The sequence below is a fragment of the Methylobacterium sp. UNC300MFChir4.1 genome, from assembly GCF_900110155.1.
Taxonomy (GTDB): Bacteria; Pseudomonadota; Alphaproteobacteria; order Rhizobiales; family Beijerinckiaceae; genus Methylobacterium.
The window spans coordinates 223,581-333,909 of record NZ_FOCS01000003.1 but is presented as its reverse complement, the minus strand read 5'-3'; the positions used below and the strand labels follow the sequence as shown (position 1 = coordinate 333,909).

The window sequence follows — 110,329 nt, the reverse complement described above, 5'->3', positions numbered from 1 at the left end:
CGCCCTCGTCGAGGACGCAACGCGGGTCGTCGGTGACGAGCCCGATCAGCTGCTTGCGGCCGGAGGCGACCCCGTCGGGCCGGGCGAGCGAGCGCTTACCGACGAAATCCGTCTTCGCCTTGGCGATCATGCCGGCCAGCCCGACATCGTCCGGGGTGATCGTCCCGTCCGTCTCCTGGCCGACGATGATGTAGCCCTTCTCGGCCCGGAGCACGTGCATCGTCTCGGTCCCGGGTCGCGAGGTCCTCGCGCAGCTCCAGCCGAAGATCTTGCTCACGCCCGCTAAGGTAATACGACCCATGTGGTTACGATCTCTGCGATCTACTGCATCTTCCAGTCGTCACTTGTTGCCCCGAGCCTAGCAAGCCTTTTATCAATGACAAAGAAAAGCTACCGGCGGCCCCCTCACGGGCTTTCCTTTCTGCGACGCTTTCTGGCGGGAAGACGACACCTCCGGGATTTTACCGTCATGAATTCACAATGCGCTGCAGCATTGGCACCGATTTAAACAGCGATGAGAACATATTGTGCAGGAACGGCCGCGTTCCTTTGCAGGCGCATCGTTCGCGGCGCCGCCGCTTGTTCTTAAGCTCCCGCGATCATCGACTCGGTCACGCCGACGGCACGGTTCGCGCCCGGGCACGACGTCGCCGGATCGACGGCGATCCGAGAGGCTGACGATCGTTCTGCCGCAACGGTGAGCGGCACATCTGCGTCGAGGCCGAGTCCCGTTCCCGTGCGTCCGCACCGGATGACCCAGTACGCCTGACTCGGCGGCCCCGATGGGCTACGAGGCGTCCGGCCGAAGCAATGGACGCGTGGATGCGGTTAGAGATCGAGCGGAAGTTCCTCGTGGCAGGCGTGGGCTGGCGCGACGCGGCCACATCCATTCGGCACCTGAAGGACGGCCTGGTCGGTCATTTCGCGCGCGGAAAGGTCCGGGTGCGGCTCGACGGCGAGCGTGCCTGGCTGACGGTCAAGGGCGCCCGCGAAGGCATCGCCCGCGCGGAGTTCGAGTACGAGATCCCGCATGCCGACGGCGCCGCCATGGTCGATCAGGTGTGCACCGGCAACGTGATCGAGAAGATCCGCTACTGCGTGCCGCACGACGGGCTGACCTGGGAGGTCGACGTCTTCCAGGGTTCGCTGGCCGGGATGGTCCTGGCCGAGGTCGAGCTCGCGCGGGCCGATCAGTCCTTCAGCAAGCCCGCTTGGCTCGGCGAGGAGGTGACCGGCGACCTGCGGTTCCGCCAGTCCACACTGCTCCATCTCTGCTGCGAGGCCGGCCGGCCGATCACGATGGACGACGTGCTGCGGCTGCCGGTGGCCGCTTAGCGACGCGGCCGCGCTCAGCCTGTGCTGCGCAGGGCGCGGTCGAACAGGGCGCCCATCGCCGCCCAGCCGCGCTCCGCGGCCGCGCGATCGTGGACGGGGAAGTCCGGCATCATCCAGCCGTGCGCGGCGGGATAGGTCTCCGCCGCATACCGAACACCGGCTCGCGACAGCGCCGTCTCCAGCCTCTCGGCCATCGCGGACGGATAGCTTCCGTCGTTCTCGGCGGCCGCGATATACATCTCGGCCCTCAGCGCTGGTGCCAGATGATGCGGGCTCGCGGGTTCCTCGGTCGCGAGATTGCCGCCGTGGAAGCTGGCGACGGCGGCGAACCGGTCCGGATACGTGCCGGCCGCCGTGATGGCCATGCGGCCGCCCATGCAGAAGCCTACCGCCCCGACCGCGCGCCCCGCGACGTCGTCGCGCGTGTCGAGATAGGCGAGGAGCGCCGCTGTATCGGTCGCGGCCTTGAGATTGTCCGTCGTCGCCATCAGCGGGCCGAGGATCGCTCGGAAATCGCCTTTGAACACGTCAGCGGGGACGAAGGGGCCATAGGGCCCGTAGCGGTAGAAGAGGTCCGGTAACAGAACGAGATAGCCGCCGGTCGCGAGCCGCCGCGCCATGTCGACGAGGGCCGGTCGGATACCGCCGGCATCCATGTACAGGATCACGGCCGGCTAGGGCCCCGCGCCGTCCGGCGCGACGACGTGCGTCCCGCATACGCCGTCCTCGGTCCGGATCGCGACGTGCTCGTTGACCATGCTCGGTTCCTCGACGGGGCGCCCGCACGTTCTGCGCCCGCCTTCGGAAAATCGCCAGGCCGTCGACCGCACCCCACGTCTCGGGCCGCCGATCGCCAGGAGCGAGGAGAAGGCCCGTGACCTGATCCGGTCCGGTGGTGCTGCGGCGACGGTCCACGCCTGCGACCGTGCTATCCCGGTCGCTCCGCCGCGAAGCCAGATGTCTGACGCGTTCCCGGCGCGGTCCGGTTTCGGTTTGCGGGCCGGACGGTATACGGGTCGCCGCGGCGGCCCGCGCGGTGACGGCCCCGTCGCCCGCGCCGGTCTCCGGTCTCCGGTCTCCCGATTTCACGATCCGCGGGGGCGCCGGCCTCCTTCGAGAAGGCTGCTCATGGACCAAGCGAAACCCCGGCGCGACACGACGATCGCGCGGGCGGGTGCGGGGCGGACGGGCTACGTCACGGTCCGGGGCGCGCGGGAGCACAACCTGCGCGACATCGACGTGGAGATGCCGCGCGACGCGCTCGTCGTGTTCACGGGCGTCTCCGGATCCGGCAAGTCCTCGCTGGCCTTCGGCACCCTCTACGCGGAGGCGCAGCGCCGCTACTTCGAATCGGTCGCGCCCTACGCGCGGCGGATGATCGACCAGGTCGGCGTCCCCGACGTCGACGCGATCGAGGGCCTCCCGCCCGCTGTCGCGCTCCAGCAGCAGCGCGGCACCCCGAGCGCGCGTTCCTCGGTCGGCAGCGTCACGACCCTGTCGAGCCTCGTGCGCCTGATGTACTCGCGCGTCGGCACCTACCCGCCCGGCCAGCCGATGCTCTACGCCGAGGACTTCTCGCCCAACACGCCGCAGGGCGCCTGCCCGTCCTGCGGCGGCCTCGGGCGGGTCTACCAGGCGACGGAAGCCTCGATGGTGCCGGACCCGTCCCTGACGATCCGCGAGCGGGCCGTCGCGGCCTGGCCGCAGGCCTGGGGCGGCCAGAACCTGCGGGACATCCTTGTCAGCCGGGGCGTCGACGTCGACACGCCCTGGAAAGCGCTGCCCCGGACGCTCCGGGACTGGATCCTGTTCACGGACGAGCAGCCGCAGGAGCCGGTCTATGCCGGCCTCACCCCGGAGCAGACGCGGCTCGCCCGCCGCCGCGGCCTGGAGCCGAGTTACATGGGCACCTTCACCAGCGCCCGCCGCCACGTGCTCGGCACCTTCACCAACTCGCAGAGCGCGCTGATGCGCCGCCGCGCCGCGCGCTACCTCGTGAGCGAGGATTGCCCGGCCTGCCACGGCAAGCGGCTGAAGCCCGAGGCGCTCTCGGTCACGTTCGCCGGGCTAGATATCGGCGCGCTCTCACGCATGCCGCTCTCGGCGCTCGCCGAGGCCCTGAGGCCGGCGGCCGAGGACCGGCAGCCCGAGGCCGACGCCGCACCCGCCACCCTCGACCGCGCGGTGGGCCGGAAGGACCGCGCCGAGCGTGCCGCGTCCGGTGGCTCGGCCCATGCGGGCGCGCCGGACGTGCGCGTCACGCCGAACCTGTCGATCGAGAAGCGCCTCGCCGCCCAGCGCCTGGCCTCGGACCTCATCGCGCGCATCGGGACGCTCGCGGATCTGGGCCTGGGCTACCTCTCGCTGGACCGTGTCACCACGACCCTGTCGTCGGGTGAGCTGCAGCGCCTCCGCCTCGCGACCCAGCTGCGCTCACAGCTGTTCGGCGTCGTCTACGTGCTCGACGAGCCCACGGCCGGTCTGCACCCCGCCGACGGGGACGCCATGCACGACGCGCTGGCCGAGCTGCGCGCCGCGGGCAATTCGCTCTTCGTCGTCGAGCACGACATCGGCACCATGCGCCGCGCCGACTGGCTGGTCGACGTCGGGCCGGAAGCGGGCGAGAACGGCGGCACGATCCTCTACAGCGGGCCGCCGGAGGGCCTGCGTGACGTCGCGGCGTCCCGGACGCGGCTCTACCTGTTCGGGCTGGTGGAGGCGCCCCCGCGGCCGTCGCGGGAGCCCGCGGGGTGGCTGCGCCTCGAAGGCATCGTTCGCAACAACCTGAAGGGCGTCTCGGTCCCCTTCCCGATCGGGTGTCTCACCGCCGTGACCGGCGTCTCGGGCTCCGGGAAGTCGAGCTTGGTCAGTCAGGCCCTGCTCGAGCTGGTCGGCGAGCGTCTCGGCCGGCCGGTGAAGACCGAGGACGAGCCGGACGATCCCCTGGACGAGGTGCCGGGCCCGTCGGAGGGCCGCATAGCCGGCGGCATGGACGGGATCGGGCGCCTGGTGCAGGTCGACCAGAAGCCCATCGGGCGCACGCCGCGCTCGAACCTCGCCACCTACACAGGACTGTTCGACGCCGTCCGCAAGCTGTTCGCCGCGACCCCGGAGGCTCGGCGGCGCCGCTACGATGCGGGCCGCTTCTCCTTCAACGTGGCCAAGGGGCGCTGCCCGGCCTGCGAGGGCGAGGGCTTCGTCAGCGTCGAGCTGCTCTTCATGCCGAGCGTCTACGCCCCCTGCCCGACCTGCCACGGCGCCCGCTACGCGCCGGAGACGCTGGCGGTGACGTGGAACGGGCTGAGCATCGCGGACGTGCTCGCGCTGACCGTCGACCGGGCCTGCGCGGCCTTCGCGGACGAGCCGTCCGTGCTGCGGCCGCTCACCGTGCTGCGCGATCTCGGCCTCGGCTACCTGCGGCTCGGCCAGCCGGCGACCGAACTCTCCGGTGGAGAGGCCCAGCGCATCAAGCTCGCCACCGAGCTGCAGCGCGGGCAGCGCGGCGGCACGCTCTACGTCCTCGACGAGCCGACGACCGGCCTGCACCCGACCGACGTCGACCGCCTCGTGGTCCAGCTCAACGGTCTGGTCGACGCGGGCAACACCGTCGTCATGGTCGAGCACGACATGCGCGTCGTCGCCCGGGCCGACCACGTGATCGACATGGGCCCCGGCGGCGGCGACCAGGGCGGCACCGTCGTGGCCGCCGGCCGGCCCGAGATCGTCGCCGCGGCCGCGGCCGGCCGCACGGCGCCCTATCTGCGCGAGGAACTCGCGACGGTCCGCACGCGGCCGCCGGGCTGAGGTCACCCACCGCGGCCGGCACAGGGCTCGGAGGACGAAGGCGTGCCGCGCGCACGCGTCACGCGCTGGGTTGCCGGCAGTGGTCCGACGGTCTGGCCGGTCGATCGTGTTCCGCGTCTTGCGCGCCGGAGAACGCGCTGCGGTGCAGTATCGATTAAAGTGAGGTTTGCGGGATCAGTACTGAGCCGCCGGAGTTTCAACCGTTACTGCTAAATTCTCCGGAGGATCGCCATGGGCCTCACCGCGTTCGCCGTGTTCGTCATTCCGTGGGTCCTGCTCGCGGTGTTCCTCACGCGGTCCCCTTCAACGCTTCGCCTGGGGACCGCTTCCGCGCCGTGGCGGTCCATCCCGACCCACAAGGAGATGGCCCGCGCCGACCGTCACGCGCTGCACCCGCATGGGCAGCGGGCGGGCGAGACGGACGGAGTCTCGAGCCGGGACCAGCGCGGTCGGACCGATCCGCCCGCGGGCGGTGCGCTGGGCACGAGCGTGGAGCCCACGGAGCCCGACGACAAGCTCAGCTAACAGATCCGCGCCGGGCATTCCGGCCGGACGTCACCGGCCGATCCAGCGCCGTCGGCGTGCCGCGCGGCGGACGGTTGGTCAGGCCCTGACCCGTATTGCGCCGCCGCGGACCCGACTTTCAGGGTGGCCCCCGTGCGGGCCACGGCACCCCGCCGAGCCCGGAGAAGCGCCGGTCACGCGCCCACGGTCGCGTGCGGCCTGCAGTAGCTGTCGCGCACTGCGGGAATGTCGTCGTAGCCGTCGACGGTGCAGAAATACGTGCACACCAACCAAGCGGCCAGGGCGAGGCAGAGAACTCCGTTGTAGACCCACAGGCCGATCACCCGCCGGCTCGGCAGGTTCGGCAATCCAACGACGGAGCCCGGTACCCAGTCGACCGCGAACACGATCGTGCAGAAGGCCCCCAGCACGCCGGCCATCATCACGGCGAGAGCGGTGGATGTCATGTCCCCTCCCGATCCCGCTCTCCGCCGGACATGCAGGGCGTTACGCTGACGCGACCGGCGCGGGCACGACACCTTGGGGCGGACACGCGCAGCCGAGCTCCTGTCACAGCTCCCTCCTGACCCTCCGATCCGTGCCACACCAGCTAACCGGGACGGCGCCCCCACGTCGAGATCGGAAAACGCACCGCACCTTCGTAAGACGCGCCGAAGGCAAGAAGGGTTGGCGGAGTACGCTGCCGAGCGGTTCGGTCATAGTCCTCGAAGGTTCTGTGGGCGCACTGGGGTTCGAACCTCGGACCCGCTGCGTTAAGAGGACGACGCTCCGGGCGCCGAGACGCGCATGTCCTGCTTACCGGCGTCGCCGACAGCTTGAGTGCGTTCCCGAAATTGATGGACCCGCCGATTGTCCAACGCGGGGCACCGCTGAAGTCGCTCTGCGTGCTTGCCGGAAGTCGCCTCGCCGAACAGACCGCTGCCGCCGCGAACTCGCGGTCAGAAAAGATCGCCTCGGGGTGTTCGACGACCTCCCTGTCTTCGGCCTGCGCACCGGCGCGGGCGGCTCGCGGCAGCGGATCGTCCAATGCCGCAACGCGATCGGTCAGACCGAGCGGGACACCCTCGGCCGGGTCTTGCTGCTCTGGTCGACCGATGCCTAACGAGCGGCGAGCGAGCGGCCGGTTCTGGCCAAGTCGGTTAGGATCCACGCGCCGAGGAGCGACGCGCCAAGGCGTGGGCCGTCGTGACGTCCGGGTCGAACACTGAGCAGCCACTTGGAAGCTGCGCGAGCCGCTTCACGCTGTGAGCCGGGCGACAGTCGCCGAGCGCCTCGGGGTGATCTTGAAGAGGAACGAGCCGGACGCGGCGAAAAGGGCGCGGGCCACGCTCTCAGCCATCTATGCGTGGCTGAGCGGGAACAGCAGGGCCGAGCCCAACCCCGTAGTCGGCACGATCGAGACGGCTCAGAGGAGAAGCGCTGCCGGGTTGCTCTCGCCCGACGAGATCAAGGCTCTGTTGAAGGCTTGTCGGGATGACGACTTCGGCCGCATCGTCCGCTCGCGAACGCGGAACGGTCAGCGCCGCGAGGAGGTGGCGGGCATGACGCGGGCCCAACTCGATCTCGTGAGCTGCATCTGGCGACTACCGGGCCAGCGGACCAAGAATAGTCTGCCGCTCGACGTGCCACTGTCCCGCGCCTCGACCTGCTCGCAAAGGTCCAGCCCAGTGCTGGCTGGCCGCTCCTGTTCGGTGGGGGCGCCGCCAGGTTCTCGGGATTCTTGAACGCGAAGGCCGCGACAAACGAGCGGTCTGGCGTCACGGAGTGGCGGTTGAACGATCTACGGCGGACAGTGTCCACCGGCATGAACGAGCGGGTCGTGCTGCCTCACGGTGTCGATGTCTACAATCACACCCTCTATAACGTTGAAAGGACGGTGGCGCTCGATCAGGAGTCGAATTTCTCTCGGCCACACAATCGTTGCGGACCGCTCAGTCGGTTATTTCGAAGCTCCATTGGCAAATGAGCGTAGCACTGTTTCCGAAGCTGGAGGCTATCACGCCTTGATTTAGAGTTTTTGTCACGTAGAGCCAAACATTCGATGGCAATTGGAAAATAATGAAATAATTTTCCTACGCGATGATTTGGGATTCAGTCGAAAACGGAGAGCTGAGACCGAAAATTACTTTTTTTGATCTGAATTTTCTGCCAACAAATCTTCAGTGAAATTCCGCGTATCCGTATGGGTGATATTTGCCGTATTTGCAGTCGAAGATAAATTCAGATGCAAATGATTCGCGGCTGGGCCCCTGGGGTTTCAGTGGCTGAACTGGGAGCCGACAGATGGATGCCAAGAAGCTCGCGATCATTGTCAACTGTTATAATTACGAGAAATATATAGTCGAAGCGATCGAAAGTGTGAGTTTACAACTCCCTGATGACTGTGAACTGGTCGTCGTGGACGATGGATCGACAGATAATTCGTGGACTTTGATTCAGGGCACTGGGGTAAAATGTCTACGTAAGGAAAACGGTGGTCCTGTAAGTGCCTGCGTACTCGGCTTAGATAATACGACGGCGAGGCACGTTCTGTTCTTGGATGCTGACGATAAGCTTTCTTCAGGGTCTTTACGGAAAATTGTCGGTGTATTAGATGACAAATACTCTAAGCTTCAGTTTCCCTTGTCAATAATCGATGAAAAAGGGTACGAGCAAGGTAGAATTTTCCCTGATCTGAGCGCTCAAAAAACCAAAAATTCCTACATTCAAGACATATCTGAAACAGGAGCATATGTTTCGCCTCCAACCTCGGGGAATATTTTTCGAAGAGATGTGTGCGATCTTCTTCGGGAGGCATCCTATGACACGGTGGACGGTGTAATCCTTATCGCGGCCCCGTTCATGGGCGAAATCTACACGTTCAATGAGGCGCTGGGCTACTATAGGGTTCACGATAAAAATATGTCCTCGACCGGGCGCTTGCCTTCAGTCGAGCGGCTTCAATACAGTCAAGAACGATTTTCCAATCGTTTGGAACATTTAAAGCACATACTTTCCGCCAGAAAAATTGACCATGACATTATTGGGAGTCGCAGAAATTATATATACTTGAGAGACCAGATATACATCAATATTGTCTCTGGGGAAAAGCTCACGTTGAAACAGGTAGTCGAGCTGGCGGAATATTTTCCGAAATGGTACGGTTCGGTGAGGAGATTGATGACCTTGAGCGCGGCGATCTCCATGATCTTCTTACCTAATCGTGTAGCAAAACTGATACTTCGTGTCAGGTTGAATGGTAGAACACTGCTCGCCAGAACCGCAAAATCTATCCTCAGTTACGCCCGTGGCGCCATCATCAGGCCGGGGCGCAAGGCTCTCCATGAGTGAAACTGAGCTAAGGTTTCGGCCTTCGAGCGTCCTGTCGATATCGACTGTGCATGGGTCTTCGACGTCGCAACCCAGGCGTCAAGGTTGCCGCGGCGGATGCCGGACCAGCGCACACTGAGCTGTCGCGGCGGTGGCCCATTGCCTGCCCGGCAGATCCGGCGGCGCGTGGTCGCGCTCAAGCCTGACTCCCGGCACAGGCGCTCTTGACGCCGATGGTCAGGATTATCATCGGCAGTCGCACCGCGCCGAAGGTTCCGCCCGCACCCCCCGGCTGACAGGAGCCGCGCCGCCCGCGCGCAGACTAAGCTCCCGACCCTGAGCCGACCTCAGCCCCGCCGGCATTCGTCGCGCGGGACTTCGCCGAATCCGTTCTGAGATATGTCGCACTGCGGACGGACCACATCCGGATTGACCCCTGCGCTGGGGCGCATGAGTGGCGTGCGAACCAACCCGTCGACTTGTTGATAACTATTCTTCCCAGCAGAGGAGCATGAAAGGCCATCAAATCAGTTTCCGTGCCAGATCAGTCTGACCTCCTGTCGCGGAGAGAGCACAACGGATCAAAAAGCGCTGTCTCGAGTCCGGCGATCACCGATTAGGCGACGCTGCATCCTCGCCTCCGAGGGCCTACAGGCGTCACGCTGACGGCAAGTACCCGCCCGCGCAAGATTGCGGATGACGGGTCGATGCGGATGGTTGGGAACGCGGCGATGTCGGGCGGTCAGGGCGGGAGCGGCGCAGATCCGGTCAACGGCACCGGCGGTCAGCCCGGGGCGGACGAGGTGGCGAACGGCACCGGCGCGGCCGGTGGAAACGGCGGCGCTTCTGCCCAGGGGAGCGGCGGAGGTGCGGGCGGTGCCGCGGGCTCGGTCGGAGGCGCCGGCGGCAACGGGGGAGCGGCGGCTGGTGGAACTGTCACCAACACGTCGGGAACGGGTGGCGCCTACTCGACCAACACGGGCTCCAGCTTTTTCGGGGGGGCTGGCGGGGCTGGCCTCGCCGGTCCGAATCCCGGCGACGGCGGCGGCGGCGGCGGCGGCGGCAGCCACGGCCAGTACCTCTCCAACACCGGGAATGGCGTAGGCTTCACCTTTTCGCGGACAGGCGGCATCGGTGGAGCGGGCGGTGCCGGCAACGGGACGGGCGGAGGTGGCGGCGGCGGCAGCGGTGGTTACGGCTTCGTTGAGCCCGGCCCCGGATCCTTCATCGCCAGCGCTCAGATCACCGGCGGGAACGGCGGTGCCGGCGGTGCCGGCGGCGGTCCCGGCGCTTTCGGCGGTTCCGGCGGTGAGGGCGGCATCGGACTTTTCCTCTACGGGAGCACGGGCACCAACACCGGCCAGATCACGGGCGGAAACGGTGGCCTGGGCGGGGCCGCGAACGGCGGGACGGCGGGCGTCGCGGGCCAGGGGGGAGCCGGTCTGTCCGGCGCGAACATCGCCATCACCAACACCGGCACGATCTCGGGCGGCTTCACCGGCGGCAGCACAACCGTCCGGGCCGTCGCTATCAACGTCACGGGCGGCACCAACAGCCTGACCCCCAGCACGGGAACGCTGAACGGCGGCCTCGGGATCGCCGGCGGCGCCACGACATTGCGCGTCCTCGGCAACGCTCCCAACAATCTCGGGCCCGTAGCCAACGCCGGCACGTTCGACATCTCGGGGACGACGGCCGGTGCCTCGATCACCACGCTCTCGGGCACCGGCGGGACGACGCTCGGTGCGCAGGCCCTGACCATCACCAACGGTTCGACCAGCTACAGCGGCGCGATCTCCGGTACTGGCGGCGTGGCGGTCACCGGTGGCACGCAGACGCTGACAGGGGTCAGCACCTACTCCGGCGGCACCGCGATCGGTTCGAACGGCGGCGCGGTGTCGAGTACCCTTCAGCTCGGCGGTCCGACCTCGGCCGGCACGGGGACGATCACCTTCGGCACGATGTCGGGCACGGCGACAGCGCGCCTCGGGCTCAATGTGGCGGCTCAGCCGACCAATGGTGGCACCTTCGCCAACACCATCTCCAATTTCGGTTCGGGCAACGAGATCGCGCTCGCCGGCCTGACCAACTCCAGCGTCAGCTACAACAGTGCGAACAGCTCGATCACCATCACCGGCACCCGCTCCGGTGGCGGGCAGGTGAGCGAGAACTTCGTGCTGTCGGCCCCCCGCACGACCAGCTTCGCGGCGGTGTCGGACGGCCAGGGCGGCACGATCGTGCGCGCCGCTACGGCCCCGAACCCGACGAACCCCTCTCAGCCGGCCAACCCTGCACCCTGCTACGTGACCGGGACGCGGATCCGTGTCCTGCGCGATCGGGTCATCTCGGACGTGCCGGTGGAGCGACTCGCGGTGGGTGATCTCGCAATCACGGCTGCCGGTACGCCGCGCCCGATCCGTTGGATCGGCACCCGCACGTACCGGGGATCGATGGTTCCCCCGGCCGAGCGCCCCGTCCGCATCCGGGCCGACGCACTGAGCGAGGGCGTGCCCGCCCGCGACCTGCTTGTCTCTCCAGATCACTGCCAGTGGCTGGACGGGCTGCTCGCGGCCGCGGGACATCTGGTCAACGGCTCGAGCATCACGCGTGGCGAGGCGGTGGCGGATCTCACATACTGGCACGTCGAGTTGGACACCCACGACCTGCTGCTCGCGGAGAATGCTCCGGCGGAGAGCTTCCTGGCGGCGCCCGGCGTGCGCGGGGGCTTCGATGGCGTGCAGGCCCTCGACGTCGGCACCGGGCGCATGCCCTACGCTCCGCGCGCCGAACTCGGCCCCGACTTGGCCGCGCTGCGCGGGCGCTTAGCCCTCCGCGCTGTCTCGTTGGACGGTGTTGCAGAGCCGGGCCCGGTGCGAGCGTGGCTGGACCGATGCGGCGTGACGGGCGATGAGCTGCTGCACGTCGGGGGCTGGGCGCGCGACGAGGCGCATCCGGACACCCCGCTGTGCCTGGACGTGTTGGTGGACGGTGCCGTCGTCGCGTTCGCGGTGGCGGCCGAGTTCCGGTCGGACCTGGCCGCGGCCGGCTACGGCGACGGGCGATGCGGCTTCGACCTCGGTGTGCATGTACGCCTCGCTCCGCACGTGCATCATCGTGTCGAAGTGCGTCGGTCGGCCGATGGCCTCCTGATGTGCGCCAAGCGGATGGATGCGGCAGGGTCTTGGATTGCGCTGTTGGCAGCGTAGCGTCGATCGGGACATCCAGCGCCGACCCTCAGCCCCGCCGCGCGGGGCTTTTTCGGCGGCTTGCCCGCGACCGAGTCGATGTGGGCGAGGCGCATCGTGCGACGGTCACGATCGTGAACCAGTCCCCTTCATTTGCGCGCTCATCTTCGAAGTCGACCGTTAGAATTCAATGCTCGAAGCGTTGCGATGGCATGGTGAGCCGAAGCCCTCGGCCGTGAAGCGAGCTTCCGCGGACCTAGCTCGCCCGTCGAGGTTTTGCGGACAGAGAGCGCTTCAACGCTGCGATGAAGATTGTCGGCCGGTCTGCCTTGTCACCGCGCGCTCCACGGGATCGAGATCCTATGAGCCCGCAGTAGGCTAGGTCTTGGTGGGCGCACTAGGGTTCGAACCTAGGACCCGCTGATTAAGAGTCAGCTGCTCTACCAACTGAGCTATGCGCCCGATCGCTTCTGCGACCGCCCGGTGGCCACCAAGTCCGTCCGGGGTGGCGGGCTGATACCAACGCGGCCGGGGCCTGTCCACCCCCGGCCGCCGCTTTTTCTCATTCCGCCGCCGCATGCTGTGCATGCACGCGCACGGAATGGGCCGACAGCTTGTTCAGCGCCGACAGATACGCCTTCGCCGACGCCACGAGCGTGTCCGGATCGGCGCCGCGCGCGGTGACGCTGCGCTCGCCGTCCCGCAGCCGCACCGAGACCTCCGCCTGCGCGTCCGTCCCGCCGGTCACGGCATGGACCTGATAGAGTTCCAGCTGCGCCTGATGCGGGACCAGCGCCGAGATCGCGTTGAACACCGCGTCCACCGGCCCGTTGCCGTCCGCCTCCTCGATCCGCGTTCCGGTCTCGTCGGCGATCCGCAGAGTCGCGCGCTGCGGTCCGCGGGTGCCGGCGATGACCGACAGCGAGACCAGCCGGATGCGGTCGTGGGCCGTGGCGAGGTTCTCGTCGACGAGCGCCTCGATATCCTCGTCGTAGACGTGCTTCTTCCGGTCGGCCAAGGCCTTGAACCGGTCGAAGGCGTCCTGGAACTGGTTGTCCGACAGGTGCAGGCCGAGATCCTCCAGCTTGGAGCGGAACGCCGCCCGGCCGGAGTGCTTGCCCATCACCAGGGAGGTCTTGGTCAGCCCCACGGAGGCCGGCGTCATGATCTCGTAGGTCTCGGCGTTCTTCAGCATGCCGTCCTGGTGAATGCCGCTCTCGTGCGCGAAGGCGTTGCGGCCGACGATCGCCTTGTTGAACTGCACCGGGAAGTTGGTGGCGTGGCTCACGAGCTTGGAGGCGCGGGTCAGCATCGTCGACTCGACGCCGGTCTCGTAGGGCAGCACGTCGGCGCGGGTGCGCAGCGCCATCACGATCTCCTCGAGCGCCGCGTTGCCGGCCCGCTCGCCGATGCCGTTGATCGTGCACTCGACCTGCCGGGCGCCGCCCTCGATGCCGGCCAGGGAATTGGCGATCGCGAGGCCCAGGTCGTTGTGGCAATGGACCGAGAACACGGCCTTGTCGGCGTTCGGCACGCGCGCGCGGACGTTCGCGAACATGTCGCGGTACTCCGACGGCGTGGCGTAGCCGACCGTATCGGGGAGGTTGATCGTCGTGGCGCCGGCCTTGATCGCCGCCTCGACGCAGCGGCACAGGTAGTCGAGCGGCGTGCGGGTCGCGTCCATGGCCGACCACTCCACGTCCTCGACGAGGTCGCGGGCCTGGGCCACGGTCTTGAGGATGATCTCGACGACCTCGTCCTGGCTCTTGCGCATCTGGTGCGCGAGATGGATCGGCGAGGTGGACACGAAGGTGTGGATCCGCGCGCGCTTGGCATGGCGCACGGCCTCGCCGGCCCGGGCGATGTCGGCGGGGATCGCGCGGGCGAGGCCCGCGATGGTCGCGCGCTTGGTCCTCCGGGCGATCTCCGAGACCGCCTCGAAATCGCCGTTCGACGCGATGGGGAACCCGGCCTCGATGATGTCGACGCCCATCGTGTCGAGCAACTCGGCGACCGCGAGCTTCTCGTCGAAGGTCATGGTGGCGCCGGGGCACTGCTCGCCGTCGCGGAGCGTCGTGTCGAAGATCAGGATCCGGTCGCGGGCGGAAGCGGTGCTGGTCGTAGTCATGGCATTACCCTGTCGCGGGCCGCCCGGCACGTGATGGCGCGGCGCGGCGTGGTGCCCTCGCGGGCGGATTCGCGAATGAAAGAACTCCCCTGAAGGCCCAGGCGCGCGCCCGGACGGCCCTCAGGGGCGGGTAAGCAGAAGCGGGAGAAGGAGCCCGGAGCGGCGCGCACGGGACCGAAGCGCCGTAGCGGCGGCGCGGGCGGTCTCGGTCGCTGAGCCGGCTCTGGCCAAGGCTCGTCTCTCCTGTCGGCGACCCGCGCGGGACCTTCTCACGGCGCGGTGCCGCCCGTAGGTATCCCCGGATCGACCGGAACACAAGCGAGACCGACGTGTCCGGAGGCGCCGGCCGGGACGGGCGCGGCCGGCGCCTCCGCGAGGATCGCTGCCGCGAGATCGTCGTAGAACAGCATCTGCCCCGCGGCCCAGACCTCGAACTCAGCCAGCAGCGTCGGGTCGAAGGCGGTCAGGTAGCCGCCGGCGATCCGGATCCATCCCGCGGCCTCGGCCTCGCCGAGCAGGTTGCCGACATGGGCCCGCGACACGTCCAGCCGCTCGGCGAGGCTGCGCAGGCTGAGCGACACCGCCGCCGGCGCGCCGGGCACCGTGGCGGCATATTGGGCCCCGACCAGGGCCGTGAGCAGCGGGTAGCCGCAGTCCCGTCCGGCGAAATGGAGCACCCGCGGGAACGGCGCGATGAGCGTGCCGTGCCGCAGCACGTGGGCGGCCGAAAGGCGCACCAACTCCCCGAGCCGGTCGGGGCCGTCGAGCATCCCGGCGTGGCCCGGGTCGCGACGGGTCACCGCATCCATGGCGGCGACGAACAGGCGCCCGCTCCGCGCGATCTCGGTCACCAGGGCCGGCGCCGCCTGCAGGCATTTCACGCGCCCGTCGCCCCGATCCGCCACCGCGGTGACGAATCGCCCGGCCTTCAGGGCCGACACGAAGCCGGCCGTCTGCCTCGGGCTCGATCCCACCATCGCCTGGAGGACCGTCAGGGTGGGACGCGGGCCCCCGTGATGGCGCCACGCGTAGTCGTTGTGGATCAGCATGAACGAGACCACGTAGCGCCCGATCTGATTGAGCAGCTTGTGGCTCGGCCAAACAATCTGCGCCGGTTCGATCATGCCCTGGCAGTAACCGGCGACCGCCAGGCGGAAATCGCGCTCGGATCGAAGCAGAGCGATCCGCGCCCGGAAATGATCGTCCAACATCCGCGCCCCGAATCAGCCGGATCCGGCCGAAGGGATGCCGCGCGCCCGGCCTTCGGTCCAGGATTTCCTGCAAAGTTTGGACTCGGTGGTGAAGAACGCGCCGGGATACGACTCGCAGTGCTTGTCTCAGCGCTGCCGGAGCGAGCGGTCCGCCGGGCCTGGCCGGCGTCAGATGCGAAGGGGACCGTCCACCGTGTGCGATCTGCATCGACCCTCTCTCTCCCGGCGCGGCCTGCTGGCCGCGGCCGCGGCCGGTACCGTGATGGGGGCTTCCGCCGGGATCCGGCGGGCCGAGGCGGCCCCCGACGGCGCGCGATCGAACGCCATCACGCCCGAGGCGGCCCTCACGCGGCTGCGCGACGGCAACGGCCGCTACGTCGCCAACACGTCGACGAACCGGGACTTTTCGGCCGGTCGCGCCGCGCGGGCCGCGGCGCAGTATCCGATCGCGTGTATCGTCGGCTGCGCCGATGCCCGGGTCGCCCCGGATTTCATCTTCGACCAGGGACCGGGCGATCTGTTCGTCGTCCGCGTCGCCGGCAACTTCGTCACCACCGACGGTCTCGCCAGCCTCGAATACGGCGTGTCGGTCCTGGGCGCGCCGCTGATCCTCGTCCTCGGCCATTCCGATTGCGGGGCCGTGAAGGCGACGATCGACCTCATGAAGACCAACGCGTCGCTCCCCGGTCATCTCCCCGTGCTGATCGAGGCGATTCGCCCGGCGGTGGATCTGGCCGAAAAGGCGCGTGCGCAGGATCCCCTCGCAGAGGCCATCGCTCAGAATGTCCGGCACAGCGTCCGGCGCCTCGAGCAGGCCGGCCCCATCATCGCGGAGGCCGTCGCCGCCGAGCGGGTGAAGGTCGTGGGCGGCTTCTACGACATCGGCACCGGCCGGGTCGTGATCCTCTGACCGCGGTGCCCGATCCGTCCCGGCCTGCGGGCCGGCGCTTTGCCGAAGCTTGCCAATGACGGTGCAGCCTCGATAAAGCCCGCCGGCACGTCGAGACCGAACCCGCGAGACCGTCATGGCCAGCTACAAGCTCCTGCTCCTCCCCGGCGACGGGATCGGCCCGGAGGTCGCCGGCGGCATGCAGGTGGTGCTCGACACCCTCAAGGAGACCGGTCTCGCGACCTTCGAGACCGAGACCGACCTCGTCGGCGGCAGCGCCCTCGACGCGCACGGCGTCCCGCTCGCGGACGCGACCCTGCAGCGCGCGAGGGACGCGGACGCCATCCTGCTCGGCGCGGTCGGCGGACCGAAATGGGCCGGTGTCGCCTACGAGAACCGCCCCGAAGCCGGCCTGCTGCGCCTGCGCAAGGAACTCGACCTCTTCGCCAACCTGCGCCCGGCGATCTGCTACCCGGCGCTGGCCGAGGCCTCGGCGCTGAAGCGCGAGCTGGTCGAGGGACTCGACATCATGATCGTGCGGGAGCTCACCGGCGGCGTCTATTTCGGCGAGCCGAAGGAGATCACCACGCTGGAGGACGGCTCCAAGCGGGCGGTCGACACCCAGGTCTACACGACGGCCGAGATCGAGCGGATCGCCCACGTGGCCTTCGACCTCGCCGGCAAGCGCTCGGGCCGGGTCGCCTCGGCCGAGAAGCACAACGTGATGAAGTCCGGCGTCCTCTGGAAGGAGGTCGTCACCAAGGTGCACGCCGCGCACTACGCCGACCTGCAGCTCGAGCACATCCTGGCCGACAACTGCGCCATGCAGCTGGTGCGCCGGCCGAAGCAGTTCGACGTCCTGGTGACCGACAACCTGTTCGGCGACGTGCTCTCCGACATCGCCGCCATGCTCACCGGCTCGCTGGGCATGCTGCCGTCGGCCTCCCTCGGCGCGGTCGACGCGAGCGGCCTGCGGCGGGCGCTCTACGAGCCGGTCCACGGCTCGGCCCCCGACATCGCCGGCCAGGACAAGGCCAACCCGATCGCCATGATCGGCTCGCTCGCCATGTGCCTGCGCTACTCCTTCGGCCTCGGCGACGCCGCCGACGCCCTCGACGGCGCCATCACCGACGCCCTCGCGGGCGGCGCGCGCACCGCCGACATCGCCGGCGAGGGCACGAACCCGATGGGCACGCGCGCCATGGCCAGCGCGGTGGCGGACGCGCTCCGCACCCGGGTCGGCTGAGACACGTCTTCCGCGCGTCGCAGCACCGGGGTCGGTCCCCAGCCGCGTGTTTCGACGCATGGCGGTCGGGCGCGACCTTCGCTATGACGCGCCCATCGAGGATTGGGAGCGTCATGAAGGCCGGAGACGGGGCGTCTGAGCGCGCGAGCGCGGATTTCGGCTTCGAGCGCGTGGCGCTCGACGAGAAGCAGGGGCGCGTCGACAGCGTCTTCCACTCGGTCGCCCGCCGCTACGACATCATGAACGACCTGATGTCGGCGGGCCTGCACCGGGCCTGGAAGGCGCAGCTCGTCTCGATGCTGCGGCCGCCGCAGAACCGCGCCTTCGCGCATCTCGACGTCGCCGGCGGCACCGGCGACGTGGCCTTCCGGGTGCTGGCCGCGGGCGGTTCGCGCACCCGAGTCACCGTCCTCGACATCAACGAGTCGATGCTGCGGGTCGGCGCCGAGCGGGCGCGGGAGCGCAAGGTCGACGAGGCCGGCGACCGGATCGCCTTCGTGACCGGCAACGCCGAGGCGCTGCCGCTGCCGGACGCGTCCTTCGACGCCTACACGATCGCCTTCGGCATCCGGAACGTGCCGCGGATCGAGACGGCGCTGGCCGAGGCGCGGCGGGTGCTGAAGCCCGGTGGGCGCTTCCTCTGCCTGGAATTCTCGGCCGTCGACATCCCGCTGCTCGACCGCATCTACGACGCCTACTCGTTCAACGTGATCCCGCGCATCGGCGCCCGGGTGGCCGGGGACGCCGAGTCCTACCGCTACCTCGTGGAGTCGATCCGGAAGTTCCCGACCCGCGGCGCCTTCGCGGGCATGATCGAGCGCGCGGGCTTCCGGCACGTCACCGACCGGGCGCTGACGGGCGGGATCGTGGCGATCCATTCGGGCTGGAAGGTCTCTTGACCGCCGCCGCGCGCGACGGGAGCCAGCACCGGTGATCAGCGCCGCCGTCAACTTGTTTCGCGGCGCGCGGGTCGGCTTCGTGCTGGCCCGCGAGGGCGCCCTCGCCCTCGTCGACCCCTCTGAGCTGCCCCCGCACCTGCGCCTCGCCCTGCGGATCGGCCGCTCCCTCGAGCGGCCCGGCCTCGACGACGGGGCGGCCCGGCTCTCTGCTGCGATGACGCGCCTCGGCCCGTCCTACGTGAAATTCGGCCAGTTCCTGGCGACGCGGCCCGACATCGTCGGCATGCGCGCGGCCTTCGACTTGGAGAAACTGCAGGACCGGGTGCCGCCCTTCCCGCAGGCGGTCGCGCTTCGCACCGTCGAGGCCGCCCTCGGCAAGCCCGTGAGCGCCCTGTTCGTGTCGTTCAGCGAGCCGATCGCCGCCGCCTCGATCGCGCAGGTCCACAAGGCGATCGTGCAGGATCCCGACGGCACGCAGCGCGCCCTCGCCGTGAAGGTGATGCGGCCTGGCGTCCGCGAGCGCTTCATGCGCGACCTAGAGGTCATGCGCTTCATGGCGCGGGTGGTGAACGCCCTGTCGCCGCAGGCGGAGCGGCTGCGCCCGCGCGAGGTGGTGGAGATCCTCGCGCGCTCGGTGCTGATGGAGATGGATTTCCGCCTGGAGGCGGCGGCCGCCTCCGAGCTCGCCGAGAACACCAAGGACGATCCGGACTTCCGTGTGCCGAGGCCGGAATGGGAGCTGACCGCCCGCGAGGTGTTGTCGGCCGAGTGGATCGAGGGGACCCGCCTGCACAGCGCCGAAGAGCTCGCCGCCCGGGGGCACGATCCGCAGACAATCGGCCGGACCGTCATCCAGAGCTTCCTGCGGCACGCGATCCGCGACGGCTTCTTCCACGCGGACATGCACCAGGGAAACCTGCTGGTCGATGCCGAGGGCCGGCTGGTCGCGGTCGATTTCGGCATCATGGGCCGCCTCGGCCCGAACGAGCGCCGGTTTCTCGCAGAGATCCTGCTGGGCTTCATCCTGCGCGATTACCGCCGGGTGGCGAAGGTCCATTTCGAGGCGGGCTACGTGCCGGCCCACCACTCCGTGGAGGATTTCGCGCAGGCGATCCGCGCCATCGGCGAGCCGATCCACCAGCGCCGGGCCGACGAGATCTCGATGGCCAAGGTCCTGACCCTGCTGTTCGACGTCACGGCCCTGTTCGACATGAGCACCCGCACCGAGCTGGTGATGCTCCAGAAGACCATGGTGGTGGTGGAGGGCGTCGCCCGCTCCCTCGACCCGCGCCTCGATATGTGGACCACGGCCGAGCCGGTCGTGCGCGCCTGGATCGCCCGCAACATGGGGCCGGTCGGCCGGGCGCAGAGCGGCCTGGACGCCCTCAAGGTCGTGTCCGACGTCGTCGGCGACATCCCGGACCTTGCCATGCGGTTGAAGCGCGTGCTGGTCCGCCTCGACGAGGCCGGCACCGGCGATGCCCGCCGGCTGGAGCGCTTCGCCCGCAACGAACGCTACCGCGCGATCTGGTCGACGCTGGCCCTGTGGGGCATCGCCGTCGGCGCGCTGATGCTGGCGTTCCGGGGTCTCTGACGCGGCACCAAACCCGATCCGGGACCGGGACCGCGCGTCGTCCGCGGGCGCTCAGCCGGGCTCGGGTCCCTGGGCGAGCGCGTCCTCCGCTGTGGGGACCAGGGCACGCAGCTCGCGGGCCAGCTCCTTGAGCCCGGTCGAGCCCTTGGCGAGCACCCTGTCGGCCTGACCGGCCAGACGGCGCCGGTCCTCGGCCGTGATGTCCTTGGCGGTGAGCACCACCACCGGCACGTCGCGGCTGTCAGGCCGGGCCCGCAGCGCCCGCAGGAACGCGAATCCGTCCATCTCGGGCATCATCAGGTCGAGCAGGATGAGGGATGGGCGCTCCGTCTCCAGGGCTGCCAGAGCGCGCAGGCCGTTCTCGGCCTCGCGGACCGGGAAGCCCTCGCGCGCGAGATAGGCGCAGACGTGCTCGCGGACGTCGGCCTCGTCCTCGACGACGAGGATCGCGCCGTCACCCGAGGCGAGGCGGAAGCGGTCGACGATCTGGCGCAGGCTTCCCCAGTCGATCGGCTTCTGCACGTAGTCGGTGGCGCCGAGGGAGAAGGCGAGGTTCTGCTCGTCCAGGACCGTCACCATCACGATCGGCGTCGCGCCGATCTCGCGATCGGCCCGGATGGCCCGCAGCACCGCCCATCCGTCCATCTGCGGCATGGTGACGTCGAGGAGCACGGCCCGCGGATGCAGGCTGCGAGCGAGATCGAGCCCGCGCCGCCCGTCCTCGGCGACCGTCACCGAGAAGCCCTCGCGCTCCAAGAAGCGCGCCAGCAGATCGCGGGTGGCGGCGTCGTCGTCGACCACCAGGATCGTCCCGCGGTCGCCGTCTCCCGATGCGGCCGGGTCCGCGTCCTCGGCCGCGGCGGCCTCGAAACGGTCCGGCAGCGTCAGCGTGAAGGCGGTGCCCTGCCCCTCGCGGCTGTCCACGGTGATCGAGCCGCCCAGCATCTCGGCGAAGGCCCGGGTGATCGCGAGGCCGAGCCCGGTGCCGCCGAACCGGCGCGTCGTGGAGGCGTCGGCCTGGGTGAACCGCTCGAACAGCTTGCCGACCTGCTCCCGCGTCATGCCGATGCCGGTGTCGGTCACGCAGAAGCGCAGCGCACCGTCCGCCCGGGCGACCGCCAGGGTGATCCGGCCATCCTCGGTGAACTTCGCGGCGTTGCTCAGGAGATTGATCAGGCACTGCCGCAGCTTGGTCACGTCGGTATGCGCGCTGCCCAGGCCCGGTTCCAGCTCCAGCGCCAGGGTGTTGCCCTTCTTGGCGACAAGACCCTCGACCGTGACCGCGACCTCCTGCACCACGGCGGCGACCTCGAAATCCTCCGCGTAGATCTCGACCCGGTCGGCCTCGATCTTTGAGATGTCGAGCACGTCGTTGATCAGGCCGAGGAGGTGGCGGGCGTTGGTCTCGATCTTCTTCATGTCGGTGACGAGATCGGCCTCGCCGATATCCTCCAGCTCCTCCTGCACCATCTCGGAATAGCCGATCACCGCAGAGAGCGGGGTGCGCAGTTCGTGGCTCATATTGGCGAGGAACTGGCTCTTGGCCGCGTTGGCGGCCTCGGCCGCCGCGCGCGCCGCCTCGATCGCGGCCTCGGCCTCCTTGCGCTCGGTGATGTCCGTGTGGGTCCCGACCCACTCCCGCAGGGTGCCGTCGGGTTCGAGGATCGGGACGGCGCGCACGCTCATGTGCCGGTAGGTCCCGGAGGCGGCGCGGATCCGGTGCTCGGTGGCGTAGGGTTCCAGGCTGGTGACAGCGCGGGTCCACGCGGCGCGGGTATGCGCACGGTCCTCCGGGTGGACCGCGTCGAGGAAGCCGAGCCCCGCGTAGGCGGCCTCGTCCTGGCCGGTGAAGCGGGTCCAGGCCGTCTGGCGGCGATGGAGGCTCCCTTCCGGGTTGGCGGTCCAGACGATGGCGGCGCTCGCCTCGATCAGCGAGCGGAAGCGCTCCTCGCTCCGGCGCAGCCGGGCCTCCGCGAGGTGGCGGATGGTCTCGTCGACCACCACGAGGCCGACGCCCTCGACGCTCTGGTCGGCCGCCGCGCTCTCCTCGCCCCGGAGCGGATAGAAGCTCATCGAGAAATGCCGCACGCCGCCCGGCGCCGAGGGGGTCGGCACCGCCACCGGGACGTTCGGCGAGACCAGGCCTTCCGTCAGGGCCGCGGCCAGCTTCGGGGCCAGCTCCTCCCGCAGCGTCGGGAGCATGGCCCAGATCGGCGCGCCGAGATCGGCCCCGAAGCCGCGCTCGCTCATGGTGGCGAGCGCCCGGTTCATGTGCCGGATCTTCAGGTCACGGTCGAGGAAGCCGAGCCCCACCGGCGCGTTGGCCAGCACCCCGTCGAGGAGGCGGGACATCCGCAGGGATTCCTGCCGTCGCACCAGGGCGAGGCGCGCCAGCAGCACGATCGCTCCGAGGGCCGCCGCCGCGGAGAGGAGGAACAGCAGGAGTCCGCGCCACGCTTCGCGCGCCTGGATGGTCGCGAGCTGCTCCAGGGTCGCGGCCTGCCGGGCCGCCGACTCGGCGCGGATCGCGTCCATCAGCTGCTTGCCCTCGCCGGTGCGGACGAGGTCGATGGCGGCGTCGAAGCCCCGGTTCCGCCGCGCCTCCACCACCCGGGCGGCGAAGTCGCGCTTCTGCGCGATCAGCCCGGCGAGCGACGGGCCGCCGGCTCGGACCGACTCCTGCGCGGCGGCGCCGAGGCCGGTCAGCTCCGTGTCGATCTTGGTGAGGGCGGTCGTGTAGGGACGGAGGTAATCCTCGCTGCCGACCAGCACGAAGCCGCGCTCCCCGGTCTCCAGGTCCTTGACCTCGGAGATCAGGCGCTCGATCCCGGCGATCGTCGCGTTCGCCCGGGCGGTCGCGGCCCGGTCGGTCTCGCCGGTCACGTAATTGGCCGTGCCGCTGCCCAGGGCGACGATCAGCAGGATGAAGGCGACGGGCGAGCCGAGGAGCCAGCCCAGCGGGCCGGCGCCGCGCCAATTGCGCCGGCGCAGGCCGAAGATCGATCCGGCGCGCGACGGGGCGCTCACGTTTCCACCAGCCCGGTGGTGGCGCCCGACGCCTCGGAATCCGGCCGGCCGTGCGGCTGGCCGAGATATTCCCGCGACCGCATCTCGATGAGGCGCGAGACGGTCCGGTCGAACTCGAAGGCCTCGCGGCCGGTCCGGGCGGTGTAGAGGTCCTGCGCTTCGGCGGCCGCGGAGGCCACGAGCTTCACGTGCCGGTCGTAGAGCGTGTCGACCAGCGTGATGAAGCGCTTGGCCTCGTTCCGCTCCGCCTCGCCCATCACCGGGATCCCGTCGAGGATCACCGTGTGGTAGGCGCGGGCGAGTGCCATGTAGTCGGAGGCGCCGAGGGGCTGGCGACAGAGATCGTCGAAGCCGAACCGGGCCACGCCGGTCGCCTGCTCGGGAACCGCCACGGCCCGGCCGTGGACCGTGACCGTCGCCGGGAGGCCGCGAGCCTTGCCGGTCAGGGCCTTGAAGGCGGCGTCGAGGGCCGCGCGCGCCGCCGCGTCGGCGGGGACATGGTAGACCGCCGCGCCGCCGAGCTTCTCGAGCCGGAAATCCGTCCGGGAGTCGAGGCGGACGACGGTCACGCGTTCCTGGAGGTTCGCCACGAAGGGCAGGAACAGCGCCCGGTTGAGGCCGCCCTCGTAGAGTCGGTCGGGCTCGACGTTCGAGGTCGCGACGACGGTGACGCCGCGCCGGAACAGATGGTTGAACAGGCGACCCAGGATCATCGCGTCGGCGATGTCGGTGACAGTGAACTCGTCGAAGCACAGCAGGGTCGCCTCGTCGGCCAGCTGGTCGGCCACCGGTCCGATCGGGTCGTCGCCCTTGACGGTGCCGGCCTTCAGCGCCTGACGGTAGGCGTGGATCCGCTCGTGCGCGTCGGCCAGGAAGCCGTGGAAATGGACGCGCCGCTTCGGCTCCGGCGCCGCCTCGTGGAAGAGGTCCATCAGCATGGTCTTCCCGCGCCCGACTGAGCCCCAGATGTACAGGCCCTTGATCGCCTCGGCCTCGTCCTTGCGACGGAACAGCCACCCCAGGGCGCTCGTCTTGCTGGCCCGCTTGCGGCGCTGGAGGTCGACGACCAGCCGGTCGAGGGCGCGCACGAGGTGCGCCTGGGCGGGATCGCGCTCGATGGCGCCGGTGGCGACCAGCGCCTCGTAGCGCTCGTGGACCGGGCCGGGCGAGACCGCACCGGCGAGCGCCGCCGGCGACGGGGCGATGGGCTTGCCGGATCTGTCGTTCACGCCGCCGGTTCCTCGCTGCTGATCGCGGTACCGGTTCGGCACCCCCTGCACCCGCGTCGGCGGTCAACGACCCGGGGCCTGTTCCAGTGCCGCGCAAGCTCGGCCTGAATCAAGCCCGCGGCCGAACAGCCGCGGGCAAGCGTCCCATTGAGGCGTCCCATCGAGGCGTCCCATCGAAGCCTCCCATCGGTCCCACGCATGGCAGGCCCGCGGCCGGCCGGCCCCGCACTCTGCTGCATTGCACAATGAATACGGGGATGCGACATCCCGGCGGTCTCTTGGGAGGAGCGTCCGGATCACCCCGCGCGGCAGCGCGCACGAACCGGAGCTTCATCATGGCGGTACAAGCCCTCGATGGGCCGACCCACACCATCCGGCGTCTCTGGCCGGCGGACCGCGCTGCGGTCCTCGACTATTTCCTGAGGCTGGATCCGGAGACCCGGGCGAGCCGCTTCATGGGCAATGTCAGCGAGGCCGGAGTCCGGGCCTACGCCGCGCAGGCGCTGACCGCGGAGGGCGTGATGTACGGCGCCTTCGTGGGCGGCGTGCTGCGCGGTCTCGCCGAGTTGCGGCCGATGGGGCCGGGCGCGTCCCGCTACGCCCTGGGGCCGCACGCTGAGGCGGCCTTCGCGGTCGAGCAGACCTTCCGCCGCAAGGGGATCGGGGCCGCCCTGTTCGCCCGGATCGCCCGCGCGGCGCGGCATCGCGGCGTCAAGGATCTCCACGTCCGCTGCCTGTCGGGAAACGGGCCCATGCTGCGGCTCGCGGCCAAGCACGGGGCGGCCCTCCAGCACGAGGGGCGCGAGACCGAGGGCGCCCTGCACCTCGCGCGTCCGACGCCGTTCTCGCTCTGGTACGAGGGGATCGCGGAGGCGTTCGACTTCACCCTGGCGGCGGGCTTCCCGGAGCGGGTGCAGGCCGGGCGCTGAAGGCAGGCTCAGCCGGCGATGTCGCCGACGAGGGCGAAGGTCAGGAGATCCACGGACGTCGCCCCGCCGCGCAGGAGCGCGCGGGCGGCGGCGTTGCCGGTGGCGCCGGTGGTCATGACGTCGTCCACGAGGAGGACCCGGCGCCCGCGGACGCGGTGCTGCTCGGCGGAAGCGACCCGGAAGGCGCCGCTCAGGTTCTCGGCCCGCGCCGCGCGGCTCAGGCCGACCTGGGATCGCGTGGCCCGCACGCGCACCAGGGCCGTGGCGACGCACGGCCGCCCCGCCGCATCCGCGATCGCCCGCGCCAGCAGGGCGGACTGGTTGAAGCGCCGCCGCCACAGGCGTCCGCGATGGAGCGGTACCGGCACGAGGCACTCGGCCTCGGCGATCAGGGTCCGGCCGCTCGCGGCCATCATCCGGGCCATCACGCCGGCGAGATCGAGCCGGTCCTCGTATTTCAGGCGATGGACGAGCCGCCGCGCCACGGAATCGTAGAGGGCGACCGCCCGGGCGCGGCCGAAGACCGGCGGTTCCGCGATGGCCCGGGGCGACACCAGCGGGCCGACCCCGAGGTCGACCGCGAAGGGCGTACCGTAGCGCTGGCACACCGGTTCCTCGATCAGGCGCAGGCTCGACCAGCAGGACGGACAGAGGGCGCCCGGGTCGGCGGTGGCGCCGCCGCAGCCCGCGCAGGTGGGCGGGTAGATCAGGGAGACGACCCCGCGCGGCAGACCGCGCAGGGCCGTGGCGACGGCCTGGAAGGCCGTCATGCGCGCGACGCGCTCCCGCAGACCCGGCTTACTGGGCCGAGACGGGGCGCGCCTGCGGCGCCATCTGCTGCCGCTCGACCTGACGGTCGCGAGCGTTGGCGCGGTGGCGGCCGATGGCGCAGCCGGCCGCGGCGCCGACGAGGCCGTGATGGCCGGCGTAGTGACCCGCGATGCCGCCGACGATGGCGCCCTTGATGCAGCCCTTCGCCTCGGCGCCGCCCGCGGCGGCCAGGGTGGTGAGGGCCACGGCGGCCCCGACGAGCATGCGCTTCATGATGTGTGCTCCCTGAGGAATCTCGGCCGTTGGGCCGGTTGCAGCAGGAACAGCGACGCTCCCGAGTCGTTCCAGCATCCTAGCGCAGCTCACGAGACCGTGCGCGGCGACGGTGGCGCGACGCGACCGCAGATGCCATCTGCCCCCCGATGGATGCTCCCGCCGCCCTGTTCGACACGCGCCTCGCCCGCCGCCGCCTCGCCCGTGCCGGGCGCCTCGGCTACCCGGGCTTCCTCCTCGACCGCCTCGCCGAGGATCTCGACGACCGGCTCGGCGCCGTCCTGCGCAGCTTCGTCTCTGTTCTCGACCTCACCACGCCGCGTCCCGTGGCGACCCGGCTGCTCGCCGCCCGCTATCCGGCGGCGCGGCATGTCCGCCTCGCGGCCCTGCCGGAGCCGGACGGCGACCTGATCGTCGGAGATCCCGAAGCGCTGCCGCTGGCGACCGGGAGCCTGGACCTCGCGGTGTCGCTGCTGGCCCTCCACGCCGTGAACGACCTCCCCGGCACGCTGATCCAGCTGCGCCGCGCCCTGCGGCCGGACGGGCTGTTCGTCGGCTGCCTGCTCGGCGGCGCGACGCTGACGGAGCTGCGCCAGAGCTTCGCCCAGGCCGAGAGCGAGGTCGAGGGTGGGGTCAGCCCCCGCGTGGCGCCCTTCGCGGCGGTGCGCGAGGCCGGCGGCCTGCTGCAGCGGGCGGGCTTCGCGCTGCCGGTGGCCGATACCGACACGCTGACGGTCCGCTACGCCGACCCGTTCGGCCTGATGCGCGACCTGCGGGCCATGGGCATGACCAACGTGCTCACCGAGCGGCGGCGGACGCCGCTGCGGCGGGCGACGTTGCTGCGCATGGCCGAGATCTACGCCGAGCGGTTCTCGGACCCGGACGGTCGCGTGCGGGCGACCTTCGAGGTGCTGTGGCTCTCGGGCTGGGCGCCGCACGAGACCCAGCAGAAGCCCCTGCGGCCCGGGACCGCGAAGACGCGCCTCGCCGACGCGCTCGGGACCGTCGAGTTGAAGCCCGAGGGAGGGAACACGCCATGAAGCTGCCCGGACCGGACCACCCGATCACCGTCGAGCCCGAGTCCCGCCGCGTCCGCGTCGTCGTGGCGGGCGCCGCGGTCGCCGAGACCCGGAACGCCCTGCGGCTGCAGGAGGCTCAGTACCCACCGGTCTTCTACGTGCCGCGAAGCGACATCCGCGCCGATTGTTTCGTCGCCTCGGCGCGGACGAGCCACTGCCCGTACAAGGGCGACGCCCACTATTTCGACCTCGTCGTCGACGGCGATCGGCGCCCCGACGCGGTCTGGAGCTACGGCGACCCGTACCCGGCCGTCGCGGCAATCCGCGACCACGTGGCTTTCTACCCGGACCGGGTCGACGCCATCGTGCTGGAGGACTGAGCCGGCCGCGCGTCCGGTTCAGTCGCGCACGAGGCTCCAGAACCCGTGCTTGCGGCCGTGCGCCCGCCGCAGAGCAGCGCGGTAGGCCTGCGGATCCGGATCGACGTCGCCGGTCGCGATGCGCCCCGCCAGGGCGTCGAGCTCCGCGAGGTAGCGCGCGCCGTGCGGGTAGGCGGCGCTGCGGCCGGTCTCGAGGATCGAGTCGAGGAGCCGGCGATACAGGATCGTCGCGGCCCGGGGGTGATCCTGCGCCAGCGCCTCGGCGACCGGCGCCAGCACCGCGTACTGGTCGCCCTGCCAGGTCTCAGGCCGCGCGACGACCAGCGCGGCCGCACGGCGCAGATCCGGCCAGGCCGCCAGGAAGGCGAGCGCCCGGTGCGGCTGCGGGAAGGCCTCGGCGTGGTCGAGGGCGCGCCGGAGCGCCTCCTCGTCCTCGAAATCCGGAAGCTTGGCGAGGAAGGTGCGCAGCATCGGCGCGTCGAGTTCGCGCTCGAACCGCCCCCAGCGCAGGGCCTGCGCCTCATCGCCCCGGCCGAGCGCGTCGAGGATCTCGATCTCCAGCGCCTGCCGTTCCCGTTCGGGTCCGCGCAGGTCGAAGCCGGCGATCAGGTCGGCCCGGGTGGCGATTCGCAGACCCGGATCCTGCATGCGCCGGATCCAGTCCAGCGCCTCGGCGGCGCGCCCCGCGCCGAGGAGCCGCCGGGCAATCGCGACGCGGTTCTCTCGCCCCGGCAAGGTCGCCCGCTCCAGGGCGATGAAGGTGTCGGTGTCGCCGCGCCGGTCGGCGACGGCCTGGCGCAGGCGCAGGATCTGGATCCGGGCCGCCTGCCGGTGATGGGTCGCGTCGCGGCGGGGATCCCCACCCTGCGGCAGCGCCGCGTCGGCGGCGGCGAGCCGGTCGTCGATCTCCGCGAGGGATGGCTCGGGCAGCGCCGGGATCATCTCGCCCAGGACGGTTCCGAGGGGGCCGAACGGATCCGCCGCGAACGGCTCGACGAGGCGCGCCGCTACCCGGGCGGCGTCCTCCGGCGGCAGGGCGCCGGCGATCTCCACGAAGGCCGCTGAGGCGCGGTCGAACACGCCCTGCACGGCGCCGGTGCTGTCGTCCACGCGGTTCAGGACCGCGTCGGCGCCGTCGAGAAAGCGCCGGAGCCGGTCGAGCGCGGCCCCCGGATCGAGGGGCCGCAACTCGTTGAGGATCACCGTCACGGTCGTGTTGAGGTCGGCCGCGAAGGTCCGGCGCTTCTGCCAGTCGATGTAGCCCTGGGCGCCCTCGAGGGCCGTCAGCCGCCGGTCGACGATCGCCGCGACGGCCTCGGGGCCCTGGAGCGAGGCGAGCGCGGCGCTCACTAGCTTCTTGAAGGCCGGGTTGCGCCCGGTCTCGCCGAGGATCAGCGCGATCAGCCGGTCCGGGCCGAGCGCCGCCAGCGTCTCCGGCGACGGGGTCGTCCGCCGCGCGCCCTTCGGCAGGGCGGGCGCCCTGCGACCGGCCGGCGCCGCGGCCGGGGTCACGCGCCGCGCACGCGCCACGAGATTTCCCGCCGTTGCGGACGATCGCGCATGTCCGTCCCGTCCGCCGCGGCTACTCCACGACCCGGGCGCGGGGCCGGTCGCTGCCCTGCGCGGTCTCGTCGTGCCAGCCGCCGGCCTGATCCTGGTAGCGGATCCCCTCGGTCGACCCGGGGACCTGTTGCTCCGCCGCCGCGGCCTGCGCCGCCTGCAGCGCCTCCTCGCGGCTCGGGAACGTCTCGGAGAACACGTCGCCGACCTTGTAGGCGAAGCCACCGTCGTGCTCGACGATGCGATAGGTTACCTCGGACATCACGCCTCCTGTACGCGCCCTCATCGTTGACCGCGAACCCGCCGGACGCGCCTGGGTTCCAGGCGACGGGGACTCGGCCTCCGATCCGCCGGAAAGTGGCCCTAACCCGGCTCGGTCCCGGCACGCAGACGACGACGATGCAGCTTCGCCCGATCCTCGCCCTCGCCCTTCTCCTGGTCGCCCGACCCGCGAGCGCCGAGGAGGGCTTCCTCGACAAGCTGTTCGGCGGCTCCGGGCGCGGGGCGCCGCCGAACCCCTTCGCGTCGAACTATCCCTCGGCGCCGCCGACCGCGGAGGAGGCGCGCGCCGCCCGGGAGCGGCGCTCGGTCCGCGGCGAGCGCGGTTCGCCGGCCGGTCCCCTGCCCCCGGGGCGTATCCCGGAGGAGTGAGGCGCCTCAGGCGTCCCCGACGACGCCGGCCTCGTCCTGCGCCTGCAGCACGTCCGGGCGCGGCATCGAGATGATGTTGTAGCCGGCATCGACGAAGTGGACCTCGCCGGTGACGCCGCCCGAGAGCGGCGACAGCAGGTAGAGGGCCGAACCGCCGACATCCTCCAGGCTGACCGTGCGCCGCAGGGGCGCGTGCGCCCGCTGGTGGTTGAACATCAGTCGCGCGTCGGCGATCCCGGCCCCGGCCAGCGTCCGCATCGGACCGGCGGAGAGCGCGTTGACCCGGATCCCGTCCGGGCCCAGGTCGCTCGCTAGGTAGCGCACCGAGGCCTCGAGCGCCGCCTTGGCGACGCCCATGACGTTGTAGTTCGGCATGACCCGGGTCGCGCCGCCGTAAGTCAGGGTCAGCAGCGAGCCGCCCTGGTTCATCCGCTTGGCCGCGCGCTGCGCGATCTCGGTGAACGAGAAGCACGAGATCGTCATCGTGCGCACGAAATTCTCGCGCGTCGTCACGTCGACGTAGCGGCCCTTGAGCTGCGCCTTGTCGGAGAAGCCGATGGCGTGGACCACGAAGTCGAGGCCGCCATCGAATCGGGCGTCCAGGGCCTCGAAGGTCGCGTCGACCGAGGCCAGATCCTCGACGTCGCAGGGCAGGACGATGTCCGAATCGAGCTTGGCGGCGAGGGGCGCCACCCGGCGGCCCAGGGCCTCGCCCTGGTACGTGAAGGCCAGTCGCGCGCCCTGGGCGTGCAGCGCCTTGGCGATCCCCCAGGCGATCGAGTGATCGTTCGCGACGCCCATGATCAGGCCGCGCTTGCCCGCCATCAAACCCGTCATGCCGACTCACATCCTGACCGACCACGCCGGACCCGCGAAGCGGGTCCCGACCGCGGTCGCGACCAGCGAACCGCGGCAGGCTGCCTTAACGCGGCTCGCGCCGCGATCCAAACGCGACACCGGCAGACGGCGGGCAAAAAAAAGCCCCGCCGGCGGGCGGGGCGTTTGTGGCGTCGTAGGCCGGGCTCAGAAATGCCCGTCCGTGTGGGAATCGGCTTCTTCCAGCGCGGCCTGCTTCGCGTAGATCGCCGCGACACCGGCGATCATGAGGCCGCCCAATGTTCCGAAGATGAAAGTCCCCATCGCCACCACCAGATCTCAACAGCGGGTAAACGCCGGCCTGTGGCCGGCGGTTCCGCGCCGGGCGATCAGGCGTCGACGTGCTTCAGGACCAGGGTGGCGTTGGTGCCGCCGAAGCCGAAGGAATTGGTCAGCACGTGGCCGAGCTGCGCGTCGTCCCGGCGCTGTTGCAGGATCGGCATGTCGGCGAAGGCCGGGTCGAGCGTGTCGATGTGCGCGCTCTCGCAGATGAAGCCGTTGTTCATCATCAGCAAGCTGTAGATCGCCTCCTGCACGCCGGTGGCGCCCAGGGAATGGCCTGTCAGCGACTTGGTGGCCGAGATCGGCGGGCAATCCTCGCCGCGGCCGAACACCTCGCGGATCGCCTCGATCTCCTTGTCGTCGCCGACCGGGGTCGAGGTGGCGTGCGGGTTGATGTAGTCGATCCGCGCGCCCTTCAGCCCGTCCAGCGCCTGGCGCATGCAGCGCACGGCGCCCTCGCCCGACGGCGCGACCATGTCGTGACCGTCCGAGGTGGCGCCGTAGCCCGCGACCTCGCCGTAGATCCGGGCGCCGCGCGCCTTGGCGTGCTCCAGCTCCTCGAGGACCAGCACGCCGGCGCCGCCCGCGATGACGAAACCGTCGCGGTTGGCGTCGTAGGCGCGGGAGGCACGGGACGGCGTGTCGTTGTACTTCGACGACATGGCGCCCATGGCGTCGAACAGCACCGAGAGCGTCCAGTCGAGATCCTCGCAGCCGCCCGCGAAGATGATGTCCTGCCGGCCGCCCTGGATGATCTCGGCGGCGTTGCCGATGCAGTGATTCGACGTCGCGCAGGCGGAGGAGATCGAGTAGTTCACGCCGCGGATCTTGAACCACGTCGCGAGCGTCGCCGAGGCGGTCGACGACATCGCCTTCGGCACGGCGAACGGGCCGATGCGCTTGGGACCCTTGTCCCGCGCGATGCCGGCGGCCTCGACGATCACGCGGGTCGAGGGACCGCCCGAGCCCATGATGATGCCGGTGCGCTCGTTCGAGATGTCGCCCTGATCCAGGCCGGCATCCTGGATCGCCTGATCCATGGCGACGTGATTCCAGGCGGTCCCGCCGCCGTGGAAGCGCATCGCGCGCCGGTCCACCACGCCCTCGGGATCGAGGGTGGGCGCGCCGGAGACCTGGCTGCGGAAGCCGTGCTCAGCGTAGCTGGCGTCGCGCGCGATGCCCGAGCGGGCCTCGCGCAGGGAGGCGAGCACCTCCTGCGTGTTGTTGCCGATGGACGAGACGATGCCCATCCCGGTGATGACGACACGGCGCATGATGGTGACACTACCTCCGTCGCGGTCCCGGTCGCCCGGGCCGCGTCACGGTCAGCTAAGGTGACGCGGACACAATCTCAACCGCCGAGACCGTCCGGCGTTGCGGCCAAGCCGCGAACCGGACGTGCGGCGGCTGCGGCTCAGCTCTGGAACAGGCCGACCCGCATGTCCTGGACCTGATAGACGCGCTCGCCGTCGGCCTCGAGCCAGCCGTCGCCGATGCCGAGCACGAGCTTGCCCTGACGGACCCGCTTCACGTCGACATTGTAGACGACCTTCTTGATCGTCGGCAGCACCTGGCCGGCGAGCTTCACCTCGCCGACGCCCAGGGCGCGGCCGCGGCCCGGCGAGCCGAGCCAGCCGAGATGGAAGCCCAGCATCTGCCAGAGGGCGTCGAGGCCGAGGCAGCCCGGCATCACCGGGTCGCCCTGGAAATGGCAGGGGAAGAACCAGAGGTCCGGCCGGATGTCGAGCTCGGCCGTCACGTGCCCCTTGCCGTGGGCGCCGCCCTCGGTCCCGATGGACGTGATCCGGTCGAACATCAGCATCGGCGGCAGCGGCAACTGCGCATTGCCGGATCCGAAGAGTTCGCCGCGCCCGCAGGCCAGAAGATCCTCGTAGGAATAGTGCGACCGGCGGTTCGCACCATGCGCTTGTGTCTCGGCGTCTGGCGGCATTGCGTTGGCTGTTTCCTCGGATGTGCGCGATCTTCGCGTCGCGGGCGACTATACTCGGCCCATCGGCTGGCGCGCGGGTTAGCACGGGGCGCCGCGCCTTCAAAGCCTGCAGCCGCGGGTATGCGGCAACGCTCGGGTTGCGACTGTCCGACCACTTCAATATACTGAGGAGACATCCGTTCCTTCAGGCCCCTCGTCGAGCGTTCAGTCCAGCGATGTCCGAACCGGTGCCATTCCAGGCCGTCTTCAACGGCCGGGTCCCCGCCCCCCAGTTGGAGGCCAACGGGACTCCGCGCCGCGGCTGTCCGCTGTCCGACCTGCGCGACCGTCTGCGTCGGGCCGGCCTGCGCCCGACGCGGCAGCGCCTGTCCCTGGGCTGGCTGCTCTTCGGCCGCGGCGACCGCCACCTGACGGCGGAGATGCTGTACGACGAGGCGATGCGCGCCAAGGTGCCGGTCTCGCTGGCGACCGTCTACAACACGCTGCACCAGTTCACCGAGGCCGGGCTCCTGCGCCAGCTCGCGCTCGACGGGTCGAAGGCCTATTTCGACACGAACCCGACCGAGCACCACCATTTCTACCTGGAGGACGAGAGCCAGGTGATCGACATGCCGGATTGCGGCATCACGGTCGATTCGCTGCCCGAGGCGCCCGAGGGCATGGAGATCGCCGGGGTCGAGGTGATCGTGCGCCTGCGCCGCAGCCGTCCGGCGGGCCGCCGCCAGGGCTGAGGCCCGGGTCCAACGCAGTACGCGAGCGACGCGAGGCCCGGCATCGTCCGGGCCTTGGCTTTTTCGGGCTGCCGGCGTGCCGGGAGCTAGCGCGCCGCCCGGAATGACGGACGGGCGCCGTCGGGGCGCCCGGACCGCTATTCCACGACCTCGTTCGGGTAGACGCCCCACAGGCGATTCTGGCGAATGTAGCCGTCGACGTCCCGCTTGTTGGGAAGCGCGACGATCATGCGGCACCACGTGCCGGTGCAGCTCTTGACGCTGCCGATCACGCCGGTCTGGAGCTTGGCCTCGTCGTCGGCGCCGTCGTCGGCCTTGGCCCGCAGCGACACGGCCGCCTTCTCGACACCCTTGTCGGGGCCGGCATTCACGATGGCGGTGCGGCGCCCGGACAGCAGCGAGTGCAGCACCCAGCCCTCGGTGCCCTCCGAATCGCGGATCCTGCGCCAGGTTTCGAACTCGCCCACGATCTCGACCGGCAGGCCGGCCCGCTGGAACACCCAGAGCGTCCTGTGATCCTTCGAGGGGCCTTCGCGGAGGTTGACGCGATCGGTCTTCAGGCTCGCGTAGCGCGGCAGCGGCAGCTTGGTCACCGGCCCGACCCCGGCCTCGGGGCCGGTCGGCGGCGCCGCGCGGGCACCGGTCGCGAGGCCGCCGGCCAGCACCGCCGCGACGGCGAGGCTGAGGCATGACACGCGCATGGTCGTCTCCCTATCCAGACGTGGCGTTGCTGGGCGCCGGACATGTCGAAAGCGGGGCCGGTTCGACACGCGGACCGGCCCGCATCCGATTGTGTTCCGGCCCACCTCTGGTAGAGAGGCCGATGGGTCGGAACGGGCTCCGGAACCGGCGCCCCGTGACCGATCCTGTCTGGCCGAGTTCGGTTAACGGACGCTTGCGGGACGCGGTCCGGGCGGGAGCCACCGGGCGCGAGCCGCGATCAAGGCCGCTGGGCTGACGGGGAGAGAGACGTGTCGAAGCGCAAGCCGCTGGTGGTCGTGACGCGGCGCCTGCCGGATGCCGTCGAGACGCGGATGCGCGAGCTGTTCGACGTCCGGCTCAATTCCGAGGACGCGCCGATGGCGCCGGACGCGATGGCGTCGGCCCTGCGCGAGGCCGACGTGCTCGTCCCCACCGTGACCGACGAGATCGATGCCGGGCTGATCGCCCAGGCCGGCCCGAACCTCCGCCTGATCGCCAATTTCGGCAACGGCGTCGATCACATCGACGTGGCGGCGGCACTGGAGCGCGGCATCACGGTCACCAACACGCCCGGCGTGCTGACCGAGGACACCGCCGACATGACGATGGCGCTGATCCTCGCGGTCGCCCGCCGGGTCACCGAGGGCGCGCGGATCATCCCGGACGACGAGTGGACCACGGGCTGGTCGCCGACCTGGATGCTCGGCCGGCGCATCACCGGCAAGCGCCTCGGCATCGTCGGCATGGGCCGGATCGGCCAGGCGCTGGCCAAGCGCGCCCGCGCCTTCGGACTGCAGGTGCACTACCACAACCGCCGCAGGGTGCCGGCCGCCATCGAGAGCGCGCTGGACGCGACCTACTGGGAATCCCTCGACCAGATGCTGGCGCGCGTCGACATCGTGTCGGTGAACTGCCCGCACACGCCCGCGACCTACCATCTGCTCTCGGCCCGGCGCCTCAAGCTGCTCAAGCCCGAGGCGATCGTGGTCAACACGGCCCGCGGCGAGGTGATCGACGAGAACGCCCTGGCGCGCCTGATCGAGGGCGGGGAGGTCTCGGCGGCCGGCCTCGACGTGTTCGAGCAGGAGCCCGCCGTCAGCCCGCGCCTCGTCAAGCTCGCCCGCCAGGGCAAGGTCGTCCTCCTGCCCCACATGGGCTCGGCGACCTACGAGAGCCGCACCGACATGGGCGAGAAGGTCATCATCAACATCAAGACCTTCATGGACGGACACCGGCCGCCGGACCGCATCCTGCCGAGCATGCTCTGAGCGGCGATCTCTGAGCCGCGGACGGCGGCGCCTCACAGCGCGTCGCCGGCCACCGCCTGAGGCTTGGACATGCCCTGCACGCCCTGGAAGAGCCGCTCGCTGGTCAGCTTGAGGAAGTAGAACCCGAATTCGGGGTTCTGGTAGTAGAGCTGCTTCACGTCCGAGTAGGACACGCACAGCGCGTGTCCCGCCTCGACGCAGACCAGCGAGGCGGTGCGGGCGTTGCCGGGCGACAGGAGCCCGAGCTCGCCGACGATCCCGCCTTGGCGCACCTCGAGGTCGACCTCCGGGATCCGGAACACGCCGCTCTCGATGTAGTACATCTCGGTGGCGAGATCCCCCTTGCGGAACACCACCTCGCCGATGCCGAACGGGCGTCGGGAGCCGAAGGGTCGGAGCCATTCCAGGGACAGGTCGTTCTCGGCGGCCGTCTCCACGTCCCGGACGAGGCGCAGCATCTGCCAGAGCCGGTACGCGTTGAACGGCATCTGGATCAATTCGGTCAGCACCACCGGCATGCTGCCGATCATGATGCCGTAGGTGATCACGGCGCAGCTCGCGCAGAGCGAGATGATCCGCAGCGGGATCATCGTGCTCATGGCCGTCGCCGTGATGGTCAGCGCCGTCCCGAGATAGCCGATGCCCTCGACCCAATCCATCGCCGCCCCCTGTCGCGTTTCGGCCGGGGGATGCCTGTCTTGTCCGGCTGCGGCAAGCGTTCCGGCAGGTTCCGCGCCGCGCGCGCTTCAGCCTGTGCCCGCCCGGATACGCTCGCCGGCGCCCGTCTGTAAGACGGCGGACACGGCCTCGGCGGCCCGGACGCCCTCCGCGTAGGCGCCCCCGACCGTGCCCCACTGCTCCCGGGACAGCGCCTCGCCGGCGAACCAGACGGTGTCGGCGACGGCGGCGCGGAGGGCCTGTCGCGCCGGGGCGTGGCCCGGCGGGACCACGGCCCACGAGCCGCGCGACCACCGGTCGTGGCGCCACGCGCTCACCGCGGGGATCGTCAGGTCGCGCAGCCGCGCCTGGCCGAAATGCTCGCCCAGGACCGCGCGGACATGGCGGCGCACGCCGTCCGCGCCGGATCCCGCGGCGTCGATCGCCGCGGCCTCGTGCAGGTCGAGTTCGTAGTAGTGGAACGGCGTGTCGTCGATGCGGGTGAGGAGGCCCGGCGGGGCGCGCCGCCCGCCGTGGATCGCCGCCAGCCGGTCGCGGCCGCGGAACGGACTCGATGGCCAGTGAAGAACCGCGTGCTCGTAGATGCCGGTGGTGAAGCCGTCGATGGCGGCGCGGACCGCGTTCGGCAGCGGCGGCGTGAAGGTCGGCCCGTCCCGGAGCACCATCATCGGCACCGTCACGATCACCGCGCGGGCGGCGTAGACGGTCCCATCCGCGCCGGTCGCGCGGACGCGGCCGCCCGACCAGTCGATCCGGGTCACCGGCGTCGCGAGCGCCACCGGCAGGCCGTCCGCCAGGCGGGCGACGTAACTGCCGTAGCCGTCGGCCAGGAAGTAGTTGTCGCCGTACTCCATGCTGGGGAAGTCGTGGAGCGAGACCGCCTCCAGCGGTCGGCCCGAGACGAGGCCGTGGACCTGCGCGACCCGGTCGCCCCAGGCACCGAGCCCGGGCGGCAGCGCGCTGGCGGCCGGCCGGTCGGGGCCGGGCTGCGCGGCGCCACGGGTCATGGCGCGGTCCGCGCGGTCGAAGGCGCGCGCGTTGGCCCGGACGTCGTCGGTGCGGCCCGGCCGGCCCCCGACCCAGACGTGGCTCTCCTGCGCGGCCCGGCGGAGCCGCTCGCCGCGCGCCCGGCCGAGCGCCACCAGGGGGTTGATCGGCCCGGCATGGAGCCAGTGGGCCCCGAGATCGAGGGCGTGGCCGCGCAGGGTCACCGTCAGGGCGCGGCCGCCGACGCGCTCCCGCGCCTCTAGCACCGCGACGGACACGCCCTGGGCCGCGAGCGTCCGGGCCGCGCCGATGCCGGCGGCGCCCGCGCCGATCACCAGCACCTCGGGCTTCTCGGGTAGAGGCGCGAGGCGCGGCCTGTAGGTGGGCCGGACGACCGGGTCGCTCCACCGGTGATCGGGCGCCCGCGGCGCCGAGACCTGTCCTGTCGTGTCCTGCACGCGTGCTCCCCGCACCCTGCCGCCCCTGCGACGGAGCCCGATCTTGCACCGGTCGCCGCACCGCTCCACAACGCGCCAGCGCCGCTTCCGGCGCAGGCCGGAATTCTCGCCCGATGCTCGTCGAGTCCGCCGCGGCGGCTTTGCGCCAGACTTTCTCGCCGCCGCTGCGTGCGATCCTGTGGAAGTCCCTCGGCCTGACGGTCGGGCTCCTGCTCCTGATCTGGCTCGGCCTGACCCGGCTGATCCAGGCCTTCCAGGCGAGCCACCACATTTCCGCCCAGTACCCGATCCTCGACAGCCTCGCCTACTACCTCGCGGGTTTCGGTCTGGTCGTGGCCCTCGCCTACCTGATGCCGGCGGTCTCGATCCTGGTGGCGGGCTTCTTCCTCGACGACGCGGCCGAGATCGTCGAGCGCACCGATTTCCCGAACGAGCCGCCCGGACGCGCCATGCCGTTCGGGACCGCCATGCTCTACGCCCTGCGCTTCGCCGGTGTGACGCTGCTGGTGAACCTCGCGGCCCTGGTGATCTTCTTCGTCCCTGTCATCGGGATCGCGGCCTTCTTCGCCGCCAACGCCTACCTGCTGTCCCGCGAGTACTTCGAGATGGCGGCGGCCCGGTTCCGCCCCCTTCCCGAGGCCGCCGAGATGCGCCGCGCCTTCTCGGTCCGGACGCTCGGCGCCGGTTGCCTGCTGGCCGGCCTGATGATCGTCCCGGTTCTCAACCTGCTGACGCCCCTCTTCGGCATCGCCCTGATGGTCCACCTGCACAAGCGCCTCAGCCGGCGCCTGCTGGTGGCCGGGCCGGCGCGTTAGGCCGGCGCGCCGATGCGGCCAATGCACACGCTGGCGGGCCGGGCCGCCGGCCGCTACCCTCACCGTGACCCGGCCGGATGTCCGGGGCGGAGAGCCGATCGATGAAGGCGCACGACGCGGGCTCGGACGTCCCTCCGCCGCCCGGCAAGGCCCCGTTCCTGCTGGTCGGCCTCGCCGGACTCGGCCTGCTCGCCTGGGGTGCCTACGGTCACTGGCAGCGCGACGTGGAGGCGACCGCGACGCTGGAGCGGATCAAGACCCTCGTGCCGCAGGTGCGCACCGTGGCCGCCGAGCGGGCCGATGGCCCCCTCGATCTCGTGCTTCCCGGCGAGATCCAGGCCTTCACCACGGCGGCGATCGCCGCGCGCGCCACCGGCTACATCGCGGAGCGCCGGGTCGATATCGGATCCCGGGTCAAGGCGGGCGACCTCCTTCTGCGCATCGCCGCACCGGATCTCGACCAGCAGCTCGCGCAGGCCGAGGCGCAGGTCGGCCAGCTGAAGGCGCAGCTGCTCCAGGCGCAGGCGCAGGTCGAGCAGGCCCGCGCGAACGTGAACCTCGCCAACCTCACCAACAACCGCACCAGCACCCTGGCCGTGCAGGGCTGGGCCTCGCGGCAGAACGCCGACAACACCAAGGCGGGCGTGTTGAGCCAGGCCGCCGCGCTCGCCGCCGCCGAGGCGGGCGTGAAGGTCGCCACCGCCAACATCAAGGCGCAGGAGGCCGTGGTCGACCGCCTGAAAGCGCTCACCGCCTTCGAGCGTGTCGTGGCGCCGTTCGACGGGGTCGTGACCGTGCGCAACGTCGATGTCGGCGACCTCGTCCGTGCCGACAACGGGGGCACGCCGCTGCTGACCATGGATCAGGACAGCCTGCTGCGCATCACCGTCAACGTGCCGCAGAAGGATGCCGTCGGCGTCAAACCCGGGGTGCGGGCCGAGATCACCGTGCCGCAGATGCCGGGGCGGCGCTTCGAAGGCTACGTGGAGCGCAGCTCCGTCGCGCTGAACGCGGCGTCGCGCACGCTGACCACCCAGGTGGACGTCCCCAACGCCGACCGGGCGCTGCGGGCCGGGCTGTACGCCTACGTCACCCTCAAGATTCCCCGAGCGGAGCCCGGGGTGTCGATCCCCGCCGAGGCGACGGTGTTCGACGGCAACGACCTCAGGGTCGCCACCCTCAGCGACGACGACCGGGTGACGTGGCGGACGATACGCGTCCGGCGCGATCTCGGGCGCACGCTGGAGCTCGACTCGGGGCTGCCCGCCGACAGCCGGATCATCTACAGCCCCGCCCCGGATCTGCGGGACGGCCAGTCGGTCGAGCCCCTGAAGTCACCGCCTCCGCCCGGGCCGCTCCGCTCGGCGCAGCGGTGAACGCGGGAAACACTCGACCGCGGGAATCATTCGGGCGCGCCGGCCGCGGACCGCGTCGCGACGGCGGGCCGGCGCGCGGATACGGCCTCTGAGCTGTCGGAAACCGGTCGGTATATCGGTGCCGAGCTGGCGACATGAGCATCGCGCCGGTCGGATCCGTTGCTCAAATGCGCGCCACTCGTAATGAAAGGTTGCGTTCAATCGACGGGATCCGCTCGCCGGCACAAGCGCGGTGCCGAAGATTTCACCGATCGTGCGGTCGACTGTGCACGATTCGCCGATTGCTCCGTGACGGTCGCGCGCAGCTGATCCGTGATCTGAGACAAGCCAGCTAATTGCCTCTTAACAAGTGACATTTATCGCTGGCCGGACGTGTGACCCAGCGACCTGTGCGATGCGAGATCCCGAGACACCGACGGCGTGCGCGGACCGAGCCGGGCACACCCGCGCGGCCGCCACGCGGACGGGCCGTATCACGTCGATCCGCGCCGCGGTCAGCGTCGCCTTCCTCTGTGTCGGTCTTCTCCTGGGCGCGCTCGCGCTCTCGGCTGGCTTGGCGATCACGCAGGTCGGGACGCTCGTCACACGGACCTACGACGAATCCCTGACCTCGATCAGCTTCGCCCGCGCGGTGGCGGCCGACTTCGCGAAGATGCGCGCTGCCCTCGTCCGGCGGATGCAGACCGGCGACGCTGCCGAGGTGGCGAAGCGGGATGCGGACATCACCGACCTCTCGGCGATCCTGGCCGAGGATCTCACCATCGCGGCCGAGCGGGCCCAGTCCGAGCGGGCGGCGCGGACGGCCGAGGCCGTCCAGACCAGCGTGGCGTCCTGGGAGAGCCTGCGCCGCGCTTTCGATCCCGTGACAGTTCGGCCGGATCAGAAGGCGGCTCTCGAACGGCAGGCCGACGCAATCGAAGGCCAGATCGATCTCCTGATCAACATCATGGCCGGCGACGGCTTCACCTTCCGGCAGGCTGCGCGGCAGCGCGTGCGGGACGTCGTTCGGTGGCACGCCATCGCGGCGGCCCTCGTGATCATCGCCTGCGGGCTGATCGCCTGGCTGCTCACCCGCCACATCGGCGGATCGGTCGGCGCGGCGGCCGAGGCGGCCGAACGGATCGCGGGCGGCCAGCGCGACGATCGGATCCCCACCGGCGGCCGCGACCGGTTGGGCCGGCTGCTGAACGCCGTCGCGGCGATGCGGTCGACCATCCGGGCTCTCACGCTCCGCGAGGGCAGCCAGCGCCGGGGCACCGAGACGCAGGTGACGGACGCGCTGCAGACAGCACGGGAAGGCGTCGTCGTGGTCGATGCCGACGGCCGGATCACCCTGGCCAACGCGCAGGCCCTGCGCTTCTTCGACGGGCTCGACGCTGCCATCGAGGCCGGTCTGTCGCTGACGAAGGTTGCGCACGAGCCGCAGGACTACCGCTCGGATGTCCCGGAGGATCGCTTCGGAGCCCTGGCCCGGGACGGCGATGTCCGGTTGGCCGACGGCCGCTGGCTGCGGGTGAGCCGCACCGCGACCCGGCAGGGCGGCTTCATCGCGGTGTGCAGCGATATCAGCCTGCTCAAGGAGCAGGCGCATTTCCTGACCCGGACCAACCTGCGCCTCGATGCGGCCCTCGACACCATGTCCCAGGGGCTCTGCCTGTACGACGCGCAGCATCGGTTGATGGTGGTCAACCGGCGCTACGGCGAGATCTACGGCCTGCCGCCCGGCACGGTCGTACCCGGCATGACGGCCCTCGAGGTCCTGAGCGCCAGTCTCGCGGCCGGCAACCATCCCGGCTGCGATCTCGAAGCGCTGCTGCGCCAGCAGCGGGACGCCTTCAGCAACGGCGTTTGGCAGACGCATTTCCAGGAGCTGAGCAACGGCCGCATCGTCGCCATCGACCGGCGCGAGGCCGCCGATGGCGGCTTCGTGGCCACCTACGAGGACGTCACGGAGCGCCGCCGGGCCGAGGCTCGCATCGCCTTCCTGGCGCATCACGACCTGCTGACCGGCCTGCCCAACCGGGTGGCGGTGGGGCAGCAGATCGACGTGGCCGTGGCGCAGGCCGGGCGCGACCAGGGCTTCGCGGTCTTCGCCATCGACCTCGACGACTTCCGGCCGGTCAACGAGACCCTGGGCCACGGGATCGGCGACGAGCTGCTCGTCGCGGTCGCGAATCGGCTCACCGCCTGCGTGCGCGAGATCGACTGCGTCGCGCGCCTCGGAGCCGACGAGTTCATCGTGGTCCAGCGCGGCGTCGACCGGCCCGAGGACGCCGCCATCCTCGCCCGGCGCATCATCGAGGTCGTCGGCGCGCCCTACAGCCTGACCCACCACACGATCTGCGTCGGGCTCACCATCGGCATCACCCTCGCGCCGAGCGACGGGTCCGACGCGGACAAGCTCCTGAAGAACGCCGAAGTCGCCCTCGACCGGGGCAAGGCCGAGGCGCGCGGAGCGTTCCGCTTCTTCGAACCGGCCATGGATGCCCGCCTCATGGCCCGGCGGATCATGGAGCGCGACCTGCGTGACGCCCTCGCCCGGGAGGCGTTCGAGGTCTACTACCAGCCGATCTACAGCCTCGAGACGGACCGGATCTGCGGCTTCGAGGCGCTGCTGCGCTGGAACCACGCGGTCCGCGGCTCCGTCTCGCCGGCCGAATTCATCCCGATCGCCGAGGAGCTCGGGCTGATCGTGCCGCTCGGCGAGTGGGTGCTGCGCCGCGCCTGCGAGGAGGCCGCCCGCTGGCCGGACGAGCTCAAGGTCGCCGTCAACGTCTCGGCCGTGCAGTTCACCTCGGCGAGTCTCGTCACCGCCGTGCGCGAGGCGCTGCGGCGGACCGGGTTGCCGGGCCGGCGCCTGGAGCTGGAGATCACCGAGACGGTCCTGGTGGCCAATCCCGGTGCGACGACGGCGATCCTGCATAGCCTGCGCGCGCTGGGCGTGCGCGTGGCGATGGACGATTTCGGCACCGGCTACTCGTCGCTCAGCTACCTGCGCTCCTTCCCGTTCGACAAGATCAAGATCGACCAGTCCTTCGTGCGCGACCTGTGCGTGAAGGACGGGACCGATTTCATCGTTCGGGCGGTGATCGGCCTCGGTGCCAGCCTCGGCATGACGACGACCGCCGAGGGCGTCGAGACGGAGGCGCAACTCGCGCAACTGCGCGCCGAGGGCTGCGACGAGGTCCAGGGCTACCTGTTCAGCCGCGCCGTCCCCGTCTCGGAGGTCGCCTCGGTCATCCGCCGCTGGAACGGCACGCTCCGGGCGATCGCCTGACCATCGTGGCGTCCGGCGGTGCGCGCCGCCCCCGCGAGGGGACAGCGCGCGTCGTGGGCTGATCGGATGACCGGTCGGAGATCCGCCCTACTCGGCCGCGTCGAGGCGCGGGCGCTCGATGTGGCTGCGCTCGGCCTTGACCAGCTCGGCCGTGCGGAACGCCACCTCCAGCGCCTGCTCCGCGTTGAGACGCGGGTCGCAGTAGGTGTGGTAGCGGTCCTGCAGGTCGTCTGCCGTCAGGGCCCGGGCGCCGCCCGTGCACTCGGTCACGTCCTTGCCGGTCATCTCCAGGTGGATGCCGCCCGCGAAGGTGCCCTCGGCGCGGTGGACGCCGAAGAAGCCCTCGATCTCCTGCATCACCCGCTCGAACGGCCGGGTCTTGTAGCGGCCGGCCGGGATCGTGTTGCCGTGCATCGGATCGCAGATCCACACGACCGAGCGCCCTTCCCGCTCGACCGCCCGGATCAGCGCCGGCAGGTGGTCGCCGACCTTGTCGGCGCCGAAGCGGCAGATCAGGCTGAGGCGCCCCGGCTCGTTCTCCGGGTTAAGAAGGTCGATGAGCCGGATCAGGCCCTCCGCCTTCATGGACGGGCCGCACTTGAGGCCGATCGGGTTCTTGATGCCGCGGGCGTACTCGACGTGGGCGTGGTCCGGCTGCCGGGTCCGGTCGCCGATCCACAGCATGTGGCCGGAGGTCGCGTACCAGTCGCCGGTCGTCGAATCGACGCGGGTCAGCGCCTCCTCGTAGCCGAGCAGCAGGGCCTCGTGACTGGTGTAGAAGTCGGTGGTCCGCACCTCCGGATGGGTCTCCGGATTGATTCCGATCGCCCGCATGAAGTCGAGCGCGTCGGTCATGCGGCCGGCGACGTCCTGGTAACGCGAGGATTGCGGCGAATCCTTCACGAAGCCCAGCATCCAGCGATGCGCATTCTCGAGGTTCGCGTAACCGCCGGTTGCGAAGGCGCGCAGCAGATTCAGCGTCGCGGCCGATTGCCGGTACGCCTCGAGCTGGCGGCGCGGATCCGGCACCCGCGACTCCTCGGTGAAGCCGATGCCGTTGATGATGTCGCCCCGGTAGCTCGGCAGGCTCACGCCCTCGAGGGTCTCGGTCGGCGACGAGCGCGGCTTGGCGAACTGCCCGGCGATGCGCCCGACCTTCACCACGGGCGAACCGCCCGCGAAGGTCAGCACCATCGCCATCTGCAGGAACACCCGAAAGAAGTCGCGGATGTTGTCGGCAGAGTGCTCGTCGAAGCTCTCGGCGCAGTCGCCGCCCTGGAGCAGGAAGGCCTGGCCCGCGGCGACGCGCCCGAGCGCGGCCTTCAGCTTGCGGGCCTCACCGGCAAAGACCAGCGGCGGAAAGCTCGCGATCTGCGACTCGACGGCACCGAGGCTGGCGGCGTCCGGATAGGTGGGGACCTGCTCGATCGGCAGATGTCTCCAGCTCTTCGGTGTCCAACGCTCGCCCATGGTCTCTCTCCGCGCACCTCTTCGTGCGATCGCGCCTACGCGCGAAGCGCGGCTTATAGAGAGGTTCCTCTACACTTGCGAGTGCCGTGAACCGGGGGGCAGGCGCGTCCCGGATTCAGGTCTCGGGTCAGGCCTCGCCGTCCTCGACCTCGATCCCGTGGTCGGCCAGAATCCAGAAGATCGCCTCCAGATCCTCGGCCGAGACGTCCCGGGGCGGCAGCGCCTCCTCCAGGTCGTCGTAGGTCAGGTTGCGGCTGCGCTGCGCCTCAGCTTTGGCGAGGAGGCGGTCGATCGCATGCCGGATGTCCGGGGAAAGGGCCTCGTGGCTCGGCGGCCGGTGGAAGGCCGGCCGCAGGGCGTCCTCCAGCAGGCCGTCGATGATCGCCTGCCGCCGCGCGTGCGCGTCGTCCTCGCGTCGTCCCTTGCCGGTGCCCTGCTTGCCCATGACCCTGATATGGCTCGGTCGCGCACCGCGTCGAGCCCCGGCCGCGGCGCAGGTCTCAGCCGACGCCGACCGGGTGCTTGGTGACCTCCGGGACGCGCATGGTCACCAGCTCCTCGGCGGCTGTCGGGTGGACCGCGATGGTCCGGTCGAAATCGGCCTTCGTGGCGCCCATGGTCACGGCGATGCCCACCGCCTGGATCACCTCCCCGGCATCGTGGCCGAAGATGTGGACGCCGACCACGCGGTCGCTGGCGCAGTCGACCAGCACCTTCATGAAGATCCGCTCCTCGCGGCCGGACAGGGTCGCCTTCATCGGGCGGAAGCGCGCCTTGTAGACGTCGATCTTGCCGTAGATCGCCCGGGCGGCCGCCTCGTTGTGGCCGACGACGCCGATCTCGGGGGTCGAGAACACCGCGGTCGGGATCAGGCGATGGTCGACGCAGGCCGGCTTGCCGCCGTAGACCGTGTCGGCGAAGGCGTGACCCTCGCGGATCGCCACCGGCGTCAGGTTGGCGCGGTTGGTCACGTCGCCCACCGCGTAGATCGACGGCACCTTGGTCTGCGAGTAGGCGTCGACCGGGATCGCACCGGCGGCGTCGGTCTCTATGCCGACCCGGTCGAGGCCGAGGCCCTCGACGTTCGGCCGCCGCCCCGTGGCGACGAGCACCTCGTCCACCAGGATCTCGCCGCCGTCGTCGAGCTGCGCGCAGAGGTCGCCGTCCCGGCGCTCGATGCGCCGCAGCGTGCGCCCGAGCCGCAGGTCCATGCGCTGGGCGTAGGCTTCGGCCAGAGCGTCGCGGATCTCGTCGTCGAACCCGCGCAGCAACCTGTCGCCCCGGTGCAGCAGCGTCGTGCGGCTGCCGAGCGCCGCGAAGACGCCGGCGAACTCCACCGCGATGTAGCCGCCGCCGATCACCAGGATCCGGTCCGGCAGGCGCTCCAGCTCGAACACCTCGTTGGAGGTGATCGCCAGGTCGATGCCCGACACCGCCGGCTCCTTCACGGGGTGCGCGCCGACCGCCACCAGGATCCGCTCGGCCCGGATGGTGCGGCCGGACGCGACGAGGCGGACCGTGTGGGGATCCTCGATCACCGCCCGCTCGGGTACGATCTCGACGCCGGCGCGGATCAGGTTGGTGTCGTAGATGCCTTCGAGCCGGGTCACCTCCGCGTCGCGCCGCGCCTTGAGCGTGCCCCAGTCGAAGCGGGGCTTCTCCACCGTCCACCCGAAGCCCGCGGCATCCTCGAATTCGTCGGCGAAGCGGCCGGCATAGACCATCAGCTTCTTCGGGACGCAGCCGCGGATCACGCAGGTTCCGCCCACCCGGTACTCCTCGGCCAGCATCACCCGCGCGCCGTACCCGGCCGCGATCCGCGCCGCGCGGACACCCCCGGACCCGCCGCCGATGACGAAGAGGTCGACGTCGAACGCGCTCATGCCGGACCGTCCCGCTCGGATCTCACGATCGCGCCGCCCCGAGGGGCCGCGCGCATCCAGGTGATGGCAGCGCCGAGCCCCGCCGTCCACCACGCGGCCCAGCCGTTGTGCTCGACGAAGGCGATCGAAGCCGCGCAGGCCACGAGGCCGAGCGCCGCCGCGCGGTCCGGTCGCGGCAGCCGCGCGATCCGGGCGAGCATCAGCATTGCGGTCAGCGCCGCGAGGATCGCGCCGGGCAGGCCGAGCTCGGCCCAGACCTGCAGGAAGCTGTTGTGCGGGTGCCCGACCCCGAGGAGGACGCGCATCTCCGGCTGCACCGTCTGCGCGACGGCCGTCTCGGCGAAGCGCGCGCTGGTGCCGACGCCCGCGCCGCGCCAGGGATCGGCCGCCACCGCGGCCCCGAAGCTGCGCGCGATCGCCACTCGGGCCCGGGACGAGGACTGGACGAGGCGCTCGTGGGCGGCCTCCGGCATGGCGCGGGCGAGAAGGTCGCCCTCGACCGGGGCGAGGATCAGCGCGAGGCCGAGACCGAGTCCGGCGAGGCCTATGCCGACCCGTCTGGGCAGCGAAAGCGCGAGGGTCGCCATCGCGGCGCCCGCCAGGAGGCCGAGCTGGGCGGCGCCGCTGATCGAGCGGACCACGCCGAGGCTCGCGAAGGCGAGGGTCGCGGCGGCGAGGCCGCGGGCGCGGTCCTTCCAGAGGACGAGGGCCAGCGGGCCGGCCACGAGGTCGAGGGTCAGGGCCGGCCGGTTGTGCACGAAGGCCGCGACCCGGCGCCCGAGGGCCCGCTCCAGGGCCAGATCCGAGGCGAGATCCACGGCGATCAGGAGTCCCGCCAGCGCGATCGCGATCGCGCCGAGCCGCGGCGCGAAGGCCGGGATCCGGCCGGGCGCGAGGCAGGCCAGGAGGTAGGCGGCAAGCAGCGTCGGGAGGAACTCGCCCAGCACCCGCAGGGAGGCCGCCGGGAACGGGCTCCAGGCCAGCGAGACCAGCGCCCAGGCCAGGAAGGCGAGCGCCGCCCCGGCGAGCGGCGTCCGCAGCGGGGACAGCAGCGCGCGGCGCAGGGCGGACGCGTCCTCCGCCCATCGTCCGACCAGGAAGGCGAGCGCCGCCAGCCCGACGACCAGCGGGCTCGACCGGTTGGCCAGCACCATGGCGAGCGGCATGGCCGCGAGGAGCGCGCCGCCCGCCGCGTACATGCGGCCGGCCGCTCTCATGGACGACCTCTCACGGCGATCCGCCCCCGGGAGCGGCTGCCCTCACTGCATCTGGTGTCCGCGCTTGCCCATCTCGGCACGGACGCGGACCATGACGTATTCGGAGACGTCCTGCGTCCAGTCCTGCATCTCCTGCACCATCTCGTCGAGGAGCTGCGGCTGCGCCTCGACGTAGTGCTTGCCGGCGGGCGAGCGAAAGAAGGTCGCGATCTCCTTCAACTCGGTTTCCGAGAACTTCGACGCGTAGGTGCGCGCCGCGATGTCGATCATGCGCTGCTTCTGCAGCTCCATCTCCGGCTGCAGCGAGGCCAGGACCTCCTCGAGGTCCTTGGACAGCTCGGGACGGGTGACCGCCTGCTTGCGGATCTGGTCGGCGAAGGCCGGCAGCACCGAGTCGAACGACCGGGCGATGCCGGAGCTGAGCATCACCTCGCGGGCCAGGGCGAGGTGGGCCGGCGTGTAGGTGGCCGCGGCCGGGCTGTTGGCCGCGGGGGCGCCGGCGGCCGGCTGCGCCGCCGGCTTGGCCTGCGCGGCCTTCTGCGGCTGCGCGACCGCCGCGTGGGGGAGCGCCGGGAGCGCGAGGCCGAGCGCGAGGCTGAGCGCGAGGCCTGGCACGGCGGTGAGGCGACGGGACATGCTGGACTTTCTTGCGAGGATGGCCGGCGATGGAGGGCGGCGCCTCAGGTGAGGCTGCCGAGAACGGTGACCTCGGCCTGCCCGTCCCGCGCCGCCGCCAGGATCGCGGCGTCGGCGATGCCGAGGAACAGACCGTGCTCGACGACGCCCGGCACGGCCCAGAGGGCGGCGCCGAGGGCCTCCGGATCAGGAATCGCTCCGAGGCGCGCGTCGAGGATGTAATGGCCTCCGTCGGTGACCAGGGGCTTGCCATCCGTCAGGGCGCGCAACCGGACCTCGCCGGAGCAGCCGGTCCCGGCGATTGCGGCCTCGACGGCCCGGTGCGTGGCCTTGAGGCCGAAGGGATTGACCTCGATCGGGAGCGGGAAGGCGCCCAGCCGCGCCACGTGCTTGGCCGCGTCGGCGATCACCACCATGCGATGGCTCGCGCAGGCGACGATCTTCTCGCGCAGGAGTGCCGCGCCGCCGCCCTTGATCAGGCGCAGCCGGTCGTCGACCTCGTCGGCGCCGTCGATGGTCAGGTCGAGCTCGGGCTGCTCGTCCAGGGTCGCGAGGCGGATGCCCAGGCCCTCGGCCTGCGCGCGCGTGGCCTCGGAGGTCGGGACGCCGACGATGTCGAGGCCGGCGCGGACGCGCTCGCCGAGGAGCGCCACGAAGGCCGCCGCCGTAGAGCCCGTGCCGAGGCCGAGCCGCATGCCCGGTTCGACGAGGTCGAGGGCGCGGGCCGCCGCGGCCCGCCTCAGGTCCGGCCCACTCACCGGGACACGGCCCGGTCGGCGAGGGGGAGCGAGGGAGCGCGGGTCATGGGCAGCCGGTCTTTCCGTGGGCGTCGGGCGGCCCCTAGCACGGGACCGGGCCGACCGGAACGCCTCGCCCGCACGGCCGCGTCACGGACGGCCGCCCTGTGTCGGGGTGGCGCTGGCGCCCGCGCGACCCGGGGCCGGACCGGTCAGCGGCGCGTCGGACGCGCCCTCGGCGCCCGGCTTGCCCTGCTGGGTGCAGACGACCTGCTCCTTCTTCACCAGCACGAAACAGATGCTCATCTCGCCGGTGCGGTAGTTCACCCGGAAGACGCCGGCCTCGCGGGTATGCCGGCTCGCCACCAGCCCGTATTCCGACGGGGTCTGCGGCCCGGCGCCCTCTCCCGATCCGAAGCAGACCGTCTGGCCGATGCCGCCCGCCGATTCCTGGAGGCCGTACTGGCAGGAGGTCACCTCGCCGGTCACCTTGTCGACTCGGTACATCCGATTCAGGTCGGTCTGCGGGGCGGGCACGAACTCGAAGGAGGTCGCCGCCGCCGGCAGGGCTTGCAGCGCGGCGCAGGCGGCCAGGAGGGGCAGGAAGAGTTTCATCGCGGGTCCCGGGGCTGGTACGCGCTGCGTTTCGCTGCGCTTTCGGGCGAGTCTGGGGCGCCCGGTGAGACGATCCGCGCATCCGGCGTGCCGGGCCGGTCGGCTTGCCCCGGGTGCCCGGCCCCGATAGCGACGCCGTTCGAGATCCCGCCAAGCACGGAACCGCCCAGGCATGTCTACCGAATCGACGCGCAAGCCCCCGATCGCCGTGTTCGACCTGGACGGGACGCTCGCTGAGACCGCGGGCGACCTTATCGGCACCCTCAACGTGCTGATGAAGCGCGAGGGATTGGCCGAGCTGCCCCTCTCGCAGGCGCGCGGGCTGATCGGCGCCGGCGCCCGGGCGCTGATCCGGCGGGGTTTCGAGGCCGAGGGCCGGCCACTCTCGCCGGAGGACCACGACCGGCTGTTCGACGCCTTCATCGCCCATTACGGGGCGCACCTCGCCGACACGTCCCACCTCTTCCCGGGCGTGGTCGAGGCGCTCGACGCCCTCGAGGCGGCGGGTTTCCGGCTCGCGGTCTGCACCAACAAGTACGAGGGGCAGTCGGTCGAGCTGCTGCGCCTCCTCGGCATCGGCCACCGCTTCGCGGCGATCTGCGGTCGGGACACCTTCCCGCAGTCGAAGCCCGACCCCCGCCACCTGACCGGCACCATCGCCCGCGCCGACGGCGATCCGGCCCGCGCGGTGATGGTGGGCGATTCCCGCACCGACATCGACACCGCCAAGGCCGCCGGGATCCCGGTGGTGGCGGTCACCTTCGGCTACACCGACCGCCCGGTCGCCGAGCTCGGGCCCGACCGGGTGATCGAGCACTTCTCGGAGCTGGTCGAGGCGGTCAGCGCGCTCGTGCCGGCGGCCTGACCTCTCAGCGCAGCCACGCCTTCAGGCGCCGCGCCGCCTCGCGGCACTCGGTCTCCGAGCCCGCGAAGGAGAAGCGGACGTGGTGGTTGCCCACGTCCGGATCGAAATCGAGGCCCGGCGTCGCCGCGACGTGCGCCTCGTCGAGCATGCGCCGGCAGAAGTCCGAAGCGTCGTTGGTGAGGTTCGAGACGTCCGCGTAGAGGTAGAAGGCGCCGTCGGCCGGGTGGACGCGGCCGAGGCCGAGGGCCGGCAGCGCGTCCAGGAGGATCGCGCGGTTGCGTGCGTAGCCGTCGCGAACGGCGTCGAGTTCGTCCGTCGCGTCGAAGGCTGCCAGGGCGCCGACCTGCGACAGGTACGGTGCCGAGATGTAGAGGTTCTGGGCCAGCCGCTCGATCGGGCGGACCAGCGCCTCCGGCACGACCATCCAGCCGACGCGCCAGCCGGTCATGCAGTGGTACTTCGAGAACGAGTTGATCACGACCGCGTCGGGGTCGAAGCGCAGGGCCGTGACGGTGGGCTCGCCGTAGCTGAGGCCGTGATAGATCTCGTCGGAGATCAGCGGCAGGCCGAGGCCGCGCGCCGCCGCGCAGAGATCCTGCAGGGCGCCCTCCGTGATGACTGTGCCGGAGGGGTTCGCCGGGCTCATCACCAGTGCCCCGGAGACTGGCGCGCGGGCGTGGGTCTCGCGCAGCAGGGCGGCGGTCGGCGCGAAGCGGTCATCGGCGCGCAGCACCATCGGCGCCGGCACGAGGTCGAGGGCGGCCAGGATGCTGCGATAGGCGGGATAGCCGGGCTGCGGGACGGCGACCCGGGCGCCGGAGTCGAACAGGCTCATGAAGGCGAGGATGAAGCCGGCCGAGGATCCGGTGGTGATCACCACGCGCTCCGGGCTCACCGCGACGCCGTGCCGCTCCGCGTAGTCCCGGGCGATGCGGGCGCGCAGGGACGGCAGGCCCAGGGCCTCGGTGTAGGGCACGCGGCCGGTCGCGAGCGCCCCCTGCGCGGCCGCGATGACCGCCCGGGGCGCCGGTGCCGACGGCTGGCCGACCTCCATCCGCACCACGTCGCTGCCGGCCCGCGCCTTGGCGGCGGCGGCGGCCATGACATCCATCGCGAGGAACGGCTGGACGGCGGCGGCGCGCCGGGAGATCGGGATCATGGGGTCTGCTCTGAGCCGGACGACGCTGGAGCCTCCGGGGGTTAGACGCTCCCCCTTCCCGCCTCAAGCCGGCGGCGCACGCCGCCCTCGCCGCGGGAATTGACCGGACGCCGCGAAAACGCCTAACCCAGCCCCTACCGCTCGCGCCACGCGCGGGCCGCCCCGCCGCGCAAGCGAGGATCTATGCCCTTCATCCGCCCCCTGCCCGCGCTGGTCCTGGCGCTCGGCCTCGTCGCCGTCCCGGCCCTCGCGCAGACCGCGACGCCCCCCGCCGCGCCGTTCACCGACGCGCAGCGCGCCGGCATCGAGGCGATCGTCAAGGACTACCTGATCAAGCATCCCGAGGTGCTCCAGGAGGCCCTCGCCGAGGCCGAGAAGCAGCAGGCCGAGACGCAGCGCCTGGCCCAGGCCGCCGCCCTCAAGGAGTCGCGCGAGGCTCTCCACAACGGTCCCCACGACGTCGTTGCCGGCAACCCGTCGGGCGACGTCACGCTGGTCGAGTTCTTCGATTACAATTGCGGCTACTGCCGCAAGGCCCTGGGCGACATCCAGGCGCTGATCAAATCCGACCCGAAGCTGCGGGTGGTCATCAAGGACTTCCCGGTCCTCGGCCCGGAATCGCTGGAGGCCAGCCAGGTCGCCGTCGCGGTGCGCCAGCAGCTGAAGGGCGACAAGCTGTTCGAGTTTCATCAGAAGCTTCTGGAGACCAAGGGCCGGGTGAACGGCGCCCGCGCGATCCAGGTCGCCAAGGACATGGGCGTCGACACGGCCAAGCTGCAGAAGGACATGGCCTCCCCCGAGGTGAAGGCCGCGCTCAGCGAGAACCGCGGCCTCGGCGACCGCCTGGGCCTGTCGGGCACGCCGGCTTTCATCATCGGCGACGAGGTGATCCCGGGCGCCGTCGGCGTCGAGCCGATGCGCAAGACCATCGCCGACGTGCGCCAGTGCGGCCACGCCTCCTGCTGAGCTGACGGATCGGGCCGAGGAACCCCGAAGGCGGTCCGCGCAGCCTTGTCGCGCCGGGGCGCCTTCGTCTAAGAGCCGCCAGCCGCAGGGCCGCGGTGGGGTCCAGGGCCGAGCCCGGATGGACGCACCGACGTGCCGCGAGACGAAGTAGGCCGGATGCCAAAGAACGACGCCATCGATCCCGAGCTCGTGCGCGAGCTCGCCAACCTCGTGACCGAGACCGGCCTGTCCGAGATCGAGGTCGAGAAGGGCGACCTGCGCATCCGCGTGGCGCGGCGGCTGGAGCCTGTGAGCGTGCAGGTCGCGGCGCCCGCGCCGCTCGCGGCCGTCGCCCCGCCTCCGGTTTCCGCGCCCGCCGCGTCGTCTCCCCTCGCCCCGGCCGAGCCGGCCCGCGCGCAGCCCGGCACCGTGCCCTCGCCGATGGTCGGGACCGCCTATCTCCGCCCCTCGCCCGACGCCAAGGCCTTCGTGGATGTCGGCTCGACGGTCGCGGTCGGCGACAAGCTGCTGCTGATCGAGGCGATGAAGACCTTCAACGAGATCGTGGCGCCCCGCGCCGGCACGATCAGCGCCATCTTCGTCGAGGACGGTCAGCCGGTCGAGTTCGGCGAGGCCCTGCTCGTCATCACCTAGGACGTCCGCCGGGCGCCCGCCGCCCAGTCCCGGACGACGCCGCAACACGAGAGGATAGAGCATCCTGCGCGGTCCGGGATCGCCAGGACGCCCTAACGGGTCCGATGTTCGACAAGATCCTGATCGCGAACCGCGGCGAGATCGCCCTGCGCATCCTGCGGGCGGCGAAGGAGCTCGGGATCGCTACCGTGGCGGTCCACTCCACCGCCGACGCGGACGCGATGCACGTGCGCCTCGCCGACGAGAGCGTCTGCATCGGGCCACCGGCCGCCCGCGACAGCTACCTCAACATCCCGTCGATCATCGCGGCCTGCGAGATCACCGGGGCCGATGCCGTGCATCCCGGCTACGGCTTCCTGTCGGAGAATGCCCGCTTCGCCGAGGTTCTGGCCCATCACCAGATCGGCTTCATCGGACCCAAGGCGCAGCACATCCGCACCATGGGCGACAAGATCGAGGCCAAGCGCACGGCGCTGAAGCTCGGCATCCCCTGCGTGCCGGGTTCCGAGGGCGGCGTCGACGACATCGACACGGCCAAGCGCGTGGCTGCCGGGATCGGCTACCCCGTGCTCGTCAAGGCGGCGGCCGGCGGCGGCGGCCGCGGCATGAAGGTGGCGCGCTCCGAGGCCGAGCTGGAGCAGGCGATCGGCATGGCCAAGTCCGAGGCCAAGGCCGCCTTCGGCGACGACGCGGTCTATCTCGAGAAATACCTGGAGAAGCCCCGGCACATCGAGGTGCAGGTGCTCGGCGACGGCCGCGGCGGCGCCGTGCACCTCGCCGAGCGCGACTGCTCCCTCCAGCGCCGACACCAGAAGGTCTGGGAGGAAGGCGGCTCGCCGGCCCTCAACGAGTCGATGCGCGCCGAGATCGGCGGCATCTGCGCCAACGCCATGAAGGAGCTCGGCTACCTCGGCGCCGGGACGATCGAGTTCCTCTACGAGGACGGGCGGTTCTACTTCATCGAGATGAACACCCGCATCCAGGTCGAGCATCCGGTGACCGAGATGATCACCGGGATCGACCTCGTCATCGAGCAGATCCAGGTCGCCTCGGGCGGCCCGCTCTCGGTGAGCCAGGCGGACATCAAGGTCGAGGGCCACGCCATCGAGTGCCGGATCAACGCCGAGCACCCGGAGACCTTCCGGCCGTCGCCCGGTGAGATCACCCACTACCACACCCCCGGCGGCCTCGGCGTCCGCGTCGATTCGGCCGCGTTCCAGGGCTATCGGATCCCGCCGAACTACGATTCGCTGATCGGCAAGCTGATCGTCCACGGCCGGACCCGCAACGAGTGCCTCATGCGGCTGCGGCGCGCCCTGGACGAGTTCGTCATCGACGGGATCGACACGACGCTGCCGCTGTTCCGGACGCTGGTCCGCAACCCGGACGTGCAGAACGGCCTTTACGACATTCACTGGCTGGAGCATTTCCTGGAAGACGGCGGCATGAAAGCCTGACCGGACCTGGGCGGGGCTGCGGCGCGCGCGGGATCTGGTCTTCGCGCCGTCCGCGCGCGACATTCACGGCATGCACGACACCGCCCGCGTGGACATCACCCCTGAGATCCTGCTGAAGGCCTACGCGGCGGGCATCTTCCCGATGGCGGAGGATGCCGACGACCCCACGCTCTACTGGGTCGAACCCAAGGCGCGCGGCGTTCTGCCCCTCGACACGTTCCGCGTTCCCCGGCGCCTCGCCCGGACGGTGCGGTCCGACCAGTTCGTGGTCCGCTGCGACACCGATTTCGACGGGGTGATCGACGGCTGCGCGGCGCCCCGGCGGGACAGCGAGCGCACCTGGATCAACGGGCGGATCCGCGAGCTCTACGGCGCCCTGTTCGACATCGGCCACGTCCACACGGTCGAGGTCTACGCGGGCGCGGACGGCCGGCTCGTCGGCGGCCTGTACGGCGTCTCGCTGGGGGCGGCCTTCTTCGGCGAGAGCATGTTCCACGAGGTCCGCGACGCCTCGAAGGTCGCCCTCGTCCACCTGATGGCCCGCCTGCGCGCCGGGCGCTACCGGCTCGCCGATACCCAGTTCGTCACCGACCACCTGTCGCAGTTCGGTGCCGAGGAAGTGCCGCGCCACGTCTACAAGCGCCGCCTCGCCGAGGCTCTCGATCAGGTCGCCGACTGGAACGTCTGGCCCGGCGACGGTTCGGTTCCGGGTACGCGGGTCCTCGAGGCGCTCGAAGCTCCGGATCGCCGTTAGTGCAGTGACGCGGGCCGGTGGCCGCTAGCGCCGACGCCGGTGGCGGTAGCCGGTCGAGAACGAGGCGTATTGACGGCCGCGCACGGACCGGTAGCGTCGACGCCGGCTGGTGCTGGCCTCGACCGTCTCCTCCACCTGCGGGATCGGCTCGGCCATGGCCGCCGCGGGCGTCGCCGCCATGGCGACCGCCGTATCGGCCGAGGCGTAGCCCCCGGCGACGTTCTTGGCCGCCGGTCCGAACATCGCGAGACACTGGTTGTAGGCGAGGTCGTTCTTGAGACGCTCGCATTCACCGATGGTGCGCGGTGTCCCCTGCGCCAGGGCCGGCAGGGGCGCGAGCAGCACGACGAGAGCGGCCAGCGGCTTTAGGCAGAGAGTCGGGCGGTGCACGGAGGGGGTCTCGAGCGGCGACGGCAGGCTTGTGATCCCCGAGTGCGGCGAAATCGAGGGTTGGCCTCAGCGATCGGGCCGCTCCATCCACCGGATCAGCGGCATCAGCGGGAAGATCCACGCGATGCCGAGGATCGAATAGATCACCGCCTGCACCGCCGCCGGCGTCTCCGAGATGCGGCTATCGGCCAGGGTCATCGCCAGCGGCCCGTAGAGGCAGACGAAGACCAAGATGGCGAGGGTGCCGATCAGGGTCCGGGTGCGGCGGCGCATTGCTGTGTTCCTGGACCGTGACTTCGAATAGTACTCCTGGTCCCGCGGGCGGCGCCGCGGGCTCGGACGGGCGACGGCTACCGTCCTAGAACCCGGTTGGCAACGCGCCCGCTGACGCGGGCTGCGGCGCCGGCGCCGTTGATGGGCGACCGGACATCCCCTAACCCGGACACCGCGGGGAGCATCCCGGTCTCCGCGGAAGGGACGTGCATGGACATGAGCGGCGCGGGCGACCGGCGGTCGGGGGCGGTGCGAGCCTGGCTCTACGTGGTCGCGGCCCTGGTGGTCGCCATGGTGGCGGTCGGCGGCGCGACGCGGCTGACCGGGTCCGGCCTGTCGATCACCGAGTGGCGCCCCGTCACGGGCGCGATCCCGCCACTCACCGAGGCCGACTGGGCGGCCGAGTTCGCCAAGTACAGGGACACGCCGCAATACAACATCCTCAACCAGGGGATGGGGTTGTCGGCCTTCAAGGTGCTGTATGGCTGGGAATGGGGCCATCGCCTGCTCGGCCGCGTGATCGGCCTCGTGTTCTTCCTGCCGCTGATCGTGTTCTGGTGGCAGGGCCGGATCAGCCGGCGGCTCGGCCTCGGCCTGCTCGTTCTCGGCGCGCTCGGCGGCCTCCAGGGCGCCATCGGCTGGATCATGGTCGCCTCGGGCCTCCAGCCCGGCATGACGGCCGTGGCGCCGCTCAAGCTCGCCCTGCACCTCACCACCGCGAGCCTGATCCTGGCCGGGCTGGTCTGGCTGGCCGCGGGCCAGCGCCCCGGCGTCCTGGCGCCGGCCCCGGCGCGCCTGCGGGCGACCGCCCTGCTGCTGCCGATCCTCGTCCTAGTGCAGATCTTCCTCGGTGGCCTCGTTGCCGGCTCGCATGCCGGCCTCGTCTACAACACATGGCCGACCATGGACGGCCATCTCGTCCCGCCGCTGGACAGCCTGTTCGCGATCCGGCCGTGGATCGAGAATTTCATCGACAACCACGCCTTGGTTCAGTTCGACCACCGAGTGACGGCCTACCTCGTCTTCGTCGTGGCGGTGCTGCACGCCGTCGACGCCCGGCTCACCGGCCCGAAGAGCGCGGCTGGGCGGGCCACGGGGGTCGTCATCCTCGTCCTCGCCCAGATGGCGCTTGGGATCGCGACGCTGCTCCTCGCCGTGCCGCTCTGGGCGGCGCTCGCGCATCAGGTGCTCGCCATGGCGGTGCTCACGATGGCCACCGTCCATGCCCGCCTCGGCCGGGGATCCGGCCTGGTCGAGCCCGCAGCCGCCGAGCCGCCGCTGGGCTTCGAGGGGCTCGCCGCCGGCCGCATCTAGGCTCTCGTGCGGTGCAGCGGCCTTGCTGCGCCGCACGAGACTTTTACCGCTTTCAGTGGAACCTTGGGATAACTCCCCATCAGCAATCTGCACATGGAACGACTAAGACTTCTCAAGCTTTAAGCTGCACGCGTGGCAGGAGGCTTCAAGATGTCTCTCGCGGAGGATGGTCGACCGCTCTCCCTGACCTGGCACTACACGCCGCGGGAGATCATGGCGGATGGCGTGATCCATGGTCTCGGCGTGGTGTTCGGCCTCGCCGGTGCCGTGGCCCTGGTGGCGACCGCGGTCACGGCGCATCTCGGGTTCGGCGAGCGTGCGGCCGTTGTCGTGTACGCCACGGCCCTCGTCCTGATGCTCGGCGTCTCGGCCGTCTACAATCTCTACCCTGTGAGCCCGCGCAAATGGCTCCTGCGCCGCGCCGATCACGCGCTGATCTACCTGATGATCGCCGGGACCTACACGCCGCTGGTGGCCCTCGTCGGGTCGGGCCCGCGGGCGTACGCGCTCCTGGCGATGATCTGGGTCGTGGCCCTCATCGGGATCGCCGTGAAGCTGTTTCTGCCGGGCCGGTTCGACCGCCTCTCGATCGGGCTCTACCTGTTGCTCGGCTGGAGCGGGTTGTTCGCCTACGAATCAGTGATCGCGGCGCTTCAGCCCACCGCCCTGTGGCTCTTGGGAATGGGCGGAGCGCTCTATTCGATCGGCGTCGTGTTCCACATCTGGCGGACCCTGCCCTTCCAGAACGCGATCTGGCACGGCTTCGTCCTCGCCGCCACGGCCTGCCACTACGGGACGATTTGGGCCAGCCTGAACGGCTCGCCGATGACGTAGCGTTGGGATCGATTGCGATCGTGCGCGTAAAATTCCGGTTACCGTCCTGATGGAAAGGTCGAGACGCGGCGACCTGCTTTAAGTTTCCTGCGACCACGGGTGCACCACAACCTAGGGACTGATATTCCCGGGAGCTGGACCGTGGTCCCGAAGACGAACGACTCTGGCATCGCTCACCGTTACCGGATCCTGCACGTGTTCCGCGCGCCGGTGGGCGGCTTGTTCCGGCACGTGATGGATCTCGCTCGCCTCCAGGCGGCCGCGGGGCACCATGTTGGTCTCGTCTGTGATTCCAGCACCGGCGGCGACCGCGCTGCGGGCGCCCTGGCGGACCTGGTGCCCTGCCTGGACCTCGGCCTTGTCCGGCTGCCGATGCGCCGCAATCCGCATCCGTCGGACTGGTCCTGCCTCCGGGCCGTGGCGCAGAGGGCCGCGGAGGTCGGCGCGGAGGTCCTGCACGGACACGGCGCCAAGGGCGGGGCCTATGCCCGGCTCGCCGCGGCGGGTCCGGCGATCCGCGCCTACACGCCGCACGGCGGCAGCTACAATTACCGGCCGGGCAGCCCGCTGCACCGCCTCTACATGGGTGCCGAGGCGGTGCTCGCCCGCCGCACCGACGCGTTCCTGTTCGAGAGCGAGTACGTCGCCGGCCGCCATCGGAGCTTCGTCGGCGGTCCCGAGCGGGTGACGCGGATCGTGCACAACGGCATCGCCGAAGCAGAGTTTGCGCCGCTGGACCGCGTCGCCGAGCCTTTCGACCTGCTCTACGTCGGCGAGCTGCGGGAGGCCAAGGGCCTGCCCTACCTGCTCGAGGCCCTCGTCCGGCTGCGGGCCGAGGGCAGGACGCTGCGCCTGCTCCTCGTCGGGTCGGGACCGGATGCCGAGATCCTTCGCGGCACCGTGGCGCGGCTCGGCCTCGCCGACGCGGTGGCGTTCGAGCCGCCGCAGGCGATCCGCTCCGTGCTCGCTCGCGGGCGGATCCTCGTCGTCCCGTCGCTCGCGGAGTCGCTGCCCTACGTCGTGCTAGAAGCTGCCGCGGCGGCGCAGCCCCTGGTCGCCACTCGGGTCGGCGGAATCCCGGAGATCTTCGGCGCGGCCGCGCGCGACCTCGTGCCGTCGCGCGACCCGGCGGCGCTCGTGGAGGGGATCCGACGGGTCCTCGACGCCGCGCCGGAGGCCCTGGCCGAGCGGACGCAGAGTCTGAGCGCCTCGATCCGGCAGCGCTTCTCCCTGGAACGGATGGGCAGCGAGGTGATCTCCGGCTACGCCGCGGCCTTCGAGGCCCGCGCGGAGCGCCGCGATCCCGCACCGCGCGCGATCGCCGGGGCCCGGACCGCCTGACGACGAGACCAGCAGCAAGAGGAACGGGGGCCTGTGCGCCGCGGTGGAAAAGGCGGCGGCGCCCGCGCTCTTAAATGTTCCCACAACGCCCCGTGCCAGGGTTTCGCCGAGGCAGCGACCGCAAGGCTCGGGGGGAGCCGATCGATGAGCGCGTTCGACATTCGCGATCTTCTCGAGGCCGCCGTCCCGATGGAGGCGTCCTCGACCCCGGCCGCGGGCAGCGTGCCCCTCGCCGAGACCGCCGTCCCCGGCCCGACGGCGATCTCGCCCGTCGTGGTGGCTGGTCTGGTGCGCGGGCTGGAATGCGCGCTCATTTTCGGCTTGGGCGCATTGCTGCACGTGCTGATGCTCCGCGGCCGCGTCCCGTTCGGGCTGACCTACGCGGGCGCGATCGGTATGATCGCGGTGATCACCGTGACGCTGATCCAGGCGTCCGGCGGCTACCGGGTCGCTGCCTTCCGGAGCTTCTTCAAGACCGCCGTCCGGCTGATCGCGGCGTGGTCGATGACATTCTTGATGGTCGCCGCCGGCCTCGTGCTGGCCAAGGTCGCCGACCACTACTCGCGCCTCTGGCTCGCGACCTTCTTCGGCACCGGCCTCGCGATGCTGCTGGTCGGCCGCTTCGTCCTGTTCCGCATCATCGATGCCCAGACCCGGGCAGGACGGTTCGACCGGCGCACCGCGATCGTGGGCGGCGGGCAGCCCGCGGAGGACCTGATCGCCGCCCTGGAGACGCAGAGCGAGAGCGGCATCCGCATCGTCGGGGTGTTCGACGACCGCAACGCCGATCGCTCCTCGGACGTGGTGGCGGGGCACCCGAAGCTCGGCAACGTCGACGACCTCGTCGCCTACGCGCGGCACGCACGGCTCGACCTGATCGTCTTCACGATCCCGATCACCGCGGAGGCCCGGATCCTCCAGATGCTCGCCAAGCTCTGGGTCCTGCCGATCGACATCCGCCTCTCGGCGCACGCCGCAAAGCTGCGCCTGCGCCCGCGCAGCTACTCGTATCTGGGCTCCGTCCCGGTGCTGGACGTGTTCGACCGTCCGATCGCCGACTGGGACGTCGTGGTGAAGGCGCTGTTCGACCGTTGCGTCGGCCTGATGATGCTGCTGGCGCTATCGCCGCTCATGCTGGTCATCGCCCTCGCGGTCCGGCTGACCTCGCGCGGGCCGGTGCTGTTCCGGCAGAAGCGCCACGGGTTCAACAACGAGCTGATCGAGGTCTACAAGTTCCGCTCGATGTACGTGGATCAGTGCGACGCCGGCGCGGCCAAGATGGTGACACGGGGCGATCCCCGGGTCACGCCGGTCGGGCGCTTCATCCGGAAGACCTCGCTCGACGAGCTGCCGCAGCTGTTCAACGTGCTCAAGGGCGACCTGTCGCTGGTCGGCCCGCGCCCGCACGCGTTGCAGGCCAAAGCCGCCAACACGCTCTACGACCAAGTGGTCGACGGCTACTTCGCGCGCCACAAGGTGAAGCCCGGCATCACCGGATGGGCGCAGGTCAACGGCTGGCGCGGCGAGACCGACACCTCAGAGAAGCTGCAGAGGCGCGTCGAGCACGACCTCTACTACATTGAGAACTGGTCGGTGCTGCTCGACCTGCAGATCCTGCTGACCACGCCGTTCGCGCTGTTCAAGACCGAGAACGCCTACTGAGCGGAAGGGCCGGCACCGGAGCGGTGCCGGCCGGAAGCCCGCTACGGCAGCGCGCCGGCCTTCTCCTTGGCCTTCAGGATCGTGTCGCGGCAGCCCTGGGCGTCGCCGGCCTTGTCCTGCTGGCGCGCCTGGGCGACCAGCTTCTTGGCCTCCTCCACGCCCGAGGCGGTGGGCTTCACGGCGGCGTCCGACTTGGTGAGCGCCGGCGGCGTGTCGAGCGCCTTGGGCGAGTTCGAGGACGTGGTGCCGCCGGGCGGCGTCGTGCCGGTCACCGAGGCCGCGCCGGCGCTGTCCAGCCGCCGCTGCAGCGTGTCGACCTCGTCGGCGCACGGGGTCGCCAGGGCCGGCGTGGCGGCCGCCAGGGCCAGGGCTGCGACGGCGAAACGCATGATCATCGGGACGAGGCTCCACGGTGTCGGGATGCGGCCGGCGCCGACCCCTCATGCATGAGCGGACGGTGATGCGCCGGTGCGGCTACCGGGGAGACGCCGGGCGAACGGGCCCGTTCCCGAGACAGGAGGCCGCATGCGGTAGCGCGGAAACGCGACGGGCGCCCCGCGCGGCCCTCTGGCCGCGGGAGGCGCCCGCCTCTCGACGCCGCTGACGGATCAGTACTTCCGGATGATCGGCTCCGGCGACATCGGCACCGGATCGGCGCCGAAGGCGTAGCGGATGCCGGCGTAGACCGAGAAGGGCTGCGCCAGGGTCGTGGTCCGCGGATCGCTGATCCGCAGGTTGCCCGCCACCGCGCCCGGCTCGGCGTAGGTGCCGAACGTGGTGTAGCGGTTGTTGGTCAGGTTGGTGATGAGGCCGAAGACCTCGAGGTTCTTCGTCACCTGATACTTCGTCTGGAAGTTCAGAACGTAGTAGGGCGGCAGCTTGCGGTTCAGGTTCGACTCGTCGCCGCGGAAGTAGGACGAGGAGAAGGCCTGGAGGTAGAGGCCGAACTGCCAGTTGGGCGTGACGAAGTAGTCGAACCCGGCCTTGATCTGGTGGGTCGGCACCAGCGGCACGACATTGCCCTTGCGGACCTGGATCGCGCCGTCATCCGCGAGCGGGTTGTTGGGCGACGACAGGGTGCCGTTGAACTGGAAGGTCGCGTCGACCAGCGCGTAGTTGGCGTAGACCCGCAGGTAATCGGCCGTGTACTCGCCGCCGACCTCGATGCCCTGCCGCTGCGTCGACGGCACGTTGACGAAGTAGGCGCGGGCGGTGTTGCCGGGGGTGGCCAGCGACAGGATGTCGTTGGCGAGATCGGTGCGGAAGGCGCCGATCTTGTAGGTGATGATGCCGCCGTCATAGGTGTTCGGCAGCTGGCCGCGGAAGCCGACCTCGTAGGTCCGTCCGGTGACCTGCTTGAGCGGCGGGTCGGCCACCAGCGAGTTCGGCAGCAGGCACGGCCGGTCCGGGTTGGCGCAGGCCAGCTCCAGCGGGGTCGGTGCGCGGTTCGACTCCGAGTAGCTGCCGTAGAGGTTCAGCGCGTCGAAGAACCGGTAGGTCAGGCCGGCGACCGGGTTGATCTTGTTGAAGTAGTGCGTGCCGGTCACGTCCGGCGAGAAGCCGGTCAGGTCCTCGCTCTGGATGCGCGCGAAGTTGAGCCGGGCGCCGGCGGTCAGCGACAGCCGGTCGGTCACGTCCAGCGTGTCGAGGGTGTAGAGGCCCATGTAGAGGTTGGAGCCGTTGACCGAGCTCGGCGCGATGCCGAGCGCGCCGGCGGTCCGCAGCTGCGGCGTGCCGAGGCCCGGGACGTTGCCGTAGAACGGGTTGCTCGGGTTGGTTGTGATCGACAGATCCGGGTTGATGACGCCGAGCGTGCTGGACGACTTGAAGCCGTAATTGGCCGCGTCGATGCTGCCGCCGACCACGAAGGTGTTGGACAGGCCGAAGATCCGGTCGCGGTTGGCGGCCTGGAGCGAGCCGCCGAAGCCGGTGGCTTCCGTCCGGGTCGTGTCCAGCGTGCCGTACGGGATGCCCGCCCGGAACGGGATGCGCTGGTTCTGCTGGCCCAGGATCAGGAACTGGTTGCGGAAGGCGAGCTGCGACTGTCCGGCCGCCGGGCTGAACCCGTCATCCTCGAAGCAGAGGTTGCCGCGGAAGCTGGAGCGCGTGCTGCAGTTCTCGAAGTTGCCGTCGTTGCCGTCGACGTAGGTCTGGCTGAAGCGGCGGAAATAGGCGTTGCCGGCGAGATCCCAGGTCGGCGAGATGTCGACCCGGCCGGTCAGCTGGAGCGTGCCGACCTCGGTGGTGGTGGTCTGCGGGAAGGTGAAGATCGCCCGCGGGTCGCGGTGGGTGAAGTCCACCGGCGTGGCCGCGGCCGCGCCGAAGAAGCTGCGGGCGGCGAGCCCGATCAGGTGGAACTCCGCATCCTGCGAGCGGTAGCCGATGTCACCGTAGAGGCGGCCGATCGTGCTCGGGCTCTCGTAGCGCCAGCCGCGGTCGTTCAGGCCGTCGCCGGTGAAGTAGACGCTCCACGGGCCGGAGACCTTGCCGTACTCGAGATAGCCGGCGGTGCGCGCGTCCGAGCCGCCCCAGGCCGAGATCTCGGTGCCCTGCCAGGTGAAGCCGTTCTTCATCTGGATGTTGACCGCGCCGCCGAGCGCGTTGAGGCCGAAGACCGGGTTGCCGGTGACCACGTCGATGCGCTGGATCGCCTGCGGCGGGATCAGGTCGAAGTTGACGATGTCGCCGAAGGCCTCGTTGATGCGCACGCCGTTCTGGTAGACGGCGAGGCCCTGCGGCACGCCCTGCACGGGCGAGGCCGTGAAGCCGCGGTAGGTGATGTCGACGCGGTTGTTGTTGCCCTGCGAGTCCGAGACGTTGATGCCGGGCGTGCGGCGGGCCAGCGTCGTGGTCAGGTTGTCGCTGGCGCGATCGATCGTGATATCGCTCGCCGTGACCGATTCGACGGTGCTGGGGATCTTGTAGAGCGGCTGCTCGGAGCCGCGCAGCCGTACGCCGGTGCTCGGTCCCAGGGAGCCGGCCGGCGGCACCGGTCCGGGACCGTTGAAGATCTGCGCCTGGCTCGAATTTCCGCCGCCGGCCCCGACCGGCGACGTCGAGACGACGCTGATCTCGCCGAGCGTCACCGATTGCTGAGCCTGCACCGCCGCCGGAACGACAGTCCCGGCGAGAACCGACGCCGACGCGACCAGGCTGCTCCGAAGCGCCCGAAGTGACATCCCCAACCCCCTCAAACCCAAACACGTGCTCGTGACTGCCGAGCTTGGGTCTTTCTTGGCGGGTGCCGGGAACGCGCACAATTGGTTCAAGAACACGTGAGACGCGTTTCGGCCTCATTTCCGGGCCGCGCCGACCGAAGCCGCCGCCACGTGGTTAAACAGCAACAGTTTCGGTAAAGATTTCAGGCACTTAAGGATATTTCGGCAATCTGCCCGGGATAGTTTGGCAATGATCGCTGGCGCGGGGTCAGAGCCGCGCCTGAATCAGGCGCGCGATCTCGCCGAGCCGCTGCTCAAGCAGCTGCGGAACCTCGCAGACATAAGTCAGCGACTGGCTCCGCTCCTGAAAGATCCGGCGATCCCAGGCGAACTTCGTCTCCAGCTCGGACTGGTCCTTCGGGAGTTCCGTGGCGTCGGAGGCGCTCGGCGCGTCCTTCACCTGACTGATCTTGTCGGCCTCGTCGCGGATCCGCTCGGCCATCCGGCGCTGGCCCTGCGCGTAGCGCGCGATGCCGCCGACCACCTTGTTGCGCTCGCCGTTCAGCACCTCGAACACGCCGGCGTAGACGCGGGTCAGGGCCTTGTCCTTCGCGTCCTTGTCGGAGCCGAACTTCTCCGCGAACGTGTCGAGAAGCGGGCCGACCTGCGAGAGGTCGGTGCGGCGCGACGCGATCTTCTGCGCCAGGACGGCGGCGTCGTTGTCGCTGCCCCAGTCGCCGGCGGCCTCCACGTCGGGGCCGGTCCAGAATTGGCCGGGGCTGAGTGTGGCGACCTTGCGCTGGACGCAGGGCCAATCCGGATCCTGCTTCGGCTGCGCCAGGGCGGGACCGGCGAGGATCGCGAGCCCCAGCGCCGGGCCGACGATGCGGGTCAGGAGGACGTTCATCGGGCGGACTCCATCAAGTGTTGTCGCCGGCCGGGCCGCCGCGCCGGGCCATGATGCCGCGGCCGGGGTCGTAGGCGACCACCGCCATGCCGAAGAAGGCGAGCCCCACGCCCACCACAACGGCGCAGGCGACCGGCTCGAACTGAAGGTAGAGGGCGAAGCGGACGAGCTGGACCGCGTGGCTGAACGGGTTCAGCTCGCAGATCCAGTAGAGAGTCTCGGAGGATTCCCGGATCCGCCACAGGGGGTAGAGGGCCGACGAGGCGAAGAACATCGGGAAGATCACGAAGTTCATCACGCTGGCGAAGTTCTCGAGCTGGCGAACCAGCGAGGACAGGAACAGTCCGATCGCTCCCAGCATCAGCCCCGTGGCCAGGAAGGCCGGCAGCGCCGCGAGGTAGCCCAGCCACGGGATGTCGCTCTCCCAGAAATACGCCACGGCCAGGAACGCGTAGGCCTGCACAATCGAGACGGCGACGCCGGCGATCAGCTTGGCGAGCAGGAGCAGCCATCGCGGATAGGGCGAGGTGAGCAGCACCTTCATCGAGCCGACCTCGCGGTCGTAGACCATGGACAGCGACGATTGCATGCCGTTGAACAGCTGGATCATCACGGCGAGGCCCGGCACCACGTAGACCTCGTAGAGCACATAGGTCTGGTAGGGCGGCTCGATGGACACGCCGAGCGTGTTGCGGAAGCCGGCCGCGAAGATGAACAGCCAGACCAGCGGCCGGACCAGCGCCGAGAAGAACCGCTCCTTCTGATTGAAGAAGCGCAGCAGCTCGCGGCGGACGATGCCGCCGAGGCAGATCAGGTAGCCGACCGCGTCGAGGCGGCCGATCCGCGCGGCCTGTCCGCGCGGCGGGGCGGGGCCGATCCGGGTGGCGAGGGGCGTCGGGTTCGTCATGCCGCCGCCCTCCCCGGCTCGGCGACCAGGCGGCGGAACGCGTCGGCGAGCGCCTCGCCGGGCCTGCCGATCCCGCCGGCCCGGCCCCGGGCGACGATCCGGCCCCGGTGCAGCACCACGGCGTCGTCGTCGTCCGCGATCTCCTCGAAGATGTGGGTCGCCCAGAGCACCGACAAGCCCTCCTCCCGCACCAGGGCGCGGACGATCGCCACGATGTCGGCCCGCGACTCGAGGTCGAGGCCGACGGTGGGCTCGTCGAGGAGCAGCAGGTCCGGGCGGTGGATCAGCGAGCGGGCGATCTCGATCCGGCGCGACTGGCCGCCCGAGAGCGTGCGCACCTTGTCGTGGCGGCGGTCCGCGAGTCCGACGCGGTCGAGCAGCTCGCCCACACGGACCTTGGCGGCGCCGCGGGCGATGCCGTGCAGGCTCGCGTGGTAGAGGAGATTCTGCTCGACGGTGAGATCGGTGTCGAGGGTGCGGGCCTGGAACACGACGCCGAGCCGCGCCAGCGCCCGGGACGGCTCGCGATCCAGGGCGTGGCCGAAGATCGAGACCCGCCCGGTCTGGTTGTTGTAGAGCCGGGTGATGACCGAGAACAGCGTCGTCTTGCCGGCGCCGTTCGGCCCCAGCAGCGCGGCGAAGTGGCCACGCTCCACCGTGATCGAGACGTCGTCCAGCGCGGCGCGGGCGCCGAACTTGTGGCCGACATGCTCGATCAGGAGGGCCGCCGGCTCGGTCGCGCTCATCGGCCCAGGACCTTCCGGGCGTCGGAGACGGCGTCGAGGCACTCGTCGAACTCGCCCTCCTTCTGCTCCCGCTCGGCCACCCGCAGGGCCTTCCTGAGCTTCGGCACCGCCGTCTCGGGCGGGTTCAGGGCGAGGGCGTCGCGGATCATCGTGATGCCCTCGGCGCAGGACGAGGCGTCGTCGGCCGCGAGGGTCGGGCCGGCGGCGAGGAGGCAGGCGGAGAGGAGGAGGATGCGCATCACTTCACCGTCAGCGTGCCGGTCATGCCCTTGGACTCCAGGCCGTGCACCGACCACGTGTAGGTGCCGGGCTTGATCGCGACGAACTCGATGGCGATCTCACCGGGATCGTCGAACTCCAGGTGATCGGGTGGGCCGCCGCCGTGGATCTCCTTGTGCTCGATCACGATCTGGTTGAACCAGATGTAGCGGAAGAACTCCGGCGCGTAGAATTTGTATTCCTGGCGCCCCTTGGCGACGATCCGTAGCCGGTAGGCCTTGCCGGATTCCAGCGTGATGTCCTTGTTCTCGACCACGAAGTCGTTGCCCTGATCGTCGCCCAGGACGAGGTCGGGCAGGTTCTCCCGCTTCTTGGTCAGGTCGAGGGCACTGGCCGGTGCCGCGGCGAGCAGCCCTGCCAAGCCGAGGGCCGCCGTTCGAAACATGCGTGTCATGTCGTGTTCCACCCTAGGGCCGCGTCGCGCGCGGCCGTCCTCGCTCGGCGCCCGGAGGTCGCGCGGATCAGTTCGGCGAGATCGCCACGCCCCAAGGCAGGAGCCCGACCGGGATGCTCTTCACCACCTTCTCGGCGGCCACGTCGATCACCGAGACGTCGTTAGAGGTGCCGTTCGTGGTGAAGAGCTGCTTCTGGTCAGGCGTGAAGGCGAGCTGCCAGACCCGCTGGCCGACCGGCAGATACTTCTCGACCGCGTAGGTCTTGGCGTCGATCACGGCGACGCGGTTCGCCGGCCCGAGGGCCACGAAGGCCTTGGATCCGTCCTTGGTGATCCGGATGCCCACCGGCTGGATCGCCTCGTCGTTCACGCCCGGGATCTTGAAGGTGATCTTCCTGATCACGCGGCGCTGGGCGACGTCGATCACGCTCACCGTGCCGCCGACCTCCGCCGAGACCCACAGGAACTTGCCGTCGGCGGTGAACTCGGCGAAGCGCGGCCGGGCGTCGACCAGCACGTTGTCGATGACCTGGAATGTCTTCGTATCGATGAAGTGGGCCATGTTGGTCGTCTCGGAGGTGTTGACGAGGATCTTCCCGTCCGGCGACAGGCCCATCCCCTCCGGCTCGACGCCCACCGGTACCTCGGCGAGCACCTTGTTCTTCTCGATGTCGATGATCGTGACTTGGCTGTCGTCCTCGTTGGCCACGTAGAGTGGGTTCCCGGAGGCGTCGAGGATGAACTGCTCCGGATCCGGCCCGGAGCGCAGCGAGCGCACCACCTTTCCGGAACTGGTGTCGAGCACGTCGATCCGGTCGTCGTCGCTCGCGCAGACGAACAGCTCCTTGCCATCCTTGGAGACGGTCACACCGCGCGGGCGCCGCCCGACCTTCCACGTCGCCGTCACCGCCATCGTGTTGGTGTCGATGACGCTGACCGAGTTGCCCTTCTCGTTCGTCACGTAGGCGGTGAAGGCGGCGGCCGGCCCGCACAGGGCGAACCACGCACCGAGGGCGACCCCACTCAGACATGCCTCGACGCGGCGGCTCATACGGTTTCCTTCCCTTGCGACGGCCCGGCGCCCTGGGCGGACGTTCTCGGGGGACGTTTGTAGTGCGATTTCCGCGCGTTGCGAGGGCTTTGGCCGCTCGCCATCGCCGCAGGCCGCGGGTTCACTTGAACTTGCAGGTGGTCTCGGGGAGGTCGACGCCCAGCGTGTCGAGGGGCGTGCGCTGGTGCAGGAAACCCTGCTCCGGCGCGACGGAGACCAGCGCCTTCGGCTGTACCACGATGATCGCCTGCCGGAGCTGGTGGTCCCAGGGCCGGAAGCTCAGCGGCACGCCCTTGTAGGCCGGCAGCGTGAAGGCGGGCTCGACGAGGTACGGGGCGATCACGGCCGGGTCGTTGGTCTTCTTGGCCGTCACGGCCTCGCCCACCGTCCGCACCGCCGCCCAGACCTGATAGTCCAGCGGGCGCATCAGCCGGGAGGCGAGCCGCCGGAACCGGTTCTGGGCCTGCGCGGCGCCCCAGGTCTCCAGCACGGGGGACCAGGTCGTCGGCGTCAGCGCCTGGGTGCCGCCGACGGGGCGCGGATCGACGGTGCGGTAGGGCACGTAGTCGCCCCAGTCGCCCTCCTCGTCGGCCACGATGGCCATGTCGTAGTCGAGGCCCCGGGTGAAGACCATCGCCTCGGCGCGAGTCGGCGTGTCGCCGCGCGCCTTGGCAAGGGGCCCGAAGGTCCAGGGCTTCTCGGCGGTGATCTTCAGCGCGAACTTCCGCGCCGAGTTGCGCATCGCGTCGGCGTAGGCCTTGTCGGCGTCGGTCGGGCCGACGATCAGGAAGAGCTTCCGCCAGCGCATCACGGTCAGGTACTGCGCCAGCGCGTCGGTAAGCATCGCCCGCGACGGCAGGATGTGGAACACGTTGGCCCGGCACTCGGCGCCGCGCAGACGATCGTCGGGCGCCCCCGCGTTGAGCACGACCGCGCCCGTGTCCTTGACGGCGTCGGCCACGGCCAGAACCGCGTCGGCGGGGAGCGCCAGGACCAGGTAGCGCACGCCCTTGCCGATCAGCTCCTTGGCCGCCGCCACCGCGTCCGGCTTGTCGTCGGTCAGGGCGACTTCGTCCAGGACGTAGGTCTGCTTGGTGAAGCGGCCGGTGGTGTTGTTGTCGGCGATGCCCATCTTGGCGCCGGCCAGACCCTCGTCCTCCGGCGCCGCCTCGGCATCGTACGAGGACGGGGCGGGCTGCGGCCGGTAGATCAGGCCGACATGGGTCTCGAGCGCCTGCGGAGCGGCGGCCTGGGCCGGCTGCGCCGCCGCGGCCGGCGCCGGGTCCTCGGCCCGCGCCGCCGCCGGGGCGATGGCGAGCGCGACGGCGGCCGCGCGCAGCCAGGACGGGCGCGTCTTGTGCCGGAGGGCCGTGTCGGGTGCAGGATGGTGCATGCGCGCGGCCTCTATCAGCTTCCGCTCAGGCCGCTCAACCGCGGCGTCTCGTCCCGACGTTCACGTTACCGTCGTGGGATAGGCGGGCGCGGAAGTACATTGCCAAATTGTCCCTTCGCCCGACCTATGGCGGGAACGATGCCGCCGCCTCGGGCGGCCGCACGCCTCGAGAGGAAGCTCCCGCCGATGCGCCACACGTCTCTCCGCGCCGCGCTCGCCTGCGGCGTCGTCCTGTGGACCGCCCTGCCCGGTGCGGCCGGCGCCGTCGAGAAGGCCGCCGTCTTCCCGGTCGAGCTGTTCGATCCCGGTGCCGCCTACGGATCCCGGACGCGGCCGGTGGACGCCCGGAAGCTCGCCCTCGTCACCGACGAGTTGCGCAACGCCCTGCGCGACAAGGCCGGTCTGGACATCGTCGATACCGCGCCCAAGGCCGACGTCGTGGCCAAGGAGGGGCCGCTCTACAAATGCAACGGCTGCGCGGCCGACATCGCCAAGAGCCTGGGTGCGGATCTCGTCGTGACCGGTTATGTGGAGAAGGGGTCCGGCCAGATCTTCAACCTGAGCGTCGCGATCGCCGAAGCCGATACCGGCAAGGTGGTGCGCGGCGGGCAGGTGACGATCCGGGCCGACACCGACGATACCTGGGCGCACGCGATGCGTTGGGTGGTGAAGAACCGCCTGCTCGCCGAGCCGCTGCCTGGGAAGTCCTGAGACGGCCCGTTCAAGTTCGAGTGTTTCGTGCCCGCGTCCACCATCCAGCAAGACCCCCTGCCCCGGCTCCTCGTCAGCGTTCGCGATCCGGCCGAGGCCGAGGCAGCCCGCCTCGCCGGCGCCGACCTGATCGACGCCAAGGACCCGGAGCGCGGGGCGCTCGGCGCCCTGGACGAGGACGTCGTGCGGGAGATCGTCGCCCGCGTGTCCGGCGGTGCCGCGACGAGCGCGGTGGCCGATCCGGCGGCCGGATCCGTCGCCGCCCTGGCCCGGACCGGGGTCGACTGGGTGAAGATCGGTCTACGTCCTGCCGAGATCCGGGACGCGGCGGCGCTGGCCGATCGCGTCGCGGCCGCGCCGGGCCGGCTGATCGCCGTGCTGTTCGCCGAGGACGGGCCGGCGGCCCCGCACGTGCCCGCCCTGGCGGCGGCCGGCTTCGCCGGCGCCATGATCGACACCGCCGGTAAGACCGGCGCCCGCCTGCCCGACCTCGCCGCGGCCTCGGACCTCTCGGCCTTCACCACCGCCTGCCGGGCGAACGGCCTGATGAGCGGCCTCGCCGGGTCGCTGCGGGTCATCGACATCCCCGGCCTCTGCGCGCACCGGCCGGATTACCTCGGCTTCCGCGGCGGCCTGTGCCGGGACTTCGACCGCCGCAACGGCATCGATCCCCTGCGCGTGGCCGAGGCCCTGCGCGCCCTGCGGCCGAGCCGGCAGGACGCGGCGTGACGAGCGTCATCAAGATCGGCGGCAGCCTCGAGGCGGATCCGCATCGCCGCCGCGCCCTGCTGGAGGCGATCGGCGACGGCACGCACGGGCGCTGCATCGTGGTGCCGGGCGGCGGCGCCTTCGCGGACGCCGTCCGGGCCGCGCAGGCGCGGGAGCGCTTCGGCGACGCCGAGGCCCATCGCCGGGCGCTCGACGCCATGAGCGACGCGGCCGGCATCTTCCGCGGGATCGAGCCGCGGCTCGTGCAGAGCCTGGAGCCCTGGGCTGAGACGGCGCCCGCGCGGATTCGGGTCTGGAACCCGCGCGCTCTCCGAGCCGGCCACCCGGACATCCCGGAGACCTGGGACGTCACCTCGGACAGCCTCGCCCTCTGGCTCGCCGCGCGGGTCGGGGCGGAGCGCTGCGTCCTGGTGAAATCCGTCGATGCGCCGCCGTGCGTCGACCCCGCCGCGCTGGCGCGGGACCGGATCGTGGACGCCGCCTTCCCGGGCTTCGCGGCATGTTTCGGGGGTACGATCGAGGTCTGGGGACCGCACCGCCGCGTCGCGGTCGAGACGAGGGCCGCCGCGTGAGCACCGCCGAGCACATCGTCTTCGTTACCGGCCGCCTCGCCCGGGCGCGGCTCGAGAAGGTCGCGGCGGGGCTCCCGCAGACCCTCCACTGGAGCATCTCGGATGCCGGCGTGAAGGTCGCGGCGCTGATGACCGAGGAGATCATCCGCCGGCGGGTCGTGCTGCCCGAGGGCGCCACGCGGATCGTCCTGCCGGGCCGGTGCCGGGCCAATCCCGTGCACCTCGCGGCGCATTTCGGAGTCCCGGTGGAGCGCGGCCCCGACGAGGTGGTCGACCTGCCGGCCTGGCTCGGCCTGACCGCCCGCAAGGTCGACCTGTCCCGGCACGACCTCCGGATCTTCTCGGAGATCGTGGACGCGTCGAAGATGAGCGTCGACCAGATCCTCGCCAAGGGGCTCGATCTCGCCGGGCGCGGCGCGGACGTCATCGATCTCGGCGGCCTGCCCGATACCCCGTTCCCGCACCTCGAGGATTCCGTGCGAGCCCTGAAGGGCGCCGGCCTGAGGGTCAGCGTCGATTCCTTCTCCCGCGAGGAACTGGTCCGGGGCGCCGGCGCCGGCGCCGACTTCCTGCTGAGCCTGAACGAGGAGACCCTCGATCTCGCCTTCGAGACCGACGCGATGCCGATCCTCGTGCCGATGCGGCCGGACGACCTGCCCTCCCTCGATCGCGCGATCGAGCGCATGCTCAAGGCGGGGCGGCCGTTCCTGGCCGACCCGATCCTCGAGCCGATCCACCACGGCTTCGTCGACTCGATCGCGCGTTACCGCGACACCCGCGCCCGCTGGCCCGAGATCGACATGATGATGGGCACCGGCAACCTCACCGAGCTGACCGAGGCCGATTCCCTGGGCGTCACGGCGCTGCTCGTCGGGATGTGCTCGGAGCTGTCGATCCGCAACGTGCTGATCGTGCAGGTCTCCAACCACACCCGCCGCACCGTCGAGGAGCACGACGCCGCCCGGCGGGTCATGTACGCGGCCAAGGCCGATTCGGCGCTGCCGAAGGGCTACGGCCGGGCGCTCCTCGCCCTTCACGACAAGCGCCCGTTCGTGCAGACCGCCGACGAGATCGCCCAGGCCGCCGCCGAGGTGCGCGACCCGAATTACCGGATCGTGATCGCCGAGGACGGGATCCACCTCTACAACCGCGACATCCACAGGGTCGGCACCGACGCGATGGCCTTCTTCCCCGACCTCGACGTGGCGAGCGACGGCGCCCACGCCTTCTATCTCGGCGCCGAACTCGCCAAGGCCGAGACGGCGTGGCGGCTCGGCAAGCGCTACGTTCAGGACGAGGCCCTCGACTGGGGCTGCGCGGCCGACGCCGACGTCGAGGATGCCACCGCCTTCAAGAAGGCCGGCCACACCCGCCATTCCGGACCCGACGCGCCCCCGCCCGGGACCCGCGACGCGCGCCTGGCCGGGCCCGAGGCCGGCGCGAGCCCGCCCGAGACCGTCCCGGAGGCCGCGGCGCGCGCCGCGGTCGCGCCCGAGCGCCCGCAGGATCCGCCGTCGAAGCTGGTCTGCGGGCGCCTCGTCCCCGCCGACAAGGCGTGAGGCCATGCCGCTGATTCTCGAGACCATCGTCACCACCTTGTCCCCGGCGGGCGAGCTGCACCTCGTCCCGTTCGGGCTGATCGGCGAGGATGAGGGCTACGTCCTCGCGCCGTTCCGGCCATCGCCGACGATCGTCAACCTGGAGGCCAATCCCTGCTTCGCTGCCTCGAGCCCGCGCGACATCCGCGTGATCGCCGGCGCGGTGACGGGCCGGCGCGAGTGGCCGACGCTGCCGTGCGCGGCGATCGAGGGCCGCCGCCTCGCCGACAGTTTCGGCCACGCGGAATTCGCGGTCGCCTCCGTCGAAGCCCACGAGACCCGGCCGCGCTTCCGGGGCCGGATGGTCCACAGCGCCGCGCACGCGCCGTTCATCGGCTTCAACCGCGCGCAGGCGGCGGTCCTCGAGGCCGCCATTCTTTCGACCCGGCTCCACATGCTGGAGCCCGGGAAGGTGTTGACGGAGATGGCCTACCTCGCCATCGCCATTGGCAAGACCGCGGGACCGCGCGAGCGCGAGGCCTGGGGTTGGATCGAGGACAAGGTCGCGGCGGCCCTCGGCCCCGAGGCGCGCGTCCTCGATCGCGACGACCGCTGAGGGCGGGAGGAGAAGGACAAGATGAAGAAAATCACCCTGGCCCTGGCGGCCACGGCGGCCCTGGTGGCGGCGACCGCGCAGGCCCACGGCCCGACCCGGCGCAAGATCACCGAGTCGATCGAGATCAACGCCCCCGCCGACAAGGTCTGGGCCGTGGTCGGCGACCTGAAGAATTCCGACTGGATGCAGAACGTCACCAAGACGGAGCTCAACGGCGACCCGGCCGGCAAGTTCAAGCGCGTGCTGACGCTCAAGAACGGGAATCAGATCTCCGAGACCAGCAACAAGTACAAGCCGGAGGACAAGCTGTTCTCGTACTACATCGACAAGGTCGACGTGAAGGATCTTCCGGCGAACGACTACTCGGCGACGATCACGGTCGAGCCCGAGGGCAACGCCAAGTCGAAGGTCGAGTGGAAGGCGGCGTTCTATCGCGGCTACATGAACAACGACCCGCCGCCGGATCTGAACGACGAGGCCTCCGAGAAGGGCGTCGGCGACTGGATCAAGGCGAGCCTCGCCAACCTGAAGGCCAAGGTCGAGAAGGGCTCGTGAGCCCAGCACGGGGCCGCGCGGCCCTCGCCGCCGGCCTCGTCCTCGTGGCGACGGGCTCCCGTGCCGAACCGGCCCGGGAGGCCGTCGTCACCGCCCAACTCGGCGGCGCGGTCGAGATCGTCGATCTGGCGGCCAGGAAGGTGGTGCGCCGCATCCCCGTCGACGGGGCCCCGGCTGGGATCGCCCTGTCGCCCGATCGCCGGCGGGCCTACGTCACGCGCCCGGAGGGGCACGGTCTCGCGATCCTCGACCTCGACGCCGGCAAGGTCCTGTCCGAGGTGCCGCTGCCCGGCGGCCCGCTCGGCGTCGCTTCCGACCCGCGGGGCGGCCCGGTCTACGTGGCCGACTGGTACGGGCACCGCCTGTTCGTGCTGATCGAGCGCGACGGCACCCTGGTGCCGGACGGCGAGATCGCGGTCGGTGCCTCGCCCTCGGGGATCGCCGTCAGCCCCGACGGGGCGACGCTCTACGTCGCCAACCGCGAGGCCGACACGGTCTCGGTCGTGGACGCCGCGACCCGGCGGGAGACCAAGGTCATCCCAGTGGGGCAGCATCCGTTCGGAATCACGCTCGATGCCGCGGCGGGGCGCGCCTACACGGCCAACGTGACTGGCGACGACGTCTCGGTGCTGGATCTGAAGACGGGGCGCGAGATCGGCCGCATCCCGACCGGCCGCCGGCCCTACGTCATCGCCCTCGCCGGCGGGCGCGGCTTCGTGACGGACCAGTATGCCGGCAGCGTCACGGCGTTCGACCTCGCCACGCTCAAGCCGATCGCCGACGTCGATGTCGGCGACCACCCGGAAGGGATCGCCGCGGATCCCGACGGACGCCTCTACGTCGCCAACTGGGGCGACAACACGCTGAGCGTCCTCGATTCGAAGACGCTCAAGGTGCTGGCGACCATCCCGACGGGCAACGGCCCACGCTCGTTCGGCGCGTTCCTGCGCTGAGCGTCAGCCCGGTCGGCGCTGGGGCGCCCGCCGGTAGGCCGCCCGGGCCATCAGGAGCGCACCGCCGACCTGCAGGAAGCCGGTCTCGCCGAGATCCGAGGGGGCGATATGCGCCTGGATCAGCAGCCGTGTCAGCGCGTTCAGCGCGAGCAACGTCAGGCAGAAGGCCGCGGCGGCGAGCAGGCTGGCGACGAACTCGGGCATGATCTCTCTCCCGTGTCGAACGGGGAGAGATTAGCAAGCCGCGCGCCAAGGCCAAGCTGTCGCAGCGTCCGATCTCAGCGCTTGCGTCCGGCGGGTGCGGACGCCGGAGTCCCGGCCTGCGCGGCCGGCGTGGGCCGCGGCGTCTCGACGGCGAGCCGCTTCACCGGCCAGCCGTCGCTCCAGCGCTCCATGTCGGCGAGGCGCGGATTGTTCTTCAGCGCCGTCGCGTCCGATCCGGCGAAGGCCGCCGCGGCGGCGAGGTCGAAGGTCTTCCAGAAACCGAGATAATCGAGTGCGTCGACGCGGGCGAGGTTGATCTGCGAGATCAGGGTCTGCTGCTCGCCGGACAGCGCCATGTCGGCGGACCAGCGGAACGGCGGCGGCTTCGTCGCGTCCTTGGGCGCGTCCTTCGGCTCAGGGCCCGGCTTGATGGCGCCGCCGTCGTAGGCCGTGTCCACGCCGGCCGGGGCCGCCAGGGTCGCCGTCAGGGCCGGGAAGCCGTGATCGTCCGACAGCGCCCGCACGAAGAGCTTGCGCTCCAGCGGCACGGCACTCGCCTCGCGCAGGAGGCGCTTGGCCGCGAGATCGGCGGCCCGCGTGTCCTTGTCGCCGACCATGGTCACGATCAGCGTCGCGGGATCGATCGCCGACAGGTCGGTGAGGGCGATGCCGCGGGATTTCGGCCCGCTGGCGATGCCGCCAGGCATCACCGCGAAGATCAGCTTCGGCACCGGCAGGCCCTGGGCCTTGGCCGCGGCAGCCAGATCCATGGCGAGCGGAGCCCCGGCGAGGTGGCCGATCATCGCGACGCGGCCGAGGTCGGGCTTCGCCTCGCCGTCCGTCGCGATCTCGGCGAGGGCCGCCTTGACGAGGGATTCCGCGATGGCCGGGGCGTCGGCCGGGCGGGTCCGGTTCACCTCCTGAAATCGTGGGTACAAGATGAGCCAGCCCTGGCGGGCGAGATGATCGATCCAGCCGCCGTAGCTCTGCGGATTGACCGCGCCCCACCCGTGCAGGACGATCGCGACCGGCCGGCCCGTCTCGGGGGCCGCGCCCGCGGCGTAGAACGCGTAGGTCGAGGCCGTGCCGCGCCCGAGCAGCCGCTTGGTCACCGTCGCCTTGCGGTCACCCACACCGCCCGCGCCGTCGGCGGGCTGGGCCGGCGGGGTCGCCGCCTGAACGGACGCGAGACCGGCCAGGGTCATGATCGCGGCGGCGGTGAGCGATCCGCGAAGAACTGTGAGACGCATCCGGGACTCGACTGAGAGACGCACTGCGTCGGCAGGTCAGAATGCGCTGAATAGCAGATTCTCTCGTCTTGGCGACCCGCTGGCGCAGTCTCCTGTCAAGGTTCCGCGGCGGAAGCTAGGTCGGGCCGCAGCCCGCGGGACCCGGACGGTCGAGCTGCCGCGCCAGCGCCGCCAATTCCGCCGGCAGGTCGCGATCCGCCGTGCCGTAGACACTGAGCAGCCCCTCCCGGACCGTGTCGAGAACGGCGGATTCCGCCGAATCCCGCGAACCGGGGCGTCGGAGTGAATCGGCGTGGTTGGTTGCGACAATCTTCATGGCGGCGTCGGGGATCGGTTGTACTGCGGAAGTCCGGGCGCGGCGCGCTCCGGAGTGGCGTACAACTGTGCGGCCGCCTCAGGTTTCCAAGCCGGACGGGATTATTTTGCCGCCCGGTCCGATAACGGACGGTCCCGACCCGGCCGAGGGTCGCCCGGCCGCCTGCTCCACCCAGGCGAGGATGTCTTCGGCGCGCCACGGCTTCGGGATGAAGGTCGCCGAGACGCGCAGGTCGCTCGGCTGGTCGCCCGCGTCGCCCGAGGTCAGCAGGACCCGCACGCGCGGCCAAGTCACGCCGATGATCCGCGCGAGCTCGAAGCCGCCGATCGGTCCGGGCGTGCGGACGTCCGAGAAGACGACACTGACCTCGTCGGCGCGATCGTTGAGAATCGCCAGGGCGCGATCGGCGGTCTCGGCCTCGATCACCGTGAAGCCGGTATCCTCCAGCAGCGTGGCCGCGAGGAAGCGCTCGTCGGGCTGGTCCTCCACGACGAGGATCACGGGCTTCTGGCCAGGCTGTACCGAATCGCTCATGGACCAGGACACTCTACAGGGGCTGAACGGCGGTCGCTTCGATCGGTTCAACGCCCGAGCGCCGCGAAGGGCCAGACCCGCGCGGGCACAGATCCTCCTTGGATCCTTGCACGATTGTGAAGTTGTGGCCGTGTCTTGGGTAACACAGCCACCCCGGAACGCGCCCGATCGGGCGTCCTGGGCCGACTATTCAGCCGACGCCGTGCGATTTCAGGAAGGCCAGCGCGCGCTTCCAGCCGTCCTCCGCCGCCTCGCGGCGGTAGCTCGGACGATAATCCGCGTGGAAGCCGTGCGGCGCGTCCGGGTAGACCACGAGTTCGACGCTTTTGCCGGCCGCCCTGGCGCGGTCGCGCGCCTCCTCGACCGCCGCCACGGGGATGCCGGTATCGGCCCCGCCGTAGAGGGCGAGGAGCGGCGCGTGGATCTCGGCCGCCACGTCGCCGGCGGTGCGCGGCTGGATGTCGGTCCGCTCGCCGCCGACCGGCCCGTACCAGGCGACGGCCGCCTTCAGGTCGCGACGATGCGCCGCGTAGAGCCACGTGGCGCGGCCGCCGCGGCACCATCCCATGACGCCGAGGCGGTTCGGGTCACCTTTCGCCGCCGAGGCCGCCCAGGCCACCGTCGCGTCGAGATCGCCGACCCACTGCGCGTCCGGCGTCTTCGCGATGACGTCTCGGATGATCTGCTTCGGATCCGACATGGTCGAGAGGTCGCCCTGGCGAGCGTAGAGCTCGGGGGCCACGGCGCAGTAGCCGGCCTTCGCGAGCCTGCGGCAGATGTCCTTGATGTAGTCGTGGACGCCGAAGATCTCCTCGATCACCAAGACGATGGGGAATGGGCCCACGCCCTCCGGAACCGCGCGGTAGGCCGGCATCGGCCCGTCCGCGGCCGGGATCTTCACCTCGCCGGCCTCGATGCCCGCACTGTCGGTGTGAATCACCTGGGCCTCGACGCGGGTGGTCGCGAGCGTCAGCCCGCTCATCAGGCTCGTCATCACGAAGCCCCGTCGCGACAGGGGCGGCGTGATCAACCCGTCGAGTCCGGCCCGGTCGTGATCCGCCATCGTGCTCTCTCCCTCGTTCCGAGGCTGAGGGCTATCCGCGGGCGGCCGCCCGGGTCAAATCGGCCCCCGTCGCCGGGCCCTCAGGCGCCGGCGGCCGCCAGGGCCCGGACGGGCCGCGGGCTGGCGGCGCGCGCCGGCTCGGCGATCTCGCGGGGCTTCAGCATGTCGCCCAGGCTCACGAAGGTCTCGGCGGCCGGCGAGATCACGGCGCGGATGCCGTAGCCCAGCGCGAAGGAGCGGATCAGCTCGGCGTCCCGCGGGATGCCGAACCGGTCGAGAGCGGCGAGGAACGCCTCGCGGAACAGGCTCGGCCGGCACCAGCGCTTCTCGGCCATCTGCAGCGGCCAGTCCCACAGGCCCTCCGCCCGGCGCGTCGCGAGCGCCGAGCGGGCGATGAAGTAGCCGGTCTGGCGGTGCTCGATTCCGTCCGCCTGCACCGACCAGTCGTCGTTGCCGAACAGTTCGACCTCAGCCGCGTCGCCCATCGGGTCCTCCGCCCTGAACCAGCCTTCCGGCGCACCGGAACATTTCCGGAACACTGGAGCGGAAATCGGCGGTGGTCAAGGCGCTTGTTCCTGGTGCGTTCGCGAATCGCGCGGGCGCGCCTCAGCGGGCCTTGAACATGGCGTGCTCGATCCGGTCGCCCGGGGCGATCCCGAGCTTCGCCGCGGTGCCGGCGTTCAGCTCGAGCACCGCCACGACCGGGCCGCCCGACGGGATGATCGCCGTGGAGAGCGGCTCGGTGTCGGCGGCGATCCGGCTGATCGTCCCGTCGGGCCGGATGAACACCATGTCGAGCGGCAGGTAGGTGTTCTTCATCCACATCGTAACGGGCTGGTTCTGCTCGAAGTCGAACAGCATGCCGTGGTCGGCCGCCATGTGCCGGCGGAACATGAGGCCGCGGGCGCGGGCGGCGTCGTCGCGCATTACCTCGACGTCGAAGCGCTTCGGCCCGGCCTTCGTGACGATCGTCAGCGGCTCCGACTTGGTCGCGGCAGCCCGGGCGGCCGCCTGCGCCACGACGGCGGGCGCCGGGGCGATCGCGGTCAGGGCGAGGCAGGCGATGGCGGCCGCCCGGGCGGTGCGAAGGAGGGATCTCACAGGCTCATGCCTCTCGTGGGATGGCGCGCGGACCGTGAGGCCCGTCGCCCGGTGATAGACCAGGACATGCCGAAGGGGAATCCGGCTCCGGATTTTCCGAGCTTCGACAAGGAGATAGGACGGGGTGTGCCGGGCCGGGGAAACGCGGCCTCAATGGGACGCGGGCATCGTCCCGTCGATCAGCCGCACCTCCGCCGCCATCACGCCCTTCGAGCCGTCGCCGTAGCGCACCAGGACGGACTCGCCGGGCTTCAGCTCGGCGATCCCGTAGCGCCGCAGCGTTTCCATGTGCACGAAGATGTCCGGCGTCCCGTCGCCGCGGGTCAGGAATCCGAACCCGCGCAGGCGGTTGAACCACTTCACGACGGCGGTCTCGAGCCCGCTGGTCGGCGTCACGGTGACGTGCGTGCGCGGCATCGGCAGCTCGGAGGGATGCACCGCCGTCGCCTGATCGAGGGAGATGACCCGGAAGGCCTGCCAGCCGCGGGGCCGCTCGACGGCCTCCACGACGATGCGGGCGCCCTCGCTGGCCGCTTGGTAGCCGTCGCGCCGCAGGCACGTGACGTGGAGCAGGATGTCGGGCGCACCGTCGTCGGGCACGATGAACCCGAAACCCTTGGAGACGTCGAACCACTTGATGCGGCCGGCCACCTCGACGAGGTCGAGCGCCTCATCCTCGTGCTGATCCAGTTCGCCGGTTCGGGCGACAATCCCCCGCTCGGGATTCTCCGGCCCGGATCCGCGTTCGTCAGACATGGCCGAGCAACCTACACCGAATCACGCCGCGCGCTCTCCCGGCAAGATTAACGAAGTCCTGATGTCCGGGAAGCCCATTTGGCCGGCAGAACAGTGACGCCAAGTTGCAATCTTGGCGCAAGGAGGCGGGGCCGCAACAGTCGATCGGTCGCAGGCTCGGGCGAAACCAGCGTTTAAGCGTCGGGGCTGCCGAGGGGTTTTCCGGATGCCGGCTCTCCCTCCCGGCACTCCCGCGCACGCCGCGTCGGCGTTCACGTTTCCGAGAGCCGACGCACCCGCTTCGGGCTCGGTCGGAGCGTCCGTCGCACGGCGCGATGGAAAGGGCGGCCCCGACATGGTTTGGGTGCACCATCATGTCCGTTGACGTCACCCTCGACCGTCCCGTCTCCGCCTCCCCGGTCGCGCCCGCCTCGCAGCGGCGCCGCCTGCCGGTCGTCGACGCGGCGCGGGCGGCCGCCCTGCTGTCGATGGCGAGCTACCACACGCTCTGGGATCTCGGTCACCTGCGGCTGACCGCGGAGAACTACGCGCTGACGCCGACGGGGCGGCACGCCGCCGAGGCGATCGCCGGCACCTTCCTGGTCCTGGTCGGCATCGGCCTCGTGCTGATGAACGGGCGCGGGGTCCGGCTTCGACCGACGCTGCTGCGGCTCGCGCGGATCGGCGGGGCGGCGCTCTTGGTGACCCTCGGCACCTGGGTCATGTTCCCGGACGCCTTCGTGTTCTTCGGCGTGCTCCACTGCATCGCCGTCTCGAGCCTGCTCGGGCTGCCGTTCCTGTTCCTGCCGGTCCCGGTCACCGCCGTCGCGGCCGCGGCCGTGCTCGCCGCGCCGCACGTGGTGCACGCGCCCGTCCTCGACGCGCCGGCCCTGTTCTTCCTCGGCCTCGGCTCGGTGTTGCCGCGGACGAACGACTACGTGCCGCTCTTCCCCTGGTTCGGGCTTGTGCTGGCCGGCATCGTCCTGGGTCGTCTGGCCCTGCCGCGGCTCGCCCGGTCTCGGCTGGGGGCCTGGGCGCCGCGCACGCGGCTCGGCCGCGCCGCCACCTTCGCGGGCCGGCACAGCCTCGCGATCTACCTCATCCACCAGCCGCTGCTGCTGGCGCTGCTGACCGGGCTCGTCACGGAGGTCGGCGCCAATCCGCGTGCCGGGCTGCGGGCGTTCCGCGCCGATTACGTGACGATCTGCGCGCGCACCGGCGGCGAGCCGCCGCTCTGCCGCATCGCGGCCCGCTGCACCTCGGAGGCGCTGCTCCGCGAGGACCTGTTCCGGGAGGATGGCCGTCCCTTCAGCGGGACGGAGCGCCTGCGCGCGCAGGCGATCTCGCAGGGCTGCTACGCCACCCTGGAGGCTGCCACGCGATCCGCGCGCTGAACGCGGCGACCGACCTCGCAGGGTTGGTCGCCGGCGCGGACCGGATCAGTCCTTGGCGCGCTCGACGTAGGATCCGTCGGCCGTCATGACGACGACGCGGGTGCCGGCGGCGATGTGGGGCGGCACGGTCGTGCGCACGCCGTTCGACAGGGTCGCGGGCTTGTAGGAAGACGAGGCGGTCTGGCCCTTCAGGACCGGCTCGGTCTCGGCGACCTCGAGCGTGACACGCTGGGGCAGCTCGATGGTCAGCGGGACGCCGTTATGGACGGAGAGCATCACCGCCATGCCCTCCTGAAGGTACGGGGCGGCGTCGCCGACCACGTCCTGCGGCACCGCGATCTGCTCGTAGTTCTCCGGGTTCATGAAGTGGAACCCCTCGCCGTCGCTGTAGAGGAAGGTGTGCTCGCGATCCTCCACGAAGGCGCGCTCGACCTGCTCGGTCGTCCGGTAGCGCTCGGACACCTTCACGCCGTCCGTGATCCGGCGCATGTCGAGCTGGGTCACCGGGGTGCCCTTGCCGGGGTGGATGTTCTCGGCGAACAGGATCACGTAGAGCTTGCCGTCCTTCTCGACGACGTTGCCCTTACGGAGCGTTGAGGCGATCACCTTCACGGAATTGCGTCCTGCATTGACATGGGGGCCGGCACGCGCCAAGCGCGGGCGCTGCATCTCGGACCCCGCCACTATCGCATCTGCGCCGCGGTTGCCAGCGGGCGGGCGTGGACCGTCGATGGCAACCGGCATCGGCCGCGGCGCGTCTCCGCGGCCCGGAGCCAGTCAGGTCCGAGGATGAGAGTGCTCCAGAACGCGACGCGTCCCGGTCGGAGCCGGCCGGTCCCGATCCGGCGCGGAGGCTGGTCGTGAGCGGACCCGCCTCCCCCTGGTGGTCGGCCGGCCGTCACGCCGACCGGCGCCCGGCGCTGATCCTGCGCAACCGCATCCTCGCGGCGTTCCGCGCGTGGTTCGCGGACCGCGACTTCGTCGAGGCCGAGGCCGCCTGCCTGCAGGTCTCGCCCGGCAACGAGGCGCACCTGTCCGCCTTCGCCACCGAGGCCGTCGGTGCGAGCGGCGCCCGCACGTCCCTCTACCTGCACACCTCGCCGGAATTCGCCTGCAAGAAGCTGCTGGCGGCGGGCGAGCCACGACTGTTCAGCGTCGCCCGGGTGTTCCGAAACCGCGAGCGCGGGCCGCTGCACCATCCCGAGTTCACGATGCTCGAGTGGTACCGGGCCGGCGCCCCCTACACGGCGCTGATGAGGGATTGCGCCGACCTGCTCGCCGGCGCGGCCGAGACCGCCAGCGCCCGCCGCTTCACCTTCCGCGACCGGGAGACGGATCCCTTCGCCGAGCCGGTGCGCCTGACCCTGGCCGAGGCCTTCGACCGCTTCGCCGGGATTGACCTGCTGGCGAGCGTCGCACCGGGCGGCGAGACGGACCGCGAGACTCTGGCCGCCGCCGTCGCGGCCTCCGGCCTCCGGGTCGCCCCGGACGATACCTGGGCCGACCTGTTCTCCCGCGTCCTCGTCGCGCGGATCGAGCCGCATCTCGGCCTCGGCCGCCCGACCATCCTGTGCGAGTACCCGATCAGCGAGGCCGCCCTCGCCCGTCCGGCGCCGCACGACCCGCGGGTGGCCGAGCGGTTCGAGCTCTACGCCTGCGGCGTCGAGCTGGCCAACGCGTTCGGCGAGCTGACCGACCCGGCGGAGCAGCGCCGCCGGTTCGAGGCCGAGATGGCCGAGAAGCAGCGGGTCTACGGCGAGCGCTACCCGATCGACGACGAGTTCCTCGCGGCGCTGGCCGTCATGCCGGAGGCGTCGGGAGTTGCCCTGGGCTTCGACCGCCTGGCGATGCTGGCCTGCGGGGCTACCCGGGTCGAGGACGTGATCTGGACTCCCGTGGCGGAGACGCGGCCATGAACCGGGTCCTGCGCAGCGCGGACGACCTCCTCACCGCCGGCCTGATCTCGGGGGCGGAGGCCGAGGCCCTCGGCGCCGTCCTCGCGCGCTACGCGGTCTCGGTGACGCCCGACATGGCCGAGCTGATCGACCCGCAGGACCCCGACGACCCGATCGGCCGCCAGTTCGTGCCCCGCACCGCGGAAGCCGTGGCGACGCCGGAGGAGCGCGCCGACCCGATCGGCGACGCCGCCCACGCCCCGGTGACGGGGATCGTGCACCGCTACCCGGACCGCGTGCTGCTGAAGCCGCTCCACATCTGCCCGGTCTACTGCCGCTTCTGCTTCCGCCGGGAGATGGTCGGACCCGACGGGCTCGGGACCCTCACCGACGCCGAACTCGACGCCGCCCTCGCCTACATCGCGCAGGATCCGCGGATCTGGGAGGTGGTTCTTACCGGCGGCGACCCGTTCGCGCTCTCGCCGCGCCGCCTCGGCGCCATCGCGGAGCGCCTCGCCGCCATCCCACATGTCCGGGTCATGCGGGTCCACACGCGCGTGCCCGTGGTGAAGCCCGATCTCGTCTCCGACGCCCTCGTCGAAGCGCTCAAGCGGTTCGGGCGCGCGGTCTTCGTCGCCGTCCACGCCAACCATCCGCGGGAATTCACCGCCGCCGCCAGCGCCGCCTGCGCCCGCCTGGTCGATGCCGGCATTCCCCTGGTCAGCCAGTCGGTGCTCCTGCGCGGCGTCAACGACGAGGCCGCGACCCTCGAGGCGCTGATGCGGGTCCTCGTCGAGAACCGGATCAAACCGTACTATCTCCACCACGGCGACTTGGCCCCCGGGACGGCCCACCTGCGCACGGACGTGCCCGAGGGGCAGGCGCTGATGCGCGCCCTGCGCGGCCGCCTCTCCGGCCTCGCCCAGCCGACCTACGTGCTCGACATTCCCGGCGGCCACGGCAAGGTACCGATCGGACCGGGCTACCTGCACGACACCCCCGACGGGGTGCGCGTGACCGATCCGGGCGGGCAGGACCACGCCTACCCGCCGAAGGCGTGACGGAGACTCTTCGATTATGCGCAGGCTTTGGGGCCGCCTCACCTCGGTGAACGTGCAGAAGGCGGTGTGGGGACTCGACGAGACGGGCCTGCCGTATGAGCGGGTCGAGGCCGGCGGCGCCCACGGGGTCGTCGACGACCCCGGCTACCGCGCGATGAACCCGAACGGCCTCGTCCCGACCTTGGAGGAGGACGGCTTCGTCCTGTGGGAATCCAACGCGATCCTCCGCTACCTGGCGGCGGTGAGCCCGGCCCTGGCCCTGCCGGCTGACCCCCGGGCGCGCGCCCACGCGGAGCAGTGGCTCGACTGGCAGGCCACGAGCTTCACGCCGGCCATGCGCGACGCCTTCTGGCAGCTCTACCGCGCGGCCGATCCGGACCGCGGCCTGATCGCCGCATCGCTGAAGAAGAGCGAGGCCATGGCGGAGATCCTCGACCGCCATCTCGCGGACCGGACCTACGCGGTCGGCGACAGCTTCGGCATCGCCGACATCGCCCTCGGCTGCGCGGCGCATCGCTGGCTGAACCTTCCGGCCGAGCGGATCGAGCGCCCGGCGCTGCGGCGCTGGTACGACCGGATCGCCGCCCGGCCCGGCGCCGCCCGGGCGCTCGGCGAGCCCATCGCCTGACGGCCGTCGCGAGCGCCCGGAGCCTTGCCGGCACGCCCGCGCGATCCACCTTCCCGACCGCGCCGCCCGGACCGGGACCGGCCTTTCACGGAGCCCCCGATGGCGATCGACCCGACCCTGCGCGACGCGCTCTCCGCCGTGACACCGGCGAGCCTCGCCCGCGCCCTGGCGCGGGCTGGGGTGAAGGCCTGCACGCCGCACGGGCTCTCGGCGCGGGGGAGCGGAACCGTGGTCGGGCCCGCCTACACGATGCGGATGATCCCGGCCCGCGACGACGCCGCGGGCGATCTCGCCGCGGCCATCGATGCCGTCCCCGAAGGCGCTGTGGTCGTGATCGATGCCGCGGCCTCCGCCCTCGCCCTGCCATTCGGAGCGATCCTGGCGGCACGCCTCGCGCAGCGCGGCGCCGTCGGTCTGATCACCGACGCGGCCCTGCCCGAGGAGATCGGCCTACCCGCCTGGTGCCGGCCGGCCGCGGCCACAGGAGCCCTGGCCCTGGTCGGCACGCAGGAGCGCGTCGCCTGCGGCAGCGCCGCCATCCATCCCGGCGATATCCTGGTCGGCGACTCGAGCGGCCTCGTCGCCGTGCCGGCGGCGCTCGCCGAGCGGGTCGCCCTGGAGGCCGTCGAGCAGCAGCGCCTCGATCTCTGGATCCAGCGCGAGGTCGAGCGCGGCGCCGACCTCGCGAGTCTCCTTCCGCCGGACGCCGCGGCGCTCGCCCGGTTCGAGGCCGAGACGAAGCCGGCCTGAGCACCGTGTTCTTCCCCGTCTCGAAGGTGATCTTCTTCCTGATCACCCCGTCGAACTTCTGCATCTTCGCGATCTTGCTCGGGATCGCCGTCGCGGCGGTGACGCGGTGGCGGAGGGCCGGCCTCGGTCTGGCGCTGCTCGGCACCCTGCTGCTCGGCGCGGCCGGGCTGGCGCCCCTGTCGGACGTGGCCCTGATCCCCCTCGAGCAGCGCTTCCCCGCCTATCCGGATGACGGGCCGGCCCCGGCCGGGATCATCGTGCTGGGCGGCGGCATCGAGACGAGCCTCTCGGAGGCGCGTCGCCAGATCGTCGTCAACGATGCCGGCGAGCGGCCGATCTATCTCGCCGACCTCGCCCGGCGCTACCCGGCGGCGCGGCTGGTCTTCTCCGGCGGCAGCGGCTTCATCGCGGGCGGCATGGCCGAAGCCGACATCGTGAGCCGGCAGGCGGACGTGATCGGCGTGCCGCGGACGCGCCTTATCCTGGAGAACCGCTCGCGCAATACCCACGAGAACGCCGCCTTCTCGGCGGCCCTGGTCCAGCCGAAGCTCGGCGAGCGCTGGCTGCTCGTGACCTCGGCCTGGCACATGCCCCGGGCGGTCGGCTGCTTCCGGCAGGCCGGTTTCACGGTGGACGCGTTCCCGGTGGATTACCGGACCCGAGGCTGGAGCGACGTCGCGCATTTCCACGGCTTCGCGTCGGACGGGCTGCTCCAGTTCGACCTGGCCGTGAAGGAGTGGATCGGCCTCGTCGCCTACCGCCTGTCCGGCTACACGCCGGACTGGCTGCCGGGACCGGATTCCAGGGGAGCTTCCGAGGCCGCATCGGAGGCCGGCAGCGACAGGCGGTAGATCCCGCGGAAATCGTCCGGGTCGACGGGCTTCCCCTTCCGCAGGATCGCGATCCGCCCGGCATGGGCGAGCCGCACCGCGACCCGGCGGACCGGCTGCATCAGCGGGCCCCAGCCGTCCGGGTGCGGGCCGCCGAGGGCGCGGGCGACCTCCGAGGGGCAGACGGTCTTGTCGGCGCCGCGCTCGGCCACGAGGCGCAGCATCGCCGTCTCGATCGCGGCGTCGTCGGGTCGTGGGTCGGTCATGTGCGGGCCTCTTCGGCGGGCGACAGGAGCGGCGCCTCGAGCGGTCCCTCGTGGGGCCCCTCCCCGGCTTCGAGGAGCGCCTTGCGGATCTCCGAGGCAAACTGGCGGCGCCACATGATGATCACGACGGCCGTCGTCGAGACGAACAGCACGTAGGGGCTGATGAACCAGCCGAGATAGGCCAGCGCGAAGAAGAACGCGCGCTGACCGCGGGCGAAGTGCCGCCCGGCGCTGACGTTCATGGCCGCGAGCCGCCGCACAGCCCGCAGCATCTCGACGTCGCTCGTGCCGGACCCCTTGTGCGGCACGGCGCCCAGCAGGATCGCCGTGTAATTGAACAGCCTGTAGGCCCAGGCGAATTTGAAGAACGCGTAGACGAAGATCAGCGCGAGGCCGGCGACCTTCAGCTCCCAGGTCAGGCGATTGGCCACCGTCCCGAAGGGCAGCGTGGCGAACATATTCAGGACGTCGTCCCCGGAGCGCGACAGGGTCAGGACGGAACCCAGCGCGATGAGCGAGGTCGAGGCGAAGAAGGCCGTGCCGTTCTGCAGCGACGCGTTGATCTGCGTGTCGACCACCCGGTTGTCGCGGCCGATGACCTGGCGCGCCCAGTTGGCCCGGTGGCCGTTCATGATCTGGCTGAGGGAGACCATCCTGCCGCGCAGCCGGCCGACGGACAGGCCGTAGGCGATCCAGGCGAGGACGAAGTAGAGCAGCGCCGCGAGATCGAGATGCGAGAAGGCGGCGCTGCCGGCGGACAGGTCGGTCATGGTCTCCGGATGGCGGATACGCGAAGGGGCCGTCCGCCATACCAGTCCGCGGGCGCGCGCTGAACCCGCGGCGGCGATCTCAGTCGCGCAGGATCCGGAATTCGCCGCCGCGCGGCACGTCGCCGCCGTCCCGCGCGGCCACGTCGGTCACGCGCGCACCCGGCGGACCCGACCGGCACAGGGCCGCCATCTCCGCCACGGCCTCCGGCGCGCCGCTGAAGACCGCCTCGACCGTGCCGTCGTCGCGGTTGCGCACGGAACCGGCGAGGCCGCGGGCGCGGGCCTCGGACTGCGTCCAGGCCCGGTAGGACACGCCCTGGACGCGACCGGTGACGATGACGGAGATCGTCCGGGTCTCGCTCATGCGGGCGCGGTCTCGCCTGGATGGGCCCGCGCCGGCGGCGCGGGCCGGGAGGGCCTCACTCGGCCGCGATCGGGCGACGCATGCCGGCGCCGAGGGCCGGGGTCCGCGTCGCGCCGGTGCGGACATGCGTGGAGTAGAGCATCAGGCCCGTGAAGGCGATGCCGCCCACGATGTTCCCGATCAGCGTCGGGATCTCGTTCCAGAGCAGGTAGTCCATCACCGTGAGGTGGCCGCCCATGAGGATCGCCGACGGGAACAGGAACATGTTCACCACCGAGTGCTCGAAGGTCATGAAGAAGAACACCGTGATCGGCATCCACATCGCGATGACCTTGCCGGGCACCGAGGTCGACAGCATGGCGCCGATGACGCCGGTCGAGACCATCCAGTTGCACAGCATGGCGCGGACGAAGAGCGTCAGCATCCCCGAGGCGCCGTACTTCTCGTAGCCGAGGGTGCGCGCCTCGCCGATCCCGGCGATGAGCTTGCCGACGGCGTTCGGCTCGGTGGCGAAGCCGAAGGTGAAGACGATCGACATCATCACCGCGGTGGTCAGGGCGCCCGCGAAGTTGCCGAAGAAGACCAGCACCCAATTGCGGGCGACGCCGGCCACGGTGACGCCGGGGCGCTTGTCGATGAGGGCGAGCGGCGTGAGCACGCAGACGCCGGTGAACAGGTCGTAGCCGAGCAGGTACAGCATCGAGAAGCCGACCGGGAACAGCAGCGCCGCGACCAGCGGCTGGCCGGTCGCCTGGTTGACGCTCACCGCGAAGGCGGCGGCGAGCGCCAGGATCGCGCCGGCCATGTAGGCTCGGATGAACGTGTCCTTGGTAGCCATGAAGACCTTCGCCTCACCGGCATCGACGGCCTTCTTCACGAAATCGGCGGGCGCCAGATACGACATGCACAACTCTCCCTCGCGAACGCACGCCGATCGTCGTTGACCGACGGGCGCGCCGCGCAATCACGGATGGCCGGACGGGCGCGGTGCTGCCGCTCGCCCTCCAGCTCGCTCGTGGGCAAGCATGTCGCGTACCAACTGCGCGACGCTCAGGCGGGCAGGCCGCGGGCCCAGGTGCCGAGTTCCCGAAGATAGGCGGGCGGCAGCTGCGCCGCGCGCGCCGCCGCGACGACCGCCTCCAGGTACCCGGGCCTCGGACGGCCGGGCGCCGTCGAGCATCCGCGATAGATCAGGGCGCGCTTGACGCCCTCCCCGGTGCGGACCGGCAGCGCCGCCTTGGTGTAGAGACCCCCGGCGACACCCTCGTAGCGGTCGAGGGCCGGGATGTCGTCGGGAGCGAGTTCCCACAGGACGCCCCAGACGGTGCGCCTTCGATCGGGCACGACGGACGCGTAGCCCTCGCGCATGATGATGAAGCGGTGGTTCGGCAGATGTCCGCCGCCGATCAGCCGCGAAACCGGGCAGCGCAGCGCCATCGCGGCGGCATCCATGTTGGCGCCGTAGGCGAAATAGAGGGGCATGCCGGAGCTGTGGGAGCCTACTCGCCCGCTGGGGGATCGAGGCGCCGCGCGGCCCGCTCGTTCGCGCGCACGGCCGCGTAGGCGATCGCCAGCGTGATCGCCGGAATGCCAAACGTTACGAAGATCCAGTCGTAGTTCACGGCTTCAGGCTCCGGGGGGCACGCCTCGCACCGTAATGTAGTGCGCAGCCGGTCCCCAGCCGAACGAGCGTGAAGATCGCGTTCTCGACGCGCAGCGCCGGTGCACTCGGCACACCGAAGCTCGCGGCCGTCATCGGCGTGACGAAGCCGATGACGACGTAGGCAACCGCGATGTTGTTCAGCGCCGTCGCCAGCAGCTTGGTCTGCTCGTTGTGAACCGCAGTCACGGCCGCGAGCGCGACGCATGCCCCGCGATCAGGCGAATTCCAGGATCACCGCGTCGACCGCGAGGCTGTCGCCCTCCTTGGCGTGGATCTTCCCCACCGTAGCGTCGCGCTCGGCGCGGAGGACGTTCTCCATCTTCATGGCCTCGACGACCGCGATCGGCTCGCCGTTCTTCACCTCCTGGCCCTCGGTGACGAGGATCTGCTTCACGAGGCCGGGCATCGGGCAGAGCACCTGCTTGCCCGAGCCGGCCTGCTCCTTCACCGGCATCAGGGCGGCGAGCTCCGCCTCGCGGCGGGTGTAGACCCGGGCCTCGGCGGCCGCGCCGGCGTGCTGCAGGAACACGCCGTTGAGCAGGCTGCGCACCTGGATCGCCACGCGCTCCGAGCCGATCGTGCCGATCCAGACCGGCTCGCCCGGGCGCCAGGCGCTCGCCACCGTGAGCGCCGTGCCGTCGTCGCGGGTGACGAGGATGTCCTCGCCCTCCGGCTCGACCGTCACCGGGAAGGATTGACCCGCCAGGATCACCACGCGCTCACGCTCGAAGGCGAAAAGGCCGGGCGCGCGCATCTGCCCGGAGATGCCGCGCTTGCGCTGGTTGAGCTTGTGGTCGATCGCCGCCGCCGCCGCCATCATGCGGATCGCCACCGGGCCGGCGGGCTCCGGAGCCGTGAAACCCTCGGGGAATTCCTCGGCGATGAAGCCTGTGGACAGCCGACCCTCCTGCCAGCGCGGATGGGCCATCAGCGCCGAGAGGAACGGAATGTTGTGGCGGATGCCGTCGATGGCGAAGGCGTCGAGGGCCTCGCCCTGCGCGGCGATCGCCTCGGCCCGGGTCGGCGCCCAGGAGACCAGCTTGGCGATCATCGGGTCGTAGTGGATGGCGATCTCGCCGCCCTCCTCCACGCCGGTATCGTTGCGGATGATCGCCGTGCCCTGCTGGCCCTCCTCCGGCGGACGGTAGGTGGTCAGCCGGCCGATCGAAGGCAGGAAGTTGCGGGTCGGGTCCTCGGCGTAGACGCGGCTCTCGACCGCCCAGCCGTTCAGCTTCACGTCGTCCTGGGTGATCGGCAGCTTCTCGCCGGCCGCGACGCGGATCATCAGCTCGACGAGGTCGAGGCCGGTGATCATCTCGGTGACCGGATGCTCGACCTGCAGACGGGTGTTCATCTCCAGGAAGTAGAAGGACTTGTCCTGCCCGGCGACGAACTCGACCGTGCCGGCCGAATCGTAGTTCACCGCCTTGGCGAGCGCGACGGCCTGCTCGCCCATCTTGCGGCGGGTCTTCTTGTCGAGGAGCGGTGACGGCGCCTCCTCGATCACTTTCTGGTTACGGCGCTGGATCGAGCACTCGCGCTCGCCGAGGTAGACGACGTTGCCGTGCTTGTCGCCGATCAGCTGGATCTCGATGTGGCGCGGGTCGGTGATGAACTTCTCGATGAAGACGCGGTCGTCGCCGAAGGAGGAGGCCGCCTCCGACTTGGCGCGGGCGAAGCCCTCCGCCACTTCCTCGCCCGAGTAGGCGATGCGCATCCCCTTGCCGCCGCCGCCCGCGGAGGCCTTGATCATCACCGGGTAACCGATCTCGTCGGCGATCTTCCTGGCGTGCTCGGGTGATTCGATCACGCCGAGGAAGCCCGGAACCGTCGAGACCTCGGCGGCGGCGGCCGCCTTCTTCGACTCGATCTTATCGCCCATGGCGGCGATGGCCCCCGGGTTGGGGCCGATGAACACGATGCCGGCGGCCTCGAGCGCCTTCGGGAAGGCCTCGCGCTCGGAGAGGAAGCCGTATCCCGGATGGACGGCCTGGGCGCCGGTCTTCTTGCAGGCCTCGACGATCTTCTCGATCACGAGGTACGATTCGGAGGCGGCAGCGGGCCCGATATGCACGGCCTCGTCGGCCATGGCGACGTGCACGGCGTCGCGATCGGCATCCGAGTAGACCGCTACGGTCTTGATGCCCATCCTCCGGGCCGTCTTGATCACCCGGCAGGCGATCTCACCCCGGTTGGCAATCAGGATCTTGTCGAACATCGCTGGCGCACTGCTTTCGAGATCGCCGGATTGCGCACCGGCTTGACTGTCCCGATAGATCAGTTGCGCCGCGGACGGAAGCTGCGCCTTGGTCTGAGGCTCAGGCGGCCAGGGCGAAGGTCATGCGCGGGGCCTGGACCGTGTCGCGGGCGCGACGGTTGGCCTCGAGGGCGAAGGCCACCAGTGATTCGGCGCTGCTCTCGGCCTCGCGGACGACTTCCATGGCGATCCGGGCACCCACCGCGCTCGGGCCGTCGCGGCCGCTGAGCGAGGCGGCGAGCCACGCGGCGACGTCGCGGTCGATGTAGCCGGTCGGGCGCGAGCCCCACACGGCGAAGTCGACGACCGAGGCGACCAGGAAGTCGGCGAAGGCGTCGGAACCGATCACCGCCCGCTCGAGGGCAATCAGGAGGTCGGCCTCCTCGCGGTTCATGAGGCCGTCCGGGAGAACCTCGCGCTTCAGGACGAGCAGGTCCTCGTCGCTGATCGTGCCGGCCGAGACAGCATGGTTGCAGAACTGTTGAACGGAAATGGTGGTCATGATCGCCTGCCTCCCCGACCTTTGTTGCGGTCGGCTCTAGTCCCTGTGTGTCTTCAACTTACGGGACCGCTCCCCTTCCAGAGGTTAATGGCGAGATCTGAACGGAAGTTCAGGTAAACACCCCCCGAGCAAGCAGGCTTATTGGGACGTTGACCGGTTGCGTTACCGGACGATGACCGTGGCTCCCACGGGCACCCGGTTGTAGAGGTCGACCACGTCGATGTTGCGCATTCGGATGCAGCCCGAGGAGACCGCCTGGCCGATCTTCTCGGGCTCGTTCGTGCCGTGGATCCGGTAGAGCGTGTCCCGACCGCGATCCGACAGGTACAGGGCGCGGGCGCCGAGCGGGTTCATCGGGCCGCCCTGCATGGCGTGGACGTGCGGCCAGCGCCGGATCATCTCGGCCGGCGGGTTCCAGGCCGGCCACTCCGCCTTGCGGTCGATCCGGGCCGTGCCGGTCCAGCCATACGCCTCGTCGCCCACCGACACGCCGTAGCGCATCGCCCAGCCGTTCGGCAGGACGAGGTAGAGCTGGCGCTCCTTGGTCTCGACGACGATCGTGCCGGGCGCTTCCCGGGTCGGGTCGGCGATCTCGTAGCGGGCGAAGTGCGGATCGAACTCGGCCTCGGGCACCAGGGCCATGTACTCGGCGTCGCGGGCCGAGAGCGCCGGATCGGGCACGCCCTTGAAGGTGCAGCCCGCCAGCAGCAGGGCGCAGCCGAGTCCCGAGATGATGCGCATATCCCCGCCTCGAAGGTCGTCGCGACCGCGGACGGGGCGCGCGGATCGCCGATCCGGGTCCGTCCCGTGGAAGAATCACGCAACCATAAGGGGGCAACGGCACCCCGCCGTAGTCCGCGCGTTGGGCCCGTGGCACATTGCCGGCTCCTGTTGCCGGTGCGCGACAGGCGAGCATCCCGGGAGCGACCCTCGTGACCACCCTCTACGTGAGCCATCCCGCCAGCTTCGATCACGAGGTCCCCGAGGGGCATCCGGAGCGACCGGCCCGGATGCGCGCGGTGGAGCGGGCCCTGGAGGACGAGCGCTTCGCGGGCCTCGTGCGGGCCACGGCGCCCCGGGGCGAGATCGAGGCCGTCACCCTCGCGCACCCGCGCGAGTACGTGGACGCGCTGGTGGCGGCGGTGCCCGAGCACGGCATGGTCGGCATCGATTCCGACACGATCCTGTCGGCGGGCAGCCTCGAGGCGACGCTGCGGGCCGTGGGCGGCGGGATGCACGCCGTCGACGCCGTCGTCGGCGGCGAGTGCCGCAACGCCTTCGTGGCCATGCGCCCGCCCGGCCACCACGCGGAGCGGACCCGCGCGATGGGCTTCTGCCTGTTCAACCACGCCGCCATCGCGGCGCTGCACGCCCGGAAGAAGCACGGCGCCGAGCGGGTGGCGCTCGTGGACTGGGACGTCCACCACGGCAACGGCAGCCAGGACATCTTCTGGAACGACGCCTCTGTGCTCTACTGCTCGACCCACCAGATGCCGCTCTACCCGGGAACCGGATCGCCGTCCGAGCGGGGCGAGAAGGACACGATCGTCAACGTGCCGCTGCGGCCGAACGACGACGGCGAGGTGTTCCGCGAGGCGTTCGAGACCGGCATCCTCTCCCGCCTGGAGGCGTTCCGGCCGGACGTGATCGTGATCTCCGCCGGCTTCGACGCGCACCGGCTGGACCCGCTCGCCAACCTGCGGCTGGAGGCCGAGGATTTCGGCTGGGCGACCCGCCGCCTGATGGACCTGGCCGAGCGCTGCGCGGGCGGCCGGGTCGTCTCGATCCTCGAGGGCGGCTACAGCCTCGAGGGCCTCGGCAAGTCGGTGGCCGCCCACGTCGACGCGCTGATGGGCCGCTGACGGCGGCTGCATTGCGGTCGTCCGGCGGCACGCGATAATCGGCGTCTCGGAGGAGATCGCCGCCATGCCGCCACGGAGCCGTCTGGGCCCACCCCTGCGGAGCATTCCCGTCCCGGCCGCGGGCACCGCTCGATGACGCTCGCGGGCTTCCTGACCTACGCGCTGGCCCTCGGGGTCGCTGCCGCGATCCCCGGGCCCGGCGTCGTCGCCCTCGTCGCCCGGGCCCTGGGCGCGGGTTTCGGCGCCGCGATGGCCTTCTCGCTCGGCCTGATCCTCGGCGACCTGACCTATCTCGCCGCCGCGATCTTCGGCCTGTCGCTGATCGCGGAGGCGCTCGGGGCGGTCTTCGTCGTCGTCCGCTACGGCGCGTCGCTCTACCTGGCCTACCTGGCGTTCCGGCTCTGGCGCGCGGCCGGAGCCGCAGCCCGGGTCGAGGGGGAATCGCGGGACCGGCCGTGGACCAGCTTCGTCGCCGGGCTGACCATCACCTTGGGCAATCCGAAGACGATCGTCTTCTACCTCGCGATCCTGCCGACGCTCGTCGATCTGCGGGGCGTGACGGCGGCGGATTGCGTCAGCCTCGTCGTCATCACGGCCGCGATCCTCTTCGCCGTGATGACGCCCTACGCGGCGCTGGCGGCGCGGGCGCGCGAGTCTCTCCGGCGGCCGGCCTTTCGCGCGCGGCTGAACCGTGGCGCCGCGGCGATCATGGCCGGCGCGGCGGTCTGGACCGTCCTGCGCCGCGCCTGACTGGTGCGCTCTTCCGGGCCTCAGCCCTCCAGGGGCTCGTCGCCGAGGAGCTCGATACCGAAGCCCGAGAGGCCGACATAGGAGCGGGACGAGGTGGCGAGGTTGCGGATCGAGACCACGCCGAGATCGCGAAGGATCTGGGCGCCGAGCCCGACCTCGCGCCACTGCCGCGCCCGGAGCGCCTCCGTTCCCTCGTCGGTGACGCTCTTGACCGGGACACCCGCGGTGCCGTCGCGGAGATAGACCAGCACGCCGCGCCCGGCCGCCGCGAAGCGCTTGAGCACGGCGTCGATCTGCTTGCCGCCGCCGATCACGTCGGCCGCGACGTTGGAGCGGTGCAGGCGCACCAGCACGTCGCGGCCGTCGCCGATCTCGCCCATCACGAACGCGAATTGCTGGATCGACTCGAAGGGCGTCGAGAAGACGTAAGCGTTCAGGTCGCCGTGGTTCGAGCGCACCGGGAAGTGTCCGACCCGCTCCACCAGACGATCGCGGGCCTGCCGATAGGCGATCAGGTCAGCCACCGAGACCTGCTTGAGGCCGTGCTTCTCGGCGAAGGTCTCGATCTGCGGCCCCTTCATCACGGTGCCGTCGTCGTTGGCGAGCTCGCAGATCACGCCTACGGGCGGCAGCTCGGCGAGGCGGCACAGGTCGACGGCGGCCTCGGTGTGGCCCGAGCGCATGAGCACGCCGCCGTCGCGGGCGATCAGCGGGAAGACGTGGCCGGGCCGCACGAAGTCGCCGGCGCCCATGTTGCCGTTGGCCAGCGCCCGCACGGTGTTGCAGCGCTGCTCCGCCGAGATGCCGGTCGTCAGCCCGTGCTTGACGTCGACCGTGACCGTGAAGGCCGTGCCCAGCGGCGCGTCGTTCGACGCGACCATCGGGGCGAGGTGCAGGCGCCGCGCCTCGCTCTGGGTGATCGGCGCGCAGACGATGCCGCAGGTGTTGCGGATGATGAACGCCATCTTCTCCGGCGTGCAGAGCGAGGCGGCGACGACGAGGTCGCCCTCGTTCTCGCGGTCGTCGTCGTCGGTGACGACCACGATCTCGCCGCGGGCGAAGGCCGCGATGGCCTCTGTGACGGTGCAGTGGGGCACGGGCATTCTCGAATCGTTGGGACGGACCCGGATCAGGGCTGGGATCCGACCTGTCCGCGATGGCGCAGATAGTGATCGGCGAGCACACAGGCCATCATGGCCTCCGCGACCGGCACGGCGCGGATGCCGACACAGGGATCGTGCCGGCCCTTGGTGACGAGATCGACCTCGCCGCCGTCGCGGGTGACGGAGCGGCGCGGGGTCAGGATCGAGGAGGTCGGCTTCACGGCGAACCGCACCACGACCGGCTCGCCGTTGGAGATGCCGCCCAGGATGCCGCCCGCGTGGTTCGCCAGGAAGCGCGGCCGGCCGCCGTTGCCGGCCCGCATCTCGTCCGCGTTGTCCTCGCCGCGCAGGGCCGCCGCCGCGAACCCGTCGCCGATCTCGACGCCCTTCACGGCGTTGATCGACATCATCGCGGCGGCCAGGTCCGCGTCCAGCTTGCCGTAGACCGGTGCGCCGAGACCGGGTGGCACGCCCTCGGCGACGACCTCGATGACGGCGCCGACCGACGAGCCGTCCTTCCGGAGCCCGTCGAGATAGGTCTCGTAGAAGGACGCCGTCTCGGCATCGGGGCAGAAGAACGGGTTGTTGCCGACCGCGTCCCAGTCCCAGCGGGACCGGTCGATGGCGTGCGGGCCCATCTGCACGAGGGCCGCCCGAATGGTCACGCCCGGGATGACCTTGCGCGCCACCGCGCCGGCCGCGACCCGCGCGGCGGTCTCCCGCGCCGAGGACCGGCCGCCGCCGCGGTAGTCGCGGATGCCGTACTTCACGTCGTAGGTGTAGTCGGCATGGCCGGGGCGGTAGCTGTCGCGGATCTCCGAGTAGTCCTTCGAGCGCTGATCCGTATTCTCGATCATCAGCGCGATCGGGGTGCCGGTGGTGAGCTGGTGGCCGCCGGTGCGGTCGTCCGCGAAGACGCCGGACAGGATCTTGACCTGATCAGGTTCGCGGCGCTGCGTCGTGAAGCGTGACTGGCCGGGCTTCCGGCGATCCAGCTCGGCCTGGATCTCTTCGGCCTCCAGGGGCAGGCCGGGCGGGCAGCCGTCGACGACGCAGCCGAGCGCGATCCCGTGGCTCTCGCCGAAGGTCGTGACGCGGAACAGGTGGCCGAAGGTGTTGTGCGACATGGCGCGGCTGCCTTAGCGCGGGAGCGGCGGGGGCACAAACGCGGCCCGTGCAGGGCGGCCGGGCAGACCCGCGCGCGGTGACGGGTCGGAGCGCCCGGCAGCCTCACCGGGCCTTCGGCGAACCGGGCAGATCGAGCCCGCCCCGCGCCTTGAGCGCCCGGTACGCCGCGACCGCCGCCGCGAGATCCCGGTGCAGCCGGCGCTCGTCGCCGAGATCGGCGAGGGCGTAGGTGAGGCCGAGGATGTGGGCGGCCTCGTAGCCCTCCGGCAATTCGCCCGCGCTGCCGAGGGCGATCGCCGCGTTCGGCAGCGCGTCGGCGAAGTCCGACAGCCGCGTCCTGAGCGCGGCGCCGCTGGCGCGAAGATGGGCACCGGCCGCCGCCGGACCGTGGTTGCGGATCGCCGCCACCGTTCCCTGCGCCAGCGACAGGTGCACCGCCTCGCGGTTCGCCGGAAACAGGTAGACGAGGTAGTAGCCCCGCGTGGCGCTGGTGGTGACGGCGGGATCGAACACGGCGATCCAGGGGATCGCGGCCCAGTGGCTCCCGCGCCCCGGGCTGCCCTTCACCAGGAACGGCCCGTCGATCGGCTCCAGGGCGGCGCGCAACTCGTCCGGCGCACCCCTGCGGATGACGGCGGCGAGCGGGTGGCCGGCCGGCGGGTCGAGCCGGGCGAGCGGGTATTCCTCGACGATCCGCCGGAGCGCGTAGCCGAGGCTCACGGCCGCGCCAGCACCCCGCCGGTGATGGCCTCGCGTACCCCGGTGGTCGCCGGGAAGGTGATCGGCAGGCCCTTGAGCGAGCGCACCGCGAGGTACGCGAAGGCCTGCGCCTCCAGATAGGCGGAGGACCAGCCGATCGCGTCCGCGGTCGTGATCTCGGCGCGCAGGTGGTAGTTCAGGAGCCGCACCAGCTCGCCGTTGCGGGCGCCGCCGCCGGCCACGATCCAGCGGGTCGGGACCTCCGGGGCGTGGTCAAGGGCGCGGGCCACGGCCCGGGCCGTGAAGGCCGTGAGCGTCGCGGCGCCGTCCTCGGTCGAGAGTTGCCCGGCGAGCTTGTGCGAGAACCAGTTCCGGTCCAGCGACTTCGGCGGTTTGCGGAAGAAGAACGGGTGCGTCAGGAGCCAGGCAAGCAGCTGCTCGTCCGGGCGGCCGCGGGCCGCCGTGCGGCCGCCATCGTCGAGGTTCTTGCCCTCGCGCTCCTGCATCCACTCGTCGATCAGGGCGTTGCCGGGACCGGTGTCGAAGGCGATGACGCCGCCCTTCGAGTCGATCAGCGTCGCGTTGGCGACGCCGCCGATGTTGAGGATGCCGAAGGGCCCGTCGAAGCCCGACGCCTCGGCGAGCGCCTTGTGGAAGACCGGCACCAGCGGCGCCCCCTGCCCGCCCGCCTCGATATCGGCCCGGCGCAGGTCCGAGACGACCGGGATGCCGAGCCGGGTCGCCAGCGCCTGCCCGTCGCCGATCTGGATCGAGATCCGCTGGTCCGGGCGGTGGATCACGGTCTGGCCGTGGAAGCCGATCACGTCAATCTCGGAGGCATTCAGGCCGTGCTCCTCCAGGAAGCGCTCCACGGCCTCGGCATGGGCGAGGGTGACGAAGGCCTCGGCCTCCGGCAGACGCCCCGGCCGGTCGGCGGGATGGAGGACGGATTCGGCGTCCTTGGTGGCCGCGCGCAGCAGCGCCTTCTCGTCGTCGGCGTAGCCGCGGTAGCCGGTGGGGCCCAGCGGCTCGAGGAAGTTGTTGTGGCCCTTGACCACGTGGACGCGCTCGCCGTCGGTCTCGATCAGCGCGATGTCGACGCCGTCCAGCGAGGTGCCGCTCATCAGTCCGATCGCGCGCATCATCGCCATGCCGTGCTGCCCCGTGCCTTTCGGTCAACGCCCTGCTAAGAGCGCGCCGTATCCTGAACCCAGCGCGAGCTAGCATGCGGGGCCTCGGCCTGTCGCGCCAGCGCGCGACCCGAGATGGCATCCATGACCGCCGAGAGCTTCGCGCCGAAATCCGACTTCCTGCGGATCCTGACCGAGCGCGGCTATATCCACCAGACCTCGGACCTCGCCGGCATCGACGCCGCGGCCCTCGAGGGCCGGCTGACCACCTATGTCGGCTACGACTGCACGGCGCCCTCGCTCCATGTCGGGCACCTCCTGTCGATCATGATGCTGCACTGGCTGCAGGCCACCGGGGGCAGGCCCATCGCCCTGATGGGCGGCGGCACGACCCGGGTCGGCGACCCGTCCGGCCGCGACGAGACCCGCAAGATCCTCACCGTCGAGCAGATCGACGCCAACAAAGCCGAGATCCGCAAGACCTTCGACCGGTTCCTGCGTTTCGGCGACGCGGCCGGCGACGCCGTGATGGTCGACAACGCCGAGTGGCTGACCAAGCTCAACTACATCGAGATGCTGCGCGACGTCGGCCGCCATTTCTCGGTGAACCGCATGCTGTCGATGGACAGCGTGCGCCTGCGCCTGGAGCGCGACCAGGAGCTGTCGTTCCTCGAGTTCAACTACATGATCCTTCAGTCCTACGACTTCGTGGAGCTGAATCGCCGCTACGGCTGCGTCATGCAGATGGGCGGATCGGACCAGTGGGGCAACATCGTCAACGGCATCGATCTCGGCCGCCGCATGGGCACGCCGCAGCTCTACGCCCTGACCTGCCCGCTGCTGACCACGTCGTCCGGCGCCAAGATGGGCAAGACCGCGGCCGGCGCCGTCTGGCTCAACCCGGACATGCTGAAGCCCTACGATTACTGGCAGTTCTGGCGGAACACCGAGGACGCGGACGTGGCCCGCTTCCTCAAGCTGTTCACCCTGCTGCCCATGGAGGAGATCGCGCGCCTCTCCGCCCTCGCCGGCTCCGAGATCAACGCGGCCAAGACGGTGCTGGCCACGGAGGCGACCGCGCTGATGCACGGCCGCGAGGCCGCCGAGGCCGCCGCCGAGACCGCCCGCAAGACCTTCGTCGAGGGGACGCTGGCCGCCGACCTCCCGAGCGTCACCGTGCCGTCCGCCGCCCTGGAGGCGGGCCTCGGCGTGCTCACCGCCTTCGGGCCGGAGGTCGCCAAGCTCGTGCCGTCCACCAGCGAGGCGCGCCGTCAGATCAAGGGCGGCGGCCTGCGGGTCAACGACGTGCCGGTCACGGACGAGAAGGCTGTCCTCGGCCGCGGCGACGTGACCGCGGACGGGGTGATCAAGCTCTCCTTCGGCAAGAAGCGGCACGTGCTGTTGCGGCCCGAATAGGCCGCCCGAGACCGCCACGAGGGACGGAACGCGTGAGCATAGCCCGCATCCTGGTGATCGACGACGAGCCGCCGATCCGCCGGCTGCTCCGCACCGGTCTCGGGACGCAGGACTACGCGGTCGTCGAGGCCGCCGACGGGGCCGCGGCGCTCGTCGCCCTGGAGGCCGGCGGGGTGGATCTCGCGCTCCTCGACCTCGGCCTTCCCGACATGGCCGGCCACGCCCTCCTGGCGGCGGTCCGCGAGCGCTGGCCCGACCTGCCGGTCGTGATCCTGTCGAGTCGCGACGACGAGCGCGGCAAGGTCGAGGCCCTCGATCTCGGCGCCGACGACTACGTCACCAAGCCCTTCGGCATGAACGAGCTGCTGGCGCGCATCCGCGCGGCCCTGCGCCATCGCCTCGCCATGCAGGGTGAGCGGCCGGTCTTCCGGGTCGAGGACCTCTCGGTCGACCTCGTCCGCCGCATCGTCCGGGTGGGCGAGCGCGACGTGAAGCTGTCGCCGCGGGAATACGAGTTCCTGCGCGTGCTGGTGCAGCACGCCGGCAAGGTGCTCACCCACGCGCAGCTCATGCGCCACGCGCCGGCCTCGTCGGACCCGCAGTACCTGCGCGTCTACATCCGGCAGCTGCGCCAGAAGCTCGAGCCCGATCCCGAGCGCCCGCGCTACCTGCTCACCGAGACCGGCGTCGGCTACCGCCTGCGCGCGCCGGATTGAGCCCGGCGCGCCGGCTCAGGGCTCCAGCCCCTCCTCGACGCGCCGCGCGGCGCGCAGCTTCTCGACCCGCGCCACCGAGAACACCGAGGCCTCGTAGAGGAGCAGCATCGGGATCGCGAGGGAGAGCTGCGAGATGACGTCCGGCGGGGTCAGGATGGCGGCGGCGACGAAGACCAGCACGATCGCGTAGCGGCGCTTCTCGCGCAGGAACGCCGCGTCGATGATCCCGATCTGGCCGAGCAGCGTCAGGATCACCGGCAGCTGGAAGGCGATGCCGAACGCGAAGATCAGCGTCATGATCAGCGACAGGTACTCGTCGACCTTCGGGAGCAGCTTGATCGTCGGCTCCCCGGCGACGCCCACCTGCTGGAGCGACACCGAGAATTTGATCAGCAGCGGCATCGCCAGGAAGAACACCACGAGCGCGCCGAGCAGGAAGAAGATCGGGGTGGCGACGAGGTAGGGCAGGAACGCCTTGCGCTCGTTGCGGTAGAGGCCGGGTGCCACGAAGGCGTAGATCTGCGTCGCGATCACCGGGAAGGCCAGGAAGGCCGCGCCGAAGACGCTGAGCTTGATGTTGGTGAAGACCTGCTCGAGGAAGTGCGTGGCGATCAGCTCGGCGTTCTGCGCACCCACGATCGAGACGTAGGGGTAGACCAGCACGTTGTAGATGTCGCGCGAGAAGAAGAAGCACGCGAAGAACATCAGCACGAAGGCGATGAGCGACTTGATCAGCCGCGCGCGCAATTCGATCAGGTGCTCGAGCAGGGGCGCCCGGGACGCCTCGATCTCGGCCTCGTCCGCCTCGCTGATCATCGGGCAGCCGTGCCGTTCTTGGACTCTTCGGTGGCGGGGTGTGCGGCAGGCGGGTCGGGCCGAGGACCGAACGGATCGTCCACCGAGCCGGGCACGGGCAGGGGCGCCTCCGCGACCTCGGCCGCCGCACCATGGTCCGACGCGCCGGCGGGCGTCACCGGATGCGTATCGGCGGCGTGAGGCACCGCCGCGGCTTCCTGCTCGGCCTTCAGCTGCGCCGTGGCGTCGGCCAGCGACCGGGTCTCGATCGGGGGTGTCTCGGGGCCGGGCAACTCCGGTCCCATCTTCTCCGGACCCATCTTGGCCCGGCCCTCGACGGCGCCCTTCAGTTCGTCGCGGATCGTCTGCACCGGATTGAAGGTCGAGCCCGCCGTGCGGACGGTGTTGCGGATGCCGTCGACCTCGCGCCGGACGTCGTCGAGCTCGGCCTCGCGGATCGCCTCGTTGAACTGCATCTGAAACTCGCCGGCCATGCGGCGCAGCTTCGTGGTGATCTGCCCGACGGTGCGCAGCGCCTTCGGCAGATCCTTCGGCCCGATGACGATGAGGGCGACGCCGCCGATCAGCATCACCTCGCCCCAGCTCATGTCCAGCATGTCGTCGACGGTCCTGCTGCCCCGAGATCCGGCACGGCGGCCGGACCCCGTCAGGCTCTACACGAGCGCGCGCGCTCTGACAGTCCTACAGTCAAGCTCGCCGTCAGACCGGCTTGCGCTCACCGCCGGGGATATGACTCGCCGGGATCGCGGTGCCGGGGCTCGTCTCGGCGGTGTGCGGGATGGTGCGAACCGGCTCGGCCGGAGGCGGCGCGGCCTGGGCCGCCGGCGGGGTCTCGTCCTCGGCCATGCCCTTCTTGAAGGCCTTAATGCCCTTGGCGACGTCGCCCATCAGGTCGGACACCTTGCCGCGTCCGAAGAGCAGCATCACGATGACCGCGACGATGACCCAGTGCCAGATACTCATGCTGCCCATGGCAACCTCCTGCGGGCGCCCCGAAGAAGCGGGAGCGTGACGCCACGTCCGGTTGAGGATTTCGGGGCGAACCTAGGGATCGCGCCGCCCGAACACAAGCAGAGGCGATGCCACGGCCGGTGGAAGGCCGCGATGGAACGTCGCGCGGTGTCTCAGGTCAGGCGGCGGCGAGGGCCGCGGCGAAGCGGTCGCGGGCTTCCGCGACGTCGAGCCCGTCGCCGGCGGGGTCGAGCCGCGCCAGCGCAGCGGCGGCGCGCCGCGCGGCCTCGCCGGTCAGTTCGGGCGCCGCCTCGGCCACCGCTTGCATCTCGTCGCGCGCGCCGTTGCAGTGGAGGCCGATGTCGATCCCCGCCGCGAAGGCGCGCTCCGTCCGGTCGCGGAACGTGCCGGTCAGCGCGTGCATGGACAGGTCGTCGGTCATCAGCAGGCCGTCGAAGCCGATGGCGCCGCGGATGATGTCGCGGATGACGGTGTCTGACTGGGTCGCCGGCCGGTCGGGGTCGATGGCGGTGAAGACGACGTGCGCGCTCATCGCCATCGGCAGGTCTGCGAGGGCGCGGAAGGTGCGGAAATCCTGCCCGGCGAGATCCGCGCGGGTCGCGTCGACCACCGGGAGGCCGTGGTGGCTGTCGCAGGTGGCGCGCCCGTGCCCCGGAATGTGCTTCATCACCGGCAGGACGCCGCCGGCCATCAGGCCCTCGGCGACGGCGCGTCCGATCTCGGCGACCCGTTCCGGACTCGTCGCGTAGGCCCGGTCGCCGATGATGTCGTGCGAGCCCGGCGCCGGCACGTCGAGGACGGGGGCGCAGTCGACGTTGATGCCGACCTCGGCGAGGTCGTGCGCCATGAGGCGCGCCCCGAGCCGGGCGACGGTCGCGGCGCTGCCGTTCAGCCGACCGTAGCGGCCGCCGGCCGGATAGGCCGGCCAGTGGGGCGGACCCATCCGCTGGACCCGGCCGCCTTCCTGATCGATCAGGATCGGCGCCCGGTCGGACCCGACGCAGTCCCGGAGTGCCCCGGTGAGGGCGCGGACCTCGTCGGGCGTCCCGATGTTGCGCTTGAACAGGATGAAGCCCCAGGGCTTCACGTCCCGGAAGAAGGCCCTCTCCTCCGCCGTGAGCGACGGGCCGGTGCAGCCGAGAATCAGGGCGCGGGAGGTCATCTGGAACGGCTCGGATAGTGCTCGGTGGCGGCGCGAAGACGGCGCGAGAACGGCGGCAGGGCCGCCGGGCGGCGCGAATCGATGGCGACAGAGTCGGGCGGGAACGGGGAGCCGGCAAGACCAAACCGGGGCCCCGGACCGGTGGCCGGGGCGATCGCGCCGCCCGTGTTGCCGTGCGGACTCGGTCGGACGGGCGACGCGGATCACCGCGGACAGGCACGCCGTCCCGTCCGCGAGGTGCCGTCAGGAGATCAGTTCTTGGCCACGAAGCACTGGCCGCCCGCGCCCTGCAGGGCGCTGCACAGGCTCGCGGCCTGGGCCTTCTCCAGCGGTCCGACGCGGACGCGGTAGATCGTCTTGCCGTTGACCTCGGCCTGCCGGATCAGCTCGGGCTTGCCGGCGAGCTGCGCGTACTTGGCCTGCAACTGGTGGAACGCGGCCTTGGCCTCGGCGGCGGAGCTGCGCACCCCGAGCTGGACCGAGAAGCCGCTGACCGGGCCGGACTTCACGGCGTCGTCGTCCGTCGTGGTGCTGGCGGTGGTGTCGGGCGCGGCCGCCCCGGCCGGAGCGACGGCGGCGATGCGCTGGGCGGCCTTCGGCGGCGGCTTCACGGCTACCGGCTTGGGCGCCGGCTGCTCGACCGCAGCTTCCGGTTGCGCGTCGACGGGCGTGGCCGTGGTCGCCGGCATGGCTGCGGCGGTCTGGCGGACGGGCCTGGACTTCGGGGCCGGCGGAGCGGGCGGCTCGTCGCTCGGCAGGACCATGGTGGGGATCGGGGCCGGCCCGGCATCGGCGGCCTGCTGCTCGCGCGGCGGCGGCGCGGGCGGCGCTTCGGGCTTGACCGCCACGGTGCGGACGCGGCGCGGCTCCCCGAAGGCCTCGAACGGTCCGCTGCCCGGCGTCGTGCCACCCTGGGCGCCGCTCGGCTGCGACGGGCCCTGGGCCGCCCGCGCGGCCTCGGCCACGTCGAGGGGCTGCTCCTCGCGGTTCACGATCTTGATCTGGCCGTCCTTCTTGCCCTTCGGGTCGTAGATCTGCCGGTTCTGATCCGGGATCTCGACGCCGTCGGCGACCTTCGGGGCGACCTTGAGGGGCGTGGAATCGGCCTGGACCACCGGCACGCCGCCGTGGCCCGAATTGCTCAGGCCCTTGTAGGTGAGCGCCCCGGTGACGGCGAGCGCCACCACGGCGACGCCGGCACCCACCGAGATGAGCCGCCGCCGCGGATTGGCGCGCCGGAGCGCGCGGCTGTCCGCGTAGGTCTCCTCGTCGCCGGTCGAGGTCGGGCCGCTCTCCGGAGCGTAGCCGGCGCCCTCGCGGTGCGTGTCCTGCTCCACCGAGGCGAGATACTGGTCGAACGCGTCGGCCGGCGTGGCCTTGGCGGCTTCCGGGGCGAAGCTCGGCTCGACCCGGGCATTCCAGGCGGCCTGCTGCGGGGCGGCGGGCGCGTCGGCGCGCATCTCGTCGCGGGCCGCGAGCAGCGCCCGGAACGGGTCGTCCTGGCCGACGATGCGGGCGAGTTCCGCCAGCGGGTCGCCCTTGCCGGACGCCTGCGGCGCCTGGCCCTTCTCCTGACGCAGATCGCGCGCGAGGGCGTCCAAATCGACCTGAGCGCGCGAAGCGTTCGTCATGGCAGCATCCTCACATCAACGCCGAAGACCGGCCCGATGCACTCGGGCCTATCGCATCTCGTCCGGCGCGGTCACACCGAGAATCGCAAGGCCGGCCGCCAGCGTGCTCCGCAGAGCTTCGACGAGCGCCAGCCGGGCCCACGTCGACTTTCGGTCGGTTGCATTAACAAACCGTAATTGCGGCAAGTCTTTGCCCTTGTTCCAGAAACTATGCAGCGCGGAGGCGAGTTCATAGAGGTGGAAGGCGATTCTGTGCGGCTCGTGCGCCAGCGCCGCGGATTCGAGGACCCGCGGGTACTGCGCGATGAGGCGCATCATCTCGATCTCGCCCGGGTCGCTCAGCACGGAGAAATCCGCCTCACGGGCCAGCGCCGCGGCCGAGAGGTCGGCGTCCGGGAAGGCCTCGCGTGCCTGCCGCTGCACCGAGCGGACGCGGGCATGGGCGTACTGGACGTAGAAGACCGGGTTGTCCTTCGTTTGCTCCACGACCTTGGCGAGGTCGAAATCCAGGGTCGCGTCGTTCTTCCGGTAGAGCATCATGAACCGGATCGCGTCGCGGCCGACCTCGTCGATCACGTCGCGCAGGGTCACGAACTCGCCGGCCCGCTTGGACATCTTGACCGGCTCGCCTGCGCGCAACAGCCGCACGAGCTGGCAGAGCTTGACGTCGAGCGTGGCCTTGCCGTCGCTGACCGCCTTCACGGCAGCCTGCATGCGCTTCACGTAGCCGCCGTGATCGGCGCCCAGGACGTCGATCAGCTCAGTCGCCCCGGCGAGGTACTTGGCCCGGTGGTAGGCGATGTCGGAGGCGAAGTACGTGTACGAGCCGTCCGACTTCAGCAGCGGGCGGTCGCTGTCGTCGCCGAATTCCCGGGTGCGGAACAGCGTCTGCTCGCGGTCCTCCCAATCCTCCGGCAGCTGACCCTTGGGCGGCGGCAGGCGGCCCTCGTAGACGAGGCCCTTGGCGCGCAGTTCCGCGAGCAGGGACTTCACGGCCCCGCTCTCCTGGAGCGTGCGCTCGGAGAAGAACACGTCGTGGCGGATGCCGATCGCCGCCAGGTCGGCCCGGATCATCTCCATCATCATGCCGAGCGCGGTCTCGCGCACCGCGGGCAGCCACTCCGCCTCCGGCTTGTCGAGGAGCGCGCGGCCGTGGGTCTCGGCCAGCGCGGCGCCCACGGGCTTCAGGTAGTCGCCCGGGTAGAGGCCCTCGGCGATCGCGAAGGGCTCGCCCAGGGCCTCGCGGTAGCGCTGGAAGGCCGAGCGGGCCAGCACGTCGACCTGAACGCCGGCGTCGTTGATGTAGTATTCCCGCTTCACCTGCCGGCCGGCGGCGACGAGCAGGTTGCACAGGGCGTCGCCGAACACCGCGCCGCGGCCGTGCCCGACATGCATCGGCCCCGTCGGGTTCGCCGACACATACTCGACGTTGATCGGGCCGCCGGGCAACCGCGCGCGGCCGAACGCCTCCGGCGCCGTCAGCGCGTCGCGCACGACCGCGTGGAAGATCGCGGGGTCGAGCCGCAGATTGATGAAGCCCGGCCCGGCGACGCTCGCCTCGACGATCCGCGGGTCCGCGCGGAGTTCCTCCGCCAGGGCCTCGCCGAGCGCCTTCGGATTGGTCCGCGCCTCCTTGGCGAGCACCAGGGCGGCGTTCGTGGCGAGATCGCCGTGCGACGCGTCGCGGGGCGGCTCGACGACCACGCGGCCCAGGTCGAGGCCCTCGGGCAGTTGGCCGGCGCGGGTCAGCGCCTCCACGGCCTCGCGCACGCGCGCCTCGAACAGGGCGAAGATGTTCATGGGTCTCGATCTCGCTCGCGCGGGGGTCTCGTCGCCCGGCCCGTCCGGCCTGCGCCCGCCCCGGCGGTCTAGCAAGGGGGCGGGAGGGTGTCACGGCGCCGGGCCGCGCACCGAGCCCGCGGAATCCGCGGTCGCGGCATCGCTCCGGTAACCACGTGCGCGTCGCCGACGGGTTATCCCGCGCGACGAATACGGATCGCCCAGTGTCCGTCTTGTCTCGAACGAGACGACACGGTGTCATCGTTGGCGATCGTGAGTAGGCCGATCGCGGAGTTACTGATGAAGACCTTGACGATTGCGGGCACGGCGCTCTGCGCGCTCATCCTGGCCGCGCCGAGTGCCGAGGCGGGCGGGTTCCGCGGCGGCGGATTCCATGGTGGCGGATTCCATGGCGGCAGCTTCCGGGGCGGTTACCGCGGTGGCTACGGCTACCGCGGCGGCTACGTGGCCCGCGGCTTCTACGGGCGCGGCTACGGTTACGGCTACCGCGGCGGCTACGGTCGGGCCCTCGGCTACGGGCTGGCCGGCGCGGGGATCGGCCTCGGGCTCGGGCTCGCCGCCGGCAGCGTCTACGGCGGCTACGGTTATGGCAGCTACGGCTACGGCTACCCGGCCGCCTACGGCGGCTACGGCTACGGCTATCCCGCCGCCTACGGTGGCTACGGCTACGGCGGGTGCTACGGCAGCTTCACCTGCGGCTGCGGCTGCTGACACGCGCCTGCCCCGCGCCGGGCCTTCAGGGCTCGGCGAGGGGCAGGCCCCGGCTGGGCAACTCCCAGTGGAGGTCCGGCGTCGTCGCGTAGAGCTTGCGATGCGCCAGGACCGCGTAGGTGTCGGTCATGCCGGCGATGTAGTCGGCGACACGGCGGGCGACCCGGGCCTCGGTCGCCCCGTCGAGACCGGCGCTCCACTCCTCCGGCATCCGGGCCGGCGCCGCGGTGAACGCGGCGAACAGGTCGTTGACGATGGCGTCCGCTTTCTTCCGCACGGCCACCACGCCGGGATGCCGATACATCCGCTCCCACAGGAAGCGCATGATCTCGGCGTCGGCCGCCGCGATCTCCGGCGAGAACACGATGACCGGCTGATCCGCGTTGCGGATGTCCTCGACGTTCTGCGGATCCAGGGCGGCGATGCGGCGGCCGCCCTCGCGGATGACGTCCTCGACGAAGCGGGTGATCACCCGGCGGGCGAGCTCGTGGATCATCCGCGACGGCTCCAGGCCCGGATACAGCCGGTCGATCTCGTCGAGCAACCCGGCCAGGAACGGGACCGCCCGCAGCTCCGGGATCTCGAACAGGCCGGCGCGCAGCCCGTCGTCGAGGTCGTGGGCGGCGTAGGCGATGTCGTCCGCCAGCGAGGCGGCCTGGGCCTCGGGGCCGGCCTGGCTCCACAGGTCGAGGGGATTCAGCGCGTCGTATTCCAGGATCGCCGCCGGGATGCCGCGGGCGGCGTAGCGGGGCGTCGGGTGGCCGTCCGCG

At 70.9% G+C, this 110,329-nt stretch carries 112 protein-coding genes, 1 tRNA gene and 1 pseudogene (2 of these 114 only partly in view); 46 read left to right on the top strand and 68 right to left on the bottom strand.

Annotation, left to right across the window (positions count from 1 at the left end; all coding sequences use genetic code 11):
• Nucleotides 1-232: pseudogene (locus BMY19_RS07180) on the bottom strand (glycine cleavage T C-terminal barrel domain-containing protein) (its annotated part extends 230 nt beyond the left edge of the window); the annotation flags it as partial.
• Nucleotides 233-822: 590 nt separating this feature from the next.
• Here BMY19_RS07180 and BMY19_RS07175 point away from each other — a divergent pair.
• Complete coding sequence (locus BMY19_RS07175; protein WP_100251333.1) at nt 823-1,335, top strand: CYTH domain-containing protein; 513 nt, start codon at nt 823-825, stop codon at nt 1,333-1,335.
• A 14-nt stretch (nt 1,336-1,349) separates the two neighbouring features.
• On the opposite strand, the gene BMY19_RS07170 is transcribed toward BMY19_RS07175, so the two are convergent.
• Nucleotides 1,350-2,003 (bottom strand): dienelactone hydrolase family protein, encoded by a 654-nt coding sequence (locus BMY19_RS07170; RefSeq protein WP_280141608.1) that lies wholly within the window; start codon nt 2,001-2,003, stop codon nt 1,350-1,352.
• 460 nt (nt 2,004-2,463) lie between these two features.
• On the opposite strand from BMY19_RS07170, the gene BMY19_RS07165 reads away from it, so the two are divergent.
• Together BMY19_RS07165 and BMY19_RS07160 are read left to right on the top strand one after the other, a co-directional pair.
• Entirely contained in the window at nt 2,464-5,139 is a 2,676-nt protein-coding gene (locus BMY19_RS07165) for an excinuclease ABC subunit UvrA (protein WP_100251283.1), read from the top strand.
• Between the two features lie 231 nt (nt 5,140-5,370).
• On the top strand, nt 5,371-5,664 hold the full coding sequence (locus BMY19_RS07160; protein ID WP_100251282.1) for a hypothetical protein: 294 nt from the start codon (nt 5,371-5,373) through the stop codon (nt 5,662-5,664).
• Between the two features lie 173 nt (nt 5,665-5,837).
• Here the strand turns inward: BMY19_RS07160 and BMY19_RS07155 are convergent, their stop codons facing one another.
• Nucleotides 5,838-6,110 carry a hypothetical protein gene (locus BMY19_RS07155; protein WP_020092139.1) on the bottom strand — a complete coding sequence of 91 codons (273 nt, stop codon included), beginning with the start codon at nt 6,108-6,110 and terminating at the stop codon, nt 5,838-5,840.
• A 512-nt stretch (nt 6,111-6,622) separates the two neighbouring features.
• Between BMY19_RS07155 and BMY19_RS30805 the strand changes: the two genes are divergently transcribed.
• The 3 genes from BMY19_RS30805 (at nt 6,623) to BMY19_RS31240 (ending at nt 12,179) form a co-directional block, all read left to right on the top strand.
• Nucleotides 6,623-6,766: a hypothetical protein gene (locus tag BMY19_RS30805; RefSeq protein ID WP_170862919.1), complete on the top strand. Its 144-nt coding sequence runs from the start codon at nt 6,623-6,625 to the stop codon at nt 6,764-6,766.
• Between the two features lie 1,181 nt (nt 6,767-7,947).
• Nucleotides 7,948-8,994 (top strand): glycosyltransferase family 2 protein, encoded by a 1,047-nt coding sequence (locus BMY19_RS07150; protein WP_100251281.1) that lies wholly within the window; start codon nt 7,948-7,950, stop codon nt 8,992-8,994.
• A 710-nt stretch (nt 8,995-9,704) separates the two neighbouring features.
• The gene (locus BMY19_RS31240) at nt 9,705-12,179 is read left to right on the top strand and encodes a Hint domain-containing protein (RefSeq protein WP_280141607.1); all 2,475 of its coding nucleotides are present in this window, start codon (nt 9,705-9,707) and stop codon (nt 12,177-12,179) included.
• Nucleotides 12,180-12,544: 365 nt separating this feature from the next.
• Here the strand turns inward: BMY19_RS31240 and BMY19_RS07140 are convergent.
• The 3 genes from BMY19_RS07140 to BMY19_RS07130 all read right to left on the bottom strand — a co-directional run bounded on the left by BMY19_RS07140 (nt 12,545) and on the right by BMY19_RS07130 (nt 15,497).
• Nucleotides 12,545-12,620, bottom strand: a tRNA-Lys gene (locus BMY19_RS07140).
• 100 nt (nt 12,621-12,720) lie between these two features.
• Nucleotides 12,721-14,286, bottom strand: a complete 1,566-nt coding sequence (locus BMY19_RS07135; RefSeq protein ID WP_012319619.1) for a 2-isopropylmalate synthase — start codon at nt 14,284-14,286, stop codon at nt 12,721-12,723.
• Nucleotides 14,287-14,555: 269 nt separating this feature from the next.
• Nucleotides 14,556-15,497 (bottom strand): hypothetical protein, encoded by a 942-nt coding sequence (locus BMY19_RS07130; protein WP_100251280.1) that lies wholly within the window; start codon nt 15,495-15,497, stop codon nt 14,556-14,558.
• Between the two features lie 193 nt (nt 15,498-15,690).
• Between BMY19_RS07130 and BMY19_RS07125 the strand changes: the two genes are divergently transcribed.
• The 4 genes from BMY19_RS07125 to ubiB all read left to right on the top strand — a co-directional run bounded on the left by BMY19_RS07125 (nt 15,691) and on the right by ubiB (nt 20,125).
• Nucleotides 15,691-16,407 (top strand): carbonic anhydrase, encoded by a 717-nt coding sequence (locus BMY19_RS07125; protein WP_100251279.1) that lies wholly within the window; start codon nt 15,691-15,693, stop codon nt 16,405-16,407.
• Between the two features lie 115 nt (nt 16,408-16,522).
• On the top strand, nt 16,523-17,632 hold the full coding sequence (leuB, locus tag BMY19_RS07120) for a 3-isopropylmalate dehydrogenase (protein ID WP_091976423.1): 1,110 nt from the start codon (nt 16,523-16,525) through the stop codon (nt 17,630-17,632).
• A gap of 113 nt (nt 17,633-17,745) precedes the next feature.
• Entirely contained in the window at nt 17,746-18,531 is a 786-nt protein-coding gene (gene ubiE / locus BMY19_RS07115; RefSeq protein ID WP_100251278.1) for a bifunctional demethylmenaquinone methyltransferase/2-methoxy-6-polyprenyl-1,4-benzoquinol methylase UbiE, read from the top strand.
• A gap of 31 nt (nt 18,532-18,562) precedes the next feature.
• Entirely contained in the window at nt 18,563-20,125 is a 1,563-nt protein-coding gene (ubiB, locus tag BMY19_RS07110; RefSeq protein WP_100251277.1) for a 2-polyprenylphenol 6-hydroxylase, read from the top strand.
• Nucleotides 20,126-20,176: 51 nt separating this feature from the next.
• On the opposite strand, the gene BMY19_RS07105 is transcribed toward ubiB, so the two are convergent.
• Complete coding sequence (locus BMY19_RS07105) at nt 20,177-23,152, bottom strand: response regulator (protein ID WP_100251276.1); 2,976 nt, start codon at nt 23,150-23,152, stop codon at nt 20,177-20,179.
• Nucleotides 23,149-24,381 (bottom strand): cell division protein ZapE, encoded by a 1,233-nt coding sequence (zapE, locus tag BMY19_RS07100; RefSeq protein ID WP_056529318.1) that lies wholly within the window; start codon nt 24,379-24,381, stop codon nt 23,149-23,151. Before zapE ends, BMY19_RS07105 begins: the two co-directional genes overlap by 4 nt.
• Before the next feature lie 335 nt (nt 24,382-24,716).
• On the opposite strand from zapE, the gene BMY19_RS07095 reads away from it, so the two are divergent.
• Nucleotides 24,717-25,310 carry a GNAT family N-acetyltransferase gene (locus tag BMY19_RS07095; RefSeq protein WP_020092128.1) on the top strand — a complete coding sequence of 198 codons (594 nt, stop codon included), beginning with the start codon at nt 24,717-24,719 and terminating at the stop codon, nt 25,308-25,310.
• Between the two features lie 8 nt (nt 25,311-25,318).
• Here the strand turns inward: BMY19_RS07095 and BMY19_RS07090 are convergent, their stop codons facing one another.
• A complete protein-coding gene (locus BMY19_RS07090) occupies nt 25,319-26,080 on the bottom strand; it encodes a ComF family protein (RefSeq protein WP_020092127.1) in 762 nt (253 codons plus the stop codon).
• A 28-nt stretch (nt 26,081-26,108) separates the two neighbouring features.
• The gene (locus BMY19_RS07085) at nt 26,109-26,354 is read right to left on the bottom strand and encodes a hypothetical protein (protein WP_020092126.1); all 246 of its coding nucleotides are present in this window, start codon (nt 26,352-26,354) and stop codon (nt 26,109-26,111) included.
• 149 nt (nt 26,355-26,503) lie between these two features.
• Here BMY19_RS07085 and BMY19_RS07080 point away from each other — a divergent pair, with 149 nt between their 5' ends.
• Nucleotides 26,504-27,394 (top strand): methyltransferase domain-containing protein, encoded by an 891-nt coding sequence (locus BMY19_RS07080; RefSeq protein ID WP_091676715.1) that lies wholly within the window; start codon nt 26,504-26,506, stop codon nt 27,392-27,394.
• Nucleotides 27,391-27,753, top strand: coding sequence for a DUF427 domain-containing protein (locus BMY19_RS07075; RefSeq protein ID WP_056528925.1), 363 nt, complete (start codon nt 27,391-27,393; stop codon nt 27,751-27,753). Before BMY19_RS07080 ends, BMY19_RS07075 begins: the two co-directional genes overlap by 4 nt.
• An 18-nt stretch (nt 27,754-27,771) precedes the next feature.
• On the opposite strand, the gene BMY19_RS07070 is transcribed toward BMY19_RS07075, so the two are convergent.
• Both BMY19_RS07070 and BMY19_RS07065 read right to left on the bottom strand, forming a co-directional pair.
• On the bottom strand, nt 27,772-29,283 hold the full coding sequence (locus BMY19_RS07070) for a DUF6880 family protein (RefSeq protein ID WP_100251275.1): 1,512 nt from the start codon (nt 29,281-29,283) through the stop codon (nt 27,772-27,774).
• A 52-nt stretch (nt 29,284-29,335) separates the two neighbouring features.
• Nucleotides 29,336-29,575: a hypothetical protein gene (locus tag BMY19_RS07065; RefSeq protein ID WP_020092122.1), complete on the bottom strand. Its 240-nt coding sequence runs from the start codon at nt 29,573-29,575 to the stop codon at nt 29,336-29,338.
• A 137-nt stretch (nt 29,576-29,712) separates the two neighbouring features.
• Between BMY19_RS07065 and BMY19_RS07060 the strand changes: the two genes are divergently transcribed.
• Nucleotides 29,713-29,964: a hypothetical protein gene (locus tag BMY19_RS07060; protein ID WP_042672450.1), complete on the top strand. Its 252-nt coding sequence runs from the start codon at nt 29,713-29,715 to the stop codon at nt 29,962-29,964.
• A 6-nt stretch (nt 29,965-29,970) separates the two neighbouring features.
• On the opposite strand, the gene fabI is transcribed toward BMY19_RS07060, so the two are convergent.
• The 4 genes from fabI to fabA form a co-directional block, all read right to left on the bottom strand.
• A complete protein-coding gene (gene fabI / locus BMY19_RS07055) occupies nt 29,971-30,801 on the bottom strand; it encodes an enoyl-ACP reductase FabI (RefSeq protein ID WP_091926719.1) in 831 nt (276 codons plus the stop codon).
• A gap of 186 nt (nt 30,802-30,987) precedes the next feature.
• Nucleotides 30,988-31,113 (bottom strand): hypothetical protein, encoded by a 126-nt coding sequence (locus tag BMY19_RS31600; RefSeq protein WP_272481342.1) that lies wholly within the window; start codon nt 31,111-31,113, stop codon nt 30,988-30,990.
• A 56-nt stretch (nt 31,114-31,169) separates the two neighbouring features.
• Nucleotides 31,170-32,396 carry a beta-ketoacyl-ACP synthase I gene (fabB, locus tag BMY19_RS07050; RefSeq protein WP_020092119.1) on the bottom strand — a complete coding sequence of 409 codons (1,227 nt, stop codon included), beginning with the start codon at nt 32,394-32,396 and terminating at the stop codon, nt 31,170-31,172.
• Nucleotides 32,397-32,536: 140 nt separating this feature from the next.
• On the bottom strand, nt 32,537-33,073 hold the full coding sequence (gene fabA, locus BMY19_RS07045; protein ID WP_091676726.1) for a 3-hydroxyacyl-[acyl-carrier-protein] dehydratase FabA: 537 nt from the start codon (nt 33,071-33,073) through the stop codon (nt 32,537-32,539).
• A gap of 215 nt (nt 33,074-33,288) precedes the next feature.
• On the opposite strand from fabA, the gene irr reads away from it, so the two are divergent.
• Complete coding sequence (irr, locus tag BMY19_RS07040; protein WP_012319639.1) at nt 33,289-33,804, top strand: Fur family transcriptional regulator Irr; 516 nt, start codon at nt 33,289-33,291, stop codon at nt 33,802-33,804.
• A gap of 137 nt (nt 33,805-33,941) precedes the next feature.
• On the opposite strand, the gene BMY19_RS07035 is transcribed toward irr, so the two are convergent.
• The gene (locus tag BMY19_RS07035) at nt 33,942-34,505 is read right to left on the bottom strand and encodes an SH3 domain-containing protein (protein WP_020092117.1); all 564 of its coding nucleotides are present in this window, start codon (nt 34,503-34,505) and stop codon (nt 33,942-33,944) included.
• 270 nt (nt 34,506-34,775) lie between these two features.
• On the opposite strand from BMY19_RS07035, the gene BMY19_RS07030 reads away from it, so the two are divergent.
• Nucleotides 34,776-35,774, top strand: coding sequence for a 2-hydroxyacid dehydrogenase (locus BMY19_RS07030; protein WP_020092116.1), 999 nt, complete (start codon nt 34,776-34,778; stop codon nt 35,772-35,774).
• Nucleotides 35,775-35,806: 32 nt separating this feature from the next.
• On the opposite strand, the gene BMY19_RS07025 is transcribed toward BMY19_RS07030, so the two are convergent.
• Both BMY19_RS07025 and BMY19_RS07020 read right to left on the bottom strand, forming a co-directional pair.
• Entirely contained in the window at nt 35,807-36,433 is a 627-nt protein-coding gene (locus BMY19_RS07025) for a Crp/Fnr family transcriptional regulator (protein ID WP_056528908.1), read from the bottom strand.
• A gap of 87 nt (nt 36,434-36,520) precedes the next feature.
• On the bottom strand, nt 36,521-37,780 hold the full coding sequence (locus tag BMY19_RS07020; protein WP_244534859.1) for a flavin monoamine oxidase family protein: 1,260 nt from the start codon (nt 37,778-37,780) through the stop codon (nt 36,521-36,523).
• 230 nt (nt 37,781-38,010) lie between these two features.
• Between BMY19_RS07020 and BMY19_RS07015 the strand changes: the two genes are divergently transcribed.
• From BMY19_RS07015 to BMY19_RS07005, 3 genes are all read left to right on the top strand, one after another.
• Nucleotides 38,011-38,712, top strand: a complete 702-nt coding sequence (locus BMY19_RS07015; RefSeq protein ID WP_091676735.1) for a sulfate transporter family protein — start codon at nt 38,011-38,013, stop codon at nt 38,710-38,712.
• Nucleotides 38,713-38,813: 101 nt separating this feature from the next.
• A complete protein-coding gene (locus BMY19_RS07010) occupies nt 38,814-40,088 on the top strand; it encodes an efflux RND transporter periplasmic adaptor subunit (RefSeq protein WP_100251273.1) in 1,275 nt (424 codons plus the stop codon).
• 394 nt (nt 40,089-40,482) lie between these two features.
• Nucleotides 40,483-43,365, top strand: coding sequence for an EAL domain-containing protein (locus BMY19_RS07005; RefSeq protein ID WP_100251272.1), 2,883 nt, complete (start codon nt 40,483-40,485; stop codon nt 43,363-43,365).
• Nucleotides 43,366-43,452: 87 nt separating this feature from the next.
• Here the strand turns inward: BMY19_RS07005 and BMY19_RS07000 are convergent, their stop codons facing one another.
• The 7 genes from BMY19_RS07000 to BMY19_RS06970 all read right to left on the bottom strand — a co-directional run bounded on the left by BMY19_RS07000 (nt 43,453) and on the right by BMY19_RS06970 (nt 49,923).
• Nucleotides 43,453-44,835, bottom strand: a complete 1,383-nt coding sequence (locus BMY19_RS07000) for a class II 3-deoxy-7-phosphoheptulonate synthase (protein WP_020092110.1) — start codon at nt 44,833-44,835, stop codon at nt 43,453-43,455.
• A gap of 127 nt (nt 44,836-44,962) precedes the next feature.
• The gene (locus tag BMY19_RS06995; protein WP_100251271.1) at nt 44,963-45,280 is read right to left on the bottom strand and encodes an RNA polymerase sigma factor region1.1 domain-containing protein; all 318 of its coding nucleotides are present in this window, start codon (nt 45,278-45,280) and stop codon (nt 44,963-44,965) included.
• Between the two features lie 55 nt (nt 45,281-45,335).
• Nucleotides 45,336-46,718: a glutathione-disulfide reductase gene (gene gor / locus BMY19_RS06990; protein WP_091976441.1), complete on the bottom strand. Its 1,383-nt coding sequence runs from the start codon at nt 46,716-46,718 to the stop codon at nt 45,336-45,338.
• Nucleotides 46,715-47,935 carry an O-antigen ligase family protein gene (locus BMY19_RS06985; RefSeq protein WP_244534852.1) on the bottom strand — a complete coding sequence of 407 codons (1,221 nt, stop codon included), beginning with the start codon at nt 47,933-47,935 and terminating at the stop codon, nt 46,715-46,717. The genes gor and BMY19_RS06985 overlap by 4 nt, the downstream gene beginning before the upstream one ends.
• Nucleotides 47,936-47,977: 42 nt before the next feature.
• A complete protein-coding gene (locus BMY19_RS06980; RefSeq protein ID WP_020092106.1) occupies nt 47,978-48,571 on the bottom strand; it encodes a DUF2059 domain-containing protein in 594 nt (197 codons plus the stop codon).
• Nucleotides 48,572-48,615: 44 nt separating this feature from the next.
• Complete coding sequence (gene rpiA, locus BMY19_RS06975) at nt 48,616-49,329, bottom strand: ribose-5-phosphate isomerase RpiA (RefSeq protein WP_020092105.1); 714 nt, start codon at nt 49,327-49,329, stop codon at nt 48,616-48,618.
• A gap of 129 nt (nt 49,330-49,458) precedes the next feature.
• Nucleotides 49,459-49,923 carry a hypothetical protein gene (locus BMY19_RS06970; protein WP_020092104.1) on the bottom strand — a complete coding sequence of 155 codons (465 nt, stop codon included), beginning with the start codon at nt 49,921-49,923 and terminating at the stop codon, nt 49,459-49,461.
• Between the two features lie 172 nt (nt 49,924-50,095).
• Between BMY19_RS06970 and gph the strand changes: the two genes are divergently transcribed.
• Nucleotides 50,096-50,788 carry a phosphoglycolate phosphatase gene (gene gph / locus BMY19_RS06965; RefSeq protein WP_100251269.1) on the top strand — a complete coding sequence of 231 codons (693 nt, stop codon included), beginning with the start codon at nt 50,096-50,098 and terminating at the stop codon, nt 50,786-50,788.
• A gap of 4 nt (nt 50,789-50,792) precedes the next feature.
• Here the strand turns inward: gph and BMY19_RS06960 are convergent, their stop codons facing one another.
• Nucleotides 50,793-51,947: a pyridoxal phosphate-dependent aminotransferase gene (locus BMY19_RS06960; RefSeq protein WP_100251268.1), complete on the bottom strand. Its 1,155-nt coding sequence runs from the start codon at nt 51,945-51,947 to the stop codon at nt 50,793-50,795.
• Nucleotides 51,948-52,130: 183 nt separating this feature from the next.
• Between BMY19_RS06960 and BMY19_RS06955 the strand changes: the two genes are divergently transcribed.
• From BMY19_RS06955 to aat, 4 genes are all read left to right on the top strand, one after another.
• Nucleotides 52,131-52,913: a DsbA family protein gene (locus BMY19_RS06955; protein WP_020092101.1), complete on the top strand. Its 783-nt coding sequence runs from the start codon at nt 52,131-52,133 to the stop codon at nt 52,911-52,913.
• Between the two features lie 156 nt (nt 52,914-53,069).
• Nucleotides 53,070-53,546, top strand: coding sequence for an acetyl-CoA carboxylase biotin carboxyl carrier protein (gene accB / locus BMY19_RS06950; protein WP_020092100.1), 477 nt, complete (start codon nt 53,070-53,072; stop codon nt 53,544-53,546).
• A gap of 104 nt (nt 53,547-53,650) precedes the next feature.
• Entirely contained in the window at nt 53,651-55,003 is a 1,353-nt protein-coding gene (gene accC, locus BMY19_RS06945) for an acetyl-CoA carboxylase biotin carboxylase subunit (protein WP_091676759.1), read from the top strand.
• A gap of 70 nt (nt 55,004-55,073) precedes the next feature.
• Nucleotides 55,074-55,757 (top strand): leucyl/phenylalanyl-tRNA--protein transferase, encoded by a 684-nt coding sequence (aat, locus tag BMY19_RS06940; protein WP_020092098.1) that lies wholly within the window; start codon nt 55,074-55,076, stop codon nt 55,755-55,757.
• Between the two features lie 24 nt (nt 55,758-55,781).
• On the opposite strand, the gene BMY19_RS06935 is transcribed toward aat, so the two are convergent.
• Together BMY19_RS06935 and BMY19_RS06930 are read right to left on the bottom strand one after the other, a co-directional pair.
• Nucleotides 55,782-56,147 (bottom strand): hypothetical protein, encoded by a 366-nt coding sequence (locus BMY19_RS06935; RefSeq protein ID WP_100251267.1) that lies wholly within the window; start codon nt 56,145-56,147, stop codon nt 55,782-55,784.
• 66 nt (nt 56,148-56,213) lie between these two features.
• Entirely contained in the window at nt 56,214-56,420 is a 207-nt protein-coding gene (locus BMY19_RS06930) for a DUF2842 domain-containing protein (protein ID WP_012319661.1), read from the bottom strand.
• Nucleotides 56,421-56,630: 210 nt separating this feature from the next.
• Here BMY19_RS06930 and BMY19_RS06925 point away from each other — a divergent pair, with 210 nt between their 5' ends.
• The 4 genes from BMY19_RS06925 (at nt 56,631) to BMY19_RS06910 (ending at nt 61,571) form a co-directional block, all read left to right on the top strand.
• Complete coding sequence (locus BMY19_RS06925; protein ID WP_100251266.1) at nt 56,631-57,734, top strand: COX15/CtaA family protein; 1,104 nt, start codon at nt 56,631-56,633, stop codon at nt 57,732-57,734.
• A 150-nt stretch (nt 57,735-57,884) separates the two neighbouring features.
• Complete coding sequence (locus BMY19_RS06920) at nt 57,885-58,568, top strand: PAQR family membrane homeostasis protein TrhA (RefSeq protein ID WP_100251265.1); 684 nt, start codon at nt 57,885-57,887, stop codon at nt 58,566-58,568.
• 141 nt (nt 58,569-58,709) lie between these two features.
• Nucleotides 58,710-59,909, top strand: a complete 1,200-nt coding sequence (locus tag BMY19_RS06915) for a glycosyltransferase family 4 protein (RefSeq protein ID WP_100251264.1) — start codon at nt 58,710-58,712, stop codon at nt 59,907-59,909.
• Nucleotides 59,910-60,053: 144 nt separating this feature from the next.
• Nucleotides 60,054-61,571 (top strand): undecaprenyl-phosphate glucose phosphotransferase, encoded by a 1,518-nt coding sequence (locus BMY19_RS06910; protein ID WP_020092093.1) that lies wholly within the window; start codon nt 60,054-60,056, stop codon nt 61,569-61,571.
• 41 nt (nt 61,572-61,612) lie between these two features.
• On the opposite strand, the gene BMY19_RS06905 is transcribed toward BMY19_RS06910, so the two are convergent.
• The 9 genes from BMY19_RS06905 to BMY19_RS06865 all read right to left on the bottom strand — a co-directional run bounded on the left by BMY19_RS06905 (nt 61,613) and on the right by BMY19_RS06865 (nt 70,406).
• Nucleotides 61,613-61,966: a hypothetical protein gene (locus BMY19_RS06905; protein WP_082557930.1), complete on the bottom strand. Its 354-nt coding sequence runs from the start codon at nt 61,964-61,966 to the stop codon at nt 61,613-61,615.
• A gap of 213 nt (nt 61,967-62,179) precedes the next feature.
• A complete protein-coding gene (locus tag BMY19_RS06900; protein WP_100251263.1) occupies nt 62,180-64,750 on the bottom strand; it encodes a TonB-dependent receptor in 2,571 nt (856 codons plus the stop codon).
• A 247-nt stretch (nt 64,751-64,997) separates the two neighbouring features.
• Nucleotides 64,998-65,636 (bottom strand): hypothetical protein, encoded by a 639-nt coding sequence (locus tag BMY19_RS06895; protein WP_091676777.1) that lies wholly within the window; start codon nt 65,634-65,636, stop codon nt 64,998-65,000.
• 13 nt (nt 65,637-65,649) lie between these two features.
• Nucleotides 65,650-66,543: an ABC transporter permease gene (locus BMY19_RS06890; RefSeq protein ID WP_091976459.1), complete on the bottom strand. Its 894-nt coding sequence runs from the start codon at nt 66,541-66,543 to the stop codon at nt 65,650-65,652.
• The gene (locus tag BMY19_RS06885; protein ID WP_091926704.1) at nt 66,540-67,289 is read right to left on the bottom strand and encodes an ABC transporter ATP-binding protein; all 750 of its coding nucleotides are present in this window, start codon (nt 67,287-67,289) and stop codon (nt 66,540-66,542) included. The genes BMY19_RS06890 and BMY19_RS06885 overlap by 4 nt, the downstream gene beginning before the upstream one ends.
• Nucleotides 67,286-67,528: a hypothetical protein gene (locus tag BMY19_RS06880; protein ID WP_100251262.1), complete on the bottom strand. Its 243-nt coding sequence runs from the start codon at nt 67,526-67,528 to the stop codon at nt 67,286-67,288. Before BMY19_RS06880 ends, BMY19_RS06885 begins: the two co-directional genes overlap by 4 nt.
• On the bottom strand, nt 67,528-67,962 hold the full coding sequence (locus BMY19_RS06875) for a cupredoxin domain-containing protein (RefSeq protein ID WP_081636452.1): 435 nt from the start codon (nt 67,960-67,962) through the stop codon (nt 67,528-67,530). The genes BMY19_RS06880 and BMY19_RS06875 overlap by 1 nt, the downstream gene beginning before the upstream one ends.
• A 67-nt stretch (nt 67,963-68,029) precedes the next feature.
• Entirely contained in the window at nt 68,030-69,013 is a 984-nt protein-coding gene (locus BMY19_RS06870; protein ID WP_020092085.1) for a YVTN family beta-propeller repeat protein, read from the bottom strand.
• Between the two features lie 121 nt (nt 69,014-69,134).
• Nucleotides 69,135-70,406, bottom strand: a complete 1,272-nt coding sequence (locus BMY19_RS06865) for an ABC transporter substrate-binding protein (protein ID WP_091926702.1) — start codon at nt 70,404-70,406, stop codon at nt 69,135-69,137.
• Nucleotides 70,407-70,592: 186 nt separating this feature from the next.
• On the opposite strand from BMY19_RS06865, the gene BMY19_RS06860 reads away from it, so the two are divergent.
• The 7 genes from BMY19_RS06860 to BMY19_RS06830 are packed head-to-tail and all read left to right on the top strand — an operon-like array spanning nt 70,593 to nt 76,080.
• A complete protein-coding gene (locus BMY19_RS06860; protein WP_100251261.1) occupies nt 70,593-71,117 on the top strand; it encodes a DUF3280 domain-containing protein in 525 nt (174 codons plus the stop codon).
• A gap of 27 nt (nt 71,118-71,144) precedes the next feature.
• Complete coding sequence (locus BMY19_RS06855; protein ID WP_100251260.1) at nt 71,145-71,846, top strand: (5-formylfuran-3-yl)methyl phosphate synthase; 702 nt, start codon at nt 71,145-71,147, stop codon at nt 71,844-71,846.
• Nucleotides 71,843-72,418: an amino acid kinase family protein gene (locus BMY19_RS06850; RefSeq protein WP_100251259.1), complete on the top strand. Its 576-nt coding sequence runs from the start codon at nt 71,843-71,845 to the stop codon at nt 72,416-72,418. Before BMY19_RS06855 ends, BMY19_RS06850 begins: the two co-directional genes overlap by 4 nt.
• The gene (locus BMY19_RS06845) at nt 72,415-73,977 is read left to right on the top strand and encodes a DUF6513 domain-containing protein (protein WP_100251258.1); all 1,563 of its coding nucleotides are present in this window, start codon (nt 72,415-72,417) and stop codon (nt 73,975-73,977) included. Before BMY19_RS06850 ends, BMY19_RS06845 begins: the two co-directional genes overlap by 4 nt.
• Before the next feature lie 4 nt (nt 73,978-73,981).
• Nucleotides 73,982-74,572, top strand: a complete 591-nt coding sequence (locus tag BMY19_RS06840; RefSeq protein WP_056528823.1) for a DUF447 domain-containing protein — start codon at nt 73,982-73,984, stop codon at nt 74,570-74,572.
• Nucleotides 74,573-74,593: 21 nt separating this feature from the next.
• Nucleotides 74,594-75,127 (top strand): SRPBCC family protein, encoded by a 534-nt coding sequence (locus BMY19_RS06835; protein WP_020092078.1) that lies wholly within the window; start codon nt 74,594-74,596, stop codon nt 75,125-75,127.
• Entirely contained in the window at nt 75,124-76,080 is a 957-nt protein-coding gene (locus BMY19_RS06830) for a YncE family protein (protein WP_100251257.1), read from the top strand. Before BMY19_RS06835 ends, BMY19_RS06830 begins: the two co-directional genes overlap by 4 nt.
• A gap of 3 nt (nt 76,081-76,083) precedes the next feature.
• Here the strand turns inward: BMY19_RS06830 and BMY19_RS06825 are convergent, their stop codons facing one another.
• The 8 genes from BMY19_RS06825 to BMY19_RS06790 all read right to left on the bottom strand — a co-directional run bounded on the left by BMY19_RS06825 (nt 76,084) and on the right by BMY19_RS06790 (nt 81,304).
• On the bottom strand, nt 76,084-76,284 hold the full coding sequence (locus tag BMY19_RS06825) for a hypothetical protein (protein ID WP_020092076.1): 201 nt from the start codon (nt 76,282-76,284) through the stop codon (nt 76,084-76,086).
• Nucleotides 76,285-76,358: 74 nt separating this feature from the next.
• Nucleotides 76,359-77,534, bottom strand: a complete 1,176-nt coding sequence (locus BMY19_RS06820) for an alpha/beta hydrolase (protein WP_100251256.1) — start codon at nt 77,532-77,534, stop codon at nt 76,359-76,361.
• A 115-nt stretch (nt 77,535-77,649) separates the two neighbouring features.
• The gene (locus tag BMY19_RS06815) at nt 77,650-77,850 is read right to left on the bottom strand and encodes a hypothetical protein (RefSeq protein WP_020092074.1); all 201 of its coding nucleotides are present in this window, start codon (nt 77,848-77,850) and stop codon (nt 77,650-77,652) included.
• A gap of 78 nt (nt 77,851-77,928) precedes the next feature.
• The gene (locus BMY19_RS06810) at nt 77,929-78,384 is read right to left on the bottom strand and encodes a response regulator (protein WP_042675510.1); all 456 of its coding nucleotides are present in this window, start codon (nt 78,382-78,384) and stop codon (nt 77,929-77,931) included.
• Between the two features lie 190 nt (nt 78,385-78,574).
• Nucleotides 78,575-79,447, bottom strand: a complete 873-nt coding sequence (locus BMY19_RS06805) for a dienelactone hydrolase family protein (RefSeq protein ID WP_100251255.1) — start codon at nt 79,445-79,447, stop codon at nt 78,575-78,577.
• A gap of 80 nt (nt 79,448-79,527) precedes the next feature.
• A complete protein-coding gene (locus BMY19_RS06800) occupies nt 79,528-79,932 on the bottom strand; it encodes a hypothetical protein (protein WP_020092071.1) in 405 nt (134 codons plus the stop codon).
• Between the two features lie 121 nt (nt 79,933-80,053).
• Nucleotides 80,054-80,488, bottom strand: a complete 435-nt coding sequence (locus tag BMY19_RS06795) for a DUF192 domain-containing protein (RefSeq protein ID WP_081636457.1) — start codon at nt 80,486-80,488, stop codon at nt 80,054-80,056.
• Nucleotides 80,489-80,698: 210 nt separating this feature from the next.
• On the bottom strand, nt 80,699-81,304 hold the full coding sequence (locus BMY19_RS06790; RefSeq protein ID WP_056528802.1) for a cold-shock protein: 606 nt from the start codon (nt 81,302-81,304) through the stop codon (nt 80,699-80,701).
• Nucleotides 81,305-81,657: 353 nt separating this feature from the next.
• Here BMY19_RS06790 and BMY19_RS06785 point away from each other — a divergent pair, with 353 nt between their 5' ends.
• Nucleotides 81,658-82,677, top strand: a complete 1,020-nt coding sequence (locus BMY19_RS06785) for a heparan-alpha-glucosaminide N-acetyltransferase (RefSeq protein ID WP_100251253.1) — start codon at nt 81,658-81,660, stop codon at nt 82,675-82,677.
• A 45-nt stretch (nt 82,678-82,722) separates the two neighbouring features.
• On the opposite strand, the gene efp is transcribed toward BMY19_RS06785, so the two are convergent.
• Entirely contained in the window at nt 82,723-83,346 is a 624-nt protein-coding gene (gene efp / locus BMY19_RS06780; protein ID WP_199778764.1) for an elongation factor P, read from the bottom strand.
• 191 nt (nt 83,347-83,537) lie between these two features.
• Here efp and epmA point away from each other — a divergent pair, with 191 nt between their 5' ends.
• From epmA to BMY19_RS06755, 5 genes are all read left to right on the top strand, one after another.
• Complete coding sequence (gene epmA / locus BMY19_RS06775; RefSeq protein WP_100251252.1) at nt 83,538-84,593, top strand: EF-P lysine aminoacylase EpmA; 1,056 nt, start codon at nt 83,538-83,540, stop codon at nt 84,591-84,593.
• Nucleotides 84,590-85,633: a lysine-2,3-aminomutase-like protein gene (locus tag BMY19_RS06770; RefSeq protein ID WP_100251251.1), complete on the top strand. Its 1,044-nt coding sequence runs from the start codon at nt 84,590-84,592 to the stop codon at nt 85,631-85,633. Before epmA ends, BMY19_RS06770 begins: the two co-directional genes overlap by 4 nt.
• Nucleotides 85,634-85,649: 16 nt before the next feature.
• On the top strand, nt 85,650-86,261 hold the full coding sequence (locus BMY19_RS06765; protein ID WP_042675274.1) for a glutathione S-transferase family protein: 612 nt from the start codon (nt 85,650-85,652) through the stop codon (nt 86,259-86,261).
• A gap of 99 nt (nt 86,262-86,360) precedes the next feature.
• Nucleotides 86,361-87,011: an RraA family protein gene (locus tag BMY19_RS06760; protein WP_100251250.1), complete on the top strand. Its 651-nt coding sequence runs from the start codon at nt 86,361-86,363 to the stop codon at nt 87,009-87,011.
• 5 nt (nt 87,012-87,016) lie between these two features.
• Nucleotides 87,017-87,862 (top strand): YdcF family protein, encoded by an 846-nt coding sequence (locus BMY19_RS06755; protein ID WP_100251249.1) that lies wholly within the window; start codon nt 87,017-87,019, stop codon nt 87,860-87,862.
• Here the strand turns inward: BMY19_RS06755 and BMY19_RS06750 are convergent.
• From BMY19_RS06750 to BMY19_RS06710, 10 genes are all read right to left on the bottom strand, one after another.
• Nucleotides 87,781-88,107 (bottom strand): DUF3253 domain-containing protein, encoded by a 327-nt coding sequence (locus tag BMY19_RS06750; RefSeq protein ID WP_056528788.1) that lies wholly within the window; start codon nt 88,105-88,107, stop codon nt 87,781-87,783. The genes BMY19_RS06755 and BMY19_RS06750 overlap by 82 nt on opposite strands.
• Nucleotides 88,104-88,877: a DUF599 domain-containing protein gene (locus tag BMY19_RS06745; RefSeq protein WP_091676820.1), complete on the bottom strand. Its 774-nt coding sequence runs from the start codon at nt 88,875-88,877 to the stop codon at nt 88,104-88,106. The genes BMY19_RS06750 and BMY19_RS06745 overlap by 4 nt, the downstream gene beginning before the upstream one ends.
• A 79-nt stretch (nt 88,878-88,956) precedes the next feature.
• Nucleotides 88,957-89,241 (bottom strand): acylphosphatase, encoded by a 285-nt coding sequence (locus BMY19_RS06740; RefSeq protein WP_091676823.1) that lies wholly within the window; start codon nt 89,239-89,241, stop codon nt 88,957-88,959.
• 55 nt (nt 89,242-89,296) lie between these two features.
• Complete coding sequence (locus BMY19_RS06735; protein ID WP_020092058.1) at nt 89,297-90,145, bottom strand: formate/nitrite transporter family protein; 849 nt, start codon at nt 90,143-90,145, stop codon at nt 89,297-89,299.
• Nucleotides 90,146-90,291: 146 nt separating this feature from the next.
• Nucleotides 90,292-90,723: a gamma-glutamylcyclotransferase family protein gene (locus BMY19_RS06730; RefSeq protein WP_091676826.1), complete on the bottom strand. Its 432-nt coding sequence runs from the start codon at nt 90,721-90,723 to the stop codon at nt 90,292-90,294.
• Between the two features lie 17 nt (nt 90,724-90,740).
• Nucleotides 90,741-90,863: a hypothetical protein gene (locus tag BMY19_RS31595; protein ID WP_273564484.1), complete on the bottom strand. Its 123-nt coding sequence runs from the start codon at nt 90,861-90,863 to the stop codon at nt 90,741-90,743.
• The gene (locus BMY19_RS06725; protein WP_100251248.1) at nt 90,860-91,090 is read right to left on the bottom strand and encodes a hypothetical protein; all 231 of its coding nucleotides are present in this window, start codon (nt 91,088-91,090) and stop codon (nt 90,860-90,862) included. The genes BMY19_RS31595 and BMY19_RS06725 overlap by 4 nt, the downstream gene beginning before the upstream one ends.
• 28 nt (nt 91,091-91,118) lie before the next feature.
• Nucleotides 91,119-93,122: an acetyl-CoA carboxylase biotin carboxylase subunit gene (locus BMY19_RS06720; RefSeq protein ID WP_020092055.1), complete on the bottom strand. Its 2,004-nt coding sequence runs from the start codon at nt 93,120-93,122 to the stop codon at nt 91,119-91,121.
• 100 nt (nt 93,123-93,222) lie between these two features.
• On the bottom strand, nt 93,223-93,663 hold the full coding sequence (locus tag BMY19_RS06715) for a hypothetical protein (protein WP_020092054.1): 441 nt from the start codon (nt 93,661-93,663) through the stop codon (nt 93,223-93,225).
• 162 nt (nt 93,664-93,825) lie between these two features.
• The gene (locus tag BMY19_RS06710; RefSeq protein ID WP_100251247.1) at nt 93,826-94,404 is read right to left on the bottom strand and encodes a L,D-transpeptidase; all 579 of its coding nucleotides are present in this window, start codon (nt 94,402-94,404) and stop codon (nt 93,826-93,828) included.
• Between the two features lie 191 nt (nt 94,405-94,595).
• Here BMY19_RS06710 and BMY19_RS06705 point away from each other — a divergent pair, with 191 nt between their 5' ends.
• Nucleotides 94,596-95,525: a histone deacetylase family protein gene (locus tag BMY19_RS06705; RefSeq protein ID WP_020092052.1), complete on the top strand. Its 930-nt coding sequence runs from the start codon at nt 94,596-94,598 to the stop codon at nt 95,523-95,525.
• Nucleotides 95,526-95,657: 132 nt separating this feature from the next.
• On the top strand, nt 95,658-96,275 hold the full coding sequence (locus tag BMY19_RS06700) for a LysE family translocator (protein ID WP_100251246.1): 618 nt from the start codon (nt 95,658-95,660) through the stop codon (nt 96,273-96,275).
• 20 nt (nt 96,276-96,295) lie between these two features.
• Here BMY19_RS06700 and ribB read toward each other — a convergent pair whose 3' ends face one another.
• The 4 genes from ribB to BMY19_RS06680 all read right to left on the bottom strand — a co-directional run bounded on the left by ribB (nt 96,296) and on the right by BMY19_RS06680 (nt 100,356).
• Nucleotides 96,296-97,372: a 3,4-dihydroxy-2-butanone-4-phosphate synthase gene (ribB, locus tag BMY19_RS06695; protein WP_042675272.1), complete on the bottom strand. Its 1,077-nt coding sequence runs from the start codon at nt 97,370-97,372 to the stop codon at nt 96,296-96,298.
• Nucleotides 97,373-97,404: 32 nt separating this feature from the next.
• The gene (gene aroC / locus BMY19_RS06690; RefSeq protein ID WP_100251245.1) at nt 97,405-98,505 is read right to left on the bottom strand and encodes a chorismate synthase; all 1,101 of its coding nucleotides are present in this window, start codon (nt 98,503-98,505) and stop codon (nt 97,405-97,407) included.
• A gap of 103 nt (nt 98,506-98,608) precedes the next feature.
• Entirely contained in the window at nt 98,609-99,226 is a 618-nt protein-coding gene (locus BMY19_RS06685; protein ID WP_100251244.1) for a DUF3578 domain-containing protein, read from the bottom strand.
• Entirely contained in the window at nt 99,223-100,356 is a 1,134-nt protein-coding gene (locus tag BMY19_RS06680; protein WP_020092047.1) for an anhydro-N-acetylmuramic acid kinase, read from the bottom strand. The genes BMY19_RS06685 and BMY19_RS06680 overlap by 4 nt, the downstream gene beginning before the upstream one ends.
• Before the next feature lie 123 nt (nt 100,357-100,479).
• Here BMY19_RS06680 and tyrS point away from each other — a divergent pair, with 123 nt between their 5' ends.
• Both tyrS and BMY19_RS06670 read left to right on the top strand, forming a co-directional pair.
• Nucleotides 100,480-101,751 carry a tyrosine--tRNA ligase gene (gene tyrS / locus BMY19_RS06675; protein ID WP_042675258.1) on the top strand — a complete coding sequence of 424 codons (1,272 nt, stop codon included), beginning with the start codon at nt 100,480-100,482 and terminating at the stop codon, nt 101,749-101,751.
• Nucleotides 101,752-101,783: 32 nt separating this feature from the next.
• Complete coding sequence (locus BMY19_RS06670; RefSeq protein ID WP_100251243.1) at nt 101,784-102,467, top strand: response regulator; 684 nt, start codon at nt 101,784-101,786, stop codon at nt 102,465-102,467.
• A gap of 15 nt (nt 102,468-102,482) precedes the next feature.
• Here the strand turns inward: BMY19_RS06670 and tatC are convergent, their stop codons facing one another.
• From tatC to argS, 6 genes are all read right to left on the bottom strand, one after another.
• The gene (tatC, locus tag BMY19_RS06665; protein WP_091676841.1) at nt 102,483-103,283 is read right to left on the bottom strand and encodes a twin-arginine translocase subunit TatC; all 801 of its coding nucleotides are present in this window, start codon (nt 103,281-103,283) and stop codon (nt 102,483-102,485) included.
• Complete coding sequence (gene tatB, locus BMY19_RS06660; protein WP_100251242.1) at nt 103,280-103,879, bottom strand: Sec-independent protein translocase protein TatB; 600 nt, start codon at nt 103,877-103,879, stop codon at nt 103,280-103,282. The genes tatC and tatB overlap by 4 nt, the downstream gene beginning before the upstream one ends.
• 103 nt (nt 103,880-103,982) lie before the next feature.
• Nucleotides 103,983-104,255, bottom strand: a complete 273-nt coding sequence (locus tag BMY19_RS06655; RefSeq protein ID WP_020092042.1) for a twin-arginine translocase TatA/TatE family subunit — start codon at nt 104,253-104,255, stop codon at nt 103,983-103,985.
• A gap of 157 nt (nt 104,256-104,412) precedes the next feature.
• Nucleotides 104,413-105,417 carry a beta-N-acetylhexosaminidase gene (gene nagZ, locus BMY19_RS06650; protein WP_100251241.1) on the bottom strand — a complete coding sequence of 335 codons (1,005 nt, stop codon included), beginning with the start codon at nt 105,415-105,417 and terminating at the stop codon, nt 104,413-104,415.
• Nucleotides 105,418-105,668: 251 nt separating this feature from the next.
• Nucleotides 105,669-107,048: an SPOR domain-containing protein gene (locus tag BMY19_RS06645; protein WP_100251240.1), complete on the bottom strand. Its 1,380-nt coding sequence runs from the start codon at nt 107,046-107,048 to the stop codon at nt 105,669-105,671.
• Nucleotides 107,049-107,096: 48 nt separating this feature from the next.
• Nucleotides 107,097-108,848 carry an arginine--tRNA ligase gene (argS, locus tag BMY19_RS06640; RefSeq protein WP_100251239.1) on the bottom strand — a complete coding sequence of 584 codons (1,752 nt, stop codon included), beginning with the start codon at nt 108,846-108,848 and terminating at the stop codon, nt 107,097-107,099.
• A 279-nt stretch (nt 108,849-109,127) separates the two neighbouring features.
• On the opposite strand from argS, the gene BMY19_RS06635 reads away from it, so the two are divergent.
• A complete protein-coding gene (locus BMY19_RS06635) occupies nt 109,128-109,559 on the top strand; it encodes a hypothetical protein (protein ID WP_100251238.1) in 432 nt (143 codons plus the stop codon).
• A 25-nt stretch (nt 109,560-109,584) separates the two neighbouring features.
• Here the strand turns inward: BMY19_RS06635 and BMY19_RS06630 are convergent, their stop codons facing one another.
• Nucleotides 109,585-110,329 carry the 3' portion of a deoxyguanosinetriphosphate triphosphohydrolase gene (locus BMY19_RS06630; RefSeq protein WP_100251237.1) on the bottom strand. 503 nt of this gene lie beyond the right edge of the window, so 745 of the gene's 1,248 nt are visible here — the last part of the coding sequence; its start codon lies off the right edge, out of view; the stop codon is at nt 109,585-109,587.

Excerpts from the sequence above, each read along its gene's own strand:
- BMY19_RS07175 (WP_100251333.1), top strand. The coding sequence starts at position 823 with ATGCGGTTAGAGATCGAGCGGAAGTTCCTCGTGGCAGGCGTGGGCTGG.
- BMY19_RS07165 (WP_100251283.1), top strand. The coding sequence starts at position 2,464 with ATGGACCAAGCGAAACCCCGGCGCGACACGACGATCGCGCGGGCGGGT.
- BMY19_RS07160 (WP_100251282.1), top strand. The coding sequence starts at position 5,371 with ATGGGCCTCACCGCGTTCGCCGTGTTCGTCATTCCGTGGGTCCTGCTC.
- BMY19_RS07155 (WP_020092139.1), bottom strand. The coding sequence starts at position 6,110 with ATGACATCCACCGCTCTCGCCGTGATGATGGCCGGCGTGCTGGGGGCC.
- BMY19_RS07150 (WP_100251281.1), top strand. The coding sequence starts at position 7,948 with ATGGATGCCAAGAAGCTCGCGATCATTGTCAACTGTTATAATTACGAG.
- BMY19_RS31240 (WP_280141607.1), top strand. The coding sequence starts at position 9,705 with ATGTCGGGCGGTCAGGGCGGGAGCGGCGCAGATCCGGTCAACGGCACC.
- BMY19_RS07135 (WP_012319619.1), bottom strand. The coding sequence starts at position 14,286 with ATGACTACGACCAGCACCGCTTCCGCCCGCGACCGGATCCTGATCTTC.
- BMY19_RS07130 (WP_100251280.1), bottom strand. The coding sequence starts at position 15,497 with ATGTTGGACGATCATTTCCGGGCGCGGATCGCTCTGCTTCGATCCGAG.
- leuB (WP_091976423.1), top strand. The coding sequence starts at position 16,523 with ATGGCCAGCTACAAGCTCCTGCTCCTCCCCGGCGACGGGATCGGCCCG.
- ubiE (WP_100251278.1), top strand. The coding sequence starts at position 17,746 with ATGAAGGCCGGAGACGGGGCGTCTGAGCGCGCGAGCGCGGATTTCGGC.
- BMY19_RS07095 (WP_020092128.1), top strand. The coding sequence starts at position 24,717 with ATGGCGGTACAAGCCCTCGATGGGCCGACCCACACCATCCGGCGTCTC.
- BMY19_RS07090 (WP_020092127.1), bottom strand. The coding sequence starts at position 26,080 with ATGACGGCCTTCCAGGCCGTCGCCACGGCCCTGCGCGGTCTGCCGCGC.
- BMY19_RS07085 (WP_020092126.1), bottom strand. The coding sequence starts at position 26,354 with ATGAAGCGCATGCTCGTCGGGGCCGCCGTGGCCCTCACCACCCTGGCC.
- BMY19_RS07080 (WP_091676715.1), top strand. The coding sequence starts at position 26,504 with ATGGATGCTCCCGCCGCCCTGTTCGACACGCGCCTCGCCCGCCGCCGC.
- BMY19_RS07075 (WP_056528925.1), top strand. The coding sequence starts at position 27,391 with ATGAAGCTGCCCGGACCGGACCACCCGATCACCGTCGAGCCCGAGTCC.
- BMY19_RS07065 (WP_020092122.1), bottom strand. The coding sequence starts at position 29,575 with ATGTCCGAGGTAACCTATCGCATCGTCGAGCACGACGGTGGCTTCGCC.
- BMY19_RS07060 (WP_042672450.1), top strand. The coding sequence starts at position 29,713 with ATGCAGCTTCGCCCGATCCTCGCCCTCGCCCTTCTCCTGGTCGCCCGA.
- fabI (WP_091926719.1), bottom strand. The coding sequence starts at position 30,801 with ATGACGGGTTTGATGGCGGGCAAGCGCGGCCTGATCATGGGCGTCGCG.
- fabB (WP_020092119.1), bottom strand. The coding sequence starts at position 32,396 with ATGCGCCGTGTCGTCATCACCGGGATGGGCATCGTCTCGTCCATCGGC.
- fabA (WP_091676726.1), bottom strand. The coding sequence starts at position 33,073 with ATGCCGCCAGACGCCGAGACACAAGCGCATGGTGCGAACCGCCGGTCG.
- irr (WP_012319639.1), top strand. The coding sequence starts at position 33,289 with ATGTCCGAACCGGTGCCATTCCAGGCCGTCTTCAACGGCCGGGTCCCC.
- BMY19_RS07035 (WP_020092117.1), bottom strand. The coding sequence starts at position 34,505 with ATGCGCGTGTCATGCCTCAGCCTCGCCGTCGCGGCGGTGCTGGCCGGC.
- BMY19_RS07025 (WP_056528908.1), bottom strand. The coding sequence starts at position 36,433 with ATGGATTGGGTCGAGGGCATCGGCTATCTCGGGACGGCGCTGACCATC.
- BMY19_RS07015 (WP_091676735.1), top strand. The coding sequence starts at position 38,011 with ATGCTCGTCGAGTCCGCCGCGGCGGCTTTGCGCCAGACTTTCTCGCCG.
- BMY19_RS07010 (WP_100251273.1), top strand. The coding sequence starts at position 38,814 with ATGAAGGCGCACGACGCGGGCTCGGACGTCCCTCCGCCGCCCGGCAAG.
- BMY19_RS07005 (WP_100251272.1), top strand. The coding sequence starts at position 40,483 with ATGCGAGATCCCGAGACACCGACGGCGTGCGCGGACCGAGCCGGGCAC.
- BMY19_RS07000 (WP_020092110.1), bottom strand. The coding sequence starts at position 44,835 with ATGGGCGAGCGTTGGACACCGAAGAGCTGGAGACATCTGCCGATCGAG.
- BMY19_RS06995 (WP_100251271.1), bottom strand. The coding sequence starts at position 45,280 with ATGGGCAAGCAGGGCACCGGCAAGGGACGACGCGAGGACGACGCGCAC.
- gor (WP_091976441.1), bottom strand. The coding sequence starts at position 46,718 with ATGAGCGCGTTCGACGTCGACCTCTTCGTCATCGGCGGCGGGTCCGGG.
- BMY19_RS06985 (WP_244534852.1), bottom strand. The coding sequence starts at position 47,935 with ATGAGAGCGGCCGGCCGCATGTACGCGGCGGGCGGCGCGCTCCTCGCG.
- BMY19_RS06980 (WP_020092106.1), bottom strand. The coding sequence starts at position 48,571 with ATGTCCCGTCGCCTCACCGCCGTGCCAGGCCTCGCGCTCAGCCTCGCG.
- BMY19_RS06970 (WP_020092104.1), bottom strand. The coding sequence starts at position 49,923 with ATGAAACTCTTCCTGCCCCTCCTGGCCGCCTGCGCCGCGCTGCAAGCC.
- gph (WP_100251269.1), top strand. The coding sequence starts at position 50,096 with ATGTCTACCGAATCGACGCGCAAGCCCCCGATCGCCGTGTTCGACCTG.
- BMY19_RS06960 (WP_100251268.1), bottom strand. The coding sequence starts at position 51,947 with ATGATCCCGATCTCCCGGCGCGCCGCCGCCGTCCAGCCGTTCCTCGCG.
- BMY19_RS06955 (WP_020092101.1), top strand. The coding sequence starts at position 52,131 with ATGCCCTTCATCCGCCCCCTGCCCGCGCTGGTCCTGGCGCTCGGCCTC.
- accB (WP_020092100.1), top strand. The coding sequence starts at position 53,070 with ATGCCAAAGAACGACGCCATCGATCCCGAGCTCGTGCGCGAGCTCGCC.
- accC (WP_091676759.1), top strand. The coding sequence starts at position 53,651 with ATGTTCGACAAGATCCTGATCGCGAACCGCGGCGAGATCGCCCTGCGC.
- aat (WP_020092098.1), top strand. The coding sequence starts at position 55,074 with ATGCACGACACCGCCCGCGTGGACATCACCCCTGAGATCCTGCTGAAG.
- BMY19_RS06930 (WP_012319661.1), bottom strand. The coding sequence starts at position 56,420 with ATGCGCCGCCGCACCCGGACCCTGATCGGCACCCTCGCCATCTTGGTC.
- BMY19_RS06925 (WP_100251266.1), top strand. The coding sequence starts at position 56,631 with ATGGACATGAGCGGCGCGGGCGACCGGCGGTCGGGGGCGGTGCGAGCC.
- BMY19_RS06920 (WP_100251265.1), top strand. The coding sequence starts at position 57,885 with ATGTCTCTCGCGGAGGATGGTCGACCGCTCTCCCTGACCTGGCACTAC.
- BMY19_RS06910 (WP_020092093.1), top strand. The coding sequence starts at position 60,054 with ATGAGCGCGTTCGACATTCGCGATCTTCTCGAGGCCGCCGTCCCGATG.
- BMY19_RS06905 (WP_082557930.1), bottom strand. The coding sequence starts at position 61,966 with ATGATCATGCGTTTCGCCGTCGCAGCCCTGGCCCTGGCGGCCGCCACG.
- BMY19_RS06900 (WP_100251263.1), bottom strand. The coding sequence starts at position 64,750 with ATGTCACTTCGGGCGCTTCGGAGCAGCCTGGTCGCGTCGGCGTCGGTT.
- BMY19_RS06895 (WP_091676777.1), bottom strand. The coding sequence starts at position 65,636 with ATGAACGTCCTCCTGACCCGCATCGTCGGCCCGGCGCTGGGGCTCGCG.
- BMY19_RS06890 (WP_091976459.1), bottom strand. The coding sequence starts at position 66,543 with ATGACGAACCCGACGCCCCTCGCCACCCGGATCGGCCCCGCCCCGCCG.
- BMY19_RS06885 (WP_091926704.1), bottom strand. The coding sequence starts at position 67,289 with ATGAGCGCGACCGAGCCGGCGGCCCTCCTGATCGAGCATGTCGGCCAC.
- BMY19_RS06880 (WP_100251262.1), bottom strand. The coding sequence starts at position 67,528 with ATGCGCATCCTCCTCCTCTCCGCCTGCCTCCTCGCCGCCGGCCCGACC.
- BMY19_RS06875 (WP_081636452.1), bottom strand. The coding sequence starts at position 67,962 with ATGACACGCATGTTTCGAACGGCGGCCCTCGGCTTGGCAGGGCTGCTC.
- BMY19_RS06870 (WP_020092085.1), bottom strand. The coding sequence starts at position 69,013 with ATGAGCCGCCGCGTCGAGGCATGTCTGAGTGGGGTCGCCCTCGGTGCG.
- BMY19_RS06865 (WP_091926702.1), bottom strand. The coding sequence starts at position 70,406 with ATGCACCATCCTGCACCCGACACGGCCCTCCGGCACAAGACGCGCCCG.
- BMY19_RS06860 (WP_100251261.1), top strand. The coding sequence starts at position 70,593 with ATGCGCCACACGTCTCTCCGCGCCGCGCTCGCCTGCGGCGTCGTCCTG.
- BMY19_RS06840 (WP_056528823.1), top strand. The coding sequence starts at position 73,982 with ATGCCGCTGATTCTCGAGACCATCGTCACCACCTTGTCCCCGGCGGGC.
- BMY19_RS06835 (WP_020092078.1), top strand. The coding sequence starts at position 74,594 with ATGAAGAAAATCACCCTGGCCCTGGCGGCCACGGCGGCCCTGGTGGCG.
- BMY19_RS06825 (WP_020092076.1), bottom strand. The coding sequence starts at position 76,284 with ATGCCCGAGTTCGTCGCCAGCCTGCTCGCCGCCGCGGCCTTCTGCCTG.
- BMY19_RS06820 (WP_100251256.1), bottom strand. The coding sequence starts at position 77,534 with ATGCGTCTCACAGTTCTTCGCGGATCGCTCACCGCCGCCGCGATCATG.
- BMY19_RS06815 (WP_020092074.1), bottom strand. The coding sequence starts at position 77,850 with ATGAAGATTGTCGCAACCAACCACGCCGATTCACTCCGACGCCCCGGT.
- BMY19_RS06810 (WP_042675510.1), bottom strand. The coding sequence starts at position 78,384 with ATGAGCGATTCGGTACAGCCTGGCCAGAAGCCCGTGATCCTCGTCGTG.
- BMY19_RS06805 (WP_100251255.1), bottom strand. The coding sequence starts at position 79,447 with ATGGCGGATCACGACCGGGCCGGACTCGACGGGTTGATCACGCCGCCC.
- BMY19_RS06800 (WP_020092071.1), bottom strand. The coding sequence starts at position 79,932 with ATGGGCGACGCGGCTGAGGTCGAACTGTTCGGCAACGACGACTGGTCG.
- BMY19_RS06790 (WP_056528802.1), bottom strand. The coding sequence starts at position 81,304 with ATGTCTGACGAACGCGGATCCGGGCCGGAGAATCCCGAGCGGGGGATT.
- BMY19_RS06785 (WP_100251253.1), top strand. The coding sequence starts at position 81,658 with ATGTCCGTTGACGTCACCCTCGACCGTCCCGTCTCCGCCTCCCCGGTC.
- efp (WP_199778764.1), bottom strand. The coding sequence starts at position 83,346 with ATGCAGCGCCCGCGCTTGGCGCGTGCCGGCCCCCATGTCAATGCAGGA.
- BMY19_RS06770 (WP_100251251.1), top strand. The coding sequence starts at position 84,590 with ATGAACCGGGTCCTGCGCAGCGCGGACGACCTCCTCACCGCCGGCCTG.
- BMY19_RS06765 (WP_042675274.1), top strand. The coding sequence starts at position 85,650 with ATGCGCAGGCTTTGGGGCCGCCTCACCTCGGTGAACGTGCAGAAGGCG.
- BMY19_RS06760 (WP_100251250.1), top strand. The coding sequence starts at position 86,361 with ATGGCGATCGACCCGACCCTGCGCGACGCGCTCTCCGCCGTGACACCG.
- BMY19_RS06750 (WP_056528788.1), bottom strand. The coding sequence starts at position 88,107 with ATGACCGACCCACGACCCGACGACGCCGCGATCGAGACGGCGATGCTG.
- BMY19_RS06745 (WP_091676820.1), bottom strand. The coding sequence starts at position 88,877 with ATGACCGACCTGTCCGCCGGCAGCGCCGCCTTCTCGCATCTCGATCTC.
- BMY19_RS06740 (WP_091676823.1), bottom strand. The coding sequence starts at position 89,241 with ATGAGCGAGACCCGGACGATCTCCGTCATCGTCACCGGTCGCGTCCAG.
- BMY19_RS06735 (WP_020092058.1), bottom strand. The coding sequence starts at position 90,145 with ATGTCGTATCTGGCGCCCGCCGATTTCGTGAAGAAGGCCGTCGATGCC.
- BMY19_RS06730 (WP_091676826.1), bottom strand. The coding sequence starts at position 90,723 with ATGCCCCTCTATTTCGCCTACGGCGCCAACATGGATGCCGCCGCGATG.
- BMY19_RS06720 (WP_020092055.1), bottom strand. The coding sequence starts at position 93,122 with ATGTTCGACAAGATCCTGATTGCCAACCGGGGTGAGATCGCCTGCCGG.
- BMY19_RS06715 (WP_020092054.1), bottom strand. The coding sequence starts at position 93,663 with ATGACCACCATTTCCGTTCAACAGTTCTGCAACCATGCTGTCTCGGCC.
- BMY19_RS06710 (WP_100251247.1), bottom strand. The coding sequence starts at position 94,404 with ATGCGCATCATCTCGGGACTCGGCTGCGCCCTGCTGCTGGCGGGCTGC.
- BMY19_RS06700 (WP_100251246.1), top strand. The coding sequence starts at position 95,658 with ATGACGCTCGCGGGCTTCCTGACCTACGCGCTGGCCCTCGGGGTCGCT.
- aroC (WP_100251245.1), bottom strand. The coding sequence starts at position 98,505 with ATGTCGCACAACACCTTCGGCCACCTGTTCCGCGTCACGACCTTCGGC.
- BMY19_RS06680 (WP_020092047.1), bottom strand. The coding sequence starts at position 100,356 with ATGGCGATGATGCGCGCGATCGGACTGATGAGCGGCACCTCGCTGGAC.
- tyrS (WP_042675258.1), top strand. The coding sequence starts at position 100,480 with ATGACCGCCGAGAGCTTCGCGCCGAAATCCGACTTCCTGCGGATCCTG.
- tatC (WP_091676841.1), bottom strand. The coding sequence starts at position 103,283 with ATGATCAGCGAGGCGGACGAGGCCGAGATCGAGGCGTCCCGGGCGCCC.
- tatB (WP_100251242.1), bottom strand. The coding sequence starts at position 103,879 with ATGCTGGACATGAGCTGGGGCGAGGTGATGCTGATCGGCGGCGTCGCC.
- BMY19_RS06655 (WP_020092042.1), bottom strand. The coding sequence starts at position 104,255 with ATGGGCAGCATGAGTATCTGGCACTGGGTCATCGTCGCGGTCATCGTG.
- nagZ (WP_100251241.1), bottom strand. The coding sequence starts at position 105,417 with ATGACCTCCCGCGCCCTGATTCTCGGCTGCACCGGCCCGTCGCTCACG.
- BMY19_RS06645 (WP_100251240.1), bottom strand. The coding sequence starts at position 107,048 with ATGACGAACGCTTCGCGCGCTCAGGTCGATTTGGACGCCCTCGCGCGC.
- argS (WP_100251239.1), bottom strand. The coding sequence starts at position 108,848 with ATGAACATCTTCGCCCTGTTCGAGGCGCGCGTGCGCGAGGCCGTGGAG.
- BMY19_RS06635 (WP_100251238.1), top strand. The coding sequence starts at position 109,128 with ATGAAGACCTTGACGATTGCGGGCACGGCGCTCTGCGCGCTCATCCTG.